Source organism: Allobosea sp. BH3, assembly GCF_025499465.1.
Taxonomy (GTDB): domain Bacteria; phylum Pseudomonadota; class Alphaproteobacteria; order Rhizobiales; family Beijerinckiaceae; genus Allobosea.
This window is the reverse complement of sequence record NZ_JAIMCA010000004.1, coordinates 665,546-780,888: the sequence shown is the minus strand read 5'-3', so window position 1 is coordinate 780,888 and position 115,343 is coordinate 665,546. Positions and strand designations below refer to the sequence as shown.

Annotated in this window: 87 protein-coding genes (2 of these 87 running past the window's edge); 43 read left to right on the top strand and 44 right to left on the bottom strand. The window is 64.8% G+C overall.

The genetic code is table 11. From position 1 onward, the window contains the following. On the top strand, positions 1 to 602 hold the 3' portion of the coding sequence (locus BoBH3_RS16515) for an SDR family NAD(P)-dependent oxidoreductase (RefSeq protein WP_262331902.1). The gene continues 151 nt to the left of window position 1, outside the view; only the last 602 of its 753 coding nucleotides appear in the window; its start codon lies off the left edge, out of view; its stop codon occupies positions 600 to 602. A gap of 139 nt (positions 603 to 741) precedes the next feature. Here BoBH3_RS16515 and BoBH3_RS16510 read toward each other — a convergent pair whose 3' ends face one another. Next, complete coding sequence (locus BoBH3_RS16510; RefSeq protein WP_262331901.1) at positions 742 to 4,380, bottom strand: PAS-domain containing protein; 3,639 nt, start codon at positions 4,378 to 4,380, stop codon at positions 742 to 744. Positions 4,381 to 4,753: 373 nt separating this feature from the next. Between BoBH3_RS16510 and BoBH3_RS16505 the strand changes: the two genes are divergently transcribed. From BoBH3_RS16505 to rfbA, 8 genes are all read left to right on the top strand, one after another. Next, positions 4,754 to 6,100, top strand: a complete 1,347-nt coding sequence (locus tag BoBH3_RS16505; RefSeq protein WP_262331900.1) for a UDP-glucose dehydrogenase family protein — start codon at positions 4,754 to 4,756, stop codon at positions 6,098 to 6,100. Positions 6,101 to 6,593: 493 nt separating this feature from the next. Continuing rightward, complete coding sequence (gene gmd / locus BoBH3_RS16500; RefSeq protein WP_262331899.1) at positions 6,594 to 7,670, top strand: GDP-mannose 4,6-dehydratase; 1,077 nt, start codon at positions 6,594 to 6,596, stop codon at positions 7,668 to 7,670. After that, positions 7,660 to 8,607 carry a GDP-L-fucose synthase gene (fcl, locus tag BoBH3_RS16495; RefSeq protein ID WP_262331898.1) on the top strand — a complete coding sequence of 316 codons (948 nt, stop codon included), beginning with the start codon at positions 7,660 to 7,662 and terminating at the stop codon, positions 8,605 to 8,607. Before gmd ends, fcl begins: the two co-directional genes overlap by 11 nt. A gap of 312 nt (positions 8,608 to 8,919) precedes the next feature. Then, complete coding sequence (locus tag BoBH3_RS16490; RefSeq protein ID WP_262331897.1) at positions 8,920 to 10,269, top strand: undecaprenyl-phosphate glucose phosphotransferase; 1,350 nt, start codon at positions 8,920 to 8,922, stop codon at positions 10,267 to 10,269. A gap of 117 nt (positions 10,270 to 10,386) precedes the next feature. Continuing rightward, positions 10,387 to 11,493, top strand: a complete 1,107-nt coding sequence (rfbB, locus tag BoBH3_RS16485) for a dTDP-glucose 4,6-dehydratase (RefSeq protein ID WP_262331896.1) — start codon at positions 10,387 to 10,389, stop codon at positions 11,491 to 11,493. 23 nt (positions 11,494 to 11,516) lie between these two features. Further along, complete coding sequence (rfbC, locus tag BoBH3_RS16480) at positions 11,517 to 12,077, top strand: dTDP-4-dehydrorhamnose 3,5-epimerase (RefSeq protein WP_262331895.1); 561 nt, start codon at positions 11,517 to 11,519, stop codon at positions 12,075 to 12,077. Beyond that, on the top strand, positions 12,074 to 12,979 hold the full coding sequence (gene rfbD, locus BoBH3_RS16475; RefSeq protein WP_262331894.1) for a dTDP-4-dehydrorhamnose reductase: 906 nt from the start codon (positions 12,074 to 12,076) through the stop codon (positions 12,977 to 12,979). Before rfbC ends, rfbD begins: the two co-directional genes overlap by 4 nt. After that, positions 12,976 to 13,857, top strand: a complete 882-nt coding sequence (gene rfbA / locus BoBH3_RS16470) for a glucose-1-phosphate thymidylyltransferase RfbA (RefSeq protein ID WP_262331893.1) — start codon at positions 12,976 to 12,978, stop codon at positions 13,855 to 13,857. The genes rfbD and rfbA overlap by 4 nt, the downstream gene beginning before the upstream one ends. Before the next feature lie 46 nt (positions 13,858 to 13,903). Here the strand turns inward: rfbA and BoBH3_RS16465 are convergent, their stop codons facing one another. The 11 genes from BoBH3_RS16465 to BoBH3_RS16415 all read right to left on the bottom strand — a co-directional run bounded on the left by BoBH3_RS16465 (position 13,904) and on the right by BoBH3_RS16415 (position 31,058). After that, a complete protein-coding gene (locus BoBH3_RS16465) occupies positions 13,904 to 16,609 on the bottom strand; it encodes a GH12 family glycosyl hydrolase domain-containing protein (protein ID WP_262331892.1) in 2,706 nt (901 codons plus the stop codon). 156 nt (positions 16,610 to 16,765) lie between these two features. Further along, complete coding sequence (locus BoBH3_RS16460; RefSeq protein ID WP_262331891.1) at positions 16,766 to 17,863, bottom strand: acyltransferase family protein; 1,098 nt, start codon at positions 17,861 to 17,863, stop codon at positions 16,766 to 16,768. A 73-nt stretch (positions 17,864 to 17,936) separates the two neighbouring features. Then, positions 17,937 to 18,929: a GHMP family kinase ATP-binding protein gene (locus BoBH3_RS16455; RefSeq protein WP_262331890.1), complete on the bottom strand. Its 993-nt coding sequence runs from the start codon at positions 18,927 to 18,929 to the stop codon at positions 17,937 to 17,939. Beyond that, a complete protein-coding gene (locus tag BoBH3_RS16450; protein WP_262331889.1) occupies positions 18,926 to 20,851 on the bottom strand; it encodes an HAD-IIIA family hydrolase in 1,926 nt (641 codons plus the stop codon). The genes BoBH3_RS16455 and BoBH3_RS16450 overlap by 4 nt, the downstream gene beginning before the upstream one ends. Before the next feature lie 318 nt (positions 20,852 to 21,169). Next, complete coding sequence (locus tag BoBH3_RS16445) at positions 21,170 to 21,352, bottom strand: hypothetical protein (protein ID WP_262331888.1); 183 nt, start codon at positions 21,350 to 21,352, stop codon at positions 21,170 to 21,172. Between the two features lie 536 nt (positions 21,353 to 21,888). Next, positions 21,889 to 23,136: an O-antigen ligase family protein gene (locus BoBH3_RS16440; RefSeq protein WP_262331887.1), complete on the bottom strand. Its 1,248-nt coding sequence runs from the start codon at positions 23,134 to 23,136 to the stop codon at positions 21,889 to 21,891. 147 nt (positions 23,137 to 23,283) lie between these two features. Next, the gene (locus tag BoBH3_RS16435) at positions 23,284 to 25,278 is read right to left on the bottom strand and encodes an acyltransferase family protein (RefSeq protein ID WP_262331886.1); all 1,995 of its coding nucleotides are present in this window, start codon (positions 25,276 to 25,278) and stop codon (positions 23,284 to 23,286) included. 51 nt (positions 25,279 to 25,329) lie between these two features. Continuing rightward, complete coding sequence (locus tag BoBH3_RS16430; protein WP_262331885.1) at positions 25,330 to 26,043, bottom strand: class I SAM-dependent methyltransferase; 714 nt, start codon at positions 26,041 to 26,043, stop codon at positions 25,330 to 25,332. Positions 26,044 to 26,283: 240 nt separating this feature from the next. Further along, positions 26,284 to 28,587: a WD40/YVTN/BNR-like repeat-containing protein gene (locus BoBH3_RS16425; RefSeq protein ID WP_262331884.1), complete on the bottom strand. Its 2,304-nt coding sequence runs from the start codon at positions 28,585 to 28,587 to the stop codon at positions 26,284 to 26,286. A 135-nt stretch (positions 28,588 to 28,722) separates the two neighbouring features. Further along, a complete protein-coding gene (locus tag BoBH3_RS16420) occupies positions 28,723 to 29,637 on the bottom strand; it encodes a glycosyltransferase family 2 protein (protein WP_262331883.1) in 915 nt (304 codons plus the stop codon). Positions 29,638 to 29,756: 119 nt separating this feature from the next. Then, positions 29,757 to 31,058: an MATE family efflux transporter gene (locus tag BoBH3_RS16415; protein WP_262331882.1), complete on the bottom strand. Its 1,302-nt coding sequence runs from the start codon at positions 31,056 to 31,058 to the stop codon at positions 29,757 to 29,759. Positions 31,059 to 31,322: 264 nt separating this feature from the next. Between BoBH3_RS16415 and BoBH3_RS16410 the strand changes: the two genes are divergently transcribed. Further along, on the top strand, positions 31,323 to 32,774 hold the full coding sequence (locus tag BoBH3_RS16410; RefSeq protein ID WP_262331881.1) for a GumC family protein: 1,452 nt from the start codon (positions 31,323 to 31,325) through the stop codon (positions 32,772 to 32,774). A gap of 75 nt (positions 32,775 to 32,849) precedes the next feature. Continuing rightward, positions 32,850 to 33,932 carry a glycosyltransferase family 4 protein gene (locus BoBH3_RS16405; protein WP_262331880.1) on the top strand — a complete coding sequence of 361 codons (1,083 nt, stop codon included), beginning with the start codon at positions 32,850 to 32,852 and terminating at the stop codon, positions 33,930 to 33,932. Positions 33,933 to 33,968: 36 nt separating this feature from the next. Here the strand turns inward: BoBH3_RS16405 and BoBH3_RS16400 are convergent, their stop codons facing one another. Next, positions 33,969 to 34,733 (bottom strand): WecB/TagA/CpsF family glycosyltransferase, encoded by a 765-nt coding sequence (locus BoBH3_RS16400; protein WP_262331879.1) that lies wholly within the window; start codon positions 34,731 to 34,733, stop codon positions 33,969 to 33,971. Between the two features lie 442 nt (positions 34,734 to 35,175). On the opposite strand from BoBH3_RS16400, the gene BoBH3_RS16395 reads away from it, so the two are divergent. Together BoBH3_RS16395 and BoBH3_RS16390 are read left to right on the top strand one after the other, a co-directional pair. Beyond that, the gene (locus tag BoBH3_RS16395; protein WP_262331878.1) at positions 35,176 to 36,135 is read left to right on the top strand and encodes an NAD-dependent epimerase/dehydratase family protein; all 960 of its coding nucleotides are present in this window, start codon (positions 35,176 to 35,178) and stop codon (positions 36,133 to 36,135) included. Between the two features lie 59 nt (positions 36,136 to 36,194). Continuing rightward, complete coding sequence (locus BoBH3_RS16390; RefSeq protein ID WP_262331877.1) at positions 36,195 to 36,746, top strand: SIS domain-containing protein; 552 nt, start codon at positions 36,195 to 36,197, stop codon at positions 36,744 to 36,746. 110 nt (positions 36,747 to 36,856) lie between these two features. Here BoBH3_RS16390 and BoBH3_RS16385 read toward each other — a convergent pair whose 3' ends face one another. After that, complete coding sequence (locus tag BoBH3_RS16385; RefSeq protein ID WP_262331876.1) at positions 36,857 to 37,639, bottom strand: metallophosphoesterase; 783 nt, start codon at positions 37,637 to 37,639, stop codon at positions 36,857 to 36,859. A gap of 69 nt (positions 37,640 to 37,708) precedes the next feature. Beyond that, positions 37,709 to 39,211: an O-antigen ligase family protein gene (locus BoBH3_RS16380; protein ID WP_262331875.1), complete on the bottom strand. Its 1,503-nt coding sequence runs from the start codon at positions 39,209 to 39,211 to the stop codon at positions 37,709 to 37,711. Positions 39,212 to 39,439: 228 nt separating this feature from the next. Here BoBH3_RS16380 and BoBH3_RS16375 point away from each other — a divergent pair, with 228 nt between their 5' ends. Genes BoBH3_RS16375 through BoBH3_RS16365 form a run of 3 tightly spaced genes read left to right on the top strand, consistent with a single transcriptional unit; the run spans position 39,440 to position 43,167 of the window. Next, positions 39,440 to 40,069: a hypothetical protein gene (locus BoBH3_RS16375; RefSeq protein WP_262331874.1), complete on the top strand. Its 630-nt coding sequence runs from the start codon at positions 39,440 to 39,442 to the stop codon at positions 40,067 to 40,069. A gap of 51 nt (positions 40,070 to 40,120) precedes the next feature. After that, positions 40,121 to 42,379 carry an AAA family ATPase gene (locus tag BoBH3_RS16370; protein WP_262331873.1) on the top strand — a complete coding sequence of 753 codons (2,259 nt, stop codon included), beginning with the start codon at positions 40,121 to 40,123 and terminating at the stop codon, positions 42,377 to 42,379. Between the two features lie 47 nt (positions 42,380 to 42,426). Beyond that, the gene (locus tag BoBH3_RS16365) at positions 42,427 to 43,167 is read left to right on the top strand and encodes a hypothetical protein (RefSeq protein ID WP_262331872.1); all 741 of its coding nucleotides are present in this window, start codon (positions 42,427 to 42,429) and stop codon (positions 43,165 to 43,167) included. Positions 43,168 to 43,182: 15 nt separating this feature from the next. On the opposite strand, the gene BoBH3_RS16360 is transcribed toward BoBH3_RS16365, so the two are convergent. Both BoBH3_RS16360 and BoBH3_RS16355 read right to left on the bottom strand, forming a co-directional pair. Next, complete coding sequence (locus BoBH3_RS16360; protein ID WP_262331871.1) at positions 43,183 to 44,520, bottom strand: HlyD family type I secretion periplasmic adaptor subunit; 1,338 nt, start codon at positions 44,518 to 44,520, stop codon at positions 43,183 to 43,185. Beyond that, positions 44,517 to 46,265 carry a type I secretion system permease/ATPase gene (locus BoBH3_RS16355; protein ID WP_262331870.1) on the bottom strand — a complete coding sequence of 583 codons (1,749 nt, stop codon included), beginning with the start codon at positions 46,263 to 46,265 and terminating at the stop codon, positions 44,517 to 44,519. Before BoBH3_RS16355 ends, BoBH3_RS16360 begins: the two co-directional genes overlap by 4 nt. Before the next feature lie 274 nt (positions 46,266 to 46,539). Between BoBH3_RS16355 and BoBH3_RS16350 the strand changes: the two genes are divergently transcribed. The 5 genes from BoBH3_RS16350 (at position 46,540) to BoBH3_RS16330 (ending at position 52,986) form a co-directional block, all read left to right on the top strand. After that, positions 46,540 to 47,400, top strand: a complete 861-nt coding sequence (locus BoBH3_RS16350; RefSeq protein ID WP_262331869.1) for a glycosyltransferase family 2 protein — start codon at positions 46,540 to 46,542, stop codon at positions 47,398 to 47,400. Between the two features lie 3 nt (positions 47,401 to 47,403). After that, positions 47,404 to 48,090, top strand: a complete 687-nt coding sequence (locus BoBH3_RS16345; protein WP_262331868.1) for a hypothetical protein — start codon at positions 47,404 to 47,406, stop codon at positions 48,088 to 48,090. A 258-nt stretch (positions 48,091 to 48,348) separates the two neighbouring features. Continuing rightward, entirely contained in the window at positions 48,349 to 49,536 is a 1,188-nt protein-coding gene (locus BoBH3_RS16340; RefSeq protein ID WP_262331867.1) for a glycosyltransferase family 4 protein, read from the top strand. 44 nt (positions 49,537 to 49,580) lie between these two features. Continuing rightward, complete coding sequence (locus BoBH3_RS16335) at positions 49,581 to 51,539, top strand: acyltransferase family protein (RefSeq protein ID WP_262331866.1); 1,959 nt, start codon at positions 49,581 to 49,583, stop codon at positions 51,537 to 51,539. Positions 51,540 to 51,642: 103 nt separating this feature from the next. Further along, on the top strand, positions 51,643 to 52,986 hold the full coding sequence (locus BoBH3_RS16330) for an O-antigen ligase family protein (RefSeq protein WP_262331865.1): 1,344 nt from the start codon (positions 51,643 to 51,645) through the stop codon (positions 52,984 to 52,986). A 68-nt stretch (positions 52,987 to 53,054) separates the two neighbouring features. Here the strand turns inward: BoBH3_RS16330 and BoBH3_RS16325 are convergent, their stop codons facing one another. The 3 genes from BoBH3_RS16325 to BoBH3_RS16315 all read right to left on the bottom strand — a co-directional run bounded on the left by BoBH3_RS16325 (position 53,055) and on the right by BoBH3_RS16315 (position 56,551). Further along, the gene (locus tag BoBH3_RS16325) at positions 53,055 to 54,251 is read right to left on the bottom strand and encodes a glycosyltransferase (protein WP_262331864.1); all 1,197 of its coding nucleotides are present in this window, start codon (positions 54,249 to 54,251) and stop codon (positions 53,055 to 53,057) included. Then, positions 54,248 to 55,594 carry an oligosaccharide flippase family protein gene (locus BoBH3_RS16320; protein WP_262331863.1) on the bottom strand — a complete coding sequence of 449 codons (1,347 nt, stop codon included), beginning with the start codon at positions 55,592 to 55,594 and terminating at the stop codon, positions 54,248 to 54,250. Before BoBH3_RS16320 ends, BoBH3_RS16325 begins: the two co-directional genes overlap by 4 nt. 129 nt (positions 55,595 to 55,723) lie before the next feature. After that, on the bottom strand, positions 55,724 to 56,551 hold the full coding sequence (locus BoBH3_RS16315; RefSeq protein WP_262331862.1) for a polysaccharide lyase family protein: 828 nt from the start codon (positions 56,549 to 56,551) through the stop codon (positions 55,724 to 55,726). Between the two features lie 255 nt (positions 56,552 to 56,806). Here BoBH3_RS16315 and BoBH3_RS16310 point away from each other — a divergent pair, with 255 nt between their 5' ends. Continuing rightward, positions 56,807 to 58,018, top strand: a complete 1,212-nt coding sequence (locus BoBH3_RS16310) for a glycosyltransferase family 4 protein (protein ID WP_316045111.1) — start codon at positions 56,807 to 56,809, stop codon at positions 58,016 to 58,018. Between the two features lie 57 nt (positions 58,019 to 58,075). On the opposite strand, the gene BoBH3_RS16305 is transcribed toward BoBH3_RS16310, so the two are convergent. The 6 genes from BoBH3_RS16305 to BoBH3_RS16280 form a co-directional block, all read right to left on the bottom strand. Further along, the gene (locus BoBH3_RS16305) at positions 58,076 to 58,909 is read right to left on the bottom strand and encodes a transglutaminase-like cysteine peptidase (protein WP_262331860.1); all 834 of its coding nucleotides are present in this window, start codon (positions 58,907 to 58,909) and stop codon (positions 58,076 to 58,078) included. A gap of 999 nt (positions 58,910 to 59,908) precedes the next feature. Then, positions 59,909 to 61,099: a polysaccharide biosynthesis/export family protein gene (locus BoBH3_RS16300; RefSeq protein ID WP_262331859.1), complete on the bottom strand. Its 1,191-nt coding sequence runs from the start codon at positions 61,097 to 61,099 to the stop codon at positions 59,909 to 59,911. Between the two features lie 390 nt (positions 61,100 to 61,489). Then, positions 61,490 to 63,649: a fibronectin type III domain-containing protein gene (locus BoBH3_RS16295; RefSeq protein ID WP_262331858.1), complete on the bottom strand. Its 2,160-nt coding sequence runs from the start codon at positions 63,647 to 63,649 to the stop codon at positions 61,490 to 61,492. A gap of 7 nt (positions 63,650 to 63,656) precedes the next feature. Next, on the bottom strand, positions 63,657 to 63,929 hold the full coding sequence (locus BoBH3_RS16290) for a spike base protein, RCAP_Rcc01079 family (protein WP_262331857.1): 273 nt from the start codon (positions 63,927 to 63,929) through the stop codon (positions 63,657 to 63,659). A gap of 273 nt (positions 63,930 to 64,202) precedes the next feature. Beyond that, positions 64,203 to 64,772: a transglutaminase-like cysteine peptidase gene (locus BoBH3_RS16285; RefSeq protein WP_262331963.1), complete on the bottom strand. Its 570-nt coding sequence runs from the start codon at positions 64,770 to 64,772 to the stop codon at positions 64,203 to 64,205. 88 nt (positions 64,773 to 64,860) lie between these two features. After that, on the bottom strand, positions 64,861 to 65,955 hold the full coding sequence (locus BoBH3_RS16280) for an acyltransferase family protein (RefSeq protein ID WP_262331856.1): 1,095 nt from the start codon (positions 65,953 to 65,955) through the stop codon (positions 64,861 to 64,863). A gap of 205 nt (positions 65,956 to 66,160) precedes the next feature. Between BoBH3_RS16280 and BoBH3_RS16275 the strand changes: the two genes are divergently transcribed. Next, positions 66,161 to 67,168: a glycosyltransferase family 2 protein gene (locus tag BoBH3_RS16275; protein WP_262331855.1), complete on the top strand. Its 1,008-nt coding sequence runs from the start codon at positions 66,161 to 66,163 to the stop codon at positions 67,166 to 67,168. A gap of 12 nt (positions 67,169 to 67,180) precedes the next feature. On the opposite strand, the gene BoBH3_RS16270 is transcribed toward BoBH3_RS16275, so the two are convergent. From BoBH3_RS16270 to BoBH3_RS16255, 4 genes are all read right to left on the bottom strand, one after another. After that, a complete protein-coding gene (locus tag BoBH3_RS16270; protein ID WP_262331854.1) occupies positions 67,181 to 68,263 on the bottom strand; it encodes a glycosyltransferase family 4 protein in 1,083 nt (360 codons plus the stop codon). 223 nt (positions 68,264 to 68,486) lie between these two features. Then, complete coding sequence (locus tag BoBH3_RS16265; protein WP_262331853.1) at positions 68,487 to 69,605, bottom strand: glycosyltransferase; 1,119 nt, start codon at positions 69,603 to 69,605, stop codon at positions 68,487 to 68,489. Next, positions 69,605 to 70,549: a glycoside hydrolase family 16 protein gene (locus tag BoBH3_RS16260; protein WP_262331852.1), complete on the bottom strand. Its 945-nt coding sequence runs from the start codon at positions 70,547 to 70,549 to the stop codon at positions 69,605 to 69,607. Before BoBH3_RS16260 ends, BoBH3_RS16265 begins: the two co-directional genes overlap by 1 nt. A gap of 130 nt (positions 70,550 to 70,679) precedes the next feature. Beyond that, on the bottom strand, positions 70,680 to 71,981 hold the full coding sequence (locus tag BoBH3_RS16255; protein ID WP_262331851.1) for an FAD-dependent oxidoreductase: 1,302 nt from the start codon (positions 71,979 to 71,981) through the stop codon (positions 70,680 to 70,682). A 230-nt stretch (positions 71,982 to 72,211) separates the two neighbouring features. Between BoBH3_RS16255 and BoBH3_RS16250 the strand changes: the two genes are divergently transcribed. Together BoBH3_RS16250 and BoBH3_RS16245 are read left to right on the top strand one after the other, a co-directional pair. Continuing rightward, positions 72,212 to 74,176: a hydrolase gene (locus BoBH3_RS16250; protein ID WP_262331850.1), complete on the top strand. Its 1,965-nt coding sequence runs from the start codon at positions 72,212 to 72,214 to the stop codon at positions 74,174 to 74,176. A gap of 18 nt (positions 74,177 to 74,194) precedes the next feature. Beyond that, positions 74,195 to 75,634 (top strand): lipopolysaccharide biosynthesis protein, encoded by a 1,440-nt coding sequence (locus BoBH3_RS16245; RefSeq protein WP_262331849.1) that lies wholly within the window; start codon positions 74,195 to 74,197, stop codon positions 75,632 to 75,634. A gap of 4 nt (positions 75,635 to 75,638) precedes the next feature. Here the strand turns inward: BoBH3_RS16245 and BoBH3_RS16240 are convergent, their stop codons facing one another. From BoBH3_RS16240 to BoBH3_RS16195, 10 genes are all read right to left on the bottom strand, one after another. After that, on the bottom strand, positions 75,639 to 76,649 hold the full coding sequence (locus BoBH3_RS16240) for a glycosyltransferase family 2 protein (protein ID WP_262331848.1): 1,011 nt from the start codon (positions 76,647 to 76,649) through the stop codon (positions 75,639 to 75,641). A gap of 51 nt (positions 76,650 to 76,700) precedes the next feature. Continuing rightward, positions 76,701 to 77,495, bottom strand: a complete 795-nt coding sequence (locus tag BoBH3_RS16235) for an FkbM family methyltransferase (protein WP_262331847.1) — start codon at positions 77,493 to 77,495, stop codon at positions 76,701 to 76,703. 61 nt (positions 77,496 to 77,556) lie between these two features. Then, a complete protein-coding gene (locus BoBH3_RS16230) occupies positions 77,557 to 79,212 on the bottom strand; it encodes a Wzz/FepE/Etk N-terminal domain-containing protein (protein WP_262331846.1) in 1,656 nt (551 codons plus the stop codon). A 29-nt stretch (positions 79,213 to 79,241) separates the two neighbouring features. After that, on the bottom strand, positions 79,242 to 81,263 hold the full coding sequence (locus BoBH3_RS16225; RefSeq protein ID WP_262331845.1) for a glycosyltransferase: 2,022 nt from the start codon (positions 81,261 to 81,263) through the stop codon (positions 79,242 to 79,244). Beyond that, entirely contained in the window at positions 81,260 to 82,672 is a 1,413-nt protein-coding gene (locus tag BoBH3_RS16220; RefSeq protein WP_262331844.1) for a hypothetical protein, read from the bottom strand. Before BoBH3_RS16220 ends, BoBH3_RS16225 begins: the two co-directional genes overlap by 4 nt. Before the next feature lie 71 nt (positions 82,673 to 82,743). Next, entirely contained in the window at positions 82,744 to 83,436 is a 693-nt protein-coding gene (locus tag BoBH3_RS16215) for a class I SAM-dependent methyltransferase (RefSeq protein ID WP_262331843.1), read from the bottom strand. Positions 83,437 to 83,461: 25 nt separating this feature from the next. Then, complete coding sequence (locus BoBH3_RS16210) at positions 83,462 to 84,637, bottom strand: glycosyltransferase (RefSeq protein WP_262331842.1); 1,176 nt, start codon at positions 84,635 to 84,637, stop codon at positions 83,462 to 83,464. A 77-nt stretch (positions 84,638 to 84,714) separates the two neighbouring features. Continuing rightward, positions 84,715 to 85,254 carry a sugar transferase gene (locus tag BoBH3_RS16205; protein ID WP_410050609.1) on the bottom strand — a complete coding sequence of 180 codons (540 nt, stop codon included), beginning with the start codon at positions 85,252 to 85,254 and terminating at the stop codon, positions 84,715 to 84,717. A gap of 428 nt (positions 85,255 to 85,682) precedes the next feature. Beyond that, a complete protein-coding gene (locus tag BoBH3_RS16200; RefSeq protein ID WP_262331841.1) occupies positions 85,683 to 86,354 on the bottom strand; it encodes a LuxR C-terminal-related transcriptional regulator in 672 nt (223 codons plus the stop codon). A 321-nt stretch (positions 86,355 to 86,675) separates the two neighbouring features. After that, the gene (locus tag BoBH3_RS16195) at positions 86,676 to 87,998 is read right to left on the bottom strand and encodes a polysaccharide biosynthesis/export family protein (protein WP_262331840.1); all 1,323 of its coding nucleotides are present in this window, start codon (positions 87,996 to 87,998) and stop codon (positions 86,676 to 86,678) included. 194 nt (positions 87,999 to 88,192) lie between these two features. On the opposite strand from BoBH3_RS16195, the gene BoBH3_RS16190 reads away from it, so the two are divergent. The 4 genes from BoBH3_RS16190 to BoBH3_RS16175 all read left to right on the top strand — a co-directional run bounded on the left by BoBH3_RS16190 (position 88,193) and on the right by BoBH3_RS16175 (position 92,723). Next, positions 88,193 to 88,414: a hypothetical protein gene (locus BoBH3_RS16190; RefSeq protein ID WP_262331839.1), complete on the top strand. Its 222-nt coding sequence runs from the start codon at positions 88,193 to 88,195 to the stop codon at positions 88,412 to 88,414. 166 nt (positions 88,415 to 88,580) lie between these two features. Then, positions 88,581 to 89,009, top strand: a complete 429-nt coding sequence (locus tag BoBH3_RS16185; RefSeq protein ID WP_262331838.1) for a hypothetical protein — start codon at positions 88,581 to 88,583, stop codon at positions 89,007 to 89,009. Positions 89,010 to 89,121: 112 nt separating this feature from the next. Beyond that, complete coding sequence (gene pgm / locus BoBH3_RS16180; protein ID WP_262331837.1) at positions 89,122 to 90,774, top strand: phosphoglucomutase (alpha-D-glucose-1,6-bisphosphate-dependent); 1,653 nt, start codon at positions 89,122 to 89,124, stop codon at positions 90,772 to 90,774. A 425-nt stretch (positions 90,775 to 91,199) separates the two neighbouring features. Next, positions 91,200 to 92,723, top strand: coding sequence for a PAS domain S-box protein (locus BoBH3_RS16175; protein WP_262331836.1), 1,524 nt, complete (start codon positions 91,200 to 91,202; stop codon positions 92,721 to 92,723). A 46-nt stretch (positions 92,724 to 92,769) separates the two neighbouring features. Here BoBH3_RS16175 and BoBH3_RS16170 read toward each other — a convergent pair whose 3' ends face one another. The 3 genes from BoBH3_RS16170 to BoBH3_RS16160 all read right to left on the bottom strand — a co-directional run bounded on the left by BoBH3_RS16170 (position 92,770) and on the right by BoBH3_RS16160 (position 98,095). Continuing rightward, on the bottom strand, positions 92,770 to 93,543 hold the full coding sequence (locus BoBH3_RS16170; protein ID WP_262331835.1) for a ferredoxin--NADP reductase: 774 nt from the start codon (positions 93,541 to 93,543) through the stop codon (positions 92,770 to 92,772). A gap of 547 nt (positions 93,544 to 94,090) precedes the next feature. Continuing rightward, the gene (locus BoBH3_RS16165) at positions 94,091 to 96,988 is read right to left on the bottom strand and encodes a calcium-binding protein (protein WP_262331834.1); all 2,898 of its coding nucleotides are present in this window, start codon (positions 96,986 to 96,988) and stop codon (positions 94,091 to 94,093) included. Positions 96,989 to 97,189: 201 nt separating this feature from the next. After that, the gene (locus BoBH3_RS16160) at positions 97,190 to 98,095 is read right to left on the bottom strand and encodes a LysR family transcriptional regulator (RefSeq protein ID WP_262331833.1); all 906 of its coding nucleotides are present in this window, start codon (positions 98,093 to 98,095) and stop codon (positions 97,190 to 97,192) included. 520 nt (positions 98,096 to 98,615) lie between these two features. On the opposite strand from BoBH3_RS16160, the gene BoBH3_RS16155 reads away from it, so the two are divergent. From BoBH3_RS16155 to BoBH3_RS16090, 14 genes are all read left to right on the top strand, one after another. Then, positions 98,616 to 101,006, top strand: coding sequence for a glycerophosphodiester phosphodiesterase family protein (locus tag BoBH3_RS16155; protein WP_262331832.1), 2,391 nt, complete (start codon positions 98,616 to 98,618; stop codon positions 101,004 to 101,006). A gap of 220 nt (positions 101,007 to 101,226) precedes the next feature. Continuing rightward, positions 101,227 to 102,963 carry a type I secretion system permease/ATPase gene (locus tag BoBH3_RS16150; protein WP_262331831.1) on the top strand — a complete coding sequence of 579 codons (1,737 nt, stop codon included), beginning with the start codon at positions 101,227 to 101,229 and terminating at the stop codon, positions 102,961 to 102,963. Beyond that, on the top strand, positions 102,950 to 104,290 hold the full coding sequence (locus tag BoBH3_RS16145) for an HlyD family type I secretion periplasmic adaptor subunit (RefSeq protein ID WP_262331830.1): 1,341 nt from the start codon (positions 102,950 to 102,952) through the stop codon (positions 104,288 to 104,290). The genes BoBH3_RS16150 and BoBH3_RS16145 overlap by 14 nt, the downstream gene beginning before the upstream one ends. Positions 104,291 to 104,665: 375 nt before the next feature. Then, the gene (locus BoBH3_RS16140) at positions 104,666 to 104,755 is read left to right on the top strand and encodes a K(+)-transporting ATPase subunit F (RefSeq protein ID WP_262331829.1); all 90 of its coding nucleotides are present in this window, start codon (positions 104,666 to 104,668) and stop codon (positions 104,753 to 104,755) included. Between the two features lie 30 nt (positions 104,756 to 104,785). Then, positions 104,786 to 106,489 (top strand): potassium-transporting ATPase subunit KdpA, encoded by a 1,704-nt coding sequence (kdpA, locus tag BoBH3_RS16135; protein WP_262331828.1) that lies wholly within the window; start codon positions 104,786 to 104,788, stop codon positions 106,487 to 106,489. A 10-nt stretch (positions 106,490 to 106,499) separates the two neighbouring features. Then, positions 106,500 to 106,676 (top strand): hypothetical protein, encoded by a 177-nt coding sequence (locus BoBH3_RS16130; RefSeq protein WP_262331827.1) that lies wholly within the window; start codon positions 106,500 to 106,502, stop codon positions 106,674 to 106,676. A gap of 34 nt (positions 106,677 to 106,710) precedes the next feature. After that, the gene (gene kdpB / locus BoBH3_RS16125) at positions 106,711 to 108,768 is read left to right on the top strand and encodes a potassium-transporting ATPase subunit KdpB (RefSeq protein ID WP_262331826.1); all 2,058 of its coding nucleotides are present in this window, start codon (positions 106,711 to 106,713) and stop codon (positions 108,766 to 108,768) included. Between the two features lie 171 nt (positions 108,769 to 108,939). Then, a complete protein-coding gene (gene kdpC / locus BoBH3_RS16120) occupies positions 108,940 to 109,509 on the top strand; it encodes a potassium-transporting ATPase subunit KdpC (RefSeq protein WP_262331825.1) in 570 nt (189 codons plus the stop codon). 52 nt (positions 109,510 to 109,561) lie between these two features. Then, the gene (locus BoBH3_RS16115) at positions 109,562 to 112,270 is read left to right on the top strand and encodes a sensor histidine kinase (protein ID WP_262331824.1); all 2,709 of its coding nucleotides are present in this window, start codon (positions 109,562 to 109,564) and stop codon (positions 112,268 to 112,270) included. Beyond that, positions 112,267 to 112,959: a response regulator transcription factor gene (locus tag BoBH3_RS16110; RefSeq protein WP_262331823.1), complete on the top strand. Its 693-nt coding sequence runs from the start codon at positions 112,267 to 112,269 to the stop codon at positions 112,957 to 112,959. The genes BoBH3_RS16115 and BoBH3_RS16110 overlap by 4 nt, the downstream gene beginning before the upstream one ends. Before the next feature lie 64 nt (positions 112,960 to 113,023). Further along, positions 113,024 to 113,470, top strand: a complete 447-nt coding sequence (locus BoBH3_RS16105; RefSeq protein WP_262331822.1) for a PTS sugar transporter subunit IIA — start codon at positions 113,024 to 113,026, stop codon at positions 113,468 to 113,470. A 118-nt stretch (positions 113,471 to 113,588) separates the two neighbouring features. Next, entirely contained in the window at positions 113,589 to 113,789 is a 201-nt protein-coding gene (locus BoBH3_RS16100; protein WP_262331821.1) for a hypothetical protein, read from the top strand. A 7-nt stretch (positions 113,790 to 113,796) separates the two neighbouring features. Next, positions 113,797 to 114,729, top strand: a complete 933-nt coding sequence (locus BoBH3_RS16095) for a dihydrodipicolinate synthase family protein (protein WP_262331820.1) — start codon at positions 113,797 to 113,799, stop codon at positions 114,727 to 114,729. 27 nt (positions 114,730 to 114,756) lie between these two features. After that, positions 114,757 to 114,945, top strand: coding sequence for a hypothetical protein (locus BoBH3_RS16090; RefSeq protein WP_262331819.1), 189 nt, complete (start codon positions 114,757 to 114,759; stop codon positions 114,943 to 114,945). A gap of 78 nt (positions 114,946 to 115,023) precedes the next feature. On the opposite strand, the gene BoBH3_RS16085 is transcribed toward BoBH3_RS16090, so the two are convergent. Beyond that, positions 115,024 to 115,343, bottom strand: partial view of a hypothetical protein gene (locus tag BoBH3_RS16085; protein WP_262331818.1) — the 3' portion only. Its footprint extends 31 nt past the window's final position; the window shows 320 of its 351 coding nt (coding positions 32-351); its start codon lies beyond the right edge, outside the window — the gene reads right to left on this strand; it ends in the stop codon at positions 115,024 to 115,026.

The following is a 115,343-nucleotide window of genomic DNA, read 5'->3' as shown; positions in this document are numbered from 1 at the left end:
TGAAGGCTTTCGGTGGCAAGGTCTTCGCGCTGCCGGCCGATCTCTCGAAGGGGGCTGAGGTCGTCGGTTTCGTCGAGAAGGCGGCTGGGGCTCTGGGTGGCATCGACGTCCTCGTCAACAACGCCTCGGGCTTCGGATCGAAGGATGACGAGAGCGGTTGGCTCGCCAGCGTCGATGTCGATCTGATGGCGACGGTGCGTGCGACGCAGACCGCCATCCCCTATCTGGAGAAGGTGGGGGGCGGCGCCATCGTCAACATCTCGTCGATCTCCGGCATGATGGCTTCGCCCCGCTCACTGCCCTATGCGGCGATCAAGGCAGCCGTCATCAACTACACGGCAGGGCAGGGGCGGGCGCTGGCGCCGAAGCGCATCCGGGTCAATGCGATCGCGCCCGGATCGATCGAGTTTCCGGGCGGCTCCTGGGAGAACCGCAAGACGTCTGATCCCGAGCTCTACAAGCGCGTCTTCGACAGCATTCCGTGGGGACGGCTGGGGGCCCCAGAGGAGATCGCCAAGGTCGCTCTCTTCCTGGCCGGCGACATGGCGAGCTGGGTCACCGGCCAGACGATCGTGGTCGATGGCGGCCAGACGCTGACCTGACGGGAGCGGGTTCGACAGGTCGGCCTGCCTTCCGGCCGCTACATCTGTGCCGCCGGAGCCGCCGCGAGCAGTGTTTAGGGCCGCGCCAGCGGGATGAAGCTGACCTGCGCCAGACTTGGCGGGTTGGCCCGTCGCACGGTCAGAAGCCCCCGATCACTCGTGCCAACGGGGTTTCGGGCGTGTCGTCGACCCGGTCCCGGACGCCGCCTTTGGCGACATGGTCGTTGATGAAGGACACGATCTCCGTCGCCCGACAGGGCCGGCTGATCAGGTAGCCCTGCACCTCCGTGCAGCCGCAGGCTCTGATGGTCTCGAACTGCTGCAGGGTTTCGACGCCTTCGGCGGTGGTGTCGATGGCGAGGCTGGCGCCGAGATCGGCGACTGCGCGGATGATCGCGACATTGTCCTTGTTGCCGTCGAGATCGGCGATGAAGGAGCGGTCGATCTTGATCTTGTCGAAGGGGAAGGAGCGGAGATAGCTGAGCGAGGAATAGCCGATGCCGAAATCGTCCATGACGATGCGGATGCCGAGGGCGCGCAGTTCGTGCAGCTCCGCGATGGTCGCCTCGTCGTTACGCAGCAAGATCGCCTCTGTGATCTCGAGCTCGAGCCGGCTCGGCGCCAGTCCGGCTTCCGCAAGCACGCGCCTCACCATCGCGACGAGGCTGTGACCGCGAAACTGGATGGGCGACAGATTGACCGATACCCGGATCGGTTCCGGCCAGCGGGCGGCTTCCCGGCAGGCCTCGCGCAGCACCCACTCGCCGATCGGCAGGATGAGGCCGGTTTCCTCGGCGATCGGAATGAACTGCGCGGGCGAGACCGAGCCGCGCAGCGGGTGCGACCAGCGCAGGAGGGCCTCGAAGCCCGTCAGCGCCCGGTTCTCGGCGCGCACCAGCGGCTGGAAGACCAGGTGGAACTCGTCGTTCGCGAGGGCCTGGCGCAGGTCGACCTCGAGGGCGCGGCGCGCCTCGACTTGCGCGCTCATGTCCGACTCGAAGAAGCGGTAGGCGTTCCGTCCCTCCGCCTTGGCGCGATAGAGCGCGAGATCGGCACATTTCATCAGATGGTCGGCGGTCGTGCCGTCGGACGGTGCCATGGCGATGCCGATGCTCAGGCCCGTGCTGATCTTGTGGCCGTCGATCGTGAAGGGCGAGGACATGATGCGCACCAGCCGTTCGGCCAGCGTCGCGACTGCGCCGACGCTCGTTGCATGCATCAGGATCGCGAACTCGTCACCGCCGAGCCTCGCGATGGTGTCCGCCGGTCGGATCGCCTTGCCGAGACGGCTGGCCACCGCCCGCAGCAGTTTGTCACCCAGCGGGTGTCCAAGCGTATCGTTGACGAGCTTGAAGCGGTCGAGATCAAGGCAGATCACCGCCATGGGCTTGCCGCTGCGCAGCGCGCGGGTCAGCCCGTCGGCCATCCTCTCGCGGAACAGCGCCCGGTTCGGCAAGTCGGTCAGGATGTCGTGGTGCGCCATGTGTTCGATGCGCTGTTCGGCATGGCGGCGCAGCGTGACGTCCTCGTGCATCACGACCCAGCCCCCATGGGGCATGACCTCGTAGATGACCTCGATGATGCGGCCGTCGCTGATCTGCCGGTATGAGGTGTAGTCCCCGGCCTCCAGCTTGCGGATGTATTCCGCAACGATCGCATCCGGGTCTCCGCCGGGGAGATTGCCGATCGCGATACTGTGCTCGACGATTTCGCGGATGGAGGCGCCCGGCTTCACGACGTCCGGCGACATGCCGTAGAGGTTGAGATAGCGGCTGTTGCAGACGAGCAGGCGGAGCTTCTCGTCGAACATGGCCAGGCCGTGGGCCATGTTATTGAGAGCGGCGTCGAAGAGTCGGTGTTGCTCGCGCTGGGCCTCGCCCGCGCGCTCCTGCTCCGTGATCTCCTCGTGGATGGCGACCCAGCCGCCATGCTCCATTGGCTCGTAGGTCGCCTTGAAGACGCGGTCGCGCACCAGGCGGCGATACGAGACGCGCTGCCCCGGCGCCAGTTCCTCGTTCAGGCGTGCAAGACGCTCGTCGACGGACTCGGCATGATGGTTCCCGCACTCGACGCCGTGCTCAACGATTTCCCGAACTGTCGTGCCGGGCTTCACCACTTCCGCCGACAGGCCGTACATTTCGAGATAGCGACGGTTGCAGACCACCAGCCTCAGGTTCCGGTCCAGCATGACGAGACCGTGGGGCATGTAGTTCAGCGCGGCATCGAAGCGGCGATGCTGTTCGCGCAGCTCCTCCGCGGCCCGCATCTGCTCAGTGATGTCCTCGTAGGTGACGACCCATCCGCCATGCGCCATCGGGCGGCTGCGAATGGCGATCATCCGGCCGTCGGCGAAGCGCCGCTGCATGCCGGGCTCGCGCTTGTCGATGAGGCGGGCCTGGAAATCGGCGACGATCGTCTCCGCATCCAGTCCTGGCAGATGCAGACCCCGCTCCACGCTGACTCGGACCATGTCGAGCAGCGACGTGCCGGGCTGCGCGGTCTCGGGGTCGAGGCGATAAAGCTCCATGTATTGGCGGTTGCACAATACGAGTCGGAAATCGTCGTCGAACACGCACAGGCCATGAGCCATGTTGTCCAGCGTCGCGTCGAGAAGAAGATTCTGGCGGTGCAGCTCCGCTGCCGCCGTGCGGCGTGCCGCCTCGATCTGGCGCAGCCCTGTGACGTCCTCGAACGTTCCGACCGAGCTGCCATCGGGCATGGGGGAGAGCAGTGCGCGGACCGTCCGGCCGTCGCCCAGCACGTAGTCGTAGGTGACGGGAACGCCGCCCGCCTGCTTGGCCCGGCGCCGGCGCAGCAGGTCTTCCACCGTAAGCCCGGGATAGTTCCCGACGGCGATGCCGTGCTCGAAGACCTCGCGCAGCGTCACACCAGGCTTCACCACGGTCGAGTCGGCGCCGAATATGGTGGCGTAGAGCTCGTTGCAGACGATCACACGGTCATCCGCATCGATCATGCAGAAGCCCTGGGACATGCCGTTGAGGGCGGCGTCGAAGAGGCGATGCTGCCGGCGCAGATCCTCCGCCACCTGCTCGCGCTCGGTGACGTCCTCGCACGCCACGACCCATCCGCCGCCCGGCATCGGCCGGTTGCGGGTGTAGAGGTAGCGCCCGTCGCCCAGCCGCCTGACATAGTCGCTGCCGCTGACGAACAGGGCGTGGACGGACTCATAGAGCTGTTCGACCGTGAAAGTCGGGTGGAGATAGGTCTTGTAGTAATGCCCGACCACGTCGCGCAGGGGCGTGCCGGGGGGGACCGATGCGGAGTCGAGGCCGAGATAGGTCAGATACTGGTTGTTGCAGACCATTAGCCGCTCATCGGCGCTGTACATCGCGAAGCCATGCGACATGCTCTCGAGAGCGGTGCCGAAACGGGCGATCTGCGCCTTGAGCTCGACATCCAGTCGATTCTGCTCGGTGATGTCTTCGAAGGTTGCGGCCCAGCCGCCGTCTGCGATCGGCTCGTAACGGACCCTGACCACCCGGCCATCGTTCAGTGGCCAGGATTCGCGGAATGCCGTGCCGCTCGCAAACTGACGGGAATGGCGCAGCCGGGCGTGCTCGCCGGACTGTTCCGAAAGATTCGCCAGGCCGTTCCACCGACCCAGCAGGCTCTGGAGCGACAGCCCGACCCGGACGGCATCCGGCGGCAGACCCAGAATGTCGATCATCTGGCGGTTGAAGAGGGTGATGCGAAGATCGGTGTCGAAGAGGCACAGGCCATGAGCGATGGCCTCGAGTGCAATCTCGTGCAGATTCAACCGAGTCTGACGAAGGACCCCGTGCTCCGATTTCATCGGCCTGACATCAACCTCTGCCGCCCATAGCCTACGTTCGTCGACGCCTCCCGGCGACCAGATGTCATTCACGGTCCTGGTCGAAGCCGGCCCTTGAGACGTCACGACGGCGAACCTCTCGCAACTCATGAGTACGGCAGATCATTTCCCAGCCGAAAACTGCGACAAATCCTCTAATCTGACGTTAAGTCGGAAGCTCGACATCGTTCGAACTCCCCGCTGTCTTTCGGCCCGATCCGACAGTGCCCCTCCTTCCGTCGTCATTGGCGGGCGAGGGGGAGTATGCTAGTTCGCGGCTGCGAAAGACCCCCGAAGCGGCCCGCATCAGGAGCAGGCGATGAAGATCGTAATGGTTGGGTCCGGCTATGTCGGCCTCGTGTCCGGAGCGTGCTTTGCGGATTTCGGCCACGACATCGTTTGCGTCGACAAGCAGGCCAGCAAGATCGAGGCGCTGAACCGCGGCGAGATACCGATCTTCGAGCCCGGCCTGTCGGAACTGGTGCGCAGCAACGCTGCCGCCGGTCGTCTCTCCTTCACCACCGATCTGAGCGGGCCGGTGGCCGATGCCGACGCGGTGTTCATCGCTGTGGGCACGCCGTCGCGGCGCGGGGACGGCTTCGCCGACCTGTCCTATGTCTATGCTGCGGCGCGGGAGATCGCGCTGGCGCTGAGGGGCTATACGGTGATCGTGACCAAATCGACGGTGCCGGTCGGCACGGGCGACGAGGTTGAGCGCATCATCAGGGAGCTCCGGCCGGATGCCGAGTTCTCCGTGGTGTCGAACCCGGAATTCCTTCGCGAGGGCGCTGCCATCGAAGACTTCAAGCGCCCGGACCGGATCGTGATCGGCGCCGAGGAGGAGCGCGCCAGGACCGTGATGGCGGACGTCTACCGCCCGCTCTACCTCAACAGCGCGCCGATCCTGAACACGAGCCGGCGCACGGCCGAGCTGACGAAGTACGCCGCCAATGCCTTTCTGGCCACGAAGATCACGTTCATCAACGAGATGGCCGATCTCTGCGAGCAGGTCGGCGCCAATGTCCAGGACGTGGCGCGCGGCATGGGGCTCGACAACCGAATCGGCGGGAAGTTCCTGCATGCCGGGCCGGGCTATGGCGGCTCCTGCTTCCCGAAGGACACGCTGGCTCTGATCAAGACAGCGCAGGACTACGGCACGCCCGCCCGCATCGTCGAGACGGTCGCGGCGGTGAACGACCAGCGCAAGCGCGCCATGGGCCGCAAGGTGGTGGCCGCCTGCGGCGGCGCGGTGCGCGGCAAGACCATCGCGGTGCTGGGGCTGACCTTCAAGCCCAACACCGACGACATGCGCGATGCGCCGTCGCTGGCGATCGTTGCCGCTTTGCTGGATGGCGGCGCCAAGATCCGGGCCTTCGACCCGGAGGGCATGGAGCAGGCCAAGGCGGCGCTGCCGGGCGAGGTGCATTACTGCAGCGACGCCTATGACTGCGTGACGGGGGCCGACGCGGCGGTCATCGTGACCGAATGGAACATCTTCCGCGCGCTCGACCTCGGCCGGGTCAAAACCCTGATGAAGGAGCCTGTGCTGGTCGACCTGCGCAACGTCTATCGGGCCGAGCAGGTGCGCGCCCAGGGCTTCCACTACGACGACATCGGCCGCGGTACTGTTTCGGCCGCATCCAAGACGAAGGAACATGCGGCTTAAAAGGCCGCATTACATCGCCAGTTAACCCTGTTGGCAGGCGCCAGCAAGGATATACCCGGTGTAAAGAGGTGTCTGGCTAGACCACGGACTGTGCCCGTGGAGTAAATCATGATGCTTTCGATCGGTGTCGTCTGGCTCGCCTGCGCAGCGATCTTCCTCGAACTGGCCGATCGTGCGCCGGTGATCGAGGACTGAAAGCTCTTCGCGAACACGACCAGCAACGGGCAGCACATATTCAGTCGGGGCAGCGTCTACGCTGCACCGCCCGGCCGCTCAAGCGACCAGGCGCCGCCCTTCGCGTGCGCCGTCGCATCAATCAGAAAAGATGAGGATGCTCGCATCCGCGGGCCTAACCTGCGGCCATTGGCGATTGCACATCCGGGCGGAATATAGGAGTTGTGCGTCGCCGTGAGGCTGCGTCGGCCCGCAAGGCTGCGTGCCCGGCAGGTTTAGCAATCCGGCGCCGTGAAACGCGGCGCAACTGGAGGACGGAATGGATCGTTCTGGTGCTGGTAAGGTCGCCTTGATCACGGGCGTGACAGGGCAGGACGGCGCCTACCTTTCGGAGTTGCTGCTCGACAAGGGCTATGTGGTGCACGGTATCAAGCGCCGCTCGTCTTCCTTCAACACCGGCCGCATCGAGCATCTCTACCAGGATCCGCACGAGAAGGATCCACGCTTCATCCTGCATTACGGCGACATGACGGATTCGACCAATCTGATCCGTATCATGCAGGAGACGCAGCCCGACGAGGTCTACAACCTCGCGGCCCAAAGCCATGTGCAGGTTTCCTTCGAGACCCCCGAATATACGTCCAACGCCGACGCGACCGGGACATTGCGGCTGCTCGAGGCGATCCGTCTGCTCGGGCTGACCAAGAAGACGCGCTTCTACCAGGCCTCGACATCCGAGCTGTACGGCAAGGTTCAGGAAGTGCCGCAGAGCGAGAAGACGCCGTTCTATCCGCGTAGTCCCTATGCAGTGGCCAAGCTCTATGCCTACTGGATCGTGGTGAACTACCGCGAGGCGTACGGGATACACGCCTCGAACGGCATCCTGTTCAATCATGAGAGCCCGCTGCGCGGCGAGACCTTCGTGACACGCAAGATCACCCGCGCGGTTGCTGCGATGAAGCTCGGCTACCAGGACAAGCTCTATCTCGGCAATCTGGACGCCAAGCGCGACTGGGGCCATGCCCGCGAATATGTCCGCGGCATGTGGCTGATGATGCAGCAGGATGAGCCGGACGACTACGTGCTTGCGACGGGCGAGACCACGCTGGTGCGCGATTTCGTGACCCATGCCTTCGCTCAAGTCGAGATCGATCTCGTCTGGAAGGGCGAGGGCGTCGAGGAGAAGGGGATGGATGCGAAGACCGGGAAGGTGCTGGTCGAGGTCGATCCGCGCTATTTCCGGCCAACGGAGGTCGAACTGCTGATCGGCGATCCGCGCAAGGCTGAGCAGAAGCTCGGCTGGAAGCACGACACGAAGTGGCAGGCACTGTGCGAGGAAATGGTTCGCGAGGATCTGAAGCGTGTTGAGCGGGAGCGCCGCCGCAATGCCGAGTGAGGCCCTCTACGACCTCGCCGGCAAGCGCGTTTGGGTCGCCGGCCATCGCGGCATGGTGGGGGCAGCGTTGCTGCGCCGGCTCGCGAGCGAAAATTGCGAGATACTGATCGCGGGCCGCGACAAGGCCGATCTGATGCGGCAGGCCGAAACGGAGCGCTGGCTGTCGGAAAGCCGGCCTGATGTCGTGATCGTGGCTGCGGCCAAGGTCGGCGGCATCCTGGCCAACGACACCTATCCGGCCGATTTCCTCTATCAGAACCTGATGATCGAGGCGAACATCGTCGAAGCTTCGCGCCAGGCCGGGGTCGGCAAGCTCCTGTTCCTCGGATCGAGCTGCATCTATCCGAAGTTCGCGCCCCAGCCGATCCAGGAGGATTCGCTCCTGACCGGGCCGCTGGAGCCGACAAATGAGTGGTATGCGATCGCAAAGATCGCCGGCATCAAACTGGCTCAGGCCTACCGCAAGCAGTACGGCGCTGACTACATCTCGGCGATGCCGACCAACTTGTACGGTCCGGAGGACAATTTCGACCTCCAGTCGAGCCATGTCATGCCGGCGCTGATGCGCAAGGCGCATGAGGCGAAACTGAGGGGCGACAGCACTCTGACGATCTGGGGGACCGGCACGCCGCGGCGCGAGTTCCTGCATGTAGACGATTGCGCCGATGGGCTGGTGCATGTGCTAAAGCACTATTCCGGCTATGAGCACGTCAATATTGGCTCCGGGGAGGACGTCTCGATCCTCGAACTGGCCGAGACGATGTGCGATGTGGTCGGTTTCAAGGGTGAAATCGTCAAGGACACCAGCAAACCCGACGGCACGCCGCGCAAGCTGATGAGCGCCGACCGGCTGAGGGCGATGGGCTGGGCTCCCAAGATCGGACTGAGGGACGGGATCGCCCAGACCTATCAGTGGTTCCTCGCCAACAAGGCCTGAGCCGCCCGGGCTCGTGATCCTGGGGCTGAATGCGGTCGGCCGCGGAAATGACCGATCGTTTTGGCCGTCGCTGCGGCCGAACAGGTGCGAAAATGGCCCGCTCGGATCGAGAAGGGCGAGGCGGGCGAATTCCTCTACGGCAGGTTGCGGCCCGGGGTGAGCTTCTAGTTGATTTGCGCACTGCAACATCGTAAACAGCTCGTTAATTCCGTAGCGATCCTGGGTAACATGGCGAATGATTTGATCGCCGCGAGTGCAGCGCGGTCCGGGCTTCGTGTCCGGTTTCGCTATGACTTGGCGGGTCCCTTAGCGATGGTTGCCGATGTGCTGACCATCGTCGCCACAAGCCTGCTGTGCAGCGTGGGTTACAACCTGTTCCGGGGTGGAGAAGTCTATCTGCTGGCGGACGCTTTGGCGCTGGGCGTGCTGTTCGCCTCGCTATTCGTCCTGTTGATGCAGTGGCGGGGCTTGTATCGACCGCTCGAGCTGCTGCGACCGCTGCGCCAGGTCTCGAGCGCCTTCACCGTCTGGATCCTGGTCGTCTGCTTTCTGGCAGCGATCGGTTTTGCGCTGAAGAGCGGGCATCTGGTCTCGCGGGTCGGAGCCATCACCTTCATGATGACGGGCTTCCTCGGGGTCGCCGCTCTGCGGTTCGGCTGGCATGGCTTCATGAACCGGGCGCTGAACAAGGGCCGATTCGCGACAAGGCGCATCGCTGTCATTGGGGACGACGCCTTTATCGAGGAGAGCAGGCTGGCGCAGAACCTCGTTCCTTACGGCTTTTCAATCGCCGCGCGCGTTAGGCTGCCGGCCGGCGATGCTGCAGCGGAGACGGCAGTGGTCTCCGACCTGATCACCCGCCTGCGAGGTTCGCAGATCGAAGAGGTCCTCGTTGCCGTCGAGGATGGCGATTTCAAGCGCGCGCAGCAGGTGATCGCCGCGCTGCGCATTCTGCCGTTGCCGGTCAAGCTGGTGCTCGGCTCGGGGCTGGGCGAGCTGGCGGTCCGGCCGGTCGAACGCTTCGGCGGCGGCCTCGTAGCGGTCGAGATGCATCGAGCGCCCATGTCGCAGGTCGAACGTGCGGTGAAGAGGGGTCTCGACATCGCGATCGCCGGCATCGCCATCCTGCTGATCTCGCCGCTGCTGGTGATGACCGCTCTGGCGATTCGGCTCGATAGCCCTGGCCCGATCCTGTTCAAGCAGACGCGCAATGGTTTCAACAACCGGCAGTTCCGCATCCTGAAGTTCCGCAGCATGCATGTCATGGAGGACGGCGAGGTGGTTCGGCAGGCCTTGCGGCATGACAGCCGCGTAACCTCGGTCGGCCGCTGGATCCGCAAGCTCAGCATCGACGAATTGCCGCAGCTATGGAACGTGCTGCGCGGCGACATGTCGATCGTCGGCCCGCGCCCGCATGCGCTGGCTCACGATGAACATTACGAGCAGTTGATCGGCGACTATCCCTATCGCCAGCACGTCAAGCCGGGAATCACCGGCTGGGCGCAGGTTAACGGCAGCCGCGGCGAGACGCCGACGACGGAGAGCATGGCGGAAAGAGTGAGGCTCGACATCTGGTATGTCGAGAACGCCAGCTTCTGGCTCGATCTGCGGATCATGGCGCGGACGCTGACGACGCTGATGGACCTCCGGCAGACATACTAACGCGGAAAGGGTTCTTGGAGCAGCCGCTTCTCAGACCACTTCGGCTGCGACGGCTCGTGAAGGGCCCCGATCCGATGGACGGCCTTCGGGCGGGTGACTATCTGCTTGCTGGCGTGTATGCGGTGGCTGGGTCTCGACGGTCGTCTTGCCGGAAATGAGGGAAGTTTGAGGTTGTTGCGTTTCCTGGTTACCGGCGGCGCCGGGTTCATCGGTTCGGCGGTGGTGCGCAGGCTGATCGACGAGACGCCGCATATGGTTTGCGTGGTCGACAAGCTGACCTATGCCGGCAACCTCGCCTCGCTGGAGCCTGTCGCCGGCAGCAACCGCTACCGCTTCGAGCAGGCCGATATCTGCGATGGCGAGCGGATGCAGGCGATCTTCGCCGATTTTGCGCCGGATATCGTGATGCATCTGGCGGCCGAGAGCCATGTCGACCGCTCGATCGACGGACCGGCTGCGTTCATCGACACCAATGTCGTGGGCACCTTTACGCTGCTGCAGGAGGCGCTGCGCCATTTCCGGGCGTTGCCGGAGGAGAGCAAGGGTGCCTTCCGCTTCCACCATATCTCGACCGACGAGGTCTTCGGCTCGCTTGGCGCCGAGGGCTTGTTCCGCGAGGACACCGCCTATCAGCCGAACTCGCCCTATTCCGCCTCGAAGGCGGCCTCCGACCATCTCGTCCGGGCCTGGCACCACACCTATGGCCTGCCCGTCGTGATGACGAACTGCTCGAACAATTACGGGCCTTATCACTTCCCCGAGAAGCTGATTCCGCTGATCATCCTGAACGCACTGGAGGGGAAACCCCTGCCGGTCTACGGCAACGGCCTCAACATCCGCGACTGGCTCTATGTCGACGACCATGCCGAGGCGCTGCTGACCGTCGCGACGAAGGGTGGGCTCGGCGAGAGCTACAATATCGGCGGGCATAACGAGAAGACGAATATCGAGGTGGTGAAGGCGATCTGCGCCATCCTGGACGAGCTCAGGCCCGATCCGGCTGGCCCGCATGAACGGCTGATCACTTATGTGACCGACCGGCCCGGCCACGATGCGCGCTATGCGATCGATGCCGGCAAGATCGGGCGCGAGCTCGGCTGGACGCCGAAGGAGACCTTCGAGACCGGGCTTCGGCGCACCGTCGAATGGTATCTCGCTCATCCGAAATGGTGGGGCGACATCCGCTCCGGGGTCTATCGCGGCGAACGCCTCGGAGCCGGCTGACAGGCCGGGCGGAAAGGAGCGCGATGCTGAATATCGAGGATAGCGGTCTTTCCGGCGTGAAGATCGTCACGCCGACGAAGCATGGCGACCATCGCGGCTTCTTTTCGGAGACCTGGAGCCGGGCGGGCTTCGCGAAGGCCGGCATCGATATCGACTTCGTCCAGGACAACCACTCGCTGTCGGCCCAGGTCGGGACGCTGCGAGGCCTGCATTTCCAGTCGCCGCCCTTCGCCCAGGACAAGCTGGTGCGGGTGACGCGCGGGCGCATCCTCGACGTCGCCGTCGACATCCGCGCCTCGTCGCCCAGCTTCGGCCAGCATGTCGCCATCGAGCTGTCGGCGGTGAACTGGAAACAGCTCTACATCCCTGCGGGTTTCGCGCATGGCTTCGTCACGCTCGAGCCCGATACCGAAGTGCAGTACAAGGTCAGCGCGCCCTATGCGCCGCAGAACGACCATGGCCTCGCCTTTGACGACCCGGCGCTCGGCATCGACTGGCGGTTGCCGGCCTCGGAGCTGACGCTCTCGGACAAGGACCGCAAGCATCCGCGGCTTTCCGAGATGCTGCGTTACTTCGACCGATGACACTGCGCATCGCCGTTACCGGTTGGACCGGCCAGGTCGTCCGCGCCATGCTGGAGCGTGTGCCGCTCGGTGTCGAGGTCATCGCGCTTCGTCGCCCGGGCCTTGACCTGGCTGTTCCGAAGACGATTTCGCCGGCCTTGCGCGCAGCCAGGCCCGACGTCATCGTGAACGCGGCCGCCTATACCGCTGTGGACCAGGCCGAGACAGAGCCCGACCTCGCCATGCGCGTCAACGGCGAGGCTGCTGGCGAGGCGGCGCGGGCGGCGGCGGCGCTCGGCATTCCGATCATCCAGCTCTCGACCGACTACGTGTTCGACGGCGCCCTCGAACGTCCCTATCGCGAGGACGACGCCACCGGCCCTGTCTCGGCTTATGGCGCAAGCAAGCTTGCCGGAGAGAGCGCGGTCGCCGAGGCTGCGCCTGACCACGCGATCCTGCGCACCGCCTGGGTCTACAGTCCCTTCGGCAAGAACTTCCTGCGCACCATGCTGCAGCTCGGCGAGACGCGCGAGGAGCTGGGCGTGGTGGCCGATCAGATCGGCTGCCCGACCAGCGCGCTCGACATCGCCGACGCGATCTTCGCTGTGGCGCGCAACCTTCGGCAACGGCCGGGGGAGGCTGCGCTGCGCGGCGTCTTCCATATGGTCGGGCAGGGCGAGACGAGTTGGGCGGGCTTCGCCCAGGCGATCTTCGCGGAGGCCGAGCGGCACGGCCGCCGGCCTGTGCGTGTCCGCCCGATCGGCACTGTGGACTATCCGACGCCGGCGCGCCGGCCCGCCAATTCCCGGCTGGATTGCTCCAGGCTTGCCGCCGTCCATGGCGTCATCTTGCCGGAATGGCGGGAAGCGACCAGCCTGTGCGTCGGAAGGCTGTTGGCGGAAGAGGGGACGCAGACGCCATGAAGGGCATCATTCTCGCCGGCGGCTCCGGCACGCGGCTTCACCCGATGACGCGGGCGATCTCGAAGCAGCTTCTGCCGATCTACGACAAGCCGATGATCTACTACCCGCTGAACACGCTGATGCTGGCAGGCATCCGCGAGATCCTGCTGATCTCGACGCCGCACGACCTGCCGCATTTCCAGCGTCTGTTCGGAGACGGAGCGGAGTGGGGGCTGTCGCTCTCCTATGCCGAGCAGCCGCAGCCCGACGGGCTGGCGCAGGCCTATGTGATCGGCGCGGATTTCGTCGGCGGGGGGCCTTCGGCGCTGATCCTCGGCGACAACCTGTTCTACGGCCACAGCCTGACCGAGATGATGCAGGTCGCGGCCGGGCGCGAGCGGGGCGCCACGGTCTTCGCCTATCAGGTCCACGATGCGGAGCGCTACGGCGTGGTCTCCTTCGACGCGGCCGGCAAGGCGCTCTCGATCCAGGAGAAGCCGAGGGCGCCCAAATCAAACTGGGCGGTGACGGGTCTCTATTTCTATGACGCGCAGGTGGTCGAGATCGCGGCCGGCCTCAAGCCCTCGGCGCGCGGCGAGCTCGAAATCACCGATGTGAACCGGGCCTATCTCGAGCGTGGCGAGCTCTCGGTGGAGCGGATGGGGCGAGGCTTCGCCTGGCTCGATACCGGCACGCCGGAAAGTCTGCTGCAGGCCGGCGAGTTCGTGCGCACGCTGGAGGGGCGGCAGGATCTGCGCATTGCCTGCCCGGAGGAGACGGCCTGCCGGCAGGGCTGGATCAGCCCTGCCGATCTCGCGCGGCTTGGCGAGGAACTCGCGAAGAGTGACTATGGTCGCCATCTGCTGCGCGTTGCCGCCGAGCTGTCATCGGCAGGTTGAAAGGCAGAAGGCAAGAGTGAGTGTCCGGCCGACAGAGGCCGGTCACTCAGAATATCTGGAAGTTGCCGGAGTTGAGCGCCGGGTTTCCGTTCAAGGTCGCGATATGGATCATGTTCGATTGCGAGCCAGAACCATCCGCGTCAAAGAACAGCTCGCCCGTCGCGCCATTGTAGATGAGCTTCTGATCCGGTGTCGTGGCCGACGTGCCGTTGTGAAAGGCGTTCGCGCCAAGCGCTCCTGAAGACAAGCCGAGCAGCTTTCCGTCGATCGCCAGCGTATCATCCTGTGCCGAGAAATCGGTGATCGTGGCGAAGCCGGCTCCCTTGGCTGTGCTGTCGAAGACGAAGGTGTCCCGGCCGGCGCCTCCGGTCAGGATGTCATAGCCGCCACCGCCGGCCAGCGTGTCGTTGAAAGCGCTGCCGATGATCGTGTTGTTGTACTGCGAGCCAGTGGCTTTCAGGGCAGCCGAGGCGCCTGATGCGTCGACGTTCTCGAACCCAGTGACATAGGCGCCGCCGATGATCTGGCTCGTGCTGAAGCGGCCGAGATCGATGGTCGCTCCATCCTTGAATACGAGCGTGTCATTGCCGGCGCCACCATCGACGACATAATCGTTCCGGTCGTAGACGATGCGGTCATTGCCGTCGCCACCATAGAGATTGTCGCTGCCGGCACCGCCGTCGATGATGTCGTCACCAGCGCCGCCCTTGATCGTGTCGCAGCCTGCGCCGCCGGTCAGCCTGTCGGCGAAGGCGCTGCCGGTGATCGAATTGCCGAAGGGCGATGCCGTTACGGTCACGCCGCTGGAGGCGTCGGAGGCATCGACAGCCTCGAAGCCGGTGACATAGGCGCCGCCATCGACCTGGCTGCCGCCGAAGCGGCCGAGATCGACCACGGCGCCCTGCTTCAGCACGAGCGTGTCGCGCCCCGCGCCGCCGTCGATGATGTGATCGTTGCGATCGTAGACCATGCGGTCATCGCCATCACCGCCATAGAGGTGGTCGCGGCCGGCGCCACCGTCGATGAGGTCGCTGCCTGCCTTGCCGTTGATAAAGTCATCGCCGCTGCCGCCGAGCAAGGTATTTGCCGCCGCGGAGCCAAGAATGCTCACGGGGGCAGAGGCTTGGGACGCGTCGACATGCTCGAAATTGAGGACCTTTGTCGTGCCGGCGACCTGGCTCGTCGCGTTCGAAAGGTCGATGCTTCGTTCGTCGGTGATCAGCAGCGTATCGCTGCCGGCGCCGCCGTCCAGAAGCGCCTTGGACGGCTCGTAGAGGAAAACATCATTCCCATTGTTGCCGGGCACGAGCGTCTTGGTCGTGCCAGAGCCTTCGACCTGCCAGACGATCTTAGAGCCGTCATTGCCGCGTTCGACGACCGAAAAGTCGAGGTTGTTGATCTTGAGGGAACCGCCGCCCGAAACGACCTCGGAACCGAGTTCGATCGAGGCCAGATACTCGCTGGCCGACATCAGGCGCATGTCCTGCAATTTGCCGATCAGCTTCGTCAGGTCGATCTCGCCCTTGAGGCGATCATTGTCGAGGACGACGGCGATGTAATTGCCGGTCGAGTTTTGATTGAAGTAGATCTTCGCCGAAATATCGCCGTCGACATAGGTGCCGACGACCTGGCCGAAGGCGCTGAAGTCGCCTTTGTGGAGCCAGACCATCAGCTCGGTGGTGATGGTGGAAGCGTCGCCGTTCGGCTTGCTCGTGAACCAGATGTCATAGGCGACATTGAAACCGCCGGCATTGCCCTGGATGCTGACATCATAGGTCGCGACGAGTTTCTCGAGCGCATCGACCTGGATCGGGAACACGCCGCCAACGTCTGAGGCTTTCGCCCCGCCGCTATGAGGCGACGGTCCGAAGATCACGGAGGGGTAGGCGCGGATCGTCGGGAAGGCTTCCGTGACCAGCGGGAACGACCAGTTGAAGGTCGTGCCCTCGGTGAGGTCGGCCCGATGATATGACGAGTCGATCGTGAAGTCGGTGCCGCTTTTCAGGGAGCCCGGATTCCAGACGTTGTTGAGGACATACCAGCCATAGAGCGTGTTGCATGCCCCCGCGCCGACGAGCACCGTCGTCCCGGCTTCGGGCGCAACGTTCGGTTTCATGCCGAAATCATAGGCCGTGAGGCTCGAGAGCTGGACATCGCGGATCGCCAGCGTCTCGCCGTTGGCGAATTTGAGCACGACATCGGAGGAGACCTGCTGGGCGACCTTGAGCAACTGCTCATAGGTGCCGACGCCGTAGCCGGACAGGGCGATCGCGTCGCTGCCGGGCTTGAAGTTCAGGATCGCATCGGAGCCGTTTCCGGCCGAAATCTTGAAGACATCAGCTCCGGCGCCGCCGACGAGGACATCGTCGCCGGCCTTGCCATCGAGCGTGGCGCCGACGGAGCCCGCGATCAGGATGTTGTCGAGCGCGTTGCCGGTGCCGGAGGTGGCGCCCGGCGAGGACAGGATCAGGTTCTCGACGTTATCCGCGAGCGTCGCCGCGCCCCAGTATCGGACATCCATGGTGTCGATGCCTTCACCCGCGCGCTCGCGGATCGTCGACAGATTGTCCCACAGGAAATAGGTATCGTCCCCGCCCCCGCCGATCAGCAGGTCCCCGCCGGATCCGTTGAAGGCCTCATTTCTGGCTGATCCGGTCTGGGTTTCACCGGCGCCGGTATTGCTGATGTAAGCCGCAGGCGATTTCGACAGATAGAGTTCCCGGCCCTTGCCGTTGACGTAGCGCATAGTCATCTCCCGATCTGACGGAAGAAGAGCATGTGCGCTGCAACAACTCTTGAACTCGTTCGCTAAAATTGACTCTTAGATATCATTGTTCGCAGCGTCTTCGTTGAGGCACCGAGCGGCGAACACGTGTAACTCTAGGTTTCTTGGCGAGGTTAGTGGGCCTCAAGCGGGCTTTCCGCCCGCGGTCCTGCCCATCGTGCGTCGTGCGTCGAAGAAGTTCTTGAGTCGCCGGCGAATCGGTGCGTCGAACCATCGATCGATGATTAGACTGAGCACAAAGACCACAGCAACCAAAACGATGCCAAAATATGGCGCGAGTGCCACTTGATCGACTTTCAAGATCTGAAACGCATTCGCAGCCAGCGCGAAAATTGGCACGTGGATCGCGTAGATTGCATAGGATGACCGACCTAACGCAGCTGCAATGCCATGGAACCGGGCTCCAAGATCTATGGAGAACGACAATCTAATTACAATTGGATACACAATTAAAATAAATAGGAGATCCCAAATTTTAGATTCGATTTGGAATAACATCGGCCCGCAAAATGAGATTAACACAACGATCAAGATCATCGCGCATGACATATTTCCGGTTTTTATTTTTGATTTTCCGTACATTCTTGCGATGTAAACGCCAAGGAAAAATCCAAAAATGGCTCGCGGAAACCCTGGTAGTATGGTTTCCATCCGGTATCCGATGTCGATCGTGCCATGAATTATGGTTGCCGCCACCATGGCAGCTGCCGCTGACAGTATTGTTACTTTTAGAAAAAAATCAGTAATCCTTCTGAACAACAAGGCGTATATCGCATTGACAATAATTTCGTAGAAAAGCGAATAAGCTGGTTGGTTTAATGGAAACGCAACATCGTCGCTGCTGCGGGCTGCGAACGGTATAAATAGGGCAGCAGCGGCAATTCCAATCCCGAAATAGAAGCCAGTCCAATTCTTGGACATCCCTGTTGCGATTCCAATGAAGACAAGCCCAATGCCAATCGCGGTGCCCAGCGCATAGAGAGGGTATAGCCTGGTGAACCGTATGCGCATGAAATCGCCGAATGACATGCCGTTCTTAAGTCGCTCGGCATAGGCCAGCTCGATCACGCAGCCGCTCATTAGAAAAAACAGGTCTACGGCAAGATATCCGTGACTCATCCAGAACGGTTCTATAAATATATTCAAATGAAATGAAGCTACAGAAAGTGCTGCAACTCCTCTAAGTAAATCAAATATGTGAATAGTTTGTCTTGAATTCACATTAATTCTCCGGATGTCGGGCTTTCTCCGCCTTTTCGATGCACGCTGCCGCTCAGCTCGCGTGAGCAGGCAGTCAGGTACTCGTCGGATTGTAGAAGATGATGCGGCTGCCTAGCGGATCGAAGCGGAAGGTGACCCGCCGCAGATCGGACAGGGCCTGCTCGATCGCCAGGTGGCGTTCCTCGGGTGCATAGAACATCAGGAAACCGCCCGAGCCGGCGCCCAGGATCTTGCCGCCGAGCGCTCCGGCTGCGCGCCCTGCCTCATACCAGTCGTCGATCGCGCTCGTGCTGACGCCGGCCGTGAGAGTCCGCTTCAGGTTCCAGTTGTCGTGCAGGATGTCACCGAACGAGTCGAGGTGGCCGCGCTGCAATTCCTCGCGCATGATATAGGCGAGCTCGACCATCCTGATCAGCGCGCCACGCTTGGCGCTGTCGCTGACGACTTCTTCTGATTGCTGCTTGAGGATGCCCGACGCGCTGCGGGTCATGCCGGTATAGAAGACAATCGTTCGACGTTCGATCTCCTCGCGAGCACCTGCCGGCAGCACGACCGGAGACACGAGGACGCTGTCATCGGCCTTGAATTCGATCAGGTTGAATCCGCCGAACGCAGCAGCATACTGGTCCTGCTTGCCGATCGGCTCGCCGCAGCGGTCGATCTCGATCTCGCAGGAGAGCCGCCCGAGATCCTCGGCCGAGACGTGCCGGCCGAGATAGGCGTTGACCGCATTCAGCAGCCCGACCGTGAACGAACTCGACGACCCCAGCCCGGTGCCGCGCGAGGGGATGTCGGCGATGGTCGTGATCTCGACACCGCCGCCGACATTCAGCATCTCGAAACAGGCCTTGACCAGCTTGTGCTCGATCTCGCCGACGCTCTCTACCTCTTCCGTCTTGGAGTAGGCGAGCCGGATGCCGCCGTCGAACTTCTTGTTGATGTTGACGTAGATGTATTTGTCGATGGCGGTGCTGAGGACTGCGCCGCCATGCCTGCGATAGAAGCTGGGCAGATCGCTTCCCCCGCCGACGAAGCTCATTCTGAGGGGGGTACGGCTGATGATCATGACAGGCTAGGCCTTTCGGGATCGGAAAAACTCGCGTCGAGATCGAAGACGAAGGTCGCGCGCGGTGCTGCTTGCTGGACGAGCGCGGTCTCGTCCGCCGCCCTTGCCGCATAGGTCGTCTCGGCGTCGGCAGAGCTTGCCAGCCCACGCTGGACGAGATCTGCAATCACGCGCGCCTTGCGCCCTGCCTCGTCCGTCGCGACATGCGCCCGGTGGACGGGGCGCTTGGTGTCGAGCGAGAGCAGAAGCGCCGGGACGCCTTCTAGGATCAGCACCGTGTCGAGCGCGAGCGACAGATCGGCATCCGGCAACCGCCGGCGGCGGACGCGGTCGTAGAATGGCAGCGGGATCTTGCCGCCAGCGCCGTCGAGCCAGGGCCGCAAGCCCTGTTGCATGGCGTCCAGGTCGAAGCGCCCGAGAACGCCAGGCTTTCGATCGGGCTCGGGGTGGATCCAGCGATCCAGCGAGAGCACCTCGCAGGCAATGCCGCGGCTGCGCAATCCGTCCGCAAGGACCCGGGAGAGGGTCGATTTGCCCGCCCGCGCCGCGCCGCCGAGCAGGATCAGATCGCCCGCTGCGATGGTCGAGACGAGGTCCGAAACCTGCCGCGTCAGGCTGGGATAGACGTCCAGGATGAAGCTGGCCGCGGCGGCGATGTCGTCGACGACAAAGTCGGGCGCGACGGCATATTTCCCGTCCCGGCCGCCTTCACCCGTCCGCACCAGGATCGATCTCACGCCCGCGCGCTTGGCCGCCATGAGGTCGCTGGTGCTGTCGCCGACCATCCAGGAGCGGTCGAGATCGGCATTGAGATCGGCGGCAGCCTGCCGGATCATGCCCGGCTCGGGCTTGCGGCAGTCGCACCTGATCTTGAGGCTCGGCACCTCGCCGGGAAAGCCCGCATCGGGGTGATGCGGGCAGAAATAGAGCCGATCGGCAAAGCCACCGGCTTCCGAGAGCGCCATGTCGAGCTTGGCGTGGATGGTGCGCAGGCCCTCGAAGCTGCACTCGCCGCGCGCGATGACGGGCTGATTGGTCACAATGGCGATGCGGTGCTCGGCATCGTTGAAGCGCTTCACGGCTTCGGCGGCGCCGGGCAGCATGACGAGATCGTCGGCCTTGCGAACGTAATCGCGCAGAACGTTTAGCGTCCCGTCCCGGTCCAGGAAGACGCAGGTCTGCGGCTTGGCCAGCGTCGCACGCGCGACGACGCCGGTCCGCAGATGGCGGACCGCCTTGTCGAGCCGCGTCGGCGTGCCGAGGTCCTTGATGTATTCGAAGCTGTTGTAGCCCTTCAGCCGGGCGCCGGCCGAAAGCATCATCGGAAACAGGTCGGCGCCGAAATCGCAGGGTGTCTGGACCTCGCGCCAGGGCTCGAGCGCCGAGCGTTCCATCACGTAGAACGCGGCATTGACGAGGTTCGGCAGGTAGGTGCCGGGCGGGTGCGGCTTGGAATGAAAGGCGCTGACGAAGTCGCCGTCTCCGAGCGAGACCAGATCGGAATCGTGGGGGTGATCGTTCGGGTGCAGAAAAAGCGTGGCGTCGGCGCCGGAACGGGCATGCTCCTCGACGAAGCGGCCGATGTCGATGTTGAAGAGCGTGTCGCCGTAGACGATCAGGAAGCGGGGCGCGAGGACATCGAGGCAGGCCAGCACGGCGCCGGCCGTGCCGCGCGGGGCGCCATCATCGATGAGACGCAGCCGGGAGAGCCCGAAATTGGCTTGCTCGCGGCAATAGCGTTCAATCTGGTCGGCGGCATGATTGATGAGGACGATGATCTCGTCGACGCCGAACGTCTTCAACGTCCGGATTTGCCGCTCAAGAAGTGGTATGCCGTCGACGTCGACCAAAGGTTTGGGGCGACCCTGCAGGCGCTCGGCCAGTCGCGTTCCTTTGCCGCCAGCCAAGATGACCGCCTGCATCCAATCTTCCTTGCCGCTCGTTTTCAGTAATTTCTGACACGAATTTGCCCAGGGTCTTACATGGCTCGTGCGGAACTGACTAGGCCGTTAAGTCATTGGTGTGACGTCAAGATTAATGCGACGCCTCTATTGCAACAACATGATGACTCGGCTGTGCGAGCTCGGCGTCAAAGCATCCGGAAAGAGGGGCGATTTCGGCCACTGGCAGCATGCGCGTCGCCTGATTGCCGAACGGTATCGGCCGAATTGGCCAATCGAACCGTTCCGGCATTCAATTCGGCGACCAGCGGCCCGCAAGAACCGCTCCGGTCAACGCCCTTAGACAGGACTCGCCCGCTCGGTGCTCAGGGTATGGCCTTGCGCCTTGCTGTTCGCGCCTTGCTCGGAGCGATCCGCCGCCTTGAACTGCAGCCGGAAGCGATCCCGCGCTCCCGATGCCGCCACGACGAGAAGCGTCGCGACGAGAACGGGCCAGAGCAACAGGCCGGCTGCATCGCGCACGGTATGCTGCCATGACGAAGCTCTGGCTGCGCCCCGTTGCTCGTAAGAAAATATGGGTGACGCACAGGAAAACGCGATTAGACAGATCGCCCAACCCGCAATATACGTCAAAATTAGCCAGAGCATGCCGATGTCCCGGAAGCAGGTCATTAACCATACTAATAATGGTTCTTCCGATCAAGTCGGCATTATTTGCCGCCTGGGCTCGCCGGTCGTTTCGCGGAGCGGGACTCTGGGCGGTCTGGTGCCCGCCGGAGTCTGGAACAGGCTGAAGTGCTTTGACTGGGCAGAGACGGCGTGGAGAAATCCGGCCTCCGCGTCAAGAAGGGCCTGTCCGGGCCATGTTTTCGTTAGATCGGTGCGCGTCCTATTGGGCGCGAAGTGGGCGATCCCACTCTTTGTTCTAGCAACAATTCCATGCAAAAAGCGGATTCTCATTTCGGCCCGATGCTGAGGAGCAGGCGTCGGAAGATGCTGCCGAACGGCTGGTAACGGAGAGCATGGAACTGAAGTGAAGCTCCGATACCATATCAGATTTATTGCTGAGGCTCGCGCGCTGTGTAGTTGTATAATAGAGACAAAGTCAGAATAATAATCAGCTGAACAAAGCTATCTCTGTCCAATATGCTCGACTCGGTGAAGTTGTGGCCGACGCAAAACAGGAGGAGAGCCAACAGCAGGCTGCCCATTCCGCGTGGGAGGTTAGGCTGGCTGAATATTTTGGCGAGCGGATACAGGATCAGGCAAATAACCATCAGAGCGAGGCCAGGAACACCGATCTGGGCGGCCACATCGAGATAGCCATTATGAGCGGAAGCGATCTTCGTCACCCAGCTTTCCGCTTTCGCATAGAGCAGCACGGGGCTCTGGTCTCCGACATTCCAGAATGAACCGTAGCCCGCGCCCACCCACCAGTGATCGGCAACATAGGCGCCGATAACCGGCCAGATCTGGGCGCGGCCGGTCAGGGTGTCCTCCCTGCGGAGCGGGCTGAGCAAGTCATCCCAGTAATAGTCGATGAATGGCACGGCGAGGATGATCGCGACCAACAGGAGGGCAAGTGCGACCGGCCAGTAGCTCGGCCGGTAGAGGCGAAACAGCCAGCCGCTCGCCAAAGCGATCATCATGACGCCGAGCGACGTCTTCGAGCCGGTGCCCCAGAGAAAGACGAGTCCCGCCAGCGCAGCGCCGATCCGGAGCTTGCGCGACATCGGTTCCGGGCTGAGCACATAGAGGATGACGGTGATTGCGCATGCCGCGCCGGTCCCGTTCTTTTCGGGAAAGACGCCGCGCCAGCCGCCGGCCAGGCCGGGATCGACTACCGTGCCGGCCTGATGAATGCCTATGGCGGGAAAGAAGATGACCGCCACGAAATTTGCAGCGAGGACCAGCAGCAGTACGTAGCGGGCGACCAGCAAGGCGCGAAGAGAGCCGAGATGGCGCACTGCCAGACCGATGATCAGGATAACGAGCGTCGTCAGGGCAAGGCGCCTCACGGCGACGCCGGGCGCTATCGACCAGGCAAGGCTCAGCCAGCAGTAGAGCAGGACGATGCGCAGCTCAGGCGGGATATCGACCAGACGGCGCAACTGCTCATGGGCGCGAATGCCCCAGAGAATGGTTGCGAAAAGCGATACATAGATGATCTGGCGAAGCGCGTTTCCCTCGCCGCTGCCGGCCTGCATATTGTCGCCGGCTTCACCGCCTCCGGTGAAGAGTGGTGCCAGGACGCCGAACAGAAACGCAAGGAAGAAGGCGATCGAAACCAACCGGGTGTCCGACATCGTCCGAGCCAAGCCGGCTCCCTGGAATGACGACCCAGTCTGTTTCATGCCAAACCGTCCAAAGCAGCGCTGCCCCTCGGTGGCATTGCCCGGATGCCGTCGCGTTCTTCAGCCCTCTGAATGTGCTTACAGGGCACGGTTCGAATCCTAACGCCGCCGTGACGTTTCGCTTTGCGCCACGGATGCGCGAATCCGTTCCGCAGCGAGTTTTGCTCCTGCAGCGGTAAAGTGATTGCTGTCAAAGAAAATCGGCACGCCCGGGGCTGCGTATTCGAGGCAGCGTCGCCCCTCGCAGAGCAGCTTGACCATCGAGACATAGCGGATGCCATTCGCCTGTGCATAGCGCGACATCATGTCGTCGAGCTCGAAGACGGCCGGCAGCAGGGCTTTCTGAGCATGGTCGGGGTCGCCGCGCTCCAGCCCTTCCGCGAGAAGGCGTGGCAGGGCCGATCGGAACTCGTGACTCGGGCCGAGCACGACCGCCTTCACGCCGCGCGCCTCGAGCCGCTCGGCCACCTGCTTCATGCGCTGGAGCCAGTCCGACCAGCCCGCGATCGTATCCAGCCGGCTCGCGTTCCAGCGCGCCGTCAGCCAGACGGTGTCGATCGAACGGGTCTTCGGCAATTCCTCCGTGACGAGGTCCAGCAGTTCCGGACAGGAGCGGCCGATCGGAGGCTGTTGCGGCAGCAGGGGAGGGCAGGCCACGCCCGACACCTGAAGCAGATTGGCATCGGGCAGCGCCTCCCGCAGCCCGGATGCGAGAGCGGCGGCGTGGCTGTCGCCCATGATGACATGGTTTGGGCGTCCGGGTTCGTCGGGCAGGCAAGCGGCGCGGTCGAAGGCGGCGAAGGGCTGGTTCAGGGTCAGGAAGCAGCGTCCCTCCCTGAACTGCGCGGTCTGGTCATAGGAGAGGTATTGCGCGATTGCGGTCGCTTCCGGCTTGAAGCGCGATGGCAGGCCCCCTGTGAAGATGAGCACTGCGCTGGCCGCGGTAAGGCCGAGCGCGACGACGCCTGATCCCGCCAGGAGCATCGGCGTCGGGACCAGCTTCCGGTTTCGCGTCGGCCTCTCGATGAACCACCAGGATGCCGTCCCCAGGACGAATGACAGGACCAGTATCAGGCCTCGCTCGATCATCTTGGAGTCGGTTGGGAGAGGCAGCGTTCCGATGCGGTGCAGGGCCAGCACGGGCCAATGCCAGAGGTAGAGGGAATAGGAGATCAAGCCCACGAACACGAAAGGACGGGTCGACAACAGCCTCGCAACCCGGCTCGTGCCGGATTCGCCGGCATGGAGGATGAGCGCCGCGCCGAGGCAGGGCGGCACGGCTGCAAGGCCCGGGAACGGCGAATAGGCTGTCAGCAGGATCATCGGCGCCCCGAGCAGCACGAGGCCGGCGCCGGCCGCCAGATTCCGGCTTGCATCCGACCGCAGCGGCGGCACGAGGCGCATCGCCAGCAGCGTTCCCAACAGCAGCTCCCATGCGCGCGTCGGAAGCAGGTAGAATGTCGCCGTGGGGTAGGCGAAGGCGCCGTAAGCACTGGCTGCCAGCGAAATGGCGAAGACAGCCATGACGCCGGAACGAAACCAGCGTCGCCCGGCCCACCAGGCGAGGAGGGCCAGGGTCGGGAAGAGCAGGTAGAACTGCTCCTCGACCGAAAGCGACCAGGTATGCAGCAGCGGAAGCTCTTCCGACGGCTGGGCGAAATAATCCGTAGTGAACCAGAAATAGATGTTGGTGACGGACAGGATCGCGGCCATCAGCGCCTTGCCGAAGGCATGCGCGTCCGGCGGCAGATCATGGATCAGGACGAGGATCAGCACCGCGAGCAGGACTGCGGCGTAGGCAGGGAAAATGCGCCGGATCCGATGCTCGTAGAACGTCAACAGCTTGAAGGAGCCGTCCTCCAGCTTGCGAACGATATTGCGGCTGATCAGATAGCCCGAGATGACGAAGAAGATGTCGACGCCGACATAGCCGCCCGGCAGAAACGATTGGGCGACGTGGAAGACGACCACGGATACGACCGCGATCGCCCTCAGGCCGTCGATATCGGCGCGCCAGCGCTCCTGCACGTCATGCGCAGCTGCGGGGCCGCGTTCGGCGGCATTCCGCCCGGCCGGTTTGACCAGTTGATCCATCAGATGTCGAAGACCGTGCTCGCGCGAAACATCCCGGCTTGTCCTGCGCCTTCAATCCTCAATGGAGAGATCTTCGGTGTAGAGTTCCGGGGGCGGGGGGCCGAATGCCGCGTCGGGCTTGCGATCGGGCATGCGGCCGACGGCGAACAGCACGGGCGAATAGTTGCGGATGACCGGCGTCACCGCGATTGCGCGATAGGCCGGGCGAAGCCAGGTCAGATGCGATGTCGGGGACGGGAAATAGCCTGCCTTGACGAGGTCGAGGCCGATATAGCGGAAAAGCGCCTGAAGCTGCCGGCTGGTATACTCGTGCCTGTGGCGCCCCGAGGGATCGGACCTGTACTTATAGTAGATGTTGCGCTGCATCATCAGTTTCAGGATGTTCCCGATCGATGACACGTTCGGCACTGTGACGCAGAGAAGGCCGCCGGGCTTCAGCACCCGGCGAACCTCGCGCGCAAAGCGGGCCGGGAAATTCTCGAGATGCTCCAGCACCTCGCAGGCGGCAACGACGTCGAAGCTGTCGGCCTCGTAAGGCAGGTCTTCGGTTTCGATATTGGAGTGAACGAGATTGATCTTGCCGGAGCGCGAGTAGATCTGCGGGATCGAGCGCATGGGATGCGTATCGTTGGCGAAGTAGATCCCGTCGCAGCGCGTGGCGCCGGCCTGCAAGGCGCGGTCGAGCAGGTAGAAGGGGGAGGCGCCGATGTCGAGGACGGCACCGCCGGCCGCCTTGTCGCGGATCAGGGCAAAGGTCCGGTCCATGCGGTCCCGCGCCTTGATGAAATAGTCGTTGTCGCCGTGGTAAGGCGTCGGCCGGGTCAGGGTTTCGTCATAAAACAGTCGAAAATCTGTATTGTCCGCAAACTCAGGCGTCTGACGAGCCTGGGAAGACGAAGACTGCGCTGTCTCGACGGCCTGCATATCAGGAACCCCGTTGGCTGATGTATCAAATTGTTCCTAATGACCTAGAGATCGGAGCACAATTCGAGAATGCCATTATGTTTACCGCGCCTGGTCCCGCGGTGTGTAACATTCGGATTGCTGCGGAAATTTGTAAGGCGCGGCCGGACAGGGGGCGGGTTCTCCGTAGATGAAGGCGGAGCCCATGTAACCCAGATAGACACGGCCGAAGCGGTCGGGATCCGCGCCCATGACCTGGACGGTATCGAGCGACCCGATCGGAAATTCGGCGATCTGGAGCCAGGAGCGAGCCTCGTCCGTCGAGCGCCAGATCCCGTAACGGCCACTCACCCGGCCGGAGACGAACAGCGTCGGATAGGACGCGCCGGGCGCGGCCTTTCCGAAGGCGATGTCGTCGACCCTGTCCACCTCGGTGACCCGCGTCCATGTCGCCCCGCCGTCGATGCTTCGCCGCAGGCGCGCATCCGGGCCTCCCGCCAGTGCGGAGGTGAAGAATAGATGACCCTCCTGGCCTGGAACGGCCCGCAGCTTGGCGGCATGCTGGCTGAAGGGCATGATTTCGCCCTTGTGGGCATTCTGCCAGCTGGCCCCGCCGTCGCGGGTGCGCCAAAGGCCGGCAAGCTGCGCATTGCCCGGTCCGCCGCTATGGGCGAGGTAGAAGACGCCCGGCCGGACGCGGTCGGCAGCCAGCGTCTTGCGCGGCAGCCATTGCCCGGAATGGGAGCCCGTCGTCGGCAGCTTCTCGCCGGGCAGGACGACGCGTGACCAGCTTCGGCCTCTGTCCAGCGTGTAGAAGGGAGAGCGGTTGAAGGCAGGTTCCCAGACGATGTTGTCGGGATTACCGGCTGAGGCGGCGATCGACCCGAAGGACATGCGCCAGGGATCCTTCGGATCGGTTCCCGGCGGGGTCGGCAGGGAGCGGAACTTCAGCCAGTTCCTGCCGGCATCGTCACTGTAGCCGGCGAGCACTGAATCGCCGTCCTCCGAACAGCAGAACATGCGGGTGTCGGACGCATTGGTCGCGACGAAATCAGGCTTCCCGTCGCTGAGCGCCAATTGCTGGGCGGCGATGAAGCGCGGCTTCGGCCCATAGGCGGTGGAGAAGACGTCCAGATCCTCCTTGCGATGGATGCCAAAGTCGAGGAAAGCGAAGAGGGGGGCCCGGCCCGGCGCCTGCGCGATGTCGGTGGCGACGAGTTCCTCGATGCCGCGTGTCCGGCTCGTCCACTGGATCCGGGGCAGGAACGTGCTCGTATCCGCGTAGAAGACGCCCGCGCCCGCGCCGACCCAGAGACGGCTGGGGACGACGGGATCGAAACGCACCCTGCCCATCGCAAAATAGGAGGTGTTGCTGATCGCCTCCAGCCATGGCGGCTCGCCGTCTTCGAGGCGGGCCGAGCGGTACAGCCTGAGCCAGCTCTCGCCGCCGTTTCCGGATCGGTAGGTGCGCCCGCCCTGGTCGAAGATGAAGACCTGATCGGAAGCGGGGTCGACGGCTACGGCGGCGAAAGGCGTGGCAGGTAACCCGCCCTTTTCGGAGAGTTCCGTCCAGGCTCCGGTGCGGTAACGCCAAGCACGACGCGTTTCCCAATCGACGCCGAAGAAACTGCCGTCGCGGGCAAAATCGCCCTGGGTAAGGGTCAGCGGGCGCGGCTCGTCCTGTACCGGCAGCGGCGCGAAGCTTCGGCCGCCATCCGCCGACACGAAGAGACCATGGCCTGCTGACATCGCCCAGATGCGGCCGGTCGCGCGGCCGTCGCGGCGCTCGAACCACAGCACGATGCCGGGGCTCTGATGCCCCGGCTGATCTGGGCGCAGATCCTGCGCGGCCGGAACGGTCTGGACCGGCTCCCACTGCCCTCCGCCATCGCCCGAACGCCAGAGTCCGTCTCGCGGGCTGCCGAACAGAACCAGATCCGGGTCGTCGGGCGAGATTGCCATGAACGGGCCGTAGTTGCGGAACTCGCTGTTGGCGTCGAATGCGAGGGGGAAGGGCGGCTTGGCGGTCGTGTTGACGAAGCTCTGGCCGCGATCATCGGAGCGAAGGACATGGCCCTTGATCGCGAGATAGATGCGCTCGGGCCTCGATGGGGCGACGACGACCTCGTACGCCCCGGCGTCCATACCGCGCTGAATCCGGAATTCGGCGGGCATGTTCGCCGCCGTCACCAACTGCACCCAGCGGTTCTGTGCCTCATCCCAGAGATAGGCGCCGTGGACATCGGCCCGCACGACCCGCGTAAGCCCTCGGGCATCGCTGTCATAGCCGGTGATGAAGCCTCCGCCGCCGACCGCGACCCGTTTCCAGAGGTAGGTCGAGGCGGGCGCAGGATTCCTCGTTTCCGCCGAGGCATGCATCGTCGTGGCGGCGAGAACGAATAACAAAAGGCAAAGCTTTAGCCTGGCGAAGCCGCGGACAAGACGGCAAGGCCAGCTTGTGTCGGCACCGATTTGCATTGCAGAAATCAGACACGCAGGCAGGGCTAGATCCTCACCGGCCTCATCGGGACGCTTCATTTTCTAGGCTGAGCCGAGCCTAAGGGCATTCCGTATCCGGAGCCGGATCGGTGTCGGAAAGAGCCATATCAGCCCGAACGCAAAAAGCTGTTTGAACGTTGGCTTGCCGCGCTTTCTCGCCGCAGACAGTAGTTTTCCGATTGCTGAGAAGTCACGCGCATCTGCAGCCATACGGGCGGCGGTGACAAGGCAGAAGCCGGCATAGGCGCGGGGGGTCATCAGATTGCCGAGTTCATCCGCCCATGCGACGGAGCTGGGCCATGTGTAACTTTTGCTGAGCGATCCGAATGTGCTACCAGCGTAATATATAACATCTACCCCTGATGATATAGCCAATTTGTAATTATATTCTTTTGTTGCCCTGATTATAAGTTCCCATTCTTCGTGTTTTGCGGTTTTAAATTTGAGATCTACTATCAATTCGCGCGGGATTAGTAGCGAGGAAGTCTGCAAAAAGCCATCGTTTTCTTTGAACCATGTGTGGCGGTCGAACATCCATTCGTCGAATGGAATGCTCCCATCATAGGCGTTGTTCGGCCGAACGAAGTCTCCCTGAGGAGTCACCACGCGTGTCCGGCAGGCGATAATTGTGTCGGGCCGGGCTATAGCGAGTTGCCTCGCCAATTTTTCTGGCAACCATTCATCATCGTCGTCCAAAAAGGCCACCCATCTGCCTCGACTCGAATTCGCGCCGTCATCACGGCTTTTGCCGGCTCCCTGCTTGCTGTCATGCAATATCGTTCTGACGCGAGGATCTCCGAGCGCTTCGATGGCAGAAATCGTGGCGTCGTCGATGCCGTCGATCACGACGATGACCTCGATATCCTGTACCGTCTGGCGCAACACGCTCTCGATGGCGCGGGTCAACAGTTGCGGTCGTCCGAATGTGGGTATGACTACGCTTACGCTAGGTGCCATCGGTGGAATCCGGGGTTAAAAGAAGCGAGAAATTGCGATGGCTCGACGCAGGTCAACCGGATCCTCCGCACCATGCTTGGACATGAGATGAGCAGGGGTTGATCGCTCCATCGTTGCAATCAATCCCTCGCCGCCAAGGCATTGCGGCGCCAGCGCAAGGCCTGCCGCCAGATCCAGCCTGCGAAAACCGCCTCGCCGAGCAGAATGCCAGCGATCGACCAGATCGGGCCTGCGAGCAGCAATATCCCGGCGACCGCGGCTACCGACACGCCGCAGGAGATGATGCTGGCATAGGCAAGCGGCCGGAACATTCCCGCGGCCTGCAGAACGGCGCTTTCCGGCGTCCGCATCAGCCGGATGCCGGCGATGACAATCCAGAGCGCGCAACCGGTCATCAGCGCGTTCAGATCGTAGCTTCCCGGAAACAGGAGACCGGGGTTGAGCAGGAGCACGGCGGCCGCGGCGAGGCCGCTCACGATCCAGCCGGCAATCAGGACCAGCCGAAAGGAGACAAGCGAGCGCAACACCGCGGGAAGGCGGCCGGCATCGAGTTCGCGGGCCATGCGCGGGCGCTCGAATTCCGTGAGCGCGTTCATGACGACGGTCATCGGGCGTATCAGCAGCGCGCTCGCCGCCACGGTCGCGAAGGCTGTCGAGCCGCTGAGCAGCGTGACGATGTAGGCATGCGCGTTGCCGGTCATTTCGGTGGTCACGACGCCTGTCAGCGACCAGCTCGAATAGCGGCGCCAGATCGTGCCGTAGGCGCGAAGCTGCGCACGCCCGAACGCTCTCATCTGGTTCGAGAAATAGCGACGGCCGAAGGGCAGCATTCCAACGGCGGAGCTTGCCAGCAATACGGCATAGGGCGGATCGACGGTGCGGCTGCCGAGAATCGTCAGAAGCGCGATGCCGATCAGGAGCGTGGCGCTGTAGGCGAGATCGGAGGCAATGGTTCGCCATGGCATGCCTGCCGCATAGGCGTCCGCGCGTGCAAACCAGCGCATCATCGCCAGCGCCGCATAGACGGCGAAGAGGGCCGTGCCCAGGGCGGTGGATCCCAGGGCGCCACCGGCAAGGCCAAAAAGAGCGAGTGTGGCGGCGGTCAGGCAGGCGTTGACGGCAAAAACGCTGCGAAGCAGCGCATCACGCTCGGACGCATTGCTGTTGGAGGCGACGACGGACAGGGGCGCGCAGAGCAGCGCGTTCGATATTCCTGTGAGAAACTGGGACGCGATCAGCAGAAACGAGAAGGCCCCGAAATCGTCGGGGCTGAGATAGCGAAGTAATTGCAGAGAAAGCAGAAACTGCGAGCCGGCGACTGCGATGGGCCCTATCGCAGCCATGCCGTAGCGCAATATGGCCTGCGCGGCGGCGCGAAGCCTGGCTGCCAGCGATCCCTGTTCAACACTTGTCTTCGACATCTGGTCCCCGTTGTGCGGGTGCAAACGGCATGCCTCTCGACCGGCCGTTGCGCGCGACGGGCTACCTCAGGTCGGGAGCGCTTGTCGACATGTTCCGCCGCTCAATGCTGCGCGGATAAAGCGCACCATCATTGGGGCTCCTACGTAAACTATGTGACCAAAGCGTTGTTGCGGTGCGGCAATGGGTCGTATATCAACATTCTTAACAATTTTGACCCGCTGACGCAGTGCGCTGTGGTCGAAAGCGACGCTCAGGAGATCTTGATGTCGGCCGTCAGGAAAATCGAACCGTCCCTTGCGGCGATCGTTTCGGCCGCCTGGAAGAATAGAATTATCGTCGGTGCGTCGGTCGTCGCCGGACTGTTTCTTTTTACGGCCGCCTATCTGTTCACCACTCCGGTCTACGAAGCCTCGACTTCGCTGATCGTCGGGCAGAACGCGACAGAAGGCAGCGAGGGAGCCGCCAAGCGGCCGCTCGACCTCGTGAACTCGCAGGCGCGCATTGCTGAGAGCGATGAGGTCATTCGTGCCGCGATCAACAAGGTGGGCTTCGATGATCTCGGGATTTCCCAGAGTCCCGGCTCTGCCGGCCTCGGCGGGCTGTTGAGGCAAGTTTTCTCGTCGGCGCACGAAGGCGATGCCTATAAGGTTTCGACGCTGGACGTTGCGGCCGCACGGATCGGCCGGTCTCTCTCCGTGAGGACCGAGCCCAACTCAGATGTCATCAAGATCGTGTTTCGGCATACCGATCCGGTCGTCGCTGCGAAGTTCGCAAATGCGATGGCGGATGCCTTCATCGAGCGGCAGTTGAGTTTGTTGGATCGCCCGGGGGCCGCGAATTTCTTCCGTGTGCAGGCCGATCGGTTCGACGAAGAGGTTGAGCGGCGCTCGGCTGCGCTCGAAGCCTTCATGAAGAAGGAGGCGACGTTCTCGGTGGAGGATCAGCGCGGCCTGCTGATGAAGCGGGCCAGCGAGTTGCAGGCTGCCGTTACCGGGACCAGAAGTTCGCTGGCCGAGAAGCAGGGGCAGAAGGCGGCGCTGGTTTCGCAGCTCAAGCTGCTGAAGCCTGTGACCCAGTCCTCCTATGTTTCGGGCCTGGTGGATAATCTCGCCGCCAGCGAGGGGGGGCTGCAGCAACCGCCGGCGGCTTCCTCCTCTCGTGAACGTGGAGCGGGAGATCCTCCGCTCCTGATGGTCAAGGTCTATCAGGACGCCATGGTCGGCCTGTTCAAGATCAATTCGGAGATTCGCGGCCTTCAGGACCTTGCGGAGCAGCAGCAGACGGAACTTTCGACGCTGAACGCTGAGCTCGTGAAGCTGGCGGGCGTCGAGGCGGAGTTCGCGCGGCTGAAGCGGGAGGTTGCGCTGGCGAGCTACAACGCCGAGCTCTACTCGAAGCGCACGATCCAGGAGCAGATCGACTCCGACCTTCGCTCGGCGAAGCTATCCAGCGTCAGGGTGATCCAGAAGGCCCAGGTTCCGATCCGGTCCGCGTTTCCGAAGGGGTGGCTGTTCCTCATGCTCGGCCTCGCGTTCGGTGCGGTCGGCGGCGTGGCAGCTGCCGTGCTCAAGGAATATCTGATGTCGGCAAGCAGCCATCACGCCTCGAACCCGACATCGCCGTCGGCGGCTTTCGAGCGGCGGCCGCTGATGCCCACCGCGGTGGTCCCGCCACCCATCGACGTGGATGCCTTCCGTAGTCGTCGTTACTCCTAAAACCTAGAAATTGTTGCGGTCAGGCGTGTTCCGGACGCAAGTCTCGTGAACGCGCCTGATGCCAGGCGGGCTTCGATGCATATTCTGATCTTGGGCGGCTCCCCGACGAACCCCGGCGGCGTGGAAGCTTTCTGCGCCCGCGCTGAGGAGGCGCTGCTGAGCCGCAATCCCGATGCGCGGATCGAGCGGATATCGACAGCAACGGCTTTTCTGTCGCTTCGCCGGCTGCCTGGTTTTCTGGGCGGCCTGGCCCGCCTGGTTGAGTACCGTCGGCACCGGCCGACGATCGTCTGGCTTCAGTACGTCAACCTGCCGGACCTCGCCTATCTGATCCTCGCCCGGATGCTCGGTCTGCGGGTCATGGTGACGCCGCATCTCGGAATGAACTGGCGGTCGCAGCGCAATCGCTTCCTCCGCTCCTTGAGCGAGCGGATCTTGCGCGGTGCAAGCCGCATTGCCCTGATCTCGCGGACGCAGGAACTGGAGATCAAGCTTCCAGAACGCGTTCCTCGCTCGCTGATCCGGAATTTCCTGTCAAAGGAGCTGCTGGCTTCCGAGCTCGTCGTGCCGCCGAGCGTGTCGGCGCCTCTCGAGCTCGTCCACTCGGGGCGCCTCTCCGTCGGCAAGGGAAGTCTTCTGGTTCTGGAGGTCTGCGACAGGCTCAAGCGGGACGGCGTTCGCTTCCGGGCGCGCATCACGGGTACGGCGGATGAAGAAACCCGAAGCGCCATGGAGGAAATGATCCGGAGCATGGACCTGGCCGGCCATGTCGAGCTGCTTGGGCGGGTGCCCGAGGACGAGCTGCTGGACGTCCTTCATGGCTCAGATGTCCTCATCCATCTGTCGAAGATCGATTCCTATCCGCTCATTGTCCTGGAAGGCCTGGCCTGCGCCGTCTATCCGATCTGCCTGGAACTGGCTGGTGCACGCGATATGGTCGAGACCTATGACGGTTTTGTCGCCAGTCCCGAAGACCCGGTTGCCCAGGTCGCTGCCTTCCTGAAGGCGCAGACTCCTGAGGACCTGCGCAGCAGGGCTCGGGCTGCGGCGGTCGAAGTTCGGACCGACTACGACTGGAGCGCGGCAGCCGATGCGCTTGAGCGCGCTGTGGCTGCGGCCACCGACAATAAGGGCGCGCTGCGGGTGCAGGGCATATAGCGACGGCCAGGCCGGAGGCTCTCGCCGACGGCGATATTACTGGGTTTGCCTCGTCAATGCGTGCTGCTTGACGAGGAGCCCGCGGAAGGCAAACACAGCGCCGCCGGAAAGATAGCGTCGTGCGAGACGCCGCGGCTCCAGAGCCAGCCGGAAAAGCCATTCCAAACGGGAAGACTGGACCCATCGAGGAGCTCTGGGGAAGCGCTCGGCGAGGAAATCCAGAATGGCGCCGCCGTTTATGATGAGCCCGCATTCGAGGCTCTCCCGCAGCCGGCCAGCCAGCTGTTCCTGCCGGGGCATGCCCATTGCGAGCAGGATGATATCGGGCTTAGCGTCCTTGGCGAGGTCGATATAGCGCTGCTCTTCCTCGAACCCGTTCAGTGTGGCGCAGACCTTCAATCCCATTTCTTCGATCTTGGCGGCGGCTGCGCTGGTCCACGGTTCACGGGTTCCGAAGAGCGCGATCGACTTTCCTTTTCTTTGCTCGAGCAAGTGCGGAATGATATCCGTGCCGTTGCAATTCTTGCCGGGTTGGATGCCGATCAGGCTCAGCAGAATTTCCAGCCCGACGCCGTCCCGCAGCAGATAGTCGGCGCGGCGCAGTTCTTCCGAGAATGCCTTGTCGGTCCAGGCAAGATTGAAGGCATGCTGGTTGACGAAGGACAGTACGCGAGCTTGTTTTGATTCACCGCTGCTCTCGATCAGCGCTTCGATGTCGCTTCCGTCCGGGATAATAGTGATCGTTTCGAGTAACGAGAGCAGGTCCGCCGCACGGTTTGGCATTATTTCCAGTAGCGTCATTAGCGTCGCCCTTCCTTACCGACCCTCAAGGTTTCGATCAATATCCCGCAGCTGTGACGCATCGGCAGTTTTGCGATGGTCGGTGACGATGGGCCTCGACGGCGATGTCTGATTTGCCGCGACTGGCCAGAAACTTGCGTGTCCGTTGCAAATGACGAGCCAGCTCGTCCGCGTTTATGACTCTGCGGGAGAAATGCGTGCACCTGATCCGGACATATCCGACGTCGCTCAGGCTCCGAGGCGCGCCTTTGCGGACTCGGCAGCGCATGCCAACCGATTGCGGTTCCTGGCTCTGCAGAGGTGGACTCCCTAGCGGCGCGAGCGATTAACCAGCCATCTGCGAAGTTCCGTAAGATCGTTGAAATGTCTTTCAAATTTGCGCTTCGCGCCGTAGAGGAAATCCGACGGGTTTAGGCTCGTTTATGCATGGTTAGAGGGCTTCATGATTCATCTGGTGACGGGGGGCGCCGGTTTTGTGGCCGCCAACTTGATTCCGCAATTGTTGGCGCGGGGCCTTCATGTCGTTGCGCTCGACAACCTAAGACTTGGCCGCCGCGAGTTTGTTCAGGAGTTCCTGGCGCATCCCGGGTTCGAATTCATGGAGATCGATTGCGCTGATGAGGAGGCCGTCCGATCCGCCTTCGATGCGGCCTCTCGAAAAGGCAAGATTACCGATGTCTGGCATCTCGCAGCCAATTCGGATATCTCCGCCGGTGTCGTCGATCCGGAAGTCGATTTCAAAAATACTTTCCTTACGTCATTCGTTGTCGTGAAGGTGATGGCCGCCTTTGGGACAAAGAACCTTCATTTCGCATCGAGTTCGGCCATATACGGCGATCATAAAGATAAGAAGATCGACGAACTGACTTTTCCCATGCCAATCTCGAATTACGGCGCGATGAAGCTTGCGTCCGAGGCCCAGATGTTGGCCGCCGCCGAAACGTTCCTGGAACGGTTGAACATTTTCCGCTTTCCGAATGTGACCGGCGCTCCAGCGAGCCATGGCGTCATTTTCGACTTTGTGAACAAACTGAAATCAAGTCCTGATGTGCTGAAAGTCCTGGGCAATGGGACGCAGCAAAAAGCGTATCTGCATGTTGCTGACCTGGTTTCGGCAATGCTTTTTATCTTTGATCGCGCCAAGGAAAAGCGAAATATCCATAACATTGGCCCTGACGACGATGGCGTAACCGTCAAGTTTATCGCGGAAACGGTCAGGGATATCGTGTCGCCAACGGCCCGTATCGAGTACGGGGCCGGGGATCGCGGCTGGGTCGGGGACGTTCCGAAGTTCCGGTATGACTGCGGCCGCCTTTCGGCGCTCGGCTGGCGGCCGTCCCTCAGTTCTTCCGATGCCGTGCGGCGATCTGCCTCCGAAATATCCGCGCAGATCCTGAAATGACAGGCCGGTAAGAGCCTGACTGTCGCATACATCCCAAACTATTCTGCTGAGGTGATCCGATGAGTGCCGGTGCTTACTTTTCACGCCTGCAAGGCGTCATGAACAAGCTCGATACAAACGAGTTCGATCGGGGCGTCGATCTCGTTCGTCAGGCCTGGTTGTCGGGCAAGCAAATCATCGCCTTCGGCAATGGCGGAAGCGCCATCACAGCCCTTCATTTCATGACGGACTGGACGAAGATGATCCCCATGGCGACAGGAAAGAAGTTCCGCGGCCGCAGCCTGATCGACAATATGGGGCTGATTACGGCTTACGGGAACGATCTATCCTTCGCTGACATCTTCAGCGAGCAGATCAAGAACATCGCCGAGCCGGGTGACCTTGTCGTGGCGATTTCAGGCAGCGGCAACTCCGAGAACGTCATCCGCGCCGTCACTGCGGCAAACGAGATCGGCTGTGAGACGCTGGGACTCTGCGGCTTCTCGGGCGGGCGACTCAAGGAGACGGCGAAGCACCGGATCTGGGTCGATAGCAACGACATGCAGATCTGCGAGGATGTTCACGCCATCTTCGGCCACATCGTGATGCAGTCGCTCTGCAAGCCTGCCTAACCATTCTGTTTGCTCACGCGATTGGCGCTGCCCGAGGTTTCGGGCGGCGCCAACGCCGAGACTGGCGCGGCCGGATTGACGCCGCCCGCTGACGTCCGCAGTGGGCGTATTTATCCGGTTCTCAGAATCTTGATGCCCTCACGCTCGAGGAGGGCTGCGCTGAGGCACCCGGTAGCGAAGGCTCCTGTATCCAGATTGATCCGGTTGTGCAGGATTTCGACATCCGGCCCCGGGGTGTGGCCATGCACGACGAACGTGCCGAACGATCCTCGGTGATTCAGGAATGGGGTCCTGATCTCGAGGAGATCGCGCTTCGTCTGCCTGTCGAGCGGAAGGCCGGGGCGCAGGCCGGCATGAACGAATGTGAAGCCGCCCAGGCTGCAGTGCAGCGGCAGTTGCTGCAGGAATGCGAGATGCTCGCCGGGGATCGCCGCCATGGCACGTTCGGCCGTATCGGCTGCGCCGGCAGCGTCGAGCGGAGATCGCGGCTCGACGCCATAGGAACGCAGTGTCTCGAGACCTCCCAGGCCGAGCCACTGAGGCAGCGTGTCCGGGGCGGCGAGGAAGCGCAGCAGCATGGCTTCGTGGTTGCCGGACAGCGCAACCACCGCCTTGTGCCGACCGCGCGCGATCAGCCGGTCGATCACGCCGCGCGAGTCCGGGCCGCGGTCGATCATGTCGCCGAGCACAACCTCGATCGAGACGTCCGGTGGATCGTTCGCATTGATCTCGTCGATGCCGCTGTGGATCTGTGCGAGTAGATCGTCGCAGCCGTGAATATCGCCGATGGCGAAGATTCGCGTCCCTTCGGACAGGGTCGATAGCGGATCGGCTGACGGCTCGCTGCCGGCGCCTTCGCGCTCCTTCTGGCGCTTGCCCCACCAACCGATCATCCTGTCCCGATCCTCTCAATACCCGTCTCGCAGACGCGATGAGCATGCATGTGGCGACTTCACCCCTCCTCAGCTAGGTCTGCCCAGCGGGCGGGCGTTGTCAGGGCGCCTTCTGCGTCGCCCGCGCAAGCCGATCGTCTCGGATCGGGTCTTCATGGTGCTCGTCGCTTGCGCCAGCCCGATTGCCGTGAGGGCCGCAAATGTGACGGCGAACCCGGGAATCTGCAGCGAGAAGTCGATCGATGAGTGGAGCGTCCCGAGGAGGCCCACGACACCGCCGGCGATGATGACAGGCAAGCGCGTGCGCCAACCGCTGCGCAGCAGCTTGCCCAGGAGCCAGAGCCAGAGGGCGCCGAGCAGGACAGCGAAAGGAAGCCCCAATTCGATGGCCCATTCCAAGGGCGTGCTGTGGGCGCGGTCCCAGACCCCGGTCAGCCCGGCGGCCTCGGGGCGTACCGCAGCGAAAGCGGCCTCGAAGTTGCCGAGCCCCCAGCCGAGCCAGGGACGGAGCGCGACCAGTCCGAAGCCGGCCTGATAGGCGTCGAGTCTGGCTTCGTCATCGAGCCCGATCAGATGGAGGCGCGTCGCGACGAGGCCCGCCAGCATTTCGAGGACGAGGATCGCAAGGATGCCGCCGCCGGCCACCAGCCATGGATGGCGACGCAAGGGGCCAAGTCCGATCCGGCCGTAGACGAGGGTCGTCAGTGCTACCGCCGCCAAGGTCAGCAGAAACCCGGCGCGGGAGCCCGTGGCGGCGGTGGCGCCGAGGCAGAGCAGTGCGCCGAAGAGGAGGCCGACCAGGCCGGCATCGCGGCCGCTGAGCGCGAGCCACAGCCGCTCCGATAGGGTGAGGCCCCCGGCGCTGCCGCGCTTGATCGCTGCGATGAAGAGGATCGTCCACAGCACCGTGACGGCCCCAAAATAGGTCGCGGCGGTGTTCCGGTTGACGAAAGGTCCGGTGAGATTGCCAAGATAGGCGGTCTTTGGACGCCATAGAAGGTGGCTCGGGTCGAAGGCGAAGGAGAGCGCGCCATAGAGGGCGTAGCCCAGCCCGCTCCATGCGACGACGCGAAAGACGCGCCGGCTCCAGGCCTCGTCCGTGCCGAGCAGGAACAGGCGGCAGAAGGCCAGCACGAAAAGCAGGGAACTGCCGAGATCGGCTGGCGATAGCGGGTGTCGCTGCGATGAAGTGGCGCCCGGTGCTCCAGCGAGAAGGGCGTCGGCGCGCAGCCGCAGCGCATCGGGCGGCGTTCCTAAGCTTTGCAGCGCGACCGCCAGCAGAAGGCATGCATACACGCCGATAATCGCCAGCAGTATGCCCGTCTGCGCGCGCGAAAGAGCGGGCAGGCCGGCCAGCAGCAAGCTGACGGCCATCGCGGCGCACCAGAGCGCGACCCATGCAGGTTCGACCGAGCCGAATGGCAGCGGCGCCAGAACCACCACCAGGAGCGCCAGCCAGGCTGAGCCCTGCGCCAACCAGCGTCGCGCGGTGGCGCGTGCGCTGCCAGGCCGTCGGGGCATCTCGGGAATGGCGTCCAGGGGGCGGCTGTGAGGCGAGGCGGAATGCGTCACGTCCTCGTCCCGCCGAGAGCAGCGCATCGCAGGCGACGCGGGAATGACGATGGTGGCGAATCCGGTATCATCTCGCGATATTTACTAAGTTGCGCGTAATGTTCTACAGGTCGAGCCGACAGTTCGCGCTATGGCGTTGCGGCCAGCAGGCTGCGCATGGTACGGAAAATTGTAATTCTGGGGGTTATCATGCTGAGTCTGCGTCGCGAACTCTTGGGAGCTGCCGTCTTGGCTGCTGCCCTGACACAAGGTTTCGTCACGTCGGCCGAGGCGGCTTGCGCCACGCCGGTCCCTGTTTCTGCCTCTGATCTCGACGGCTTCAAGGCATCGCCCACGCGCGTGCTTGCCGACAACACGAGCGGCGCGGGGATCGTGTCGTCCGTTCGCGGTCTTGCGGCGTCGGATGCGTCCACCATCGCCGGGATCATCGCGCTCGCGCAGGCGCCGGCCACGAACAAGGAGCAGATCAGCTCCATCGGGACCGGCCTCGCCCAGGCCGCTCAGCTCTGCATTCGGACCGAGGCCGAGACCGCGCAAGCGATCCAGAGGGCTGTGATCGAAAGCAACAACCCCGCGCTGATCGCGGCCTTCAGGGCCACGACCGGTGACCTGCCGACCTTGGCCACCGGTGCAGGCGGCGGTGCCGGCGCAGGCGGCGGCTCCGGAGGCTCGGGCGTTGCCGGGGGAATCGGGAGCTCCGGAGGGACCCGCGCATTGGGAACGGGCACACCGTCGTCCTTTGCCAATTCCAGCGGGTCGTTTTCCAGCGGAGGTGGCAGCTCGATCTCGATCAACCCGACCAATGCCAGCACTCTGAGAACCATCAGCGCTTCGGTCAGCCCCGCAGGGACGCAGTAGTTCCGCGGCTTCAGCAGGCCGCGGACTAAAGCGGGGTAACCGGAGCGATCCATGCTCAAACAAAGCAGGCCATCCGATCTGCGGGAGGCCAACGAGTATGGCATCGTGGGAGCCCTCGCTTCCATCACCCCATCCGACGTTCTGCGTGTCCTGAAGCGTCAATGGCCTGTCATCGCGGCAGCCGTGGCAGGCTGCGTGTTCCTGGCCGGGCTATTCCTGATTACCGCCTCGCCCAAGTTTACGTCGTCGATGACGATCCTCATCGACACCCGCAAGACGCAGCTTTTCCAGACCCAGCAGGTTCTCGGCGAGATGTCGCTCGATACCAGCGGCGTCGAAAGCCAGGCCGAGATCCTGCGTTCGGACACGATCGGCCTCAAGGTCATCCGCGACCTGAAGCTGGTCGAGGATCCCGAGTTCGTCGATTCCTCGACCGGGTTCGTCGGTACGGTGCTGGGGTTTCTGATCAGCAAGGAGCCTAGCTCCAGGGAGATGCAGGAACGGATTGCGCTCGAGAACCTTCAGCGCAATCTCCAGGCAAAGCGCGTCGGCCTGACCTACGCGATCGAAGTGTCCTATACCTCATTGAGCGCAGCCAAGGCGGCGCGGATCGCCAATGCGATCGGCGATGCCTACCTCGTCGGCGAAATGGACTCCCGCTATCAGGCGACCGTGCGGGCGAGCAGCTGGCTGCAGGACCGGATGGCCGAGCTGCGCGAACAGGCCAGCAAGGCCGAAAGTCAGGTTCAGCAGTTCAAGGCCGCCAACAACATCATCGATACGGCGCGCGGATCGATCGGCGAGCAGCAACTGGGCGACGTCAATACGCAGCTGTCGTCCGCGCGTGCCTCCACGGCCGAAGCCAAGGCCCGGCTGGACCGCATCCAGAGCATCACGCGGCAGGGCGAGGGCATTCCGGACGGCACCGTCGCGGACGCGCTTCGCAACGAGGTTATCACGCGGCTCCGGGCGCAGTATCTCGACCTGTCCGCCAAGGAAGCGGATTGGTCGTCGCGCTATGGCCGCAACCATGCGGCGGCCGTCAATCTGCGAAACCAGATGGCCGAGATGCGCAACAACATCAGGAGCGAGCTCTCGCGCATCGCCGACAGCTACAAGAGCGAGTACGAGATCGCTCAGGCGCGCGAACAGTCGTTGCAGGAGAGCTTCAACGCGCTCGTCAGCCAGAACAACGTGACATCCCAGGCGCAGATCAAGCTGCGGGACCTGGAGAGTTCGGCCAGCAGCCTGCGCAACCTCTACGACAACTTCCTGCAGCGCAGCATGGAAGCGGTCCAGCAGCAGACCTTCCCGGTTTCCGAGGCTCGCATCATTTCGCCGGCGAGCGAGCCGTTGCGCAAGAGTTCGCCCAAGTCGCTGCTGATCCTTGCCGGCGCCTTGATGGGCGGCGCGCTGTTGGGCGGCGCGGCGGCCTTCATGCGCGAGCAGATAGACAATGTCTTCCGGGAGCCGAACGAAGTCGAGCGGGCGACGGGGATCGAGTGCCTCGGCATCCTGCCGCGCGTGGAGCCGATCCCGTCCGACCTCGCGCAGCCGGCCGACCCGGCAAAGCGCCTTATGCGAACGGACCAGGGCATTGCGCATCACGTCGTCGCAGCGCCGTTCTCGCGCTTCACCGAGACCCTGCGCAACGTCAAGGTCGCCATCGATCTCGCGGGCCTGCGTCTCTCGACCCGCGTCATCGGCGTCGCCTCGGCACTGCCGCAGGAAGGCAAGACGACGGTCGCGGGCAATCTCGCGAACCTCCTTGCCGGCAGCAAGCATCGCGTCCTGCTGATCGATGCCGATTTGCGCAATCCGGCCCTGACGCGCGCCCTCGTTCCCGAAGCTCAGGCCGGGCTCGTCGAAGTGCTCCAGAGCCGTGTCTCGGAGCAGGACGTGATCTGGATAGACCCGATCACGGGGCTTCATGTCCTTCCGGCGGTGGTGCCGGGGCGGATATCTCATACCTCGGATCTGATCTCCTCCGATGAAATGGCGCGATTGCTCGGCCGGTTGCGAGAGAAGTATGACCGCATCGTTCTCGACCTGCCGCCGATCCTGCCGGTCGTGGATGTCAAGGCTGCAAGTCATCTGATCGACGGCTTCGTCTTCGTCACGGCCTGGGGCCGGACGCAGAAGCAGGTCGTGCTCGATGCCCTGAGCGAAGTCGAGCTGCTGCCGGGCAAGGCGATCGGTGCCGTGCTCAATGGCGCCGGGCAGGGTGTCCTGCGGCGTCTCGAAGCGTCGGAAGGCCGCTATTACGGCGACTACCATCAGGGCTATGGCTATCGGGGGCCGCAGGCTTGAGCTTGCCCGCAGGGCAGGCCGCCACACGCCGAAGTCCCGCTCGCCTGGTGCTGCGCCTGCTGCTGCTGTGCCTGAGCGGTCTCGGGATCGCATGGGCTGCAGTGGCAGGGCCGCAATCGCTCGCGGAGGCGCCGGTGATCTCCGTAGGTCGACAGGCCAGCAGCGGAGCGACCTTTTCCACCTCGCAGCTCGAGGCGATGCTCGCGGTAGAGCCTGGCAAAAGCCTTCGCCGGTTCTGCTCCACGGATCTGGATCGCGGACGCCTGCTCATTGCCGCCCGCCTTGCCGATGAGGTGACGCAGACCAGCGCCGACCTGGCTGAAATGGATCGTGGGCTCGATGTGCTCGAGGCTACCGCGCGCCGGGTGCTCGCCTGCTCGCCTTATGATGGCTACGCATGGCTCGCTCTGTATTGGACCACGGGGCGTCGCGAAGGTTTTCAGAGCCGTGCGTTCGATTTCCTTGCCATGTCCTACGATGTCGCCCCGCGCGAGGGCTGGATCGCGGTCCGACGCAATGTGCAGGCGGCCATGGCGTTTTCCGGCCTGCCAGCCCCCCTGCGTGCGCAGGTGAGCGTAGAGTGGAGGGAAATGGTGAATGCGCAGCTCTATGAGGCTGCTGCAGCGTCCCTCTCGCAGATATCGGAGGCCGATCGCCCGCTGCTGTTCGAGCAGCGGGAAGGTATCCACGAGCGGCGTTGGACGGCTTTCTCCCGGTTTCTCCATGCGCGCGGGAGCGAGATCGTCCTGCCGGGAGCGCCACTGCTGCCGCCGCGGCCCTGGCGTTAGATCGCCGCGCAGGGTCTACCGTTCGCGGAAGGTCCGCGCGAACTGTGCGGTGATCGGCTTCAGCAGGAAGTCGAGCGGCCGCCGCTCCACGGTCTCGATGAAGATTTCCGCCTGCATGCCCGCAATCACTTTCACGGGCAGGCGTTTCAGCTCGCTGGCCGGCAGATCGACACGAACCGTGTAATAGGACTGGTTCTGGCGCTCGTCGCGCGTCACATCCGCGCTGATGCGGGACACCGTTCCGGTCAATTCCGGATTGGCGGCGAGATTGCCGGCCTGCACCTTGATGCGGGTCTTCTGGCCGGGGACGATCTGGTCGATGTCGCTGGGCGATATCCGCGAATCCAGCGCAAGCTGGTCGTCTCCCGGCACGATCAGCATGGCGGCCTCGCCGCCCTGAAGCACGCCGCCGACGGTGTGGACGGCCAGTTGGTGCACGATGCCGGTCACAGGCGTGCGCAGGTCGATCTGCCGAAGTTGGAGATCCGCCGCCGTCTTGCGCTCCGTCAGTTCGCCGATACGCGTCTGCGCTTCGGAGAGCTCCTTCATGACCTCGGTGCGATGCTCCTCGCCGATCTGAATCACTTGCAGCTCGATCTCGGCGATCTTCCCCTCGGTCTGGGCGATCCGGGCAACGAGATTTCCGAGTTCGCCCTCGATAGATGCCTGTTCGCGCTGCAGCGTGCTCAGGCGGGTCAGCTGGATCAGGTTGCGGCGAAAGAGTTCTTCGACCCCCGATAGCTCCTTCACAATGATCTTGGCTTCGCGCTCCTTGGAGGCCTGCTGGGCCGAGAGGCCGCGGATTTCGTCCGCAAGCTGGCCGATCCGCTTGCGCAGCTGCGCTCTCTGCCCGTCCCGCGCCGCGCGCCTTGCCGTGAAGCTCCGGGCCTCCGACGCGATGATACGCGCCATGTCCGGGTCGTCGGCCCGGTCTTGCAACTCGCGCGGGAGGAGGATGGAATCGAGCCCGTCGCGCTCTGCCACGAGCCGAGCCGCCTTGGCCGTGAACTCGTCGAGCTGCCGGCCAATGATCTGGCTGTTGGCGCGCGCGAGCGTCTCGTCGAGTCGCAGCACCACGTCGCCGGCCGTGACGTGTTGACCTTCCTTGACCGGCAAGGACGCTACCACGCCGCCGCTCGGATGCTGGATCTTCTTGACCTCGCTGGCGACGGAGAAATGGCCGCCGGCCGCAACGGCGCCCTGCAGGGTGGCCATGGTGGACCAGGCCACGACGACGCCGCCAAAACCGAGGATCAGGGTGATGCCGAGCATGCGCTCCCGGCTCAACTTCCGGACATGCTCGGACGGCTGCGCGATCGGCTGCAGCGCGATGATCGGGGTTAAGGCGTTCATGCGGCGGCAGCCTTGACCGATGTTGTCGCAGGCACCGCGGGGGGGCGCGGTATCGCCGGGGACAAGGACTGGAGAACCTCGTCGCGCGGCCCGATTGAAGCGATGCGGCCCTCCGAGAGCACAGCGACGAGATTGACCGACTTCAGCCCGGGCGGGCGATGGGTGACGATGACCGCGATGCCACCACGCTGTCGCACAGACCGGATCGCGTCGCTGAGCGCCTCGTCGCCTTTGCCGTCGAGATTGGCGTTCGGCTCATCGAGGACGACAAGGAAGGGGTCTCCGTAGAGCGCGCGGGCGAGTGCGATGCGCTGGCGCTGCCCGCCCGAAAGTGCCGCACCGCCCTCGCCGATATTGGTCTCGTAGCCCTGCGGCAGATTGAGGATCGTCTCGTGGGCCCCCGACGCGAAGGCGGCCGCAAGCACCATGGTCGGCGAGGCATTCTCGGCGAAGCGCGCGATATTCTGCGCGACCGTGCCTTCGAACAGTTCGATATCCTGCGGAAGATAGCCGACATGCTGGTTCAGCCGGCGGCCCCATTGGTCGAAATCGGCGCCGTCCAGCCGCAGGCATCCGCGCGCCGGCTTCCACGCTCCAACGAGCGCGCGGGCGAGTGTGGATTTGCCGGAGCCCGTCGGCCCGATGATGCCGATCGCGTCACCCGCCTTCAGCTGGAACGAGACGCTCTTGAGGATCGCGGAGGTGGTGCCCGGCGCGACGACCACGATATCCTCTGCCTGCAGATGGGCTGTCGGGGCGGGGAGTGCGAGCGGCTCCGGCGCCAGCGGCATGAGTTCCAGATAGTGTTGCAGGCGGGCATAGCCTTGCCGGGCCGCGACGAACCCTCTCCAATGGGTGATGGCGGTTTCGATCGGCGCGAGCGCGCGCGAGCAGAGAATCGAGGCGGCGATGATCGAGCCCGAAGAGATTTCGCCGTGAATGGCCAGATACGCGCCCAGCCCCACGGCGGCCGATTGCAATGCGAGACGGAAGGCCTTCGCCAGTGCGGCGATGCCCCCCGTCACTTCCGTTCCGCGCAAGGCTTGCGCGACGACACGCTCGCTCAAGGCCAGGTAGCGCCGTCGGAAGGTGTCCAGCATTCCAAGTGCGGTGATGGCCTCCGCGTTTCGTCGCGTGCTCTCCAGCAGATTTTGGCGCTGGACTGAAAGCTCGACGAGCGATCTGGTGGAACTGCGGCTGCTGTACTCCGTCGCCGCCGTCAGCATGACGATCACGACGGCGCCGAAAATGGTCATCCATCCCAGCCAGGGATGCAGCATGAACGCGACCGTCACGAATATCGGCAGGAACGGCAAGTCGAAGAGCGCCGTCGGGCCGAGGCCGCCAAGAAAATTGCGAATCTGGTCGATGTCGCGGGTCGGCGAGACCGCTTGCGACTGGCGCGGGTCGCGCAACGGAAGTTCCGCGACGAGCTGGTAGGCGCGGGGCGACAGCAACTCGTCGAAATGTGCGCCGAGACGCGCGAGCATGCGGGAGCGCAACGCGTCGAGCCCGGCCTGGAACAGGTAGATCGCCAGCACGATAAGCGACAGCGCAACGAGGGTGGCCGTGGAGCGGCTCGCCAGCACGCGGTCATAGACCTGCAGCATGTAAACCGAGCCGGCGAGGTAGAGGATGTTGATGATTGCCGAGAACAGCGCAATCCATCCGAACCAACGCGCGCATTGCCACAGCGCAGCGCGGACTTCAGTCGAACCCGGCCGACCCGTGACGCTGGTACTCATCGACAGTCCATATCGCGTAATAGGGTGGCGACATTGCCGCCGCCTCGGCTCCTGACCTAAGAGACGCGAAAATCCCTAAATGAATCTTAGGGATAGGCTTGCAGCCATGGCGATTTTGTATGCAGGGTCCGAGATCGCGAGCCGTATCGCGGGCTTGGCTTGCCGGCCGCCGATGATTAGGAACCTTGAGTCAACGGTGGCCACTCCAGGTCTCGCCGACAGGGCCGGATGGATGAGCGAAGGGGAATTGCCGCGCGCGACCGGAACGCCTGCCGTGAGCGTTGTCATCCCCTGCTACAACCGTGGCGAGCGGCTTGCGCGGACGTTGGCCAGCGTCCTTGCACAGGATTTCGAGCCCTATGAGGTCGTCATCGTCGACGATGCCTCATCTTCCGATCCTATCCCGGCGCTTGGCCAGCTTGTCGATGATCCTCGCGTCCGGATCGTCCGCCACGATATGAACCGCGGCGCTTCGGCGGCCCGCAATACCGGCGTGCGCGCGGCGCGCGGCCGCTTCATCGCCTTCATGGATTCAGACGACGAATGGCGTCCCGGCAAGCTCTCGGCGCAGTACGAGGCCGCGCTGGCCCGGCCTGAACCGGACCGCGTGTTCTGCGTGACGCAGTCCACTTGGCTCGGACCGGCAGGCCGCAGCGAGATACGCCCGGCCCGCGGCGCCAGACCCGGAGAGTCGTTCGAGGACTATCTCTACGTCTACGGTGCGTTGACGCAGACCAGCAGCTTTTTCGTCGGGCGTCGGCTCGCGCTGGCCCATCCCTTTCGCGAGGAGCTGCGCCAGTACGAGGATCACTTCTTCTTCATCGAGAACTGTCAGGCAGGTGCCGACTATGTCTTCGTCGAGCAGCCGCTGAGCATCTATCACGCCGAGCATGCGGAAGGCCGTCTGAGCTTCGAGAACGATATCGAGAAGTGCCGCGCCTATCTGCGGATGGCGGGGCCGAGCCTGTCGCGCAAGGCCCGCCGCGCCTTCGAGGTGCGCTATCTCGGGCGGCTGCTGGCTGCCGAGCGCCCGCTGGCGGCGTTGGGTCTGTTCGCGCATGCTGTTCTCGCCGGAGCGTTGCGTCCACGTTTCGCGGCGAGTTTCCTGTTGCGCCTGGCGCGTCTGAGGGGCTGAGCGATGCAAGCCTTCTGCGATGGTGCGGCCGTGAGGATGCGCGTATTGCTGCGGCGGGAGCGTCGAGCGTTGCTTCCGTTGTGGGCCATGCTGATGAAACTGCGCTTTCACCGAGGAGCGCGGCTGATCGCGGTCGGCGCCATCGCCGCGCTGGTGCCGGCATCGCCGGTCTCGGCAGCCTGCAACGTCTTTGCCTTCGCGGCCGCGCAGCCGCTGGTCGAGCGTTTCGTCTTTCGCCCCGAGACGCTGTTCGCCGAGTATCGCGATGGTGGACCAGCGATGATCAACCGGGTCCTGATCATCGCCGCATCGAGCCGCGCGGCCCTTCAGCCCCTGTCCAGACAGGTTCAGCGCGGCAGCCAGCGCCAGCGCGAGGCGATCGCCGCCGGGTTGGCGATCGCAGCGAAGATGTGTGCGCCGAAGAGCCGCGACCATGCCCATGCCATCGAGCAGGTGGCGCGCAATGTCACCGATGCTGCGTTTCAGAAGGAATTCCGGAGCCGCTACAGCAGCGCGATTCCCGACAACGATCTGAAGACGCGGGAGCGTGCGCTCACCGAGGCTCTCGTCGGCGAGCCGAAACTGGATGACGCCCAGCGCAACACCATGTTCTCTCCTGGGGATACCCGGCCGGTGCAGCCGCTGGGCGCGATCGCGCCGATTCCGTCCACGATTCCGCCGATCCGTTAGACTGCCGGGCGCCGTGTCGGACGTGGTCGCGGTTAACCTATCCTGTTGTTATGCATTTGATTTCTTGAGAATGGATTCCATCCTGAGGTCCGATGCCCTAAGGCGAGGTGAGCGAGGCCTTGTGTCTACACCGCTTGCTGCACCCGACGCGCGATCTCGCGGGATGTCTAAGGCAAACCCGTGTAGGGTGCGTTCCGTTTCGTCACCTCAAACCGCATGGCGTCCTTGATTCACGAGTCCGAACCAGGCTCCATAGCGGTGGCCGAAACCCGAAATGAGCGTTCTTTTCCGCAGGCGTCCGCGAACACGCCCGGTGGCGGCCTGCGCACTGCGGTGCCGAACGGCCAGACACGCGTCGCTATCCTCGTTCCAGAGGCATTGCCCGGGCAGGGCGGGATCGCGCGGGTGATCGCCTACCAGACGCGATATCTCGCAGAGCATTGCCCCGATATCGCGTTCCGCGTCTTCCGGTCGCGCTATGGGCGCCACCCGGTCCTCCGGCACCTCTCCACGCCGTTCGCGCTGGTCGCCTTCGCTGCTAACCTGATCGGCAGGCGCATCGACGTCGTTCACATCAATGTCGCGCCTCGAGGGTCGACCTGGCGCAAGATGGCGTTCGCCGCAGCTGCCCGGCTGCTTGGCCGCAAAGTGATCGTTCATCTGCACGGCAGCGGGTACAATGAATTCTATGCCGGGTGTTCGCCGAGCCAGCAGGCGATCATCCGCTCCTTCTTTCACAGGGCCGACAAAGTCGTCGCGTTGAGCGGGTTCTGGAGGCGGTTCCTGGCGAGCGAGCTCGGTGTGTCCGAGAGCAAGATCGTCACGATACCCAACGGAGTTCCTGCCGCGCGCGGGCCTCGGCTTGTGCGGCCTCCGTCCACCCGTCCGCCCGTCATTCTGTTCCTCGGCGCCGTCGGCTACCGCAAAGGCATCGACGTCCTGATCGATGCGTTCACCGAATTGCGAGGGCGCAACGTCGGGTTCAGCGCAATCATCGGCGGCGATGGCGAGGTCGCCGAGACGCAGGCGCGCGCCCGTGAACGCGGCCTCGCCGACCAGATCGCGCTTCCCGGATGGGTCGATGAGCAGGGCGTGTCGCAGTTGCTGGCCGATGCAGACATCTTCGTCCTGCCGTCCCGCGCGGAAAACCAGCCCGTGTCGATCCTCGAGGCGATGGCCCGCGCGATTCCGGTCGTCTCGACGACCGTGGGCGCGATACCGGAGCAGGTGATCGACGGCGAAACCGGCTTTCTCGTCCCGCGCGGCGAGGCGATGCCGCTGGCCGATGCGCTCCAGAAGCTGATCGAGGCCCCGGAACTGCGCCTGATCATGGGCCACGCAGGATTGCGCCGCTTCGAAGCCCGCTTTTCCCTGGCGGCCTCCGCGGAGAGCTTCGCGGCGCTGTATCGCGGCCTGGGCGCGAGCGGCCAGCCCGTTTCCCGATGACGCAAGCAAGCTCTTCGGCCCTGCCGACTATTGGGGCGACGTCCTTGGCCGGCAGTGCGGCCGACTATCGCCCGGACATCGATGGCCTCCGGGCGGTCGCGGTGATCGCGGTCGTCTTCTACCACGCGGGCATCGCGGCGATCCCCGGAGGGTTCGTCGGCGTCGACGTCTTCTTCGTCATCTCCGGCTATCTGATCGGCGGGCAGATCTATCGGGAGGCGAGGGCCGGGCGTTTCAGCTTCGCCGATTTCTACACACGGCGCGTGCGCCGCATCCTGCCCGCGCTCTACGCGATGCTGCTTGTCGTGCTGGCGATCGGGCTGTTCATTCTCACGCCGGAGGAACTGCGCCAGTTCGCGCGGGAGGCCGTCGCCGCCGCGCTCGGGCTTTCCAACGTGCTCTACTATCTCGGCGGCGGGTATTTCGCCCCGGCGGCCGAATACAATCCGTTGCTGATGACATGGTCGCTCGGGATCGAGGAGCAGTTCTACCTGCTCTTCCCCTTCGTGGTGCTCGGCCTGCTCCGCTTCCGCATCCCTGTGCTGCCGGCACTGGTTGCGCTTTCGGTCCTCTCCTTCGCCGGCTCGCTCTGGCTCATCGGCCGCGATCCGAATGCCGCTTTCTACCTGCTGCCGACGCGCGCCTGGGAACTCGGCCTGGGCGCCGCTCTCGCCATATGGGAACTGGGCGGGCGGCCTGGGGCCGGGAGGCTGCCGGCTGGTGTGCAACAGGTCTCTGCAGCAGTCGGCCTGGCGCTGATCGCCGCCGCGCTCGTCTTCTACGACAAGAGCTTTTCCTTCCCGGGCGTCTTTGTGCTGTTGCCGACGCTGGGCACGGCATTGCTGATCGCAGCGCCGGGCTCGATGCTCAATGCCGGGCCGCTTTCGCTCGGCGTCGCGACCTTCATCGGCCGCATCTCCTATTCCTGGTATCTCTGGCACTGGCCGCTCTTCTATCTCAACCGCGTCTTGGGCGGAGAGCAGGGTGGGCCTGCCCCCGCCGTGCTGATCGTGCTGTCGCTGGGGCTCGGCATCCTCTCCTGGCGCTTGATCGAGCAGCCTTTCCGCCATTGGCAGGCGCCGCCGCGCCGCGTCCTGGGGGCCTATGCTGCTGCCGGCCTCGCGCTCGCCGGGGTGAGCCTGGCGCTTTATCTCGCCGGCGGCTGGCCCGGGCGGTTTTCCCCGATGGTCCGGGAACTGGCGGAAACGGCGCGTCAGTCGCGCGAGAACCCCTGCCTCGCGCCCTATGGCGCGACCGAGCTGCAAAACCCGTCAGCCTGCCTGCCTGCGGTCGGCGGCAGCCGGCTGGTCCTTTTCGGTGACAGCCACGCCAGTGCGCTGGCGCCGGGAATCCGCCGTCTCGCGGAAAGATCGGGGCTCGGCTTCGGCGAGATGACGAAATCGTCCTGCCACCCGCTCCTGGGCTTTGCCGTCGAGGCGGCGCAGCGCCCGCGGCATTGGCAGGAGTGTATCGCCTACCAGCAGGCGGCGCTTGCCTATATCGAGCGCCATCCCGAAATCCGGACGGTCGTTCTGACGGGGTTCTGGTCAACGGCCAGCGACGGGCTGCGGGCCGCCGGAGCCGAGCCGGGGACGACTGTCGCCTTGGAGAAGGCGCTGGTTGCGACCGCCGAGCGTCTGCTCTCCATGGGGCGCCGCGTCGTCGTCGTGCAGGACGTGCCACTGCTGCGGTTCGATCCTTATGCCCGCATGGTCGGCCAGTTCATTCCCGCACGGGCCGCCCTGGCACGGTGGCTTGCGGACGGCGGGACAGCCGACCACGTCGCGGCTTTCCGCAACGTCATCCCAGATACTTCGGCTGCCGTTGTCGCCGGTGCCGCCAAGGGGCGGGAAGGTGTGAGCCTGATCGATCCGAGGGACGCACTCTGCGACGCGGCGGGCTGCCGTTATGGGACGGAAACAGCGCTTTATTACGTCGATTTCCAGCACCTGACGCCGCAAGGGGCGGTCGTTGCCGTGGGCAGCGCGCGGCTCGACAGGTAGCTCGGATCGGGGGGCAGGGCTGTCCGGCGGATGCGGTGTTCCCATCGAAAGGGGCCCCTGTCTGCGCTGGACTGTGTCGGCGAGGGCGGGATATTCAGGCTTCATGAGCTCCATTCAAGTCCAGGTGCGCCAGGCCGTTATTCCGAGCTCCGGTTATGCTCGGGCGGAGGCCGCGCCTATCTGGCTCTGGGCGCTCTGCATCTTCATGCTCAGCACGCCTTTCTACTTCATCCTCACAGGCACGACGCCGGACATCTCCGTGGCCCGCGACGCTGCGACCGGCAGGCGGCCGGAGGGGGCCAATCTGGGCTTCTACCTGCTCAGGATCGCCACGATAGCGCTGGCCTTGTTTCTTGGGCGATCTGCCTTTCGCGAAGGGATCGGCAAGCTCGCCCGATCCTGGCCGATGATGCTGTTTTTCGCCTGGGCGTTTCTCTCACTGATCTGGAGCGAGGCGCCAGGTACGACATTCAACGGCCTTTTCAGCCTGGCTTCACTCGTTGTCGTCTCCGTCCTGATAACCGCCTCGTTGCGGCCGAATGAAGTGGTTCGGGCTATCCTCTATGCGGGCCTCATCCTCGGGGCGGCTTCGATCTTCTGGAGCCTGTTCGTTCCGTCCCAGGGTGTTCACCAACTCAGCGATGCCGGTCAGTCTGTGCACGCGGGAAACTGGCGCGGCGTCTTTATCCATAAGAACTCGCTCGGTCAGACATGTGCGATGATCGCGGTTCTTGCCCTTTTCGCCGACCGAGCGAGCGTTTCAGTCTTCACCAAGTGGTCGGTTTTCGGCTTGATGGTGCTCCTCATCCTGCTCAGCGCATCGGGCAGCGCTCGGGTTATCTTGATCGCGGCTCCCGTGATCGTAATCTTCTATGTCTTTTTTCCACGTTGGATGCATTCGTTCATCCTCATGGCTTTCGCTATTCTTGCATTATTCTTGTATTTTTTTATTGCTGATATTCTTTCGCTGCTCGGCCGGGATGCGACCCTGACGGGGAGGACCGTATTGTGGGAGCTGGCGCTCAGCTATATCTCGGAAAAGCTATTCATCGGGTATGGTTTTATGGCGCCATACAGCGATTTTGCTTTTCAGGCTCAACGGAGAGCCAACGTCTTCGAGCCCCATAACGGCTTTCTCGATATTGCGTTGGGGCTGGGTTGCGTGGGCCTTGCCATCTTTGTGTTCGCCTTGTTCCGCGCTTTGCGTGCAAGTCGTCGGCTCTACTTGACGCATGGCTGGGAGGGGCGCGGGGCACTTGGCCTCGCGGGGCTGACGAGCGCCTGGATCATCGCGTGCTTTGCTGAATCCGCAGCCCGGCCAACCGGCGCCACGGCCGCACTCGGCTTTCTGTCGCTTGGAGTGATGACCTACAGCGGATTCCGGAATCAGGCCTCGCTCCGGGATGGCTCGGCCGTCCCGCTTCAACGGCGCGCGGAGCGATCCTGACGCGTGGGCGGTTGCCTCGCTACATGCCGTTACGCGAGGGGCTGAACCGTCTTTGCAACGCTGTTGCCTTATTTCTGGATCGCCGCCAGAGAATTATCTTCGAGCCAGTCCAGATCCTCTTGCGAGAGACGCAGCCAGCGCTCGATGAGGTCGCCCCATTTCACCGGGTTCTGCAGGCTCGCCCAGGCTGAAGCTGAGTTGGCGGAAAGCGTGCCGTATAGCGCTGGGTCGGCAAGCAGTTCCCGGATGCGCTCGGCCAACTGCGCGGAATTGCCTGCTTTAAAGATCGACGCTGTCTCGCCATGCAGCAGATGGCCGCGGAACATCGGGTGGTCCGAGGCGATGATCGGAGTGCGCGTGCAGAGGGCCTCGTAGAGCGTGAGCGGAAACCCCTCAGGGTAGATATGGCGGCTCGGGACCACGACGGCAGCGCTCGCCATCATAAGTTCAAGGACGCGCTCATTGGGCAGGAGGCCTGCGAAGGTGATGTACGCTTCCAGGCCGAGTGCTGTCGCCATTTCCTGGAAGCGCGATCCCGAGCCCGTTCCGACGACTGTGAGATGGGGAGCGGCGCCGGCCTCCCGGAGCAGGGCTATGGCGTTGATCAGATCGCCGATGCCCTTGTTCTCCTGCAGCGTGCCGACATAGAGCAGGCCCTCGGTGCCCGCCGGAAGGCTGCGCACAGGCGAATCCGCCGGAGAGCGCAGGTACGGCCAGTCCCAGGGCACGATCTTGCGCGGGGCAACGCCGATAGAAGCGAGCGAGTGGCTCGCGTTCAGGCCGTGATTGGCGACGAGAGCCACGCCCTGGCGATTGAGCAGCCGTGCCAGCGGGCGATAGCGGAACAGGCGATGCAGCGGGCCGCCATTGAAGGAGTCCGCCAGGATGCACATCAACTCGCAGCGGTTCGCCAGCCCCCATTCGAGGACGAAGCGCATCGGCCCGTTGACGATCAGGTGGGACGGCTGCCACGCCGCCACGATCTCGAGAATGTGCTTCTGATCCGTCTTAGGATCTGCATTCGCCCCGATTGTGACGAGGTTCTCGCTCAGCCGCTCGCTGTAGCGCTCCCGCGTGGTGCAGCACATGATTGCGACTTCGCCGAAGGCCGCGCCGAGCCGCTCCAGTTCGTCGAGCACGTAGCTGTGGCCGTAATACTGGTCTCCTTCGCCGGCCATCCTGCGGCGATGGGCTTCACGAAAATCGCCAGCCTTCTGGATGACGAGAATGCGCCTCGAAGCGCTCTCGCGAACCGTCTGCGTCATCGGGGGACGATCTCCCAGAGGGCAAAGCCGGAGCGGAGCGCCCAGATCGCGGCCGCGGCCATGCACCCGACCAGGGTTGCCACCGCGTCCTGCCGCAGGAAGGCCGCCTCGGTTCGCTTCATTCCGACGGCCACGATCAGGTATCGGCCGAACTCGCTGAGCGTCACGACGACGGCCGCTCCGACGATCCCATGGGCCGAATAAGCCCAGGGACAGCCGAAGGCGAGAATGGCGAGTTTCGTGCCGTTGGCGATGCTCTCGTAGACCGGCCTGCCGGCGCTCAGCATGCGCGCCTCGTTCAGATTGGAGGCTATGGCGATCCAGGATGCGACGATCAGCACGGCGAGGATGGGAGCCGCGCCGCCATAGCGCTGCCCGTAGAGAACGAAGATGGCGACGTCCGAAAGCGGGAGGGCGGCGCCCGCGCAGGCTGCGACCAGCAGGACGAAGCGATAGCGCAGCCGCGCAAACGCCTGGAGATCCTCGGAACACCCCTGCTCAAGGGATTTACTCAGCGCAGGGAAGACCACCTGATAGCTCAGCCGCCGCGCGACGAGCACCGGGACGTCGGCGAGCGCGCGCGCCAGACCATAGATGCCCAGCGTCGCCAGCGGCACGATCGCGCCCAGCAGCACCTTGTCGATATGGGAGGCCAGAAAGAGAGCGGCCGAAGACAGGGTGATCCAGCGTCCAAAGCGAATGATGTCGCCGGCATGGAACCGGCTGAAGCCTCGCTGGATTTCAGCGCGCGGCAGCGTGTAGCTCAGCAGGGAGCGGAAGCCGATGCCGAGCAACTGGGCAATGACGAGCGACCAGATCGAGGGATGAAGATAGACGAGGAGGATCGTGAGGAAGGACGAGAACAGATCGGCCTTCAGCTCGAAGAGGGAGCGCTCCTTGACCTTGAGTTCGCGCACCAGAAGGAAGATGGCGGGCGAGTGCAGGGAGGTGATCAGCGGCGCCAGGGAGATCGCGTAGAGATAGTGCCGGTCGATCTGAAACAGCTCCGCCAGAGAGGGCGAAAGGCCGAGGAAGAGCAGGCAGAGCACGCAACCGCGGGCGAGCTGCATGATCCAGGCGGTCGACAGGAAGCGGTCATCGCCACCGGCGGCGTGCTTGACGATGTTCTGCTCGATGCCGATGTCCGAGAGCAGCTCGAATCCCAGCCTGATCGAGGTGATCAGGATCATCACACCGACATCGGCGGGTGTGAGCATCCGCGCAACGAAGATGTTGACGACGAAGCGGGCGAAGACGTAACCGCCCAGCCCGGCAAGCGACCACAGACCGAGCCGCAGAATAGGGACCCTGCCGAGGCGGGATTGCAGGCTGCGGATGACCATGCGGGGCGCGATCCTGTCTCGGCTTATCAATCACCCGCCATGGGCGTCCATCTGCGCTATAGCGCCGTTCATGGTGTTGGGTGAACCGGTGTTCGGCTTATTTTCTGCTGAAATCCTGCGCGAGCCGCGTCACGGCGAGGTATCCCTGGCTATGTCGGCCGCCGTCGCGCCGGATCGGATCTCGACGATCCTGAAGAGAGCCTTGCTGGTCGTCGTCCGGGCGTTGCGGTAGAGCCGGAACTGCGGATACGGGATCCGCTCGGGGCCGTAGCCGAAGGGCCCGGCATAGTTCACGATCGGGTTTCCGTTCATCGTCACGCGGACATATCCGGCCGCGGTCGGGTCGAAACGCATTTCGACGGTGAAGTCGTAACGCTTGCCGATCTGCATCGCGGTGGTCGAGCGGTAGAGATTATCGCGCTTGTAGCTGCCGAGATCCTGCGGCGGGTTCGCCGTGAGATATTGCCTGATGATCCGGAACTCCGGCCGCTTGGCGCCGTAGGACCATTCCCAGGTGAAGAGCAGCGGGCCGGAGTTCTCGACCACGTCTCCCGCCGCCTTGTGCGCGTGCATCTCGAAAAAGTTCAGCCAGTCCCCCGGCCCGGTGGCAAAGCTGTTCTCCCCCGGCACGACTGAAAAGCGGATGCGGACCGCGGGCGCTGCTATGGGGTGGGCGAAGCCATCGAAGCCGACCCTGTCCACTCCGGCATCCATTCCGGCCCCCGGGCGGCGCTCGTTCTCGCGACACTCCATCGCAATCCAGCCGGCCTCGCCGTCCAGGCTCGTCCGGACCGCATTCCACGGATGGCGCGGACCGATCAGGGTGAAGCGCTGGCCGCCGGTGACGGTCAGCTCGGTGATGAGAGGGGAGGGCGATTCCGCGTTGGCGGGTTGACCGAGAAGGAAGCCGGTCAGCAAGGCCAGGAGGATGCCGAACCGCTCTGGTAATGCAGCCATATTCTATCGTCCGATCATAGCGGCACCGCCGCGCTGCACTGTGTTCGACCCGGGCAGATTTGTCCAAGCATCTCCAGGGCGAGCTGCCGACTTCGTTTACCGATCTGTTGAAAAATCGAGAGGCCGCTGGCGACCTGCCGCGCGGGCGCTGGACAACATCATTGCGCCAAACTACCCACTACGGAAAGTCCAAGAGCGGATTAGACTTTCTGGTCTCCGTTTGAGCACTACGGAAGGTGTCCGGAGCCATAGTCTATGCGGTCTTGCGTGATTATCGTCGAGAATTTGCCTGTGCCCATGGATCGCAGGGTCTGGCAGGAGGCCTTGGCGCTTCGTGATGCCGGGTGGAAGATTTCCGTCATCTGCCCGAGGACCGAGGAGTACCCGGCGTCGTTCGAGGTCATCGATGGAATCGAGATTTTCCGACACCCGCGGCCGACCGAGGGACGAGGCGCCGCGGGGTTTCTGATCGAGTATGGATCGGCGCTCTTCCATGAGCTTCGTCTGCTGCTGAAGATCGCCTTCCGTGGCGGCTTCGATGTCGTTCAGGCCTGCAATCCACCCGATCTCATCTTTCTCGTCGCGGCGCCCTTCAAGCTGTTCGGGAAGAAGTTCGTCTTCGACCATCACGACGTTTGCCCCGAGCTCTTCGAGGCCAAATTCGGCAAGCGCGGCCTCATGCATCGGCTCCTGATGTTCCTCGAGCGCTGCAGCTTCCGCGCGGCCGATCTCGTGATCTCGGCAAACGAAACCTACCGGGCCCTGGCCATCGGTCGCGGGGGCAGGCGGCCGGAGGACGTCGTCACCGTCTACAGTGTCATGGATCGCTCCCGGTTCCGGCGCGTGCCGGCAAGCCCTGCGCTGCGGGCGGGCGCGCGGCTGGTGCTGGGCTATATGGGGATCATCGGCGATCAGGATGGCGTCGATCATCTCGTCCGTTGCGTGCACCTGCTCTGCGTCGAGCAGGGCCGCTCCGGCATTCGAGCGGTCGTCGTCGGCGACGGGCCTGCGCTGGAGGCCGCCAAGTCGCTCGCGAGGCGCCTCGGCGTGGCTGATCACATCACGTTTACCGGCTATCTGAAGGGCGAGGCCTTGATCGAGGCGATGAGCAGCTTCGATATCGGCATCATCCCCGACCCGGTAAACCAGTACAACGACAAGATCAGCATGAACAAAGTCTTCGAATATTCGGCGTTGGGCGTGCCGTCGGTGGCCTATCCCTTGACGGAGACACGGCGCCTGCTCGGAACCGCGGGGACCTATGCCGACAATGAGACGCCCGATGGCCTGGCTCGCGCCTGCGCTTTGCTGATCGATGACGAGGCGTTGAGGGAAAGCAAGGGACGTGCGGCGAAGACTTATGCCGACGCCCATTTCGATTGGGCGAGCGAGGCCGAAAAGCTGGTCGCCGCTTATGACAGGCTGCTGCCCGAACCTGCGGGCATCAAAGCCATGAACAGCGCTTGAGCGAAGCGTGCCGCGCCCGCGCGCGGCACCCTTGGATGCCGGTGCCGTGCCAGGCCGTCAGAGCGACCAGCGACCAATCTCGTCGAAGGCGAGCATTGCCAGTTGGCGGCCCGCCGCAGCATGGCTGATCGTAGCGCCTATTGCATACGGGCGCTCCGGCGACTGCGCCGGCATGATCAAGTCCAGGCGCCTCGCGGCAAAGCCGATCGACGGCAACGGGATGGCTGTCGACCACTTCGAACCTTCGGCCGTATCCGTCGCACCCGCCGTAGCGATGGCGTTCTGGCTTTCGCTTGCAGGCGACGAAGCGATGGCCGGCGGACGTGCCGCCGGCTGAACGCGGCGCAGATCGGGCTTTTCGACGAGCGCCACCCAATGCTGAGGGTTCTCTACCGATTGCCGCTTGATCCAGCGGTAGCCAGTGCGATTCCAGGCGACGATGGTGTTGCGTCGATTGTCCAGGACGAAGTCGCCGCGGTCGGTTCGGACCGTCACGACGAGATGGCCCTCGCCAAATGCAGTCTTGACCACGGCCAGCGAGAGCGCCGCGGCGGGATAGCCCAGTCTGATCAAGGCGCTACGCTTTTGAATGGCGTAGTCGTTGCAGTTGCCCAGGCGCGTTTCCAGGGACCAGTCGTAGCCCCCCTTCGCCTCATCCGGCGTGATCGCGTCATTCACTTCGCGATTGACGCGGTGAAGGTTCTCCCAGATTTCCGCATCGAGAGTCAGTGCCGCCACGGGCTCCGACGCCGCGCACTGATCCCGATACGACATGCAGAATTGCACGAAAGCCAGCGGTGCGAGGGCCGCCGCGGTCTCGGTCAACGCGCTTGCCGAAGGAATCGGAGGGCTGACGCGGATCGTGTTCGGCTCGGGGTAGGCGGCCGCCAAGGCGCTCCCGCCTCCAAGCAAGGCCGAAACTAATAATGCCTTCGTCAAAGGATTCATTGCTCGTCCCTCAATCGAGCATGAAACCTAGGGAAGGCCGGCTATCCGTCGCCGTAAGAAAGAAAGCAAAAGAGCGCGCTTCGGATCAGGTTTTTGTTAATCTACGTATTTAGCATTTACTTAGTCATATAAATTCCACCGAAATTCATCGTTTGCCTCGTCTGGCGAAGAATTTATTGGTTCTTCTGTCTCGAATTGGCTCACAATCGAACATATTGAGCAATTCGATTCCGCACTCGCTCATATTCCCGCTTGTCTGGAGGCGAGCGGCGCTCCGGGCCAATTCCGATCAGTATGAATTCTTTCTTGCCGAACCCTGGTTGTGGCCTATCGGCCCGTGCCGGCATCACAGCTTTTCGGTCGGCTATCTCCCGGCCGGGCCGTGTCGTCTCGTGCGCATGAAGCGCGCGGTCGCATGACTGCGAATGCGCTCTGCAGTAAGACGTTGCCCAGCCTCAGCGGGTAGCCGGGCTCTGATACGGAGGGGGGAAGATGCGATCTCTCGAGCGCAGGGCGTTCATCGGCGCGGCATTGCTAGCGCTGCTGCCCCTCGGCCGTGCGTCAGCCGCCTCGATCTCGAAGGAAGAGCGCGCCGCCCGGATCCATCGTCGGAGAAACGAGCAACGTTGGCAGCAGGATCTGATCAGGCGGGACCAGGACAGGCTCGAAGGGCAGCGGTCGCGCCCCATCCCGCCGACAGGTTCAGGTTCGCGCGTCGTTCCGAACCGCTAGAGCTCGCGCCGATCAGATTGCAGCAATCCGATCGGGCTTCTCGTTCTCTATCAATCTAGAGCGGCCTCCGGTCGCAAGCGCGACGACCGCTTCCTGCATCTCGGAAACGCATCGGGCCGGAATACGCGATCCGCGTTCCGGTCCGATGGGTATTGTGGTCGGTGAAGACTTCGGCCCCGCCGCAGGCGAGACCGACGATTTTTGCCCTGCTTAGAGCCTGTAGCCCTTGAGGATGATGCGCGCCGCGTCGACATCGGTGACGGTGTTACCCGACAGCTGCAGGATCTCGAGGACCTTGGTCAGTTCGACGGTCTGCGCATTCGAGACGAACAGGACGTCCTTGTCGTTCATCGGCATCCGCCCGGCCAGGAAGTAGCTCTGCGGATCGCGCAGGTTCACGCGGTAGATGACGGGAACCTGGTCGCGGGGATAGGCACTCGTGTCATAGCCCATCTTCTCGAGCGCCTGGCGGCTCTCGAGCCGGTAGAGGAAGGTCTGCGCCGGGTCGCCGCGCGAGTCGAGGATGCCGCCGGCGCGGCCGACGGCCTGCGACAGCGTCAGCGTCTCCGCCTCGAAGTTGATGAAGCCGTTCTGGCCGGACGCGCCGAGCGCCATGAAGGAACGCATCTGGCGCGACAGGCTGAGCACGTCGCCGGGCTGCACGAAGACGTTGTTCCGGGGCTCGTTCAGCAGCCGGTTGTAATAGATCATGGTCGTCCGGCCGCCACGTTGCAACGTGACATAGGTCTCGTAGGGCGGCCATTTGGAGCCGCCCGCCCGGGTGATCGCATCGAGCATGCGGTCGCTCGAACGGGACAGCGCGAAGCGCGCCGGCTGCGAGGCTTCGCCAGTCACGGTGACCAGTGTCGAGCGCGCTTCCTGAAGCGTCACGATGGCCTGCGGCTCGATCGCGCGGTTGCGCAGGCGCTCTTCGATCGTCGCCTTCACCTCGGAGGGCGAGCGCCCCGACGCCTGGACGAGCCCGGCGAAGGGGACCTGGATCATGCCGTTACGGTCAACCTCCTGCGCCGGCAGGGTGACGAAATTGCCCGCGCGCGAGCCCGCTTCCGCGGGAATGAACAGGCCGCCGGCCGCCGCCTCGAAGATGGTGAGGCCGACGATGTCGCCCACGCCGAACAGCAGGCGCGGCTGGCCGCCCCCGAGCCGGGCGAAGCTGTCGCCGATCGCCTTGGGGCCGGATTTTTCGAGGACGGAGACATTGGAGGGGCTGAGGTCGATGAGCACATAGCCGGTCCCCGCCTCGGACGGAGCCACTTCCTGCTTGACCTCGAGCGAGTTGGGACCCTGGGTGGGGAAAGCCGAGCAGGCCGACAGCGCGGTGAACATGAAAGCGGCGCAGAAAAACCGTCTTGCCGCCATCATCGGCGATGGCGCGGGCATGCTCAGGCTCATATCCAGACTCATTCAACAGCGAGAGTGGCGCAGGACCGCCACTCTGAAAGCAAGCTTTATCGTCTCGCCGTGAACAACGGAACCTGCTTGCCGATAGGTTACGCAGACTCATTGCCGTTGTTGCGCGGTGGCAACAGTGTGGTGTCGCGGGGATGGAAATTCGAAGATGAACTGCGCGAAGAAGCTTGCGAAAGACTCAGCGCGCGGCGTCGACTATGCCAAAAACTGTTAGGTTAATTGAACCTTGAATCCTTGGTTTCCGACAATAAGGGCCAAACTAAACTCTGCCATCTGCTGGTCGTAATTCGTCGGGGCTTTGTCGGCAATCGGCGCGCAGGGCCAAGGCTCCCTTGCCTTCCCGTCTGCACGTCATAGCGATTACCCAGCGCCGACCGTTGCCGTGTCATAGGGGCCTATCACAGATAGGTTGTCGAGTTTGAAGTTATTCGTCCCACCGGCACCAAGCAGCAGGATCGCGAGTGAGCTGTTGCCGCTATTGCCCTGCAGTCTGAACGTCTGCGTGCCGTTTGAATTGAAGGTGGCCGATGAGCGCGTCGTGCCACCTACGAAATCAATGCGGAAGCTGCCGCCGGTATAGTTCAAAACCTCGATTGAGATCTCATAATATTTGCCAGCGGTCGGGTTGCTGTCGAAATTTTTGGAGTTCGCATTGAATTGTTCACTGCCAACTGGCGAGACAACCATTTGGCCGCCGACATTGGTGAAGGGCGACCCGCCGTAATACGCATTCCAGCCGGCCGTGCTCGACATGTCGCCGCCCGAGAAGATGGCGACCGGCGCGGGAGTCGCTGGCGTCGTCGCGTTGGCGCTGCTTGAAACCGGCCCGTTCCCGTCGCCATTCGCAGCCCTAACCTCGAAGCCGTAGGTCGTGCTCTGCGTCAGGCCGGTTACGATCCTGTCTGCGGCCAGCGTCAGCCAGGAGCCGGCGCCGTTGAGGCGATACTGATAGCCGGTCGCGCCGCTCGCATCCGTGAAGGTGAGCTGCACCGTCGACGAAGTCAGCGCGGCGGCGGAGAGCGCCCCTGTCGCGCCGGGCAGCACTGGCGGCGCGTTGTAGGTCGTGATCGTGCCGGAGCCGTTGTCGTTGACGAAGCCGGTCGCGTCCATGTTGGCGTAGGAGAGCGTGCCGCCCTTGTAGGCCTCGAGATCGTAGGCGTTGTCGACGGACTGGCAGGCATCGAGCCAGATCTTGGAGGTTTCTCCCGTGTTCGGGTTGTAGCCGGAGGCGAAGGCGCCGCTCTGGACGCCCGTCTGGCGGCAGTCGCGGGCGATGACGCCGAGGTTCCAGCTCTGCGAAGCGGCGATGTCGTGAAAGGCGCGGTTCTGTGTCTTGCGAGCCCGGCCGTTCACACGGACGCCGGGCACGGTGTCATGAGTCGAGGAGGCGTTCTTCGAGGTGTCGGAGGCGCTGTCCTGGCCGCACCATTTGTAGATGCAATCCAGCTCGAAGAACTTCGGGAAGTTGGCCACGCCGGCGCCGTCCGGCAGGGTGTAGCCGATGCCGTCCTCATAGACATAGCCGAAGCTGCAGCGTAGCGTCGTGAGCGCCACGTCGCCCATGACCGATAGGCCGTTATAGCCTGCGTGGAGGAAGCGGCAGTCCGCGAGATAGCCGGCGATGGTGTGGCCCTGCGGGTTGTAGGCATAGAGCCAGTTCATGCCGCCATAGCAGCGCATGTTCCGCACCCAGATCGTCTTCGGCGTGAAGTAGATGCCCGATTGGTAGAAGTTGCGGCTGTTGGCGTCGGTCGAGCTGTTCGCGCCCCGTCCGACATGGATGTTGCTGTCGGGAGCCCGGCCGTCCGCCGTGCGGACGTAGAGCTTCCTGTTTGTCGCATCGAGGTAGCAGCCGCCCATCGCGTGCGTCGCGTGGTAGGCGCTGATGCCGGCGATGATCGCGGCCTCGTTGGCGAATGAACCGGGCACGTTGGGGATGCCCTGCGGGTCTCCGTCGGCATCGAGGATGCTCTCGTCCCACGCCGAGCGCTGCGGCAGCTCCGTCGTATAGGTCGAGCAGTGAACGGCGCTGCCGACCGAGGCGAAGGCCGGCATGGTCTGGTGGTGAATCGAATGGAAGACCCCGTTCGAGACCGCGCCGGCCGCGTCGCAAGGCTCGATGATCAATCCAGCACGATCCACGATCACGCCGGACCAGTCGTTCGGATAGAGATAGCGGCCTTCCTGCACGAGGATGCGGACGATGCTGGCCGCGTTGCCGATGGCGTTGGCGAGGGTTGCGGCCTGCTTCAGCGAGGCCACGCGGGTGGCCCAGCTCGTTCCGTTTGCGGCGTCGCTGCCGCCGGCGCCGCAGTAGATCGTATGCGTCGGAACCGGCTTGACCGGGTCCATGGAGAAGCTGTGCCCGAAAGTCGAGGCGACGCCGGACCCGTAGCGCGTGATCGTGAAGGGCATGGTGGCGGCAAGGGCGAAAGCGCCGGGCGGGGCCACTGCCGCTCCGCCGCTCGTGCGGGAACCGCAGAGAGCCGCATGCGGGATCGAGAATCCAAAACCGAGCATCGGGACCTCAGGAGATCAGGGCGACGATGCCGGTCGCCGTCGTGCCGGTCGCGCGGATCGTCCGGGCGCGGATGGGGTAGATCTGGCCGGCGAGCACCGGCACCAGCACGGCCGCCGCATCGTCGGCCGCGATCACGGAGATCAGGCCGCCACCGGCGCAGACGATGCCGTTCGTCACATATTCAAGCTCGTCGGTGTCATGGGGTGTGACGGCGCGCAGCTTTCGCGCCGGCCCGGTCGGGGAGGTCGAATGCTGTCGATGGATGTCAACGGCAGGCATGATGTTCTCCTGTGTTGGGGGATGAGGGGTCGATCGAGCCGCTGCGTGCTCGTGCAGGCTCCGTGCGGCGGGTCATGTGAGAAGGATTATATTCCTATATCAAGGGCGCGGATTTGTCAAGGCGCGGTGCGCCCATGCCCGGCTGCCAGTTGGAAGAGGGGGTGTCAGGCGAGGGCGCGCGTTGAGCGGTTTAGGATGCGATCCCGTGATACGGCGTGCCGACGCTGGCCCGCGCTGATGCTGCGCGGCTCGGCCTGACGCAATGCGGCGCCTTCAGGCGTTTTCCCATTGCAATGGGTCCGCAGACGTCTGGCGCTTGATCCAGACATAGGGCGTTTGCGAAACGCTGCGCAGCGAGCCCGTGAGATTGTCGAGGACGATGTCGCCGCCGTCGGTCTTCACCACGAGCACGAGATGTCCCTCGCCGGTCGGTGTCTTGACGACGTTGATCAGGAGCGCGCTCGATGGGAAACCGCGAGCGAGCAGCGCATGGCGTTTCGAGACGACATAGTCGTTGCAATTGCCGGCCGCCGGATTGATCCGCCATTCGCTGGATCTGGCAGTAGGCAGGATCCGCGCATTGACCGCCGCGTTGACGCCCTCCAAGGCATCCATGGTCTGCTGGTTCATCGGCACCATCGCCGCGGGCTGGCCGCGCACCTGGCACTCTGCCCTGTTCCGGATGCAGAAGCTGACGAAATCCAAGGGAGCCAGGGCTCGTTTCGACGGATCGATCCGGGAGGCGTCGGCCGTTTGATCAAGCTTTGCGGTCGCGCACCCGCTGATTGCCGCAGAGGCCACAAGGGCGAGCACGAGATGGGTCCGGGACCGCGAAGCCTGCATCGTTCGAATCGTTCCAGCGATACTCTGCGATAGAGGGGATCGCTTAACTATCCGTGGCCTCACCCAGCAACCCTTCTTCGTCACGCCATCAGGCCCGGCGGAGATCGCGGGCCGGGCGGCGGCTGAGGATCGCGCGGAGCCAGGCGCTGGCCGGCCGCTCGAAGAGCCTGTGGGCGAGATAGGCGCCGGCGGCGACGCACAGGAGCACGATCGGTCCCTGGATCAGGATGTTCTTGTCGCCAAAGGCGATGCGATAGAGGCCGTTGATCCAGCAGAAGAAGGGGTAGTGCAGGATATAGACGGGGTAGGAGATGCGGCCGAGGACATCGGCGGCCTGTCGCCACCGACCCGTGAGCTCGATCCGCATGCCGAAGAAGAGCAGCGCGGGCGTAACGAGCAGGATGAAGGCGATATGGCTCGCGGCGCTGACCGGAGGGGCCACCAGCGCGATATAGGCCGCAGTCAGGCTGGCGATGCCGAAGCCGAGGCGCGTCTGTGTGCGCGACAGAAGGATGTCCCTGTATTCGAAGATCAGCACGCCGATCGAGAAGCAGAGGATCACCCGCGGGAAGCCACTGAGGAAGTTCTCGATATTGGCGCCGCCGAGCCCGAACATCATGACGAGGGGCAGGCAGATCGCGCAGGCCGCGAGAAACAGCATGCGGGAGTGCAGCGACCTGACCTGCCACCAGAGGACATTGACGAAGACTTCGAAAAACAGCGTGTATTGCGGCCCGTTCAGCGGGAAGAGTTCCGGGCCGCCGATGGCGCGGGGGGCGCCGAAATAGGGAAGGTTGAGGCTGCCGAGGATGATTGCCGTGACGAGCTCCGGCACAGGCAGCCCGGCATCCGCGACATGGCTCCGCGCATCGGCAAGCCAGGCGCGCAGCACGATATAGGCCGCGCTAACCAGGACGCCGAGGACGATCATCGGCAGTAGCCGCGCGACGCGCTGCGCCAGGAACGCGCCGGTCGACAAAGTTTCGACCCGGCCGCGGTAAGCGGAACTGAGGACGAGGCCGCTCAGCGCATAGAAAAGGTCGACGGCGAGATTGCCGTTCGGAGCAATGCCCGAGGCTCCGAGCCAATGACCGAGATGATAGCCGACCACGGCAAAGGCCGCGATGCCGCGCAGGGCGTCGAGCAGGTAGTAATACCCCGTTGGGGCGTCGCTCTCTTTCATGACGCAGCACTCAGCAAGAACCGTTCCGTTTTCGCGCCGGACGATGCTGAGGCGCGGTCAAGTCGACGGGCCGGCCACAACGATATTGGCATGGGTTGTGCTTTGCGGGGCATGCGCATGCTGCGCATAGCGTTGGTGTCATTGCAGCGTTAGTCGTCACTGCCGGGCTGAGCGCCCACGCTGCAGTGCTTGGAAGTGTCATGACATGTCAGGGCATATCTCCGTCGTTCTCGCCACGTTCAACGGCGAGACATTCCTGCAGAAGCAGCTGGACAGCTTGCTGGACCAGACTGTTCCGCCGGATGAAGTGATCGCCAGCGACGACAATTCGTCGGATGGGACGAAAGCGATCCTGAAGCGCTTCCGGGAGAATGCTCCTTTTCCGGTCCGGATCATCGAGAATTCACCGGGGCTCGGCTTCCGCGAGAACTTCCTGCAGGCGTGCCGGCATGCAACGGGGGACTGGATCGCCTTCTGCGATCAGGACGACATCTGGCACCCGGAGAAGCTCGCCCGCTGCCTGCCTTACATGGGCGACCCGGAGGTCACCCAGATCGCCCATCGTGCCATGCTGATCGACGCCGCAGATGGCGAGATCGGCTGGTTCGACCAGGGCATCGGGGAGGCGGACGTCACGATCCGCAGTCCGCTCGACTACGATGTCTGGGAGACGTTCTGGGGCTTCTCGATGCTGTTTCGACGCGAGCTCCTCGACCTCGTTCCGATTGAACAACGCTTCGTCGATTATATCGATCCTCGCCATCGCATCGCGCATGACAGATGGGTGATGTTCCTGGCCCAGACACTGGGAAAGACCGTGGAACTCGGCGAGCGCCTCGTCGCCTATCGGCAGCACGGCCGGAACCTCTATGGAGCGAGTGGCCGGGCGCGGCTGATGGCATCGCGCGAGCAGAGCTGGTCGAAGAACCAGCCCTATATCGAGGCGACCACGCGGATGCTGGAGATCGTGACGCAGCTTCCCGAAACTCTGCGCGACGCGTTTCCTCTGTTCGACCGCGAGAGGGCGCGGGGTGTCTATGCCCATGCGCTGCGGCAGGTCGAGCGGCGGGGGGACATCTATTCCAGCAATCGCGCGATGGCTCTCGGGAAGGTGATGATACTCGGCGCCTGCGGCGGTTATCGCAACGCGCATAACGGCCTGGTTCGCTGGAAGTCGATCGCGCGGGACCTGCAGATCGCGCTGGCGTCCTGACCGGTCCGGGGCTCAGGCGGCGACGGGAAGGCTTTCGGCGCCGCGTGCGCCGGCATCGGCGTAGACTTCGAGCGTCTCGCGCGCCACGCGGTCGATCGTCAGGTTGGCGATGCCGCGCTGGCTGCGCTCCCGCCATTCGGCGAGCTTCGCAGGGTCATCCAGGAGCATGCAGAGCGCCTTCGCCAGCGCCTGCGGGTCTCGCGGCGGCACGATCAGCCCAGCCTCGCCATGGCCGAGGAGCTGTGGAATTCCGTCGACGGCCGTGCCGATCACGGCGCAGCCGGCTTCTCGCGCCTCCGGCAGGACAAGCGGCGCCGGATCCGCATGGGAAGGCAGAACGAAGATGTCCGCGCCGCGCATCCAGCGGAACGGATCCTCTTGTGCGCCCACAAAGCTCACCGCGGTCGCGCAGGCCATGTTCGAGACCATCTCGCGATACGTTTCCAGGAAAGGGCCTTCGCCGACAATGACGAGCCGTGCCTGCGGGTGCTGTGCATGAGCGAGTTCGAAGGCCTCGAACAGGTCGGGCAGACCCTTGCGCGGGTGCTGGCCGCCGACGAAGAGGACGCTCGGCGAGCCAAGATCGATGGCGCTGCGGTCCCGCCCGACGAAGCGGGCCGAGCCGATGGTGCCATTGAGCACGACGCGAAGCCGGGATGCCGGTATGCCGCGCTTTTGCATCGAGGCGCCGACGGCCTCGCTCACCGCGATCACGCGCGTTCCGAGGCCCATCAGGATCGCGCTTTTCTCGAACTCGTTGTGGACGGTCGTGACCAGGGGAATGCCGGCTAGGCGGCAGGCCGGCCAGGCCAGCACGGCGCTGGTCATCATGTGCGCGTGCACGATGTCGGCGCGCCAGTCCCGGATTTGCCGACGCAGACTCAGCAGGGAGCGCGTCAGGTCGAGCGCGGCGCGGCGATGGCTGATTTCGGCGGTATCGACCCCATGCTTGGCCAGCAGTTCGTCGAACTCGCCGCCGCCACTGGCGATGCAGACTTCGTGACCGAGCGCGCGCTGGGCGCAGGCAAGGTCGACTGCAGCGTGAACATGCCCGTTGAGCCGCCTGGTATGGTTCAGCAGGTGCAGGATGCGCATGAAGCCACCTGAGAGCGGAGAGATCGTAGGGATAAAACCGGACAGACGAGGCCAAGGCGGGCGAAAGTTGCTCCGAAATCATTCAGTGCATAGGCGGGTGGTGTCAGAAAGTGTCCTTTGTCAGTTAATTCCTGACAGGCTGACGCTTTGGCTCTTTTCCTTTTGTTCATCTGTTTCGCACTTGCGAGTGCCGCGCGGAACGCAGAGGCAGCGGATGCCGGTTTCATGCCGTCACCACCGTCTCCGGATGACGCGGCATGGCCGAAAGCAGGGCGTCCGCGTGAAGCTGGACGACTTCCTCGATACTGAACCGGTCGACATGGCGGGAGCGGTATTCGGCGTGCCGGCGCTCGCTTGTGATATTGTCATGATAATAGATCATGGCCTCGACGAAGGCTGCGGTGTCGCCAATCGGGATCAGCCGCCCGATCCGATCGTCCATGATGATCTCGCTGGGGCCGAATTCGCAGTCGAAGGAGACAATCGGCAGGCCGAAGCGCAGGGCCTCGCAGATCGCGAGCGACCAGCCCTCCCAGCGCGCACCGGAGAGAAAGACGTCGCTGCGCGAGAGCGGCGTCTCCGGGCTGTCCGGGTAATGCTCGAGCGTGACGGACGCCGAGAGGCCGAGCTCTTCGATCAGTCCGCGCAGGATCGGCTCGTCGTTGCCAAAACCGACGAGGCTGAGATGGGCGCCTGGCCTGCGCTTTGAGAATTCGGCGAAGGCGCGCAGCAGGATGTCCTGGCCCTTCTGATAGTCGAACCGCCCGACGCTGACGAAGCGGATGGGCGCGTCCGACTGCCGCGGCGCGGGCTGGGTGGTCTCGAAGCGCCGGACGGGGTTCGGCACCCAGACATGACGGACATCGCTCGGATAATCGGCGCCGAACGCCGCAAGCTGGCGCGATGAGGTGCCGAGCACCACGGCCAGCCGCTTGAGCACGAACAACTTCATCAGGGCGAACATGATGCGCGACTTGCGGGACCGGGATTCCAGGCGCGGGTTGCCGTGGAGATGCATGGCGAATTTGCGCTTGAGGCCGAGCGTCGCGAACCAGAGCATCGCCGTCGGCTCCACCTGAGGGCAGACGATGAGATCGTAGCCTTCCTCCGCGATCAGGCGCCGGAGATTGCGGATCAGGTTCATGCGGCCCGGCGCCGTGCGGATGATCTTTGTGTAGCGCCGGTCGGCATCTGCGATCTGCCGATAGGCCGTGGAATAGAGCACATGGACGTCCAGCACATCGCCGAAGCGACCGGCCATCTCGTCACAGATCGAGTCGATCACCCGCTCGATGCCGGCGAAGCTCTGCGTCCGCGGGACGATATAGAGGATCTTGTACATCAGCCGTAGACCCTGAAGTAATCGACCCGCAGGCGCGCCTCGCGCTGCTCGGGCGGCAGCGGCTGCCGGACTGGCCCATCCTCTCGCAAGGCCAGTCCGATCAGTGGCCAGAACAGGTCCTGCTGGGCATCCAGCATCGGGGCGCGGGCGATCGTCCAGGAGATCGGCTGCCCGTTCACGGGGCTGTGGACCTGCTTGCGATCGAAGAACGGGATGCAGCGCGGCCCATCGATCAGCACGCCGTAGAGGTGATAGCCCTTCGTCACGTTGACGCCGGTGCGCACGCCGGTGCCTTCGTGCCGTTCGCCCGGCTCGCCCCATTCATGGAGATAGGCGCCATAGAGATCGAGCTCCCAGCCCTTGTGCTCGACGATGTCGATCTCGATGGATTGCTGCGGCCGCAGGATGCTCTCCCGGTTCAGGAGCCAAAAGGCTGGCCATGTCAGCGGGTGCTCGGGAACCCACATCCGCGCTTCGAAATAGCCGTTGCGCCAGCCGCGGGACACCGTTCCGTCCAGCCGTCCGGTCTGGATGTTTCCGGTCAGCCACTGAAATTTCGGATCGAGATTGCCGTAGTAATTCACCACCTGCATGGGACGGCCGATGTATTTCGCCGTGATCTGGAGGGCCTTGCCGTCCTCCGCCTGCGGATCGTCGATGATGGCATAGGGATCGAAGCCTTCCTCGCCGCCGAAGCGCGAGAAGGCAGCGATGCCATAATGGCCCTGGGCCGCACGTGTCGCCTTGGGGCCGGCGTTCCATATCTCGGTGTCGATCCCGGCAAACGGTTCGTCGAAGATCACCTTTCGCCCGACTGTCGGATCGCCCAAGGCCTCTCCTGAGGCCGCCGCGAGGGGGATCGATAGCGCGCCGGGCAGCAGCAGCGCCGGCGCCGCATTGATGAGCCGGCGCCGTGTCGGCCGGATTGTCGCTGTTCTCGACATGTCAGATCCGGATCCCATCCGGGCGGCCGTGGAAGCCGTCCGCCGTTACGCCCCGTATCAAGCCCGCCGCGTCATCGTCCTTCGTTGCCGTCCGCCGTGAGCAGCAAGTTCCACGCCATCCCCGTACCCGTCATGTCCGCAGGGCGGCCTCCGCCTCGATCGTCGAGACGCGCGCCGTCGGCTGGTAGTTGAAGGCTCCCTGTCGGCCGAGCGACTCGATCCCGAACGCCTGCAACGATCTGACCGCTTCGGCCGCGGCCTCTTCGGCGCCGTTTTTGTAGATGGGGTAGGCGTTTTCGAGGAACTGGTGCCCCTCCAGCTTGAGGTCGCCGGTGAAGAGGCCATTTGCCGCCATGTGGTCGCGGAAATCCGATTCGGCCTTCGCGATGTCGCCGCCGATATGGTCGGCGATGACCTCGGCCGCGAAATATTCGCGCCCCCCTGCGCGACCATAGAAATCCGAATAGACCGTCAAGCGCTTCCAAGCGCTCTCATGCGAGAAATTGTAGAGGATCGAGGCGTCGAAGCCTCGCTCCGACCCCGCGAAGCTGAAGTAGAGCGCGAGCAGCGTGACGGTCTCCAGCTTCGCAGCCGGGATGCCGCAGAGCTCCTGCGCGCGCGGCAAGGGGATCGTCGAGACGATCCGGCTGGCGCTGATGTCTCCATCCGCGCAACGGAGACGGAAGCCTCCCGCCTCCTTCGTGATCGCCTCGAGCTTCGTGCCGAGGCGAAAGCCGACGCCGCGCTGCGAAAGCTGTTCGGCTGCCGCGCTGTAAAGATGTTGGAAGCCCTCTCGGGGCCTTGCGAGCTGGCGATTTCCCGGTCCCGTCGGCCGTGGCGCCAGGAACTTGCGCAGCAGGCTGGCAACCGAGGCGTTCTCGCTGATCCACTGCATCCGCTTCCGGGCCAGCTGAAGGTCGATCCGCTCTGGTTCGATCCCGTAGAAGCGCCGCATATAGGCTTCGAGACCGGAGCGCCGCAGCAGGCGGTCGCCGATCCAGTAGCGCGCGAAGTCGCGAGCATTGGCCATCTTCCGCTGGAACAGCCGTGCATAGAGCACTGAGCCGAGGATGAGGGAGAGCTGCACGGGCCCCGCCGCCAGCAGGTCGTCCCGCAGCGAGATCGGATAGGCGGTCACCATGCCTTGCGGGTTGAGCCGGGCCCAGCGCGGATCGATCGGCACATAGCGCGGCAGCAGCTCGGGAAAGTGCGCCAGCAGCGGGGAGTCGTCCTGGAAGATCAGGCTGCCGATGTCGAAGGTGTAGTCGCCCGACGACCAGTCGATATGGTTTCCGCCGAGATGCGCATATTCATCGGCGACGAGAACGCGGCTGCACCCTTGGTTCAGCAGCACCGAGGCCGAAACCAGGCCCGAGATGCCCGCGCCCAGCACGATGGCATCATAGCGCCCTCCGCCCTCCGCATCGCTCATCGTAAGATCCAGCCCCCTCGGCCCCGTCACCGTGCATGCTCACGCTATCCTTGCTCATAGCAAGGTCCGGGCCAGCGCCTGGAGCAGGTTCTGTTTCAGTGCTTCGCTAAAATCTTCGCGACCCCAAGATCAGCGACCGATTAGGTTGCAGGTGCCGTAGCAGGCAGTGGCATGATACCTGCTTTGCAGAAGCCGATCCTTAGTCGCGAGACATGAGGCGAGATACGGCGATGGCAGAACGATCCTTCGCGCGGCTCGACAGCGACCTCACCGGGGTCAAGCTGATCTCGACCGATATTTTCGACACGTTGCTGCTGCGCAAGCCGGTGTCCGAGCGCTCGCGCATCCTGGAGGCCGAGACCCGTTTCGCGGGCCAGCTCGCACGGGGCGGCTTCAGGGTGAGTGCCCACGCATTGATGGATGCGCGCCTTCAGGCGCAGAAGCTGGCCTTCCGGGCGCTCGACACGGCCGGCGGGCGTGGTGAGGTCCGGACGATCGACATCGTCCGGCGTCAGCTGCAGATGCTCGGCCTGCCGGAGAATCTGATCGAACCGCGGCTCGGCATCGAGATCGAGGTGGAGAAGGCCTCGCTGACGGCGAACAGGCCGCTGGGCGATCTTCTGAGGCGGCATCGCGAAGCGGGCAGGCGCGTCGTCGCCGTCAGCGACATCGGCTTGTCGGCGACGCAGCTCGGACAGCTGATCGAGCACTTCCACGGCACAGGCCTGCTCGACCGGATCTATTCCAGCGCCGATGAGGGGCTGACCAAACGCCAAGGCGGGCTTTTCAGTCTGGTGATGGTGACGGAAGGGGTCGAGCCCGAAGAGACGATGCATGTCGGCGACGACGAGACAGCGGATCGCGATCGGCCCGCAGCCATGGGAATCGGCACGGTCCATGTTCCGCGTAGCCGCTGGCGTCGCCGGCTGTCGCGCCTTGATGGTGGCCTAACGGAGCTTGGACGCCGGATGGGCCGGCGCATGCGAGGGCGGACCCCGCCCTTCCGCCATGAGGCGGCCTGCTTCGGCCGGGACGTGCTCGGCCCGATCGTTGCGGAATTCTGCCTGCGCATCTGGCTTTATGCCGATCAGGCCCAGAAGGGCGAGGACGAGGCTGTGCTGTTGTTTTGCGCTCGCGGTGGCATCGGCATCCGTGAAGCGTTCGAGCGCGTGATGGAGCGGCTGAAACTGCCGCTTCCGGTTCGGCGCGAGAACCTGATGATCTCGCGGCTTGCCGCTGCGCGTTCCGCGGTGGTGAGGCGAAGTCCGGCGGCACTGGACGAGCTTGGCCGCGAGTTCGCGGGTGGCAGCTTCGCCGATGTGGCCCAGGCGCTGAGCGGCGGATGTGAAGTACCGTCGGAGCGCTGGCGGCGTCGTTTCGTCCCGGCGGAATTCTATGCACTTCTCGAGAGCGAGGAGGGGCGGGAGGCGCTTGCCGCCATCGAGCGGCAGAACGACCTTTTCAGCCGCCATTTCGACGCTGTACGCGGAGGTGCCACGCGGGTGCTCCTTTGCGACACTGGCCTCTATGGCAGCACGCAGCGGCTCCTCGCTGCCGGCTTTCCTGGGCTTGCGATCGAGACGCTGCAATTCGCCCGCTGCAACTACAAGGGGCTCAGCGAGGAGCATTTCCCGCGGGTCGCCGGCCTCGTCGTCGAGGAGAATCTCTACAATCCGCTCCGGATCGAGACGACGATCCTGCGCTACTGGCATCTGATCGAGAGCCTTTTCGAGCCGGCCGTCGCATCTGTCCGCGATTTCGGGGAGGGCGAGGCAGGCGAAGTCGTGTCCAACTGCGGTGACATCCGTCATGGCGTGATCGACCCGGCCGCCGGCAACGCCATGCTCGGCAGCGTGCTCGCCTATATTGACGACCTGACGGACGGCGCGACTGTGCTCGCCGACGCAGAGCGCGCCTGGCCGCAGCTCAAGCGGGCGATCATCAACCCGAGTTCGTCCGATGTCTTCGCCTTGGAGGTTGGCGATCGCTCCGTCGATTTCGGCCGGCCGGATATCGTCAGTACCATTCGGCCGGATAGCGGCGCGAGCCTGATCGGCCGGATCAGGCTGATCCGCTCGCATCTCTGGCGCGAAGGTGCCATCGCTCGCGAGTTCTCGATCCTGCGTCCGGCGTTGCTGGCCGCAGTCGAGGCGGCCCATATGCTGCGGGGCCTGTCCGCGCAGCGCTATCGCTGATCGATTGCGGATGCCGCCATGCTCGCGATGAAGACCCTGCTGGGTGCCGGATGGCTGGTCTCCTCGCGATTCCTCGGGCGTGGCATCGATTTCGTCACGCTTCTGGTCTTCGCGCGGATGCTGACGCCGGCGGATTTCGGCCTTGTCGCGATGGCGCTGACCTTGGTGCTGATCGTCGATACCGTGCTCGAGGTTCCCGTTGTCCAGGCGCTGGTCAGGCTCGAGAATATCGAGACGGAGCAACTCGATACTGGCTTCACGCTCGCCGTCATCCGCAGCAGCGTCATCGCGCTGATCTTGCTGGCGGGCGCCTGGCCCTTCGCGGCCTTCAACGGCGAGCCTGCGCTTACGCCCGTGATCTGCACTTTGGCGTTAGGGCCGGTTGCTCGTGGTTTCGCCAGCCCCGCAATGGTCTTCGCGATGCGCGAGCTCGGTTTCCGGCAGACCTTCATCATGGAGGTCGTCGGCAAGATCGTCGCCTTCGCCGCGGCGATGGCGACTCTCCTGCTCGGCGGCAGCTATTGGGCGCTCGTCGCCAATTTCACGGCCGTTTCCGTCGCGGCGGTCGCCGCCTCCTATGTGCTCGCGCCCTACCGGCCGCGACTTTCACTCGCAAGGCTGCGGGATTTCGCCGGCTTTTTCGGCTGGTTCAGCTCGGCGCAGCTGGTGGCGGCGCTGAACTGGCAGTTCGACCGGCTGCTGATCGGCGCTGTGAAGGGCAAGGAGAGCCTCGGGCCCTACACCGTCGCAAACGACATGGCGGTGCTGCCGACGCAAAGCCTGATCGGCCCAGCGCTGCAGCCGGTCATGGCGGCCTTCGCCCGGATCAGCAATGACCGGGAGCGGCTGCGCTTCGCCTTCCTCAAGGCCGCGCGCTTCGCCATGCTCATCGCGGTTCCGGCGAGCCTCGGCATCGCGTTGACGGCCGATCTCGTCGTTGCGCTGCTGCTAGGCCCGAAATGGATCGAGGCCGCACCGCTGCTGCAACTGCTGGCGCTGGCGGTGATGCCGATCCCCTATTTCCAGACGCTCTATTCGCTCAGCCTCGCCATCGACCGGCCCTACATCATCTTCCGGATGAATCTCTGCGATCTGAGCCTGCGCCTCATCCTAATTTCGGCAGCGTTCTACAGCTTCGGTGTGCTCGGCGTCGGCTATGGGCGGGTGTTGCTGTCCGGCCTGATGTTCGTCGTCTATCTGTTTCAAGTGCGCGCGCTGGTCGGCATCAGCCTGATGGCGCAGCTCGCCAATATCTGGAAAGTCGCGATCGCTGCCGTCGTGATGGCCGGCGGCGTGCTGGCCCTGCGCCACCATCTCGCCCCGCTCGGACTTCCCGGCTTCGTCGAAATCGCCCTCGTCGCCGCGGCGGGCGCAGGGCTCTATGTCGCGACCCTCCTCGGGCTCGGCATGCGGCTCCTGCTCGGCGGCGGGCGTCTCGAACTGGCGGATCGCTGGTGACGCCTTAGCGCATCACGGCTTTGAACAGGCCGGAAGGTGTCCGCTCGCCGGCATTCAGGCGATAGGCTAGGCCCTGCTTGGCGCGGCGGGTGGGCAGCGCCATCGCCAGAAGGAAGAAACCGGCCATGGCGAGCTTCGTGCGCGACGGCGGTTGTTCGCGCCAATGGCGGGCCATGAGACGCCGGAACATGCCGAAGGGCGGCCGCTGCCCGGTGGCGATGGCGAAATAGAAGCTGCGCTCAAGATGAAAATAGGTGTCCTGCGGCTGGCTGATCTCGTCGGCACGGCCGTAGCGGGCCGCGATGACGCGCAGATGCTCCATGCGGGCGCTGAAGCGCCGCAGGTCGCGCTGCAAGGCTACGGGATCGAGCGCCCGGCCGAGGCCGGAATCGTTGCGGTCATGAACGCGATAGAGCCCGAGTTCGTCCGGCAAGCTGACGACGTCGCCCATGAACGGCGCGGCAAAGAGGATCACCCCGTCTACGGCGCGGTCATAATCGGCTTCACGCAGGAGTTCGCAGACATCCCGCCGAAAGACGTTCCCTGAGGTCGGCGGCGTCGCGTAGGCGCCGCTTTCCAGTACCCGCTGGACGAGTTCCTCACGCTGACGAAAGGCCGTCAGCGCGGGGATGGCGCCGCTGATGGTCCTCCCGCCATGGTCGATGCGGGTGAGGGCGAACTGGAGCTTTGCCACTTCGGGATCGAGCTGGGCGATGATGGCGGCGAGCGAATCGGGCTTCAGTTCGTCGTCAGCGTCGAGGAACAGCACGAAGGGCGCGCGCGTACGCTCGAAGCCGTAGAGGCAAGCGGCGCGCTGGCCGCTATTGGGGATACGGAAAGCGTTGACGCCGGCGGCGGCGATCACGTCCCAGGACCCATCCGTCGAGCCATCGTCGACGACGATCAGCTCGCAATCCTCCCGGCCTTGGCTGAGCACGCTGGCGATCGCGCGCCCAACGTACTCCTGGTAGTTCCAGCAGGTGATGACGACCGCGAGTCGGGGCAGCTCAGGCATCGCCCGCATTCTCCCTGCGCCGTGAGCCGAGCAGACATGCGAGGTGGAGCATCAGATCTCGCCTATGTACCAGCCATCCCATTGCGAAAACTCCGGAAACCGGCGCCTGTATCCATGGGAGGCGAGGAAAAGATCGATCTTCCGCTCCTGCGGGCTGTGGCTATGCTCGACAGAGAGCAGACGGACACGGCGGCGGCGGAAATTGAACGCTTGTAGGATGTCGAGCTCGCTGCCTTCGGTGTCGATCGACATGTAGTCGATGATCTCGGGCGCTCCGTGCTCGTCGAGCAGGTCGGCCAGCGATACCGTGGAGACGTCGAACTTCGATGCGGACTTCCTGATCTCGGCGAAATGATCGTGGCCAGCGGTGTCGGAGATGCCGCCTAGCTCCGGATCCTCCGGAGAGACGAAGGAGAGAACCTGGCCCGAATGGGTATAGACGCAGCGCTTGTCGACGGCGCAGCTTCGGTTGCGGTCGAGATCGGCATGCCAGACCGGATTGGGCTCGGCGAGAATCCCGGTCCAGCCAAAGCCATTCTCCAGCAGCCAGCTGTTGCTGTTGGTCAGCCCGTTGGTGGCGCCGAATTCGACGAAATAGCCGCTGCGCTTCTCGCCAAGCTCGAAACAGACCCAAAGATCCTGGAGGATTTGCGATCTCGAAAGGTCGATGCGGTCAAAGGCGTAGCCGAGGAACCGGACTTCATCGACGGCCCGCAGCGACATGATCTCCGGCCGCCTCAGCCGCAGGGCATTGAACACGAGCCGACGCAGATCCTGGCGCGAAGCCAAGGTGGAGAGGGCGCCGGCGCCGAGCCTCTTTGCTCCCGTGGCGATGATGTGACGCATGCTGCTGCTTGCTCTGCCCGGGCCTGCCTTTCCGGCGCCCGGAGTTCCTGCGGCGGAGGTTTCACCGCCCGGCACGATTCACCACCGCGCCGATGACATTCGCGTCCACGCGCGCCAGCGAGCGGGCGAGGGCGTCGATCTCCTCGACGCTGTTGCGTCCGGCCGCGACTGTCAGGATGACGGCGTCGGCATGCTTGGCCAGCGCCAGCCCTTCTGCCGACCCCGAGAACGACGGCAGGTCCAGCAGGACATCGCCCTTGCTGGCGGCATAGGCGAGGATCTGCGCCACTGCCGGCGAGCAGAGGTCGGCGACGCGGTTGCGCTGGGCATTGGCGGAGTGGATCGGCAGCACGGCGATGCCGTCGAGGTCGAAGAACACGATCTTTTCCGGCGGTGTGCTGCGCGCTGCCAAGGCGTCCACGATCGAAGCCGTACCCGGCAAGCCATTCAGGTCCTGCGGATACCAGATGCTTTCTCCATTGATGACGGTGACGTGGCGGCCGCTCTGATTGATTAGATGCGCCAGATTCATCGTAAGGAGCGTGTTTCCGGCGCCTGGCTTCGCGGAGCAGAAGGCGATGATGCGATGCCCGCCCTCGGCATCGGCGGGGGCGGCGATCTCGATGGCGGTACGCAGGTCGCTTATGGCAGCGCCGAATCCTCTATCCTCGCCCGTGACGGCGAGCCGCTCCATTTCCGGAGCGGCCCGGCGCGCCCGGCCACTCCAATGTGCCGCATCGGGGACGCTAGCCAGGCAGAGCAAGCCCGTTTCGCGCTGCAGGGCCTCGCCGGTGCGGATGCGTCGGTCGAAGAGCCCGGCGACCGCCAAAGCGAAGAAGCCGGTCATCAGCCCCAAGACCGCGCCGAAGATGACGATCAGCGTCGAACCGGGCCCCGACGGTCCCAGCGGTGCCAGCGCCGCGCCGATGATCCGGGCATCGGCATCGGGCGTCGGCAGGTTCGGCAGGCTGCCCTCGCGGACGGCGTCGGTTGCTGCCTTGACCTGAGCGGACAGCGCATCGAGCCTTCCCTGCAGGAACTCCGCGCCGCTCGCTGCCGCATCCGCCTTGGCGCCGACCGATTGCAGCAGATAGGCGGAGGCGGCAGCGTTGGCGACCCGCGCCGGCAGCTCGGGATCGGAGGAGACGTAGGAGATCTCGATGACATAGGACTGGCCGACGCGGCGCGTGGTGATGCGGCTGGCGAAATTGGCGAAGGCCATCTGCCGCGGCTCTATCCTGGGCGCCGCGCCTGTTCCCGCGGTGCTGCGCGCGGCAGGCTGGGCGCCATCCTTCGTCTCGGAGGGCTTACCAGTCACGCTGGATATAAGCTGCCGCAGAAGGCTCGGAGGCCGTGGCTGGAGCTCGGGGTGGCTGGCGAGGCCCAGGCTGTCGAAGACGGTCGCCAGCAGCCGCTCCGAGCGGATGACCTGAATCTCGCTGTCGGCGCGGCTGAGATCGAGTGTCGCGGGAGCGGCCACTTCACGCGCCGAGGTCGCCGCCTGCCGGCGCGGTTCCAGGAGCACGCTGGCCGTCGCCGTATAGACCGGCTCGCGCGAGCGGGCGTAGATCGCCGCGGCCGCGACGCAGAGCAGGGTCCAGATGAGCAGCTTGCCCCTGTGCCGATAAGCGATCGCCGCCATCGCCCGAAGCAGCGCGGCAGGCCCCTCGTCCGCACGTTCGACCGAGCGGTCCTCGACAGGCCAGATGCGCGGCAAGCGGCTTCCCGGAACGAGACTCTTATGCATCATCGCGTCTTCACCTGAGGCTGGAGCATGGGCGGAGAAGGTCTTGGGTCGAGGAGTGCCGCGCGCTCGGGCGCAAGCCGCCCGCGCAAGAGATCGGCGAAGGCAATGAGGTTGCCCCTGACCCGCCCGCGGCGGTCGATGAACGGCTCGGGCCGGAAGGCCTTGCCAAAATTGCTCGCAAGGTTGCGGAAAAGCTGCCCGGCCACCTGGCGCGGTGTCATCGTGCCCTTGAGCAGCATGTAGAGCGGATTGGCGACCTGCGAATAGCCGAGGCGCTCGCCCGAGAGGCGGCCGCCCTTGACCCCCATATGGACGCCGGTCGCATCAGGCGACTTGACGAGGCGACCGCCGCGTCGCGCGAGAGCGCTTCCGAAATCGCGGTCCTCAAGCCAGCCATAGAGCACCAGCCGCTCGTCGAAGCGCAGCTCCTCGATGGCGGATGCCCGGAACGCCATGTTGCAGCCATAGGGGCTGAAGGGCTCGGTCCAGCGCCCTCCGCTCGGCGCGGCCGCTGCAACGAGGCGCAGCGCTTCCTCGAAGCCGACGCCGGGGCCTGTCACGCCATCGGCCACGACTCTGCCGGTGAAACAGACCAACTCCGCCTCGTCCCGGAAGCTCTGCGCCGCCACCGAAAGCCAGTCGCCATGAGCGACGAAATCGTCGTCGAAGAAGACGACGATCTCCGTCTCCGCCGGCAGATGGGCGAGCGCGGTGTTGCGCTGCGCGGCCAGCCCCGCCGGGCCGGTGACGACCGTTACGTCCTTGTGCGCGACGAGATCCCCGGCGTCGGCGGGATCGATGCAGGAGATGATGGTCGTGGTGGGTTTCAGGGTCTGGGTGGCAAGCAGATGCTTCACCGTCGCGGCCACGATCTCGGGCCGCCCGCGTGTGGCGATGGCGACGGCAATCTTGACTGAAGGCGGTGCGGCCGGGCGCGCCGGCAGGCGTGCCAGGGGCTGCCGCATCAGCTCGGCATAGCCCTCGGCCGTGGCCCGCCAGGAGAACGCCTTCACCTGCTCGTGGCCGCGTCCGATCAGCTCCGTGCGCAGGGAGGGCTCGTCGCGCAGCGCCTTCACATGAGCGATCCAGGCGGCCGGATCGGCGGGTGAGGCCATCAGCGCGGCATCGCCGCAGACCTCCGGCATGCTCGCCCGGTCGGATGAGACGACCGGGCAGCCCCGCGCCATCGCCTCGACGATCGGCAGGCCGAAGCCCTCGGTCCAAGACGGGAAGACCAGTCCGAGCGCGCGCTCCATCAGGAAGGCGAGATCGTCGTCGGAGACGCGGCCGACAGCATGGAGGTTCGGCGCCGCCGCGAGCGTCTCCGGCGCGAAGACGCCGCCGCCGCCGCCCGCCACCACGATCTCGATGCCGAGCCCGGCAAGGGCCGGTGCTGCATCGACCAGGAGCTTCAGGTTCTTGTGGCGGGCCTGGGAGCCCAGAGCCAGCACGAAGGGGCGCCCGTCGAGTTGCGCGAGGATCAAAGGCGCATAGTCGGCGCGCGCGGGGTTCCAGGCGAGGGCGTGCTCGTGGCCGTTGGGCAGCACGGCGATGTCCTGCGCCCGCAGCGGCAGGTAGCGGGCGATCTGGCGCGCCGATGCCTGTGACACGGTGGTGATGCGTGCGGCGCGGCGAGCGAGCAGCGGTTGCAGCGTGCCGTAGAGCGTCCGGAAGGCCCGGCCATAGCTCTCTGGCGCGGTGAAGACGTTGGCGTCGTGGATGCAGACGATCTGGTCGCGCTTGAGGGCAGGCGCGGTGTTGCAGAGGTTGAGCAGGCGTCCCTCGGCGCGCAGCGGCAGGACGGCCTGCTCCCAGGCATGGCCGGAAAGCGGCCCGACGCGACGCAGCGTGATATCCGTCAGGCCGGGATCGGTCGCTCCCTGCGGCGCGAGCAGCGTAGCTTCGCGGCCAAGGCTGGTGTCGTCCAGCGCTGCTACGACGTTGCGGGCGTAGCGCTGAACGCCCGTGAGGCTCTGGGTCAGGAAGCGGCCGTTGATGGCGAAGGGGGCTGGCACGGTCATGCCCTGACTCCCAACGGCATGACGCGGGGCAGGGGCTGGCGCAGGAGTGCCTCGTCCCGTTCGGGATAGGCGGAGGCGATGGCGGCGAGGAGGCAGAAGAACAGCCCCTGATCGATGACGGGCCCGACCAGCAGGTCGCCGATCATCAGGCCGAAGCAGCCGTTGCGCGCAGCTAGGCGCACGCAGGACGGAAAACTGCCGGGCACACCGCGCCGCTGCAGGAGGGCGCTGGTGAAGAACAGCGCGTAGAACAGCGCTCCCGGAATGCCGACGGTGGCGAGCAGGGCTACTACGAAACTGGACGCACGCGCCGTGCCGAGGCCGACGCCGAGCCCGCCGGTGTCGAGGAAATTCTGGAACGAGATGCGGTTCCAGGAGCTACGCTCGATGCCTGAATCGCTGTTGCCCTTCTGCAGGAGCAGCATGTCCACATAGTCGCGCACCGTCGTCCTCGTTCCCTCATCGAGCACGACGAAGAGTGCAGCGCCGAGCAGCAGCGGCGGAGCGAGCACGATCGCAAAGGAGCGGGTGCGGCCGCCGAAGACCGTCGAGCCGCCGAACAGGGCGGTGCCATAGAGCAGAGCCAGGATCACCGGCGAGCCGGCAAGCCCCGTCGAGGAGGTGGAAAGCACCAGCAGCACCAGAGACGCTGCCGTAACGCCGCCAGTGAGAGCCGGGCGATAGCCGCAGAGCCACAGCGTGCCGGTGAAGCCGATCACTCCCAGTGTCGAGCGGGCGAAGGCGGAGGCCTCGGTGAAGGAGCCTACGATGCGCTTCAGGCCGGCGATCTCGGTGTCGGTGTGGAGCGTGTAGCGGGCGTTGCGCATGAAGCCGAGCAGATCCTGCGTGCCGGTCGCGTAAGTCGCCAGATCAATCAGGGCGAAGAGCGTGTTGCCGATGCAGTACGCCATCAGCCCGGCCAGCACCGCGACGAAGCCCTCCCGCCGCGCGGCGATCCCAGCCACGGCGGCGAAGACGATGAGGTTCGCGGTCAGGTAGACGCTCTGGGTCAGGTTGCTCGACACCGGCACCAGCGGGATCGTCGAGCCCGTCTCGTCGTAGACCGAGGAGCCGAGCGGCACGATCTGGGTGGAGCCGGCGAGCACACGTGGCAGCAGAAAGGCGCTGGCAACGCCGTAAAGCGTGAGGCAAGCGAACCAGAAGCCGGGCTCACCGGGGCGCAGCGCCCGGATCATGTTGCGGGCATCCTGCCCGCGGCTCATCACCGAGATCAGCAAAAAGCCGAGCACGACATGGCCCGGCTGGATGTTCGCCGCGCCGATGAGCAGGGCCGCGGAGGCGCCGAACAGCGAAGCCATGGCAACGGCCGGCACGAGGGCGCCATTGCCCAGGGCCAGGCAGAACAACCCGATCAGGAAGGTCGCGATGCCGATCGGCTCGATGCTCATGACGCGCCTGCCCGCCCTCCGCCTGGAGGGTGATACCGAGGGTCGCCATGTCGCCGATCTTTGCCCAAGGGCTACTCCGCCAGGACCAGGAGGGAATAGCCGCCGAGCACACGCACGGCGAAATCGGGATTGACGGCATAGAGCATGCGGCGCGGCAGGCGCATCAGCCGGCTGCTCAGCGCCTGGTTGGGCAACTCGAGGCGGCTCGCCGTATAGCGATGGTCGATGATCCTGTAGCCGCAGTCCTCCAGCATCGCGAGGACCGAATCCTTGAAGAAGTAGTGCAGGTGGCCGACGCTCTCGCGCAGGCCCATGATCGGCCAGGCCCGGAAGAGCGATTGCACCGAGAGGTCGAGCGGGACGTGCAGGATCTTGTAGCGGCCGCGCGGCTTCAGCTTCTTGAGGAAGGAGATGTAGTCCTCGACGTGCTCGATGACGTCGGCGACGACGACGACATCGTAGAACGGCACCTCCTCATCGACGAAATTCGCGAGATGGAAGGATATCTGCCCGGTTTCCTTGGCCTTGGCGCGCTTGTAGGCGTGAGGCGAGATCTCGTAGCCGGCATACTCGGCCTCGGGAAAGGCATGCGCGAGGTTCAGCAGGATCTCGCCGGTGCCGCAGCCGACCTCGCAGAGCGTGTCGAAGCGCAGATCGTTCTCGCGGATCATCCGCTCGATCTGCCGCGCTTTCCAGGGCGAGTCCTCCTCGTGCCAGCTCGGGTTCAGCTCGGCGTAGGTCTCGGTCTCATAGATCGTCTGCATTCACGCAACTCCTGCGAGGTCCGGATCAGGCACCCTGTTCGAGCAAGGGGGGCTTGGCCGGCACGAAGCCGTCTGCGCCGCGCGCCGCACGCGTCCGCGCCATCGCCGCCGGAAGAGGCTTCATCAACTGGCCGATATGCAGAGCCATCTGCTTCTCGAAGACCTCGATCGAAAAGTTGCGGGCGTAGGTCGCGATCTCGGTGGGATGCCAGTCGATGCTGCGGGCGCGCTCCTCCGCCTCGATGATCGCCTCGACGCTCTGCTCGTCGAAGAACAGGCCGGTGACGCCGTCGACCACGGTCTCGGTCGCGCCGCCGCGGCGGAAGGCGACGACGGGCCGACCGCTGGCCATGGCCTCGACCGGGACGATGCCGAAATCCTCTTCGCCCGGGAAGATCAGCGCCTGACAGCGAGAGTAGAGGTGACGCAGCGTCTGGAAGGGCTGCGGGCCGAGGATGGCAACGTTCGGCTTCGCGATACGGCGCAACTCGTTCAGCATCTCGCCGCCGCCGACCACAACCAGCCTGCGGCCGCTGCGATTGAAGGCTTCGACGGCGAGTTCGGGGCGCTTGTAGCCGACGAGCTCGCCGGCCATGAGGCAGTAATCCTCCACCTCGTCCTTCGGCAGCACCTCGAAGGCATCGACGTCGACCGGCGGGTGGATCACCGTGGAGGCGCGGCGGTAGTAGCGGTGGAGCCGCGCTGCGACCGTCTCGGAATTGGCGATGTAGTGGTCGACGCGGTTGGCAGAGGCCGAATCCCAGTTGCGGATGTAGTGCGCGAGCAAAGGCATCAGCGCGCGCGTCACAAACCCGGAACGTCCACGGTATTCGTGGAACATGTTCCAGACATAGCGCATCGGCGAGTGGCAATAGCAGATGTGCATCGAGCCCGGCGGCGGCACGATGCCTTTCGCGGGGCCGGATTCGCTGCTGATGATCAGGTCGTAGCCACGCAGATCGAGCTGCTCGAGCGCCAGCGGCATCAGCGGCAGGTATTTCTGGTACAGCTTCCTTGCTCTCGGCAGGCGATTGATGAAGCTGGTGATGACCTTGTGGCGCCGGATCTCGGGCGAGATCGCCTCCGGCGCATAGACATGAGTGAAGATGTCGGCGTCCGGATAAATGCGGCAGAGCGCCTCGACGACCTTCTCGCCGCCGCGCATGCCGACCAGCCAGTAATGGACGATGGCGACCTTCATGGCAGTTCCGAGCCTCCGTGCTGTGGCGTCTGGTCTCGTCTTCGTGGTCGCGCCCGGATGCACCGGACACGCGGTCTCTATCGGCTGCCCTTCTGGAGCAGGACCGCGGGCACGGTCTTCAGCATGATCTCGGCATCGAGCAGCAGATCCCATTCGCTGGCGTATCGGCTGTCGAGCGCGACGCGGTGGGCATAGCTGCAGTCGCTGCGGCCGCTGATCTGCCAGAGTCCGGTCAGCCCGGGCGGCACCGAGAAACATTGCTGGAAGGCATCGCCGTAGCGTTCGACCTCCGCAGCCACGATCGGGCGGGGACCGACGAAGCTCATCTCACCCACCAGGATGTTGTAGAGCTGCGGCAGCTCGTCGAGGCTGGACTTGCGCAGGAAGGCGCCCAGCGCCGTGACGCGGGGGTCGTGAGTGAGTTTCTGGCATTCGCGCCATTCCCGAGCGGCCTCGGGGTTCCCGGCGATATAATCCGCCAATGCCTGCTCGGCGTTGCAAGCCATGGTGCGGAATTTCCAGCAACGGAACAGCCGGCCGCCGCGGCCAATCCTGTCCTGGCGGAACAGGGCCGGCCCGCCGTCGGAACCGCGCACCAGCGCCGCAAGCAACAGCATCAAAGGCGCCAGCGCAAAAGCCAGCACGAGCGCAAGCGCAAGATCGAGCCAGCGTTTGACATGTCGAGAAGCTCGGCTGGCTGGCCGAGCCGTCTGTGTCGACAAAGGAATCGAGACAGACAAAACCTGAGTCCAGCTAGGTCTATTCATCTTATTACCCCAATCGAAAGACCAAGGCGCGTGGAAATATAACCTAACGGAACGTTAAGGGCATTCAAGTCGATATTGTGCAGTGCAAAAAATTTGTCCAGTTTATAATCGCCGTGCCTTCAAATGATCTTGCGTCAGGTTTTTCATGACGGGATTCTGGGTAATTTATAATGATTTGAATAAGCAATGATCGGCTCAAAAATTGAGCCTTATATTTCATGGCCGCGACGATTGCCTGATATATGACATAATTTATCGCGGGTGCTTGTTGCCTGCCTTTACGTCGCTATCTCATGGAACCAGCCCTGCGTGATGCCGAAGCGAACGATTTCGGCCCGCCGTTGGATGCGCAGCTTGTCGCTCGCGCGCATTTTGTAAGTCTCTACGGATTTGACGTTGACACCGAGCTTTTCAGCAATTTCTCGGTTAGTGAAACCCAGCGCGATCAGGCGCAGCACCTCATGCTCACGCGCTGTCAGCGTCGTGGGGCCGCGTCTCTTGGCCGGCAAGTCGGGCGTCAGCGCAAGGCGCAACGCATCGGCCCGATACGGATCGAGCCCGTCGATATAGACACCTCCGCGCGCGATGGCGGTGATGGCCTTGAGCAGGGTGGCCCCGGGGCTGCGCTTGAGGACGTAGCCGCGAGCGCCGCGTTCAATCACGGAGCGGGCGTAGCCGCCGGTGTCATTTTCGCCGAAGCCGATGATCCGCACCAAAGGAGCCGCGCGGACGATGTAATCGACGATCGAGAGGCCGTTGAGATCGAGTTCGACCAGCGCGATGTCGGGCGCGGTCTCCACGATCAGCCGGACGGCTTCCATCGGGCTGGCGGCATCGCCGATTACGTTGACGTTTCCCGCAGCCTCGAGGCATGCGCGCAGCCCAGCCAGGAACAGCGGATGCTGATCGGCTACGAAGACCCGGATCGTCGTATCCAGAAGCAGACCCACGACATGAACCCGCGACAGCTATGCCCGATGATCGACCGGATGGCAGGGAAGGCCCCACCCGGTCAGCGAAATCCGCGCCCGTAACGTTCCGTCATCCATCATGCCGGTGAAGTCAGGATGATCGACGGCGACGCCGAAACGGCCTGGTAGCCCTTCCCTCGATCAGACTTCTTGTTCGCTCGCGCCCGCGAGGGCTCCGGACGCGGCGGCTTCAGATCGCGATACGCCCTTTCGGCCGCACGATACGATCAGTCTCGGCAGTCGGCACAACAGACACTGGGAACTCGGATTGGTCGCTTTCCGATCCGGCGTCGCAATCAATTAATTCTGCGCTGCGGCAGATGCCGGCTGGCGTCCGCCCAGAGAGATGTCGGTCAACGGCGCCTGCTGGTTCATGCGCTCGATCTTGACGATGTCGCCGGGGAGGACCGGCGAGGTCTCCTCGGCCGGCTGCTCGCGCAACGACCCGTCCTGCCGGCGCAGGATCGAAAGGCCGACCCGGGCGGCGTCTCTGGCCTGCTGCGCCTGGGCGCGCGGCGCGACCAGGCTCGACTCGCGGATCAGCAGCTTGAGCGACCCGATGCGGTCGAAGGTCTGCTTGAGCTGCGTCTGCGTCTCGCGCAGGTCGCGATTGATCTCGGTTTCCCGCTGGTTCAGCAAATCGGCCATGTTGCGGTCCGTGCGGGCGATTTCCTGTCGCGCCCTCGCCATCGCCAGGACATGGTCGAGCGTCTGGCTCTCGATCTGTGCAAGGTTCTGCTCCACCGCGAGCTGGCGCGGGCTGACTGCGAGCCCCTTGCTCATCAGGCTGTTGATGTTGTCGAGCTCACGACGCACCAGGTCCGTCTGCTTCTGCAGCGACAAGCCCTTTGCATTCAGTGTCTTGACCTCGTCTTCGAGCAGCGCCCTAACCTGCGTCAGGCCGTCGACCTGCGATTTGACCGCCTGCTGGCGGGACAGGAACAGTGCGCGCTCCTCGGCCATCCCCTGCTCCACCTGACGGCGTTCTCCATAGCGCATGGCATCATCGGAGAAGGCTATCGTCGTAGCCTTGCGCGCTTCGGCTACCATCCTGTCGCGCCGCAGCAGCAGGGCAATGAGCTGCGTCTCGTTCACCTTGATCTCGCCCTCCGCGACGATCGTCTCGCGTTCGAAGCGGCCGAGCGAGGTCTCGGAGCGATAGAAACCGCCGGCGATGCTGACGGCCTGCAGCGCGCTCATGCCAGGTCGGTAGGCGTACTCGCCCGGCTTCTCTACGGCGCCGACCACATAGATCGGCCGATACTGCGCGACTTCCACGGCGGCCGCCGGCGCCGTGACCAGCCCCGCAGCTTCCTTCAGGCGACGCGAGATGGCCTCGCCGATCTGTGCGGTGGTGAGGTTCTCGACCGGGATCGTCCCGACCACCGGCATCGAGAGCACGCCGGTCGAATTGATCGTGAACTCGCCGCTCACCGCGGCCCATTCGAACAGCTCGCGCGTTGCCGGCCGCCATTCGGAGACCTTGATCCTGAGCTTGTCCTGCGGGCCGACGTGATAGTCGGCCTCGAATGCCGCCGCCGGCCCGGCGAGAGAGCCAAGCAGGATCAAACCGGCTGTCAGCGAAGCGAAGGCAGAAGCGAAGGACGTGATCCAACCGACCATTTGGGCCCCCTGGACATGTTCCAGAAAGTAGCAAGCAATTTTGCTGCCAATTTATCGGAGAAGTTGAAGTGCTATTAATCCGATTGGGGCAGATTCGGAATTTCTAGTCGCGTGCGCGAGAGCGCTTCCACTATCCGGGTCCAAAGTCTATGATCGCATGCAAGGTGGGCCACGCTGCGGAAAGCAAGGATCCAATGACGGTGGTACTGTTCCTCACCGCGCTGGCCAGCGGTGGGCTGGCGGTCTGGCTGCTCTGGCCCTACGGCATCGTATACGCGTTGCTTGGCGCTCCTCTCGCCGCGAGCGCGGCGGTTGGGGGTCTCGCTGTCGCCCTGGTCTATGGTCGTGGGCGTTCGGATGCTGCGGAAGGTCGCAGTGCCGTGATGCAGACGCTGAGCCGTCTGTTGCCACGGTAGTTCCGACGGCTGCGCCGCGGCCCCGCGCGCTTCGTTCGTGGGGTCTGGCACGTCGCTTGCTGGTGCTCTGACTGGTCGCCGCGTCGGCGCGGCGTCTGTCCGGCCTTGTCGAGGAGATGCTCGTCGAGGACATGCTCGTCGACGACATGGGCCGAGGAGGGCATTGGTGGCGAAGCCAGAGCGTTTCCGGTCGCCTGAGCGCGATCTCCAGACCGACATCCAGCGGATCGCACCCCTACGCGCGGAAATCGCGAAAGCCCTCGCGGGGATCGAGCGCGAGCGCGAGGGCCTGACGCGTCGGCTCGAAGAAGCGCGGCTGCGCGCGGCTTCTCTGCTCGGCAACGAGGACGGCATCTATTACGAGCGGGAGCCGGCCGATGAGCAGATGCTCGTCGAGGCGGAGGCCCAGATGAAGCAGGCCGAGGCCCGTTTGCGGCAACTGGCGGTGCAACAAGGCATGCTCGCCGGATGGCTCGACGATATCGACCAGGGCGATGATTCGGGCATGGCGGGCCAGCACGCCCTGGGCCTCGCGCAGATGCGCGATACGCCTGCACGCCGCTTCTTCCAGTTCGCGAGCTGGCGCCGCCGCTGATCGCGTCCGCTGCCGCAGTCCTGACGCATCCGCGCGGGATGGTTTCTGGCTGCGCGCCGTTCGGCGCCGGTCTATAAGCGGCGGCCCCGAGCCTTTCCAAGCGGAACGATCCATGAGCGATACAGTGTCTCCCCTCGCCGGAAAGCGGCTCGAGCCCAGCCTGCTCGTCGATGTCGCGGCCCTGACGAAGGCCTATTATGACCGGCCCGATCCGTCCTCGCGCGCTCAGCAGGTGGCTTTCGGCACATCCGGCCATCGCGGCTCGGCCTTCGCGAAATCCTTCAACGAGGCGCATATCCTCGCTATCGCCCAGGCGGTCTGTCTCTACCGCCGCGCGCAAGGTATCGACGGCCCGCTCTTCCTCGGCATCGACACCCATGCGTTGTCGCGCAACGCTTTCGAATCCGTGCTGGAGGTCTTCGCTGCCAACGGCGTCGTGACGATGATCGACGAGAAGCTCGGCTTCACGCCGACGCCGGTGATCTCCCACGCCATCCTGACCTATAATCGCGGCCGCAGCAGCGGTCTCGCGGATGGCGTCGTCATCTCGCCCTCGCATAATCCGCCGGCCGATGGCGGGCTGAAATACAACCCGCCGCATGGCGGGCCGGCCGACACCGATGCGACGGGGTGGATCGAGAAGCAGGCCAACGCCTTCCTGGCCGACAATCTCGCCGGCATCGATCGCATTCCCTATGAGCGGGCGCTGAAGAGCGCCGATGTGCGCCGGCACGACTATATCAGCGGCTATGTCTCGGACCTTGCCAATGTGGTCGATATGGCGGCCATCGCCGCGGCCGGCGTCTCGATTGGCATCGATCCGCTCGGCGGCGCCGGGCTCGATTATTATCAGCCGATCATCGATCGCTACGGGCTGAATGCGACCATCGTCAGCAAGGAGGTCGATCCGACCTTCGGCTTCATGACCGCCGACTGGGATGGCAAGATCCGGATGGACTGCTCCTCGCCCTATGCGATGGCGAGCCTGATCGGCATGCGCGATTCCTTCGACGTCGCTTTCGCCAACGACACGGATGCGGACAGGCACGGCATCGTTACGCGCTCGAGCGGGCTGATGAACCCGAACCACTATCTCGCTGCGGCGAGCGCCTACCTGTTCGCCAATCGGCCGGGCTGGCGGGCCGATGCCGCCATCGGCAAGACGGCGGTGTCGAGCGCGATCATAGACCGCGTCGCGGCGAAGCTTGGGCGCAAGCTCGTCGAGGTTCCTGTCGGCTTCAAATGGTTCGTCGACGGGCTGCTTTCGGGCGGCTTCGGCTTCGCCGGCGAGGAGAGCGCCGGCGCCTCCTTCCTTCGCCACGATGGCACGGTCTGGACCACCGACAAGGACGGCATCATCCTCGGCCTGCTCGCCGCCGAGATCACCGCCAAGACGGGGGCCGATCCCGGCGTGCTCTACTCCAAGCTGACGGCGGAGCTGGGCGATCCGCGCTACGCCCGTGTCGATGCGCCCGCGACGGCGAGCCAGAAGGCGGTGCTGAAGAATCTGAGCGGGGAGCAGATCAAGACGAAGGAACTGGCGGGACAGCCGATCACTGCCATCCTCAGCGCGGCGCCGGGCAACGGCGCGGCCATCGGCGGGGTCAAGGTGACGGCAGCGGATGGCTGGTTCGCGGCGCGCCCTTCGGGCACGGAGGAGGTCTACAAGATCTACGCCGAAAGCTTCCGGGACGAAGCTCATCTGGCCCGCATCCAGGAGGATGCGCGCAGGATCGTCGGAGATGCATTCGCTGCGGCAGGTTAGACTGCCGCCCGGAAACGCGCCGCTACGCCGGATCCTTCGCAGTTCGGAAAAGCGGCGCGTCCCTCACCAGGTCAATCTATGGCAGGCGCGCGATCAGACAACTCAAGGAACACGGCAGCACAGGCCAGCCAGATGATCGCCGAATAGATCATAGCGCTTCTCTCCCGTCGTTTTTCTTGATTCTGGTTAAACACGCTACACGGCACCTCGTGTTGCAACGCTGCCAGATTTTCGGCTCGTTTGGAATGGTTTTCGACACGTGGTCGTCGCCCGGCGATCGGAGAGCACGGCTCCATGCAACGCGGGGCGCCATGTGCGCCCGCTCTGTCCAGCGACAGTATTTCGGCCTATGTTGGTCGTTTGCAGCAGACTGGTGATGGCGTCTTGCCGCGCCGGATGGGGATCGGCAGCTGGGCGAGGACCAAATGGAGCCAGGCGCTACCGGTAGCGCGATGCGCGGCCAGGATGACCCGGCGGATGCCGCGCTCGCGCGCGAGGCGCGGCAGCAGACAACACTCTACAGGTTTACCGACCGGCTGTTCCGGGCCCGAACGCTTGATGACATCTACGAGGCCGCGCTCGATGCCATCGTCGGCGCTCTCGGCTGCGCGCGTGCATCGATCCTCTGCTTTGACCACGAGGGCATCGCACGCTTCGTCGCCTGGCGCAGGCTCTCCGACGACTACCGCGCCGCTGTGGATGGGCACTCTCCCTGGAGGCCCGCCGAGCGAGATGCACGACCCATCTTCATCGAGGACATCGCCAAGAGCGGCGAACCGTCCAGGCTCGTCGAGACTGTCCTGGCCGAGGGCATCCAAGCGCTCGGCTTCATTCCGCTCGCCGGCACCGATGCCCTCCTCGGCAAGTTCATGGTCTATTACGATACGCCGCGGGTATTCCCGGACCATGAGCGCGACATTGCGCTGATCATCTCCCGTCAGCTGGGTTTCGCCATCGAGCGCCACGCTGCCGATGCCTCGGCCCGGCGGCTGACCGCTCTGGTGGAATCCTCGGAAGACGCGATCGTCGCCAAGGACCTGAACGGCATCATCACGGACTGGAATCCCGGCGCCGAGCGTCTGTTCGGCTATTCGCGCGGGGAGATCGTCGGCAAGCCGGTCACGATTCTCATTCCCGAGGACCGTCAGGACGAGGAGCCCTCGATCCTCGCGCGCATTCGTGCCGGCGAGCGCGTCGAGCACTATGAGACCATCCGCAAGCGCAAGGACGGTAGCCAGCTCGACATCTCGCTGACGATCTCTCCGATCCTGGATGCTGGCGGGCGGATCGTCGGGGCCTCGAAGATTGCGCGGGATATCACCGACTGGCGCCGGGCCCAGTCGCAGCAGCAATTGCTGCTGCGGGAGATGGACCACCGCATCAAGAACCTCTTCGCCGTGGTCGGTGGCATCGTCCATCTGAGTGCGTCGCGGGCCACCAGCGCCACCGGCCTCGCCTCGGCCGTCTCCGAGAGGCTCGCCGCGCTGGCGCGGGCGCATTCGCTGACCATGTCTGCTGCGCTGGAAGGCCGGGGCGAGCGCGCGACGACCGGGCTGCATGCGCTGATCGGCGAGATCCTGTCGCCTTACCGCGCGCAGGGGACAGAGCAGGCGCGCTTCAGCATCTCGGGGCTAGACCGGCGGGTGCCGGGCGACATGGTGACGCCGCTCGCCCTGATGCTGCACGAGTTCGCCACCAACGCCATGAAATACGGCAGTCTCTCTGCGGACGAGGGCAGGGTGGAGATCGCCTGCTCCGAGAAGGACGGCGATTTCCTCGTCACCTGGCGCGAAAGCGGCGGGCCGCCGCCGAAGCAGGTCGCCGCAGAAGGCTTCGGCAGCGTGCTCGTGAAGGCTAGCGCAAAGCAGCTCGGCAGGCTGGACAAGGTGTGGACCCCTGCCGGCCTCGTCATCGAGCTGCTGATCGCGCGAGATCGCTTCGAGGCCTGAACAGCCGCGGCCGGGTGGCCGCGACCCCTTGTCGATCCCGAACCGCTTACTTCTCGACGAAGGCGCGCTCCACGACGTAGTCGCCCGGCTCGCCATGGTTGCCTTCGTGCAGGCCGCGCTCGTTGAAGATCGCCTTCAGGTCGGCGATCAGCTGCGGGCTGCCGCAGAGCATGAAGCGGTCGCCCTGCGGGTCGAAGGGACCGAGGTCGAGGTCGCTGAAGAGCTGGCCGCCGGTCAGGAGATCCGTGATGCGGCCGCGGTTGCGGAAGGGCTCGCGCGTCACGGTCGGGTAATAGAGCAGCTGCTCGCGGATCATCTCGCCGAGGAACTCGTCCTGCGGCAGCTCGCTCTGGATGCGCTCGCCATAGGCCAGCTCGGAAACCTGGCGGCAGCCATGGACGAGCACGACCTTCTCGTAGCGCTCATAGGTTTCCGGATCGCGGATCAGCGAGAGGAAGGGCGCGAGCCCCGTGCCGGTGCCGAGCAGGAAGAGGCGCTTGCCGTCCCTGAGATTGTCGAGGACGAGCGTGCCTGTCGCCTTCTTGCCGACGATGATCGGGTCGCCGACCTTGAGATTCTGCAGCCGCGAGGTGAGGGGGCCGTCCGGGACCTTGATCGAGAAGAACTCGAGGTTCTCGTCGTAGTTCGTGCTGGCGACGCTGTAGGCGCGCAGCAGCGGCTTCTCGTCGACCTTGAGGCCGATCATCGTGAACTGGCCGTTCTTGAACCGGAAGGAGGTGTCACGCGTGGTCGTGAAGCTGAAGAGCGTGTCGGTCCAGTGATGAACGCTGAGCACGCGCTCCTCATAAAAATTGCTCATTCTCGACGGTCTCGATCTCGGGGATGCAGGCGGCGGGAGGCGGCAATATCCGAGGGTGCCTCTAACGCCGTTTCAAGGGCGCAGGCAACTCCCGGCGGCGATCGGTGCGCCGATATGGGCATTCCGATGACTGGAAGCGCATTCGCCCGCCTCCCCGGTGTGAATGAGCGACATCTCGATTCTTGCGGTTGGACTAAGAAAATCCGCACAAATGAGCCTTCAATGAGCCGATTTCGCCGTTGAAGCTTCGGTTGGCTACGGCACTGGCCTGCGACGACGCGCCGCTCCCTTACGGAGGTGTATGAATGCGGGAAATCGCCTTCGAGCATGGTCCCGCAGCGTTAGGCCGCGCCGGGATGGTCGAGATTCAGCGCCGCTACCGCCATGACGAGGCCAATCGTGACTTCGTGCAGGGAAACCGTCACTGCGCAGAAGCGCAAGGTCGCGGCGGGCGCCGTAGAGGCGGTTCGGTCCTCGCTGGCACAGGATGCTGCGCAACAAAAAAGGCGCCGCGAGGCGCCCTTTCCGTTGACGTTGGCCGGATCGCTCAGGCGAAGCGGAAGTCGTCGGCGACCAGCGAGCCGAGGTCCGTGCGGCTCATGGTGAGCGACGTGTCGTCGTCGATGGTGATCACGACATCCTTGCCGACCTGCACCGCGCTTTCGAGCACCGCATCGAAATCAGCGAAGAGATCGGTCGAGAACCAGATGAGGTCCTGATCCGAGGCGAAATCGGTGATGGTGTCGTGGCCGAAATCGGCAGCGAAATGGAAGCTGTCGCTGCCGGAGCCGCCGGTCAGGACATCGTCGCCGGCGCCACCTTCGATGCGGTCGTCACCAGAGCCGCCGCCGACCGTGTCGTTGCCGGCGCCGCCCTTCAGGTCGTCGTCGCCAGAACCGCCGGCGATGACATCGTTGCCCTCGCCGCCGTCGACGATGTCGTCGCCGGAGCCACCGTTCAGGTTGTCGTCGCCGAGGCCGCCGGACAGTTCGTCGTCACCGGCGCCGCCCTTGAGCGTGTCGTTGCCGGCGCCACCGTCGAAGCTGTCGTCGCCGTTGCCGCCCGTCACCGTGTTGGCGCCGTCACCGAAGAGCAGGCGCTCGATGCCGGTGAAGGTGTCGGCCCCGATGCCCGCGCCGGAGACGATGCCAGCGCCGAAGTCGACGAAGATCGGCCCGCTGGCGTCGGAGAGATCGAGCACATCGTAGCCTTCGCCGCCATCGATCGTGTCGTTGCCGGCGCCGGCCTTGATGATGTCATCGCCCGCGCCGCCGAAAAGCGTGTCGTCACCGGCGCCGCCGCTGATCAGGTCGTCACCCTCGCCGCCGTCGACATAGTCGTCGCCGATGTCGGCATAGATCATGTCGTTGCCGGCGCCGCCCAGTATGTGGTCGTCGGCATCGGCGGTATAGCCGCCCATGTAGATCTGGTCGTCGCCCGCGCCGGCGTCGATCACGAAGCCTGCCGAGGAGGTGCCGAAGACCAGGTCATTGCCCTCGCCGAGCAGGATCGTGCCCTCGACCCTGGCACCGGTATAGAGCCACAGCCAGTCGTCGCCGGCGCCCATGTCGATGGCGCTGCCGCCGGTCGCCTGGATCAGGCCGGAGTTGCTCAGCCGGTCATTGCCGCCGCCCATCGAGACGCCGCCGATGATCCGGCCGGCGGCCTGGTTCAGGATCTCGTCATCGTAGTTGCCGACGAGGTTGATCGCCTCGTTGCCGCGAAGGTCGAAGCGGGCCGCGTCCTCGGGCGTGACGCCCTCGGGGCCATGGCCGTCGCCGCGGATCAGGCCCTCGTTGTTGATGAGCGTTGCGCCCAGCGCGTTCGCGTTGCTGGAATTGTCGACCTGGATGGCGCGGCCATAGCCGTAGATCTCGGCGTTGGCGCCATAGTTCAGGATAGTGCCGCCGCCGATGGCGATGCCTTCGGAGACGTTCGGCTCCCCGTCCTTGTAGCCTTCTGCGCCCAGGCCCGCGATGCGGCCGTAATTCATGATGAACGCCAGCCCGTCGACATCGACGGCATCGCCGTCCGAGTCGGCGGTTTCCGCCGAGCGGCCTTCCATCACGCCGTAGTTGCGGATGTCGACCGTGCCGCCGGTCTCGCCATTGTCGATGTTCACCGCCGAGCCGTTCTTGCCGACGATGGTGCCTTCGTTTCGGACCGTGACGGCCTGGTCGCCGGTGATCCCGTGCTTGGTGCCCTCGATCAGGCCGCCGGCATAGTTGTTGACCTTGCCGCCGAGGTCGCTCTGGAAGTCGATCGCATCGACGCCGGTAACGCTGACCGTGATCGTGCCCCAGTTGTTGACGGTGCCGTTGACGCCCGGCCGGATCACGTCGGCGTCGTCGCCGCCGGTCTTGCGGATGACGCCGCCCGCGAGGTTGTTGATGACCGCCTTGCCGCCGTTGGCGTCGAAGGAGCGGAAGTCGATCACGCGGCCTGCGACCGAGGACTCGATCACGCCCGCGTTGTTGAGTGTGATGACCGCGTCCGAGGCACCTGCTCCCTGCGGCGTGAGGGCGCCGCGCAGGGTGCCGCCTGCGAGGTTCTCGATGACGAGCGAGCCGGTGGCGCCTGCGGTCGTCTGGAGCAGGCGGCTGCCCGATTCGATCAAGCCGGCATTGGAAAGCACCGCATTGCCGCCGCCGGACCAGGTCACCGCGTTGTTCGAGACGGCGAGCTTGCCGCCCGCCTCGATGGTGACGCGGTCGTCCTTGTCGATGACGATGCCCGAGGTGACGGTGCCGCCGTTCTCGATGGTGATAGCATCATAGGCGGCGCTGCCGGCGACCGACCAGTTGCCGCCTTCCACGACGAGGCGCTCGGTGGCGGTCGCAGCCGCCAGGCTGCCCGTGCCGGTGCCGGCAAGGCGGATCGTGTCGGTGCCTTCGCCGCCGTCGATGGTGTCGGTGCCTTCGCCGGTGTTCTGGATGAAGAGGTCGTTGCCCTCACCGCCGCCGAGCGTGTCGTTGCCGACGCCGCCGATGAGGATGTCGTCGCCCTTGCCGCCGCGGAGGGTGTCGTCACCGTCGTCGCCGTTCAGGGCGTCGTCGCCTTCGCCTCCGTCAAGCTCGTCGTTGCCTTCGCCGCCGCCCAGCAGGTCGTCGCCCGCGCCGGCGAAGACGTGGTCATTGCCTGCACCGGCATCGACGATCAGGTCGCCATCGGTCTCTTGCGCCTGCAGCGTGTCGTCGCCTTCGCCAAGCCGGACCGTGCCGAAGATCTGGGAGCCTTCCTCGAGGGTGACCTCATCATGGCCCGTGCCCATGTCGATGGCGACGCCATCGGAGCCAAGGATGATGCCGGAATTGACGAGGTCGTCATCGCCGCCGAGCATCGCGACGGTGCCGACATGAAGGTCGGTGTTGGTCAGGCTGTCATTGCCATCGCCGAAGGCCGGAGCCTCAGCCGCGACGTTGATCGAACCGGGAGCGAGCGCCATCGCAGATATCCTCTTGAAGCCAGGCAAACAGGGAGTTCGGCCGAAGCGCGACGCTCCGCCGGGCGGCTCATCCGAGGAGAGCCGACAAGCGCGCTAGAGAGCCTGCGGGGATGACGGTTTGTTAACGGTCTCCTGACGGCATCGAGAAAACCGAAACATTCCTTTCGATCAGGATCGCGGCCTTCCGGACGGCGGTCGCGGTCAGGCGGGCTCGGGGAGCGCAGCCCGGAGCGGGGAACGGGAGCCGAGCGCCTCGGCTGCGCATTTGAGGAAGTCCTCGATCATCGGGATGCGCCGCCTTTCGTCGAGGCACACGAGATATTCGTCGATCATCACCTCGACATCGCGCAGCGGCAGAAAATGCAGGCGGGTGTCGAAGCCGAATTCGAGATCGGCGACGGCGCCAAAGCCGAACCCGGCCGCCACGGTCTCGCGCACACCTTCGCGGGTCGAGACTTCGAGGATGGGGCCGAGCGAGACGCCATGGTCCCGGATATTCTGCTCGAACAGTTCGCGGGTACGCGAGCCCTTCTCGCGCAGGACGAAGGGCAGCCCTTCGAGCTCGCGGATGGCGACATCGCGACGGCGGGCCCAGGGATGGGACTTCGGAATGAAGACGCCGATATTCATGCTCGTCAGCGGGCGCACATGAAAACGGTCGTCCTTCGGCTTCTGCGCCGTAACGCCGACATCGGCGCGGTATTGCGCCACCTGCTCGATGACGGCATCGGAGTTATGCACCAGCAGCGAGAAGACGAGGTTGGGCCGGTAGCGGCGCAGCGCCGCCAGGATTGGCAGCGAATGCACGACGCCGTCGGAGGCGATGCGCAGGCGCCCGCCATCGACCTTCCGGCTCTTCAGGATGGCGTCGGCCTCCCCGAGTGACAGGAACAGCCGCGCGGTCACCTTGAAGAGGGCCTCGCCGTCGGAGGTCAGCCTCACCCCGTAAGGGCCGCGCTCGAACAGGGCGAGGCCGGAGGCGGCCTCGAGCTGGCGTACCTGGCCGGAGAGATTCGACTGGCTGATCGCCGTCTCGCGCGCGGCCTGGGAGTAACCACCGGCGGTCGCAACGTAGTGAAAGGCGCGAAGCTGCGTAACCGATGCCATGACCTCACTCACGCCGGTGAGCCATAGCCCGCCCGGCGCCCCTTCAATGGCGCTCAGCCGCTCTGTCGAGCATCCCCGATCGCTGGTTCGATGAGGGATGGAACGCCGATATCGGGTCTTTACTTCTGATTTATGACGGAGATTCCGGGCAGAAATCTCTAAAAATGCCAACAGCTTGCATCGGGGCGCCGATATGTCCCGCCGAGGCTGAAATGCTTCCTCGATACCGGGCATCGCAACTTTTGATGGAGCGGGTCCGGCTGTTTCATCGGCCCGTCATCTGCCCTCCCTAAGCAGTAACCGATTGTTAACGATGCTCGACCGGCTCGAAACGGGCCCGCGTCGTCGTGTCAACGGCAAAGCGGGCCTGATGATGTCGACCACCCATTCCAGTCCCGTCGACGGCGCGATGGGCGGTCTTTCGGCCAGGTTCCGCGCGCCGTCCTCCATCGGCGCTTTTTCACCGCGATCGCGATAGGCGACGCGAAAATTCCCAGAGTTGACTACCGGAGACCAGGCTATGACCGACATCATTCTGCACGCCCATCGTGGCTCCGATCCGTATCCGGATCACTCGCGCGAAGCTCATCTCTGGGCTGCGAACTGGGGCGCGGACTTCATCGAGCCGGATCTCTGGCTGACCAAGGATGGCGTGCTGGTCGTCAGCCATGACAACCACAACTATTCGAACCTGACCTATGCCGAGGCCAAGGCTCTCGAGCCGGCGCTCCAGACGTTCGGAGAGGTCATCGAGCTCGTCAAGCAGATGTCGATCGAGACCGGTCGCAATCTCGGCATCATCCCCGAGACCAAGAGCACCACCTACGCTACCAGCGAAGCCGTCATCAAGGAGCTGATCGCGCACGGCTTCACCGATCCGGACCGGGTCGTGATCCAGAGCTTCTCGTCGACCAATCTGAAGATGCTGCATGAGACGATCATGCCGCAGTACGGCGTCGACCTGCCGCTCGCCTTCCTTGGCTACAGCATGACCGCTGCCGTGATCGCGGACACCGCGACCTATGCCGACATCATCGCGCCGAACACCGCCGTCATCACCGCGGCGGGTGTCGCTGCCGCGCACGCCGCCGGTCTGCAGGTTGTCGGTTGGACCATCCGCGGCACCCAGGCCGAGATCCAGCGGCTCATCGACATGGGGGTCGACGGCGTCTTCGCCAATGAGACGAATACCGCCCGCGAGGCGATCTCAAACATCAACAATATCGACGTCGCCTTCGGCACCGCAGGCGACAACGACATCACCGGGACGGCTGGCAACGACCTGATCTATGCCATGCAGGGCGATGACACCATCGACGCCGGCGCCGGCGACGACGTGGTGTATGGCGACGCCGGTGACGACACCATTGACGGCGGCGCGGGCAACGACCAGCTCTTTGGCGGTGCCGATGACGACATCATCAACGGCGGCGAGGGTAACGACATCCTGGTCGGCGGCGTCGGTGACGACGAGCTCGACGGCGGCGAGGGTATCGACACCGTCTCCTATCTGGCGGGTCTCAGCGACTCGGCCGGTGTCACAGTCAATCTTGCGACCGGCGAAGCCTTCGGCGAGGAAGCCGGCTCCGACACGCTCATCAGCATCGAGAACGTCATCGGCGGCAAGGGCGACGACACGCTGATCGGCAACGACGGCGACAATGTCCTCGACGGCAGCGCCGGCCGGGACCGGCTCCGCGGCGGCGCCGGCAATGACCGCATCATCTATGATGCGGCCGACTATGAGGTCGATGGCGGCTCCGGCATCGACACGCTGGTGCTGCTCGGCGGCGCGACGGTCGAACTCGGCAACTTCGCGACGAGCCAGATCGCCGGCAGCAACTGGGTTGGCGGCTTCGAGAACGTCGACGCCTCGGCCTCGACCGGGACGGTGGTCGTCAACGGCTCGCAGTTCAACAACACGCTGATCGGCGGCTCCGGCAACGATACGCTGTCGGGCGGCGCGGGTTGGGACAACCTGAGCGGCGGCGCGGGCGACGATGTCCTCGACGGCGGCGCCGATGCCGATCAGGTCCGCGGCGATGCCGGCAATGACCGCATCGTCTACGACGCGGCCGATTATGTGATCGATGGTGGCTCCGGCATCGACACGCTGGTTCTGCGCAGCGGCGCGACCGTGAACCTGGGCAACTTCTCGACCAGCCAGGTCGCGGGCGCCAACTGGGTCGCCGGCTTCGAGAACGTCGATGCCTCGGGCTCCACGGAGGCGGTGGTCCTCAACGGTTCGCAGTTCGGCAACACGCTGATCGGGGGTTCCGGCAACGACACTCTGTCGGGCGGCGAGGGCTCCGACACCCTGAACGGCGGTGCGGGCGACGACATCCTCGATGGCGGTGCCGATGCCGATCGGGTCAGCGGCGGCGCGGGTAATGACCGCATCGTCTACGACGCGGCCGACTATTCGATCGATGGCGGCTCCGGCATCGACACGCTGGTTCTGCGCAGCGGCGCGACCGTGAATCTGGGCAACTTCTCGACCAGCCAGGTCGCGGGCGCCAACTGGGTCACCGGCTTCGAGAACGCCGATGCCTCGGGCTCCACGGATGCGGTCGTCCTCAACGGCTCGCAGTACAACAATACGCTGATCGGCGGCGCGGGCGACGACACCTTGTCGGGTGGCGGCGGCTTCGACATGCTGACCGGCGGCGCGGGGCATGACACCTTCGTCTTCGCGGCGGGCTTCGGCAAGGACACGATTACGGACTTCCAGGCGACGGGCGACAGCGCCGACGTCCTGGCGTTCGATAGCGACCTCTTCGCTGATGCGGCCGAGGCGCTTGCGGCGGCGCATCAGCAGGGTGCGGACGTCGTCTTCACGATCGACGCCGACACCTCGCTTACGCTGAAGAACGTCCAGCTCTCCAGCCTCCACGACTTCCACTTCGTCTGAGCCAAAAGCCAGGCATGCCAGCAAGCGAAAGGGCGCCGAAAGGCGCCCTTTCCGCATGGCCGGGGACGACTCGGTCTGCCGCCTCCTGAAATTCGAGGGGGAATATCGGAAATTTCGATGCCCTTCGCGTCGCCATTTCACCAAGCCGTCATCTGCGCCTTCTATCGCCCGGCGGAAGATGTCGGCGCCGTCTTGTCGAGTAGCTGCCCAGGGTCCGTCCGTGTTGCCCAAATCCTCTCCGAACGCCGCGAGCCAGGCTCTGGCCTCCTGCGGCGCCGCCTTCCTCGCCGTCGCGCTGTTCTCGGCGCTGGTCAATCTCCTGATGCTGACCGGCTCCATCTACATGCTGCAGGTCTATGACCGGGTTTTGCCCTCGCGCAGCGTGCCGACTCTCGTCGCGCTCTCGATCATCGTGGCCGCGCTTTACGTGCTGCTCGGCATGTTCGACTGGCTGCGCCAGCGCATCCTCGGCCGGATCGGCGTGTCGCTCGACCGGAAGCTGAGCGGGCCGGTCGTCGGGACGATGATCTCGGCGCAGCTGCGCGGGACGCCGGGAGGCACGCAGCTCCCGCGCGACCTCGACAGCGTGCGGTCCTTCCTGTCCGGACTCGGCCCGACGACGTTGTTCGACCTGCCCTGGATCCCGCTTTATGGCGGGCTGTGCTTCATCCTGCATCCCTATCTCGGCTGGACGCTCGTCGGCGGCGCCGCGATCCTGGTCGTGCTGGCGCTGCTGACCGAGGTGCTCTCGCGCAAGCCGAGTGCCGAGGTTTCGCGCGCCGGCGCCGAGCGCTCGGCCCTGCTGGAAGCGATGCGGCGCAATGCCGAGGCGGTGGCGGCGCTGGGCATGGAGCGGCGCGTCACGGCCCGCTTCGACAGCGTCAACGATCGCTACGTCTCGACCGGCCTCGGCGCGTCCGATCTGACGAGCATGCTCGGGACGATCTCGAAGACCGTCCGCTTCATGCTGCAGTCCTGCATGCTCGGCCTCGGCGCCTGGCTGGTGATGAACAACGAAGCCTCCTCCGGCGTGATGATTGCCTCGTCGATCCTGAGCAGCCGTGCGCTGGCGCCGATCGAGCTCGCCATCGGCAACTGGCGGCCCTTCATCGGCGCCCGCCAGGCCTGGGCCCGGATGAAGGCGGCGCTCGGCGAGACAAAGGCTGACCCGCTCGTCGCGCCCGAGCGACCGACGCAGCAACTCGGGCTGGAGCATGTCTTCGTTGCTCCGCCGGGCTCCCAGAGCGCGGTTCTCAAGGATGTCGGCCTGACGCTTCAGGCAGGGCAGGGGCTCGCCGTCATCGGTCCCTCGGCTTCCGGCAAGTCGACGCTGGCGCGCACGCTGGTCGGCATCTGGCCGGTGCAGCGCGGGTCCCTGCGCCTCGATGGCGCGACGCTCGACCAGTGGTCCGCCGAGCAGCGTGGCGCGATGATCGGCTACATGCCGCAGGATGTGCAGCTCTTCGCCGGCACGGTGGCGGAGAACATCGCGCGCTTCGACCCGGATATGACCGAAGCGGCGGTGCTGGCCGCAGCCAAGGCCGCCGGCGCCTACGACATGATCCTCGGCCTGCCGAAGGGCTTCGAGACGCCGGTCGGCGAGGCTGGCGGCACGCTGTCCGGCGGCCAGCGTCAGCGCATCGGCCTGGCGCGCGCGCTCTATGGCGACCCCTTCCTCGTCGTGCTCGACGAGCCCAACGCCAACCTCGATTCCGATGGCGATGCGGCGCTGACGGCCGCGATCGGCGGTGTGCGCGAGCGCGGCGGCATCGTGGTCGTTATCGCCCATAGACCTTCGGCGCTGGCGGGAATCGACCTGGTGATGATCCTCGCGGAAGGACAGGTGCAGGCCTTCGGCCCGAAGGACGAGGTGCTGCGCAAGAGCCTCGCACCGGCGCCCGTGGCGGTCGGCGCGCCCGCTCCGAAGAAGATGGTGATGGCCGATGCGCGCGGTTAACGAGAACAAGGCCGGTTCCGGGGCGCCGCAGGCGAGGCTCGATCCGGGCCGCGACATCCGCAAGGCGGCAGTCGCCGGCGTCGCGGCGATCGCGCTGCTGTTCGGCACGGTCGGCCTCTGGGCCGCCACGGCGCCGCTGGCCGGCGCGGTGATCGCGCCCGGCAAGGTGGTGGTCGAGAGCAATGTCCGGCGCATCCAGCACCCGACCGGCGGCGTCGTCGCCGAAATCCGCGTCAAGGACGGTGACCGCGTCAAGGCCGGCGACGTGCTCGTCAGGCTCGACGAGACCAATGCGAAGGCGGGCCTGGCCCTGATCGAGCTGGAGCTCCGGCGCTTCCAGGCGCGCAAGGCCCGGCTCGAGGCGGAGCGCGACGGGCTGCCCGAGATCGTGATACCGCCGGAGCTTGTCGAGCGGGCTGCCGACCCGGTGGTGATCCAGGGCATGGAAAGCGAAACCGTGCTGTTCCGCACGCGACGCACCGCCTCGGACGGCCAGCGCTCGCAGCTGCGCGAGCGGATCGCCCAGTCGCATGAGGAGATCAAGGGGCTGGTGGCGCAGCTGGCCTCCCGGCGCGGCCAGGCGGCGCTGATCTGGCAGGAGCTCGAAGGCGTCCAGAAGCTCTACAATCAGAGTCTCGTGGCGCTCTCGCGGCTGACGGGGCTGCAGCGCGAGGCCTCCCGCCTTGCCGGCGAGGAGGGCAGCCTCACTTCCGACATGGCGCGGGTGCGGGGACGCATTGCCGAGGTCGAGCTGCAGATCCTGCAGGTCGACCAGGATGTGCGCCGCGAGGTCACGACGGAGCTGCGCGATGTCGAGGGCAAGATCGCCGATCTCCAGGAGCGGCGCGTGGCGGCATCGGACCAGCTCGCGCGCATCGAGATGCGCGCGCCGCAGGATGGCGTCGTGCACCAGCAGACCGTTCACACCATCGGCGGCGTCATCGGCCCGGCCGAGCAGATCATGCTGATCGTGCCAGAGACCGACAGCCTCGTCGTCGAGGCGCGGATCGAGCCGACGATGATCGACAGGCTGCGCGCCGGCCAGGCGGTCGTCATGCGCTTCCCCGCCTTCGACAGCACCACCACGCCCGATCTGAACGGGCGACTGATCCAGGTGTCGGCCGATGCGACCAACGACGAGAAGACGGGCACCTCGTTCTACACCGCGCGCGTCGGGCTGGAGCGGGCCGAGGTGAACCGATTGGGCGGCAAGACGCTCCTGCCCGGCATGCCGGTCGAGACCTACATCCAGACCGGCACGCGCACCGCGCTCGCCTATCTGGTCAAGCCGATCGAAGACCAGCTCGCCCGCTCGTTCCGCCACTGAGCGGAGAGGTCAGCTTCTCCCAGTCACACGAAAGGGCGCCGGAAGGCGCCCTTTCCGCGTTGGGCGTCTGACATTCGCGCCCCTTTGGCGGCGGCCGGCCAGATGCCGGAATTCCTATAAGATTCCTATTCTGTGGCGCTCTCGGCCGTCTCGAACGGCTATGCGCTCGGCACGATAATCCCGCCCATGGTCGATCAGGCTGCCGGCTTCGCCTTCCGCGGAAAGGCGAAGCCGGCGCGCCATCGGCCCATCGGCAACGCCCGGTCGAAAGGACCACGGCAATGGATATCGCCATGCTTGCGCTCGGCTTCGTCTTCTTTGCGGCTGCGCTCGCCTACGTCTCCGCCTGCGACGCGCTCTGAAAGGGACCCTCCCATGATCGTCGACTACATCCTCGGCGGCGCGGTGACTGCGGTCCTGCTCGTCTACCTCACCTATGCGCTGATCCGCCCCGAGCGGTTCTGAGCGCGGCGCAATGCTCTGAAAGTCGTCCCCATGACACTCTATGGCTGGATCCAGATCCTTCTTTTCTGCGCCATCGTCATCGCGCTGACGAAGCCGCTCGGCGGCTACATGACGCGCGTCTTCAATGGCGAGCGCACCTTCCTGTCGCCCGTGCTCGCGCCTGTCGAGCGCGGGCTCTACGCACTTGCCGGCACGCATGAACGCGAGGAGCAGCATTGGAGCGCCTATGCGGTCGGTCTGCTGCTGTTCAATCTTGCAGGCCTGCTGTTCCTCTACGGGCTGCAGCGCTTCCAGGGCGGCCTGCCGCTGAACCCGGACGGGATGGCGGCGGTGCCGCCCGATCTCGCCTTCAACACGGCGGTCAGCTTCGTCACCAACACGAACTGGCAGAGCTATGGCGGCGAGAGCACGATGTCCTACCTGACGCAGATGCTCGGGCTGACCGTGCAGAACTTCGCCTCGGCCGCGACCGGCATCGCGATCGCCGTCGCGCTCATCCGCGGCTTCGCCCGGGCCTCGGCCAAGACGGTCGGCAGCTTCTGGGTCGATCTCACCCGGGCAACGCTCTACATCCTGCTGCCGCTCTGCATCGTGCTGACGCTCGTCTATGTCGCGCTCGGCATGCCGCAGACCTTCGATGCCGCGGCGGTCGCGACCACGCTGGAAGGCGCGCAGCAGACCGTCGCGCGTGGCCCCGTCGCCTCGCAGGTCGCGATCAAGATGCTCGGCACCAATGGCGGCGGCTTCTTCAACGCCAATGCCGCGCATCCCTTCGAGAATCCCGACGCGATCGCGAACATGATCCAGATGGTGACGATCTTCGCCATCGGCGCCGCGCTTACCAATGTCTTCGGCCGCATGGTCGGCAACCAGCGCCAGGGCTGGGCGATCCTCGCCAGCATGGGCGCACTGTTCATCGTCGGCGTCGTCGTCTGCTACTGGGCGGAAGCCGCGGGCAACCCGCTCGTCCAGGCGCTCGGGCTGCCGGGCGGCAACATGGAGGGCAAGGAGGCCCGCTTCGGCATCCCGCTCTCGGCGCTCTTTGCAGTCGTCACCACGGCGGCCTCCTGCGGCGCGGTCAACGCCATGCATGGCAGCTTCACGGCGCTGGGCGGCCTCATCCCGCTCATCAACATGGAGCTCGGAGAGATCATCGTCGGCGGCGTCGGCGCCGGATTCTACGGCATCGTGCTCTTCGTCGTGCTCGCGATCTTCGTCGCCGGGCTGATGGTCGGCCGCACGCCCGAATATCTCGGCAAGAAGATTGAGGCCAAGGAGGTCAAGATGGCCATGCTTGCCATCCTGTGCCTGCCGGCCGGCATGCTGATCTTCACCGCAATCGCCGTGGTGCTCCCCGATGCCGTCGCTGCCGCCGGCAATAGCGGGCCGCATGGCTTCTCCGAGATTCTCTACGCCTATACCTCTGCGGCGGCGAACAACGGCTCGGCCTTCGCCAGCCTCTCGGCGAACACGGTCTGGTACAACGTCACCCTCGGCATCACGATGCTGGCCGGCCGGTTCCTGGTCATCATTCCGGCGCTCGCCATTGCGGGCTCGCTGGCGGCGAAGAAGTCCGTACCCGCCTCGGCAGGCACCTTCCCGACAGACGGGCCGCTTTTCGTCGGGCTGCTGGTCGGCGTGATCCTCATCGTCGGCGGCCTGACATTCTTCCCCGCCCTCGCAGTCGGCCCGATCGTCGAGCATCTCGCGATGATCGCCGGGCAGAGCTTGTGAGGAGGCTGCCATGGCAAGCTGCCTGCGCCAGCTGCGGCGTGAAGCCATCCCCCGCGACGCGGCTTCGTCGCGGGGACCGGGCGGGACGCCGCCCCGGCCCGCCACCCTGATCCTTTGCATGACGCTCGGCCTCTGCCTCGTCCTGCTCATCGTCCGCGCGCTCGCCGCCCTGTTCGGCGCCGCCTGAGCCTGCGCGTCACATCTCTTCGCTGGAGCCTCTCATGAGCCAGTCCAAATCCGCGAGCCTGATCGACGCTCGCATCCTCCTGCCCGCGCTGGGCGACGCCTTCCGCAAGCTCGATCCGCGCAGCCTCGCCCGCAACCCGGTGATGTTCGTCGTTGCCGTCGTCTCGGCGCTGACCACCATCCTGCTCGTCAAGGATCTGGTGACGGGCGCCCAGGGCCTCGGCTTCACCTTCCAGATCGTGCTCTGGCTCTGGTTCACCGTGCTCTTCGCCAATTTCGCGGAAGCGGTGGCGGAGGGGCGCGGCAAGGCGCAAGCCGAGTCGCTGCGCAAGACGCGCACCGAGACGCAGGCCAAGCTGCTCTCGGGCGAGGATCGCAGCGCCTTCAAGCTCGTCCCCGGCACCTCGCTCAAGGTCGGCGATGTCGTGCTGGTCGAGGCCGGCGACATCATTCCCTCCGATGGCGAGGTGATCGAGGGCGTGGCCTCGGTGAACGAGGCGGCGATCACGGGCGAATCCGCTCCCGTAATCCGCGAATCCGGCGGCGACCGCTCGGCCGTGACGGGCGGCACGCAGGTGCTCTCCGACTGGATCCGCGTGCGGATCACGGCCGCGGCGGGCTCGACCTTCATCGACCGCATGATCGCGCTGGTCGAGGGCGCCGAGCGCCAGAAGACGCCGAACGAGATCGCGCTCAACATCCTGCTGGCCGGCATGACGTTGATCTTCGTGCTCGCCACCGCGACGATCCCGAGCTTCGCCACCTATGCCGGCGGCTACATCCCCGTCGTGGTGCTGGTCGCGCTGTTCGTGACGCTGATCCCCACGACCATCGGCGCGCTGCTCTCGGCCATCGGCATTGCCGGCATGGACAGGCTGGTGCGCTTCAACGTGCTCGCCATGTCGGGCCGCGCTGTCGAGGCCGCGGGCGACGTCGACACGCTGCTGCTCGACAAAACGGGCACGATCACGCTCGGCAACCGCCAGGCGACGGAGTTCCGGGCCGTGCGCGGGGTCGGCGAGCAGGAGCTGGCCGATGCGGCGCAGATCGCCTCGCTCGCCGACGAGACGCCGGAGGGCCGGTCCATCGTCGTGCTCGCCAAGGAGAAATACGGCATCCGGGCGCGCGACATGGGCAGCCTGCACGCGACCTTCGTGCCCTTCACAGCACAGAGCAGGATGAGCGGCGTCGACATCGACGGCTCGCAGATCCGCAAGGGCGCCGTCGATGCCGTGCTGAAGCATGTCGAGGCTGCGGGCGAGCGGTCCACGACCGAGATCGTGCGCGAGGTCCAGGCCATCGCAGCCGAGATCGCCAAGGCCGGCGGCACGCCGCTGGCGGTTGCACGCGACGGGCGCCTGCTGGGCGTTGTCCACCTCAAGGACATCGTCAAGGGCGGCATCCGCGAGCGCTTCTCGGAGCTGCGCCGCATGGGCATCCGCACGGTGATGATCACCGGCGACAATCCGATGACCGCAGCCGCCATCGCGGCGGAAGCCGGCGTCGACGATTTCCTCGCCCAGGCGACGCCTGAGAACAAGCTCGCGCTGATCCGCGAGGAGCAGGCCAAGGGCAAGCTCGTCGCCATGTGCGGCGACGGCACCAACGATGCGCCGGCGCTCGCCCAGGCTGATGTCGGCGTCGCCATGAACACCGGCACGGTGGCGGCGCGCGAGGCCGGCAACATGGTCGATCTCGACAGCGATCCGACGAAGCTCATCGAGATCGTCGAGATCGGCAAGCAGCTGCTGATGACGCGCGGCGCGCTGACGACCTTCTCGATTGCCAACGACGTGGCCAAGTATTTCGCCATCATCCCGGCGATGTTCCTGGCCTTCTATCCGCAGCTCGGCGCGCTCAACATCATGGGGCTCGCGACGCCGCAGAGCGCCATCCTATCGGCGATCATCTTCAACGCGCTGATCATCATCGCGCTGATCCCGCTCGCGCTGAAGGGCGTGAAGTACCGTGCCGTCGGCGCCGGCGCGCTGCTCAGCCGCAACATGCTCGTCTACGGGCTCGGCGGCATCATCGTGCCCTTCATCGGCATCAAGGCCATCGACATGGCCATCACCGCGCTGCACCTCGTGTAGCGGCGCTTGGAGATCTCAGCCCTCATCCTGAGGAGGCCTGTAGGGCCGTCTCGAAGGATGATCCAGGAGGCTCCGGCATCATCTGGAGCATCCTTCGAGACGCCGCTTCGCGGCTCCTCAGGATGAGGGCTGAGGGACGTTTTTCAGACAGGCTTTCAAGGAGCCGCAACCATGCTCAAGCAGATCCGCCCCGCCCTCGTGATGCTCGCGGCCTTCGCGATCCTCACGGGCCTCGTCTACCCGCTGGCGATGACCGGCATCGCCCAGGCCGTGTTTCCGCGCCAGGCGAATGGCAGCCTGATCGAGAAGGACGGCAAGGTCATCGGCTCCGGCCTGATCGGCCAGTCCTTCGCGTCCGACCGCTACTTCCATGGCCGGCCCTCGGCCGCCGGTGACGGCTATAATGCCTCCAGCTCCGGCGGTTCGAATCTCGGCCCGACCAGTGCCAAGCTGATCGAGCGCATCAAGACCGATGCCGAGACACTGAAGGCTGAGAACCCGGGCGCGGCCGTGCCGATGGACCTCGTCACCACCTCGGGCAGTGGCCTCGACCCGCATATTTCGCCGGAAGCCGCTTATTTCCAGGTCGGCCGGGTCGCCAAGGCGCGCAACGCCGATCCCGCGACTGTCAAGGCGCTGGTCGATGCCCATGTCGAGCCGCGCAAGCTCGGCTTCCTCGGCGAACCGGTGGTCAACGTGCTGGCGCTGAATCTCGCTCTCGACGGCGCCTCCGCGCGCTGACACAAAGACACTGGCGGCGCGCCGAGCGCCGCCGCTTTTCCGTGCGGACCGCATGACACTTCCCGACAGCCATCGCGAGATCAGGGGCAGGCCCTCGCCCGAGGCGCTGCTGGCGAGCGCCCAGCGCGAGGGCCGGGGGCACCTGAAGATCTTTCTCGGCGCGGCGCCCGGCGTCGGCAAGACCTACGAGATGCTGAGCTCGGCCAAGGCCCGCAAGACCGAGGGCCTTGATGTCGTGATCGGCGTCGTCGAGACGCATGGCCGCAAGGAAACGCAGGCGCTGGTGGACGGCTTCGAGATCGTCCCGCGCCGGATGGTCGACTACAAGGATCATGTCCTCGACGAGATGGATATCGACGCGATCCTGGCACGCCGCCCGGCATTGGTCCTCGTCGATGAGCTCGCCCACACCAACGCGCCCGGCAGCCGCCATCCCAAACGCTATCTCGATGTCGAGGAGCTGCTGTCGCGCGGCATCGACGTCTACACAACGCTCAACATCCAGCATGTCGAGAGCCTGAACGACGTCGTCGCGCAGATCACCCGTATCCGGGTGCGCGAGACGGTGCCGGATTCGATCGTCGACCGGGCCGACGACGTCGAGATCATCGACCTGACGCCGGCCGACCTGATCAAGCGCCTCGAGGAGGGCAAGGTCTATCTCGGCAAGACGGCCAAGCGCGCCATCGCGAACTATTTCTCGCCGGGCAACCTGACAGCACTGCGCGAACTCGCGCTGCGCCGGACGGCACAGCGTGTCGACGACCAACTGCTCAGCCATATGCAGGAGCATGCGATCCCCGGTCCCTGGGCCGCAGGCGAGCGCATCCTTGTCTGCATCGACGAAAGCGCTGGTGCTCCGGCGCTGATCCGCCATGCCAAGCGGCAGGCCGACAGGCTGCGGGCGCCGTGGAGCGCGCTCCATGTCGAGACGCCGCGGGCAGCCGCATTGCCTGAAGCAGCCAAGACGCGGGTGGCCAACGCACTGCGGCTTGCAGCGCAGCTCGGCGGCGAAGCGATCGTCCTGCCGGGGCTCGACGTGACCGGAGAGATCCTGAGGCACGCAGCCGCCAATAACGTCACGCAGATCATCGTCGGCAAGCCGGTCAAGCCGCGCTGGCGCGAATGGCTGGGAGCCTCCGTCTCGCATGAGCTGATCCGCCGGGCCGGCGACATCGGCGTTCATGTCGTGGCGCTGCGGGAGCAACAGCCGGACGAAGCTGGAGCCGCCTCGACGCCAGGCAAGACGGGGTTCTCGTCCGGCCCCTATCTCGCTGCGGCCGCCTATGTCGCCATCGCTCTCGGGGCCGCCGAGCTGCTGAGCCTGGTCATGGACCTGCGCAACATTGCGCTCGTCTTCCTCACCGCCGTGCTCGCCTCGGCTGTGACCGCAGGCCTGTGGCCCGCGTTGTTCGCTTCAGTGCTCAGCGTGCTGACGCTGAACTTCTTCTTCGTCGCACCGCTCTACACCTTCACGGTGGGCGACCCCGAGAATGCCGTCGCGCTCGCCTTCTTTCTGCTGGTCGCGGTGATCGCCTCGAACCTGACCGCGCGCGTTCAGCGACAGGCGGATGCCGCACGACAGCGCGCTCGGACCACGGAGGATCTCTACCTCTTCTCCAAGAAGCTCGCCGGGACCGGCACGCTCGACGACGTGCTCTGGGCGACGGCGTTCCAGATAGCCTCCATGCTCAAGGTGCGCGTTGTCATCCTGATGCCGGAGGAGGGCTCGCTTTCGGTCCGCGCCGGCTATCCGCCCGACGACACGCTGGTCGACGCCGACATTGCCGCTGCGCGCTGGGCCTGGGAGCATGACCGCGCGGCCGGGCGCGGCGCCGATACGCTGCCCGGCGCGAAACGACTCTATCTGCCGCTGCGGACGGGCCGCACTGCCGTGGGCGTGATCGGCCTCGACAACGACAGGGAGGGCCCGCTGCTTTCGCCAGAGCAGCAGCGCCTGCTCGATGCACTGGCCGACCAGGCGGCTGTGGCCATCGAGCGCATTCAGCTCGTCGCGGATGTCGACCGGGCGAAGCTCACGGCCGAGGCCGACCGGCTGCGCTCGGCGCTGCTGACCTCGATCTCGCACGATCTCAAGACGCCGCTCGCCTCGATCATGGGGGCGGCCGGCACCTTGCGGGATTATCGCAGCGCACTGCCGGAGGAGGCCCGCACAGCCCTTCTGGCCACCGTGATCGATGAGTCGGAACGGCTCAACCGCTTCATCGCCAACCTGCTCGACATGACCAGGATCGAATCCGGCGCGATGGAGCCGAATGCGACGCTGGTGGACGTGGCCGAAGTGGTCGGCAGCGCGCTGCGCCGCGCGGCGAAGATCGCGGCCGGCCATCGTGTCGAGACCGAATTGCCGAACGACCTGCCGATGCTGAGGCTCGACCCCGTCCTGTTCGAGCAGGTGCTGTTCAACCTGCTCGACAACGCCGCCAAATACGCTCCCGCCGGCAGCGTCATCGCCATCCGCGCCCGCCGGGACGACGGGGCCGTCCTGATCGCGGTTGCCGACGAGGGGCCGGGCCTGCCGCCTTCCGATCTGGAGCGCATCTTCGACAGCTTCTACAGGGTCCGGAAAGGCGATCAGGTCCGTGCCGGGACCGGGCTCGGCCTCGCCATCTGCCGCGGCTTCGTTGAGGCGATGGGCGGCACGATCAAGGCCGCGAACCGGGCGGACCGCACCGGCGCGGTCTTCACCATCACCATGCCCGTCGAGGCCCGGCAGGAGAGATTGGAGCCCCTGACATGACGACAATGGACGTCCAGGTCCTGGTCGTGGACGACGAGCCGGCGATCCGCCGCCTGCTGCGTGTCGGCCTCTCGACCGAGGGCTATGCCATCCGCGAGGCCGCGACGGGGCGCGAGGCGATCGAGCGGGTCAAGGAGGAGATGCCGGACCTGATCGTGCTCGATCTCGGCCTGCCGGACATCTCCGGGCATGAGCTGCTGCGGGCATGGCGGGCCGAGGCGCTTGCCTTGCCCATCGTGATCCTGTCGAGCCGAACGGACGAGACAGGCATCGTCGAGGCGCTGGAGACCGGCGCCGACGACTATGTCACGAAGCCTTTCGGCATGAAGGAGCTCGCGGCGCGGCTGCGGGTTGCACTGCGCCACAAGCTCCAGCAGCAGGGCGAGAAGCCGATCTTCCAGACCGGCGAGCTCTCGGTCGACCTCGTCAAGCGCATCGTCAAGGTGGGCGGGCAGGAGGTGAAGCTCTCGCCCAAGGAATACGACATCCTGCGCATCCTTGTGCAGCATGCCGGCAAGGTGCTGACGCACCAGCACCTTATGAAGCAGGTCTGGGGCAGCTCGGCCGATGTGCAGTATCTGCGCGTCTATGTGCGGCAGCTGCGCCAGAAGATCGAGCGCATCCCGGACCAGCCGCAATACATCACGACGGAGACTGGCGTCGGCTATCGCCTGCGCGAGGCCGAGTGAGATCCAGCAAGCGAGATTTGCTGCGCGGGCTCCCGGCCCTTCGGCATTCCATGAAGACGACCGAATGATCCCTTCCGACATCATCCGCCCGCGTTCGATCATCAGGCTTTCGGCCGCCAACAAGCCGGCGCTGTTCCGTGCGCTGGCGAAGAAAGCGGCGGAGCAGCTCGCTCTACCCGAGGCCGCCATTCTCGGTGCGCTGAACCGGCGCGAGGCGCTGGGCTCCACCGGAGTAGGGGAAGGGGTGGCGATGCCGCATGCCCCGGTGGCCGGGCTCGCCGAGCCCTTCGGTTTGCTCGCGCGGCTGGAGCAGCCAGTGACCTATGAGGCGATCGACGGGCAGCCCGTGGACATTGTCTGCCTGGTGCTGACGCCGGAGAACGGCGGCAAGGGGCGGATCGACGCGCTCGCCTGCATCGCAAAGCGCCTGCGGCCGTTAGAGGTGCGCGACCGCATCCGCAACGCCAAGGGCAGCGAGGACATCTACGAGATGCTGCTCGACGAGGTCTGATCCCGCTGAAATCATTATGAGATTTTAAGGCCGCGCTGCTTCTCGGGGCATCGAAAACATATCGGCCTCGTTGTTATCTGCCCGACAGCTGGTCATCAGCTGCTTGGAAGATGGAACCATGAAGGACAGATCTCTTCAGAAGCCCCTCGCATTCGTCGTCGGCCGTGACGTCGAGGGGCATTGGCTGGCGGTCGAGACGCATGGCCGGGGAGGCGGCATCTTCGTCAGCCGCGACAGCGCGCTGCGTTACGCCGCCTTCGAGACAGACCATCGCCCCTCGGCCGTGCGTTCCACGGCGAAGCGACTCAGGTTGCTGTGAGGCGGCCATGAACCATTGGCTCCACGGCATGTTCACGGCGCTCGTCACGCCCTTCGAGGGCGGGCGCGTCGACCATGCCTCGCTCGAACGGCTCGTGGCCTGGCAGATCGCGCAGGGCACGGACGGCCTCGTGGTCTGCTCGGCGGCGGGCGAGTTCCCGACGCTGACGCCGGAAGAGCGCAGGGATGTGCTCGCGACGGTGCGCCGCGCGGCGGGCCGCCATTTCCCCGTCGTCGCGGCCTGCGGGACCAACGCCACTGCCGCGACGCTCGCGGAGATCGCACTGGCCGAACGGGTCGGGGCGTCGGCGATCCTGCTGCGCATGCCCTATTACAGCCGCCCGACGCAGGCAGGGCTGATCGCGCATGCTGCGGCCGCCGCGCAGGCGACGACGCTGGAGATCGTGCTCGATAACGATCCCGACCGCTGCGGCGTCGAGCTCTCTTGCGAGACGCTGGAACAGCTTTCGGGGCATGCCAACATCGTGGGCATCCTGGAGCGTCGCGGCGATCTCTCCCGCTGTGACCGGATCGCCCGCGTTCGCGACCGCCGGTTCATGCGGCTCACCGGCGCTGCGGACGCGATACCGTCCTATTTCCTGGCGGGTGGGTGCGGCGCCGTCACCGCGGTCGGCAACCTCGTTCCGCACTGGCTGTTCCGGCTCGGGAGCGCGATGCGCTCGGAGCTCTACGGGCAGGCACAGATGCTGCAGCGGCGGCTCGCGCCGGTGAATGCCGCCCTGGTGCGGGAGCCGGAGCCTGTCCTGATCAAGCAGGCGCTTTCGCTGCTGCATCCGGGCGTCCGTCCGGACTGCCGGCTGCCGCTCACGCCTGCCGGCGAGGATGCGGCCCGGCTGATGGAGGAGGTCATCGAAGACTTCCCGCGTCCTCCGCTCGCGGCGGCAAGCGGCCATCGGCAGGCTGTCGGCGCGCGCGCCTGACATCCCTCTCATTCAAGGATAATTTCAATGCCGCTTCTGGCATCCTTCAGGCGCAGGCGCGAGGCCGTCCACGCGACCATGCGCAAGACCCCCGACACGACCTGGCAGCGTGACTTGGCTCAGGCCACGATCCTGCTCGCGCTGCTGGCGTTGGTCATCAGCGTCCGCGCGTGGTGGGCCGTGCAGAACACGGGTGTTCCGGCGCTCCCGAACTGAGCATATCGGAGACCATGGTTCGGCGGCGCTACCGCGCCGCCGAACCTGCATGAGTTCGATCTTGCGGAAAGCGCTCCGTTACCAGCGCGGGGGCCCGTAATACGGCGGCGGGGGAGGAGGACGGTAGCCGGGGCGCGGTCCGTAGCCATAGCCGGGGCGAGGGCCGTAGCCAGGGCGGGGACCATAACCGGGGCCGGGGCCGTAGCCGGGACGGGGGCCGTAACCGGCGCCGCGACCACCCCGACCGCCCTGCTGCTGGCGCATCGTTTCCTGCATGATCATCAGCCTCCGCTCCTTCGCGGCGCTCATGGTGAATTCGACAGGTGCCTTGTCGAGGTGCTGCGCGAGAGATTGCGGCAGAGCTTCGCTCGCCATGGCCGGTGCGCCGACTGCGGCCC

What these genes read in the sequence shown, in the direction of transcription:
- BoBH3_RS16505 (WP_262331900.1), top strand. Translation starts at nt 4,754, where the DNA reads ATGAAGATCGTAATGGTTGGGTCCGGCTATGTCGGCCTCGTGTCCGGA.
- gmd (WP_262331899.1), top strand. Translation starts at nt 6,594, where the DNA reads ATGGATCGTTCTGGTGCTGGTAAGGTCGCCTTGATCACGGGCGTGACA.
- fcl (WP_262331898.1), top strand. Translation starts at nt 7,660, where the DNA reads ATGCCGAGTGAGGCCCTCTACGACCTCGCCGGCAAGCGCGTTTGGGTC.
- BoBH3_RS16490 (WP_262331897.1), top strand. Translation starts at nt 8,920, where the DNA reads ATGGTTGCCGATGTGCTGACCATCGTCGCCACAAGCCTGCTGTGCAGC.
- rfbB (WP_262331896.1), top strand. Translation starts at nt 10,387, where the DNA reads ATGCGGTGGCTGGGTCTCGACGGTCGTCTTGCCGGAAATGAGGGAAGT.
- rfbC (WP_262331895.1), top strand. Translation starts at nt 11,517, where the DNA reads ATGCTGAATATCGAGGATAGCGGTCTTTCCGGCGTGAAGATCGTCACG.
- rfbD (WP_262331894.1), top strand. Translation starts at nt 12,074, where the DNA reads ATGACACTGCGCATCGCCGTTACCGGTTGGACCGGCCAGGTCGTCCGC.
- rfbA (WP_262331893.1), top strand. Translation starts at nt 12,976, where the DNA reads ATGAAGGGCATCATTCTCGCCGGCGGCTCCGGCACGCGGCTTCACCCG.
- BoBH3_RS16465 (WP_262331892.1), bottom strand. Translation starts at nt 16,609, where the DNA reads ATGACTATGCGCTACGTCAACGGCAAGGGCCGGGAACTCTATCTGTCG.
- BoBH3_RS16455 (WP_262331890.1), bottom strand. Translation starts at nt 18,929, where the DNA reads ATGATCATCAGCCGTACCCCCCTCAGAATGAGCTTCGTCGGCGGGGGA.
- BoBH3_RS16450 (WP_262331889.1), bottom strand. Translation starts at nt 20,851, where the DNA reads ATGCAGGCGGTCATCTTGGCTGGCGGCAAAGGAACGCGACTGGCCGAG.
- BoBH3_RS16440 (WP_262331887.1), bottom strand. Translation starts at nt 23,136, where the DNA reads ATGTCGGACACCCGGTTGGTTTCGATCGCCTTCTTCCTTGCGTTTCTG.
- BoBH3_RS16435 (WP_262331886.1), bottom strand. Translation starts at nt 25,278, where the DNA reads ATGGATCAACTGGTCAAACCGGCCGGGCGGAATGCCGCCGAACGCGGC.
- BoBH3_RS16430 (WP_262331885.1), bottom strand. Translation starts at nt 26,043, where the DNA reads ATGGACCGGACCTTTGCCCTGATCCGCGACAAGGCGGCCGGCGGTGCC.
- BoBH3_RS16420 (WP_262331883.1), bottom strand. Translation starts at nt 29,637, where the DNA reads ATGGCACCTAGCGTAAGCGTAGTCATACCCACATTCGGACGACCGCAA.
- BoBH3_RS16415 (WP_262331882.1), bottom strand. Translation starts at nt 31,058, where the DNA reads ATGTCGAAGACAAGTGTTGAACAGGGATCGCTGGCAGCCAGGCTTCGC.
- BoBH3_RS16410 (WP_262331881.1), top strand. Translation starts at nt 31,323, where the DNA reads ATGTCGGCCGTCAGGAAAATCGAACCGTCCCTTGCGGCGATCGTTTCG.
- BoBH3_RS16405 (WP_262331880.1), top strand. Translation starts at nt 32,850, where the DNA reads ATGCATATTCTGATCTTGGGCGGCTCCCCGACGAACCCCGGCGGCGTG.
- BoBH3_RS16400 (WP_262331879.1), bottom strand. Translation starts at nt 34,733, where the DNA reads ATGACGCTACTGGAAATAATGCCAAACCGTGCGGCGGACCTGCTCTCG.
- BoBH3_RS16395 (WP_262331878.1), top strand. Translation starts at nt 35,176, where the DNA reads ATGATTCATCTGGTGACGGGGGGCGCCGGTTTTGTGGCCGCCAACTTG.
- BoBH3_RS16390 (WP_262331877.1), top strand. Translation starts at nt 36,195, where the DNA reads ATGAGTGCCGGTGCTTACTTTTCACGCCTGCAAGGCGTCATGAACAAG.
- BoBH3_RS16385 (WP_262331876.1), bottom strand. Translation starts at nt 37,639, where the DNA reads ATGATCGGTTGGTGGGGCAAGCGCCAGAAGGAGCGCGAAGGCGCCGGC.
- BoBH3_RS16370 (WP_262331873.1), top strand. Translation starts at nt 40,121, where the DNA reads ATGCTCAAACAAAGCAGGCCATCCGATCTGCGGGAGGCCAACGAGTAT.
- BoBH3_RS16360 (WP_262331871.1), bottom strand. Translation starts at nt 44,520, where the DNA reads ATGAACGCCTTAACCCCGATCATCGCGCTGCAGCCGATCGCGCAGCCG.
- BoBH3_RS16355 (WP_262331870.1), bottom strand. Translation starts at nt 46,265, where the DNA reads ATGAGTACCAGCGTCACGGGTCGGCCGGGTTCGACTGAAGTCCGCGCT.
- BoBH3_RS16345 (WP_262331868.1), top strand. Translation starts at nt 47,404, where the DNA reads ATGCAAGCCTTCTGCGATGGTGCGGCCGTGAGGATGCGCGTATTGCTG.
- BoBH3_RS16330 (WP_262331865.1), top strand. Translation starts at nt 51,643, where the DNA reads ATGAGCTCCATTCAAGTCCAGGTGCGCCAGGCCGTTATTCCGAGCTCC.
- BoBH3_RS16325 (WP_262331864.1), bottom strand. Translation starts at nt 54,251, where the DNA reads ATGACGCAGACGGTTCGCGAGAGCGCTTCGAGGCGCATTCTCGTCATC.
- BoBH3_RS16320 (WP_262331863.1), bottom strand. Translation starts at nt 55,594, where the DNA reads ATGGTCATCCGCAGCCTGCAATCCCGCCTCGGCAGGGTCCCTATTCTG.
- BoBH3_RS16315 (WP_262331862.1), bottom strand. Translation starts at nt 56,551, where the DNA reads ATGGCTGCATTACCAGAGCGGTTCGGCATCCTCCTGGCCTTGCTGACC.
- BoBH3_RS16310 (WP_316045111.1), top strand. Translation starts at nt 56,807, where the DNA reads ATGCGGTCTTGCGTGATTATCGTCGAGAATTTGCCTGTGCCCATGGAT.
- BoBH3_RS16300 (WP_262331859.1), bottom strand. Translation starts at nt 61,099, where the DNA reads ATGCCCGCGCCATCGCCGATGATGGCGGCAAGACGGTTTTTCTGCGCC.
- BoBH3_RS16295 (WP_262331858.1), bottom strand. Translation starts at nt 63,649, where the DNA reads ATGCTCGGTTTTGGATTCTCGATCCCGCATGCGGCTCTCTGCGGTTCC.
- BoBH3_RS16290 (WP_262331857.1), bottom strand. Translation starts at nt 63,929, where the DNA reads ATGCCTGCCGTTGACATCCATCGACAGCATTCGACCTCCCCGACCGGG.
- BoBH3_RS16285 (WP_262331963.1), bottom strand. Translation starts at nt 64,772, where the DNA reads ATGCAGGCTTCGCGGTCCCGGACCCATCTCGTGCTCGCCCTTGTGGCC.
- BoBH3_RS16280 (WP_262331856.1), bottom strand. Translation starts at nt 65,955, where the DNA reads ATGAAAGAGAGCGACGCCCCAACGGGGTATTACTACCTGCTCGACGCC.
- BoBH3_RS16275 (WP_262331855.1), top strand. Translation starts at nt 66,161, where the DNA reads ATGTCAGGGCATATCTCCGTCGTTCTCGCCACGTTCAACGGCGAGACA.
- BoBH3_RS16270 (WP_262331854.1), bottom strand. Translation starts at nt 68,263, where the DNA reads ATGCGCATCCTGCACCTGCTGAACCATACCAGGCGGCTCAACGGGCAT.
- BoBH3_RS16265 (WP_262331853.1), bottom strand. Translation starts at nt 69,605, where the DNA reads ATGTACAAGATCCTCTATATCGTCCCGCGGACGCAGAGCTTCGCCGGC.
- BoBH3_RS16260 (WP_262331852.1), bottom strand. Translation starts at nt 70,549, where the DNA reads ATGTCGAGAACAGCGACAATCCGGCCGACACGGCGCCGGCTCATCAAT.
- BoBH3_RS16255 (WP_262331851.1), bottom strand. Translation starts at nt 71,981, where the DNA reads ATGAGCGATGCGGAGGGCGGAGGGCGCTATGATGCCATCGTGCTGGGC.
- BoBH3_RS16250 (WP_262331850.1), top strand. Translation starts at nt 72,212, where the DNA reads ATGGCAGAACGATCCTTCGCGCGGCTCGACAGCGACCTCACCGGGGTC.
- BoBH3_RS16245 (WP_262331849.1), top strand. Translation starts at nt 74,195, where the DNA reads ATGCTCGCGATGAAGACCCTGCTGGGTGCCGGATGGCTGGTCTCCTCG.
- BoBH3_RS16240 (WP_262331848.1), bottom strand. Translation starts at nt 76,649, where the DNA reads ATGCCTGAGCTGCCCCGACTCGCGGTCGTCATCACCTGCTGGAACTAC.
- BoBH3_RS16235 (WP_262331847.1), bottom strand. Translation starts at nt 77,495, where the DNA reads ATGCGTCACATCATCGCCACGGGAGCAAAGAGGCTCGGCGCCGGCGCC.
- BoBH3_RS16225 (WP_262331845.1), bottom strand. Translation starts at nt 81,263, where the DNA reads ATGACCGTGCCAGCCCCCTTCGCCATCAACGGCCGCTTCCTGACCCAG.
- BoBH3_RS16220 (WP_262331844.1), bottom strand. Translation starts at nt 82,672, where the DNA reads ATGAGCATCGAGCCGATCGGCATCGCGACCTTCCTGATCGGGTTGTTC.
- BoBH3_RS16215 (WP_262331843.1), bottom strand. Translation starts at nt 83,436, where the DNA reads ATGCAGACGATCTATGAGACCGAGACCTACGCCGAGCTGAACCCGAGC.
- BoBH3_RS16210 (WP_262331842.1), bottom strand. Translation starts at nt 84,637, where the DNA reads ATGAAGGTCGCCATCGTCCATTACTGGCTGGTCGGCATGCGCGGCGGC.
- BoBH3_RS16205 (WP_410050609.1), bottom strand. Translation starts at nt 85,254, where the DNA reads ATGCTGTTGCTTGCGGCGCTGGTGCGCGGTTCCGACGGCGGGCCGGCC.
- BoBH3_RS16195 (WP_262331840.1), bottom strand. Translation starts at nt 87,998, where the DNA reads ATGGTCGGTTGGATCACGTCCTTCGCTTCTGCCTTCGCTTCGCTGACA.
- BoBH3_RS16190 (WP_262331839.1), top strand. Translation starts at nt 88,193, where the DNA reads ATGACGGTGGTACTGTTCCTCACCGCGCTGGCCAGCGGTGGGCTGGCG.
- pgm (WP_262331837.1), top strand. Translation starts at nt 89,122, where the DNA reads ATGAGCGATACAGTGTCTCCCCTCGCCGGAAAGCGGCTCGAGCCCAGC.
- BoBH3_RS16175 (WP_262331836.1), top strand. Translation starts at nt 91,200, where the DNA reads ATGGAGCCAGGCGCTACCGGTAGCGCGATGCGCGGCCAGGATGACCCG.
- BoBH3_RS16170 (WP_262331835.1), bottom strand. Translation starts at nt 93,543, where the DNA reads ATGAGCAATTTTTATGAGGAGCGCGTGCTCAGCGTTCATCACTGGACC.
- BoBH3_RS16165 (WP_262331834.1), bottom strand. Translation starts at nt 96,988, where the DNA reads ATGGCGCTCGCTCCCGGTTCGATCAACGTCGCGGCTGAGGCTCCGGCC.
- BoBH3_RS16160 (WP_262331833.1), bottom strand. Translation starts at nt 98,095, where the DNA reads ATGGCATCGGTTACGCAGCTTCGCGCCTTTCACTACGTTGCGACCGCC.
- BoBH3_RS16155 (WP_262331832.1), top strand. Translation starts at nt 98,616, where the DNA reads ATGACCGACATCATTCTGCACGCCCATCGTGGCTCCGATCCGTATCCG.
- BoBH3_RS16145 (WP_262331830.1), top strand. Translation starts at nt 102,950, where the DNA reads ATGCGCGCGGTTAACGAGAACAAGGCCGGTTCCGGGGCGCCGCAGGCG.
- BoBH3_RS16140 (WP_262331829.1), top strand. Translation starts at nt 104,666, where the DNA reads ATGATCGTCGACTACATCCTCGGCGGCGCGGTGACTGCGGTCCTGCTC.
- kdpA (WP_262331828.1), top strand. Translation starts at nt 104,786, where the DNA reads ATGACACTCTATGGCTGGATCCAGATCCTTCTTTTCTGCGCCATCGTC.
- BoBH3_RS16130 (WP_262331827.1), top strand. Translation starts at nt 106,500, where the DNA reads ATGGCAAGCTGCCTGCGCCAGCTGCGGCGTGAAGCCATCCCCCGCGAC.
- kdpB (WP_262331826.1), top strand. Translation starts at nt 106,711, where the DNA reads ATGAGCCAGTCCAAATCCGCGAGCCTGATCGACGCTCGCATCCTCCTG.
- kdpC (WP_262331825.1), top strand. Translation starts at nt 108,940, where the DNA reads ATGCTCAAGCAGATCCGCCCCGCCCTCGTGATGCTCGCGGCCTTCGCG.
- BoBH3_RS16115 (WP_262331824.1), top strand. Translation starts at nt 109,562, where the DNA reads ATGACACTTCCCGACAGCCATCGCGAGATCAGGGGCAGGCCCTCGCCC.
- BoBH3_RS16110 (WP_262331823.1), top strand. Translation starts at nt 112,267, where the DNA reads ATGACGACAATGGACGTCCAGGTCCTGGTCGTGGACGACGAGCCGGCG.
- BoBH3_RS16105 (WP_262331822.1), top strand. Translation starts at nt 113,024, where the DNA reads ATGATCCCTTCCGACATCATCCGCCCGCGTTCGATCATCAGGCTTTCG.
- BoBH3_RS16100 (WP_262331821.1), top strand. Translation starts at nt 113,589, where the DNA reads ATGAAGGACAGATCTCTTCAGAAGCCCCTCGCATTCGTCGTCGGCCGT.
- BoBH3_RS16095 (WP_262331820.1), top strand. Translation starts at nt 113,797, where the DNA reads ATGAACCATTGGCTCCACGGCATGTTCACGGCGCTCGTCACGCCCTTC.
- BoBH3_RS16090 (WP_262331819.1), top strand. Translation starts at nt 114,757, where the DNA reads ATGCCGCTTCTGGCATCCTTCAGGCGCAGGCGCGAGGCCGTCCACGCG.